Genomic DNA, 90,903 nt, shown 5'->3' with positions numbered 1-90,903 from the left:
TTCCTTTGTGGCGGTCCTGGCCTCCGCCCCCGGCGGCCACCGCCCAACAACGTACTTAATACTATGGCTCGTTGTCTTGGCGGATGAAGCTTTGGAGCGAGGGGGCAAGTTGTTAGAAGTTGCCGAAAAACATTATAATTGGCGTTTTAGTGGTTAAAACGGCATATCATCGTCGTCAAAATTGTCCGGCGGCGGAAAATCATCGCTTATTTCTGGCTGTGGCTCATTTTCCGGTTCCGTTTGCATATCGATCCAACGCTTGGCTTGTTTGAGCGCTTCTTTCTCATTTTTAGCGTTGTGAACTGGGATAAAGCACTTGCCACCGGAGTTCCAGACTTCGACGCAAAACACTGGTCTCGCTTCGATAATCCAACCTTTGTAAATTTCTGGTGAACTCATAGTTAATACCAATTCTTTATCCTGTCGCTAGAAATCGCCTAAGTGTATGGTAAGGTTTAATGGGCTTGGAAGTTCGCAATCCGATCGATCCTTGTGCGGGATTCAAACTAAACCAAACCGCAAATCCTTATTTTGAAGCTAGCACGCCTAAGCTGACAAACGTCAGGTTGACAATACTGACAACAGTACCAAAGTTATGTTAAATAATGCAAAGTATTGCAGCAGTTCATTTGGCTAAATTACTGCGGGAGGCAGGTTGTGTAATTTGGTTGAGCTTGTTTTGGGCCGATCTCAGCAGCTGTTGTGCTTCTGCATAAGCGGTCGTTCCTCGTTCAACCCTTTGCAATTGATAAATAATACTTTGGATCTGGCTGATCGTACGATTGCGATCGACTGAGTAAGCATTGCCGGAAGCCGCAAGTAAGGATTCGATTTGCTGTTTAGCTTGTTCTAAAGCATCTACTGACGCTTGTTCCATTTGCACCCTAGTTCTTACAGTTCCTAAGTCTGTCTGGTATTTCGCCAGTAGCTTTTGCGCTTCTACATAACCAGAGTCTTTCACTCGCACTGCTTCCAGCCGATCGATCGCCTGTTCCCACAATTTTTGCACTTCCTGCCATTTACTTACAGGATGTGGCGGATTTTGACTCATTTGCGCCGCCGCCATCGCAAATTGCTGTGCAGCTTCCATTAATGTTCCGGTTCTAGCAGTCTTTGCAGTTATGCGAGCAACTTGCTCGAAATCTCGCTGATACGCTGCTAATTTAGTTCTTGATGTTCTTCCTACGAACGTTTCCTGCGGTATTTGCTCTATTCGATCTAATGCTGCTTGCCATGCTGCGATCGCTTTTTCCCTCTCTGCAACTGTTGACGCCTGTACGTATTGCCGCTTCCCTTCCTGAAGCGCCTGTTCTGCTTGTTCCAACAGCGTTTGGGCTTGCTTTTCTTGAAATATTTTGGCTTCCATTCGTCCCACATTCGCTCTGGCTGCTTTAAACTCATCGAAAGTAAAGCGCCAACCAAACCAAGCGGTATATTTAGGCCAATAATCTAAAAACCAAACTGGTAAAGCATCCAGATGTTTTTGAGCTTCTTTGACTTTCTCTGCACCCAAATCCAAGTCAGCTGTACTGGTAGCTTGATTTACCAACTGATCGGCTTGTTCGACTGATGCGATCGCCCGCCGATAGTGATAATCCATGCTCATATAGCTGGGTAATAGCACAATTGGTATTGTCCGCGCCACCGGCCAGCGAATCATCGGATACGGTAAATTCAACACCCAAATTGCTCCCGCCGATCCCGCCAAAAGCACAACCGCAAATTTGATTTTGCTCCACGCACCCGGCGGACGGTTGACTTTGGCGGCTTGCTTGAGAACTTTTTCGCTAAAGTTAGGAAAAAAATCTATCACCGTCTCCCGCAATTCTGCGTAAGAAAGAGGTGCGCCTGCTTGCGATCGCAACCTTTCCAGTCGCTTCAACACAATGTTTCGCTGTACTTCTCCCGCTATAACTCCTTCAGAGCATTTTTTGACTTCCGCAGCCATAATTGCAAAGGCGCGATCGTACAGACGAGGCATATGGTATTTTACCAAAGCGATTTAATCAGCCATAAGTTCATTGTCTCACTCGATCGCTGCTTTGGGAACAGTATCTCTTGTCCACCTGACCGAGATCACTTTGGTTTCCCCAGAGTATGCGTAATACTACGGTTGTAGAAAGCGATCGGAAACTACCTAGTTGCCCGTCAGGACACTTTTGTGAGGGAGAAACAAAGTTCCTGTAAAGCTTTTCAAAAAACTTGGGAATAAATACCGAGTTTCTGAATTCGCAAATTAAGATGTAGCAGGGTGTTTCGCTCAGATTAAAATTGATTGACTTATCTCTGGAGACGAATAGAAAATATGAAACAACTTGGTGTGACAGTATGGTTTACCGGTTTGAGCGGTGCTGGTAAAACTACGATCAGTCGCGCAGTGGAAAAGGAGCTGCGCGATCGCGGTTATGGCATAGAAATTCTGGACGGCGACATAGTGCGCGAGAACTTGACGAAGGGTTTGGGTTTTACTAAGGAAGACCGCGACGAGAACATCCGCCGCATTGGTTTCGTAGCTCATTTATTGACCAGAAATGGCGTTATTGTTTTGGTTTCGGCTATTTCTCCTTATCGCGAAATGCGGCACGAAGTAAAGCAACGAATTGGCGATTTTATTGAAGTATACGTGAATGCGCCTTTAGCAGTATGCGAACAACGGGATGTCAAAGGACTTTATAAAAAAGCACGCGCCGGACAAATTCAGCACTTCACCGGTATTGACGATCCTTACGAAGTGCCAGCTAACCCGGATGTGGAATGTCACACCGACATCGAAAGTGTGGAAGAAAGTGTAGCTAAAGTTTTACACAAGCTCGAATCTGCGGGTTATATTAATGTGAACTAGGGACTAGAAAAGTCAAAAGTCAAAAGTCAAAAGTCAAAAGAAAAAAATGGGTTATGCGTTAGGAGTCAGGGCTTCCGGAAGAGGGGCATCCGGATCGGAATTAATATTTTTCCCTTCGTTTTGCCTTTTCTTTTTGACTTTTAAGTTTTAACTTTTGACTTTTGACTTTCCCCCAGTTTCTTACATATAACGAGTTAATTGAACTCGATAGCGGTCTTTTTTAGTAGTTGCCACTTCACCAACTTGGAGGCGTCCTTTGCCGCTGACAGCGATTAAATCTCCGGATTTTACTTGGTAGCTGGCAGAGTTAACTTCTTTCCAGTTGACTCGCACATCACCGCCATCAATTAAATCGACCATTTTACTGCGGGACATCCCAAAACCGGCTGAGGCGATCGCATCCAGTCGCAAAGATGCCTCTACCGTTGTTAGCTCTTTCTTTTTCGGTTCCTTAATCTTCAGAGCGCTCAATTCAATGCCCTGCGTTTTCACCGGCACCGATCGCACTTGCGTGAGATGTTCTGCCAAGTATGCCACCATTTCTGGAACTACAATTACTTGGGCTCCTCGCTCTCCCAACACAATAATATCGCCGGTTTTATCCCGCACAATACCACATCCCAACATCGCACCCAGAAAATCGCGGTGACTGGCAGGATCGAAGAGAAAATTACCGGCAATTTCTAACGCTGCTAACTCTACCCCAGACGGATCGAGAGGAAGTTCCGATCGCGCAATCGCCACTCGTTGACGTTCTGCTTGCGGATAACCGCCCCATGCCAGCAGATGCACTTCCGTCAAGCGATCGAACATCTGCTTAATCTCCGCCAGTTCCGGTGGCGAAAGAAAATCGGTAAACACAATTTCCCAAGTTTTGATCGCCTGTTCCGCCAGGTCAATTACTCTAGCAGCAGAGTCTCGATTTTCGATTCCCTTTAAAAGTTCTTCCCTCGGTAACATCGTTTGATTTTAGATTGTAGATTTGCTCTGGAATCTCTTAGCTATCAGCCGCGTAACCTTGGATATTTTCTGGCTCAAATTGACGCAGTATCCGGGTAGCTTCCCGCGTCAGACTTTCAGAACCTCGAACCACAATTAAATATTTTCCCTCATTCAAACGATTGCGGTAAGGTAAAGCATCACCGCTACCAAACAACAAACCACTGCCACCACCGACAAAAATACTGCCCATCAATCCAGCGATAGCACCCAAAAGGCCACCTATAACGTGATTGCCGATTTCGCCCGCCCAAGCAAAGGTGTTTAAATTAGTTTGCAGGCTAAAAGCTAGACCTGCCACAAAGCCAAACGGCACCAACCAATATGACATCAGCGTCGCTTGCTTTTTAGCTTGTTGGTTGGGATCGATCAACCCAAACTCATCAGCACTTTTGTATCCCCTGCCGAGAATGCTCACTTTGTCCATCGGTAAGCCTTCTTTTTCTAAAGCCGAGTAAGCTTCTTCTGCCTGAATGCGGTCTGCCAATACGGCAAAGAGATAATTCATACACCTGCGTAGCTAAAACAAAGGATAAAAACTTTCTGGCGATTAGCCGTGGCCATACCATTTTACCGTTAGAATGACCTACTGTAGAGATTTCCGATGGTGGCAACAAGCGCATCAGAGCATGGAAACAGCCTCCAGACCAAGATCCGACTGATGCGACGGCAACATTTTTGAGTCGCCGCAGGAGCTAAATTCAAAGACACCCATCCTCTATCTCTACCGGCAGAGACGAAAGTTACTGCCTGTTCCAAATTGTTGGCGGGACAAGTTTCCCGCTCTAAACTCACTTACTAACCATGTCCAAGGTTCTCGTCTCCGATTCAATAGACCAAGCTGGCATCGATATCTTATCTCAGGTAGCCCAAGTTGATGTAAAAACCGGCTTGCCAGCTGAAGAATTAATCCGGATCGTCCCAGAGTACAACGCGCTGATGATCCGTTCTGAAACTCGCGTCACCAAGGCAGTGATCGAAGCTGGCACGCAGCTCAAAATTATTGGGCGAGCGGGTGTTGGCGTGGATAATGTGGATGTGCCTGCGGCGACAAGGCAGGGCATTGTCGTCGTCAACTCTCCGGAAGGCAACACCATTGCAGCAGCAGAACACGCACTCGCGATGATGCTAGCCCTCTCGCGTTATATCCCAGAAGCTAACCAGTCGGTAAAAAGCAACAAGTGGGATCGCAAGAGCTATATCGGTACAGAAGTTTACAAAAAAAATCTGGGCGTTGTCGGTTTGGGTAAAATTGGCTCCCACGTAGCCACCGTAGCGCGGGCGTTGGGTATGAAGGTAATGGCCTTTGACCCGTATATTTCTAGCGAAAGAGCCGAACAGCTCGGCTGTCGCCTGGTGGAACTGGATTTGCTGCTGCGGGAAGCCGACTACATCACCCTGCATATGCCGAAGACGCCAGAAACCACTCACTTAATTAACGCCGCAGCTCTTGCCAAAATGAAACCGACAGCTCGGATTGTCAACTGCGCTAGAGGTGGAATAATTGATGAAGCGGCTTTAGCAGAAGCTCTGCAACAAGGTAAAATTGCTGGTGCGGCATTGGATGTCTTCGAGACAGAACCCCTGGGTGAATCAGCCCTACGCAGTCTGGGCAAACAAGTTGTACTGACGCCCCATTTGGGAGCTTCCACCGCCGAAGCACAAGTCAATGTTGCGATTGACGTTGCGGAGCAAATTCGCGATGTGCTGTTGGGTTTACCGGCAAGGTCGGCAGTAAATATCCCAGGTTTGTATCCAGATGTTCTGGAAAAGCTCAAACCCTACCTGCGACTGGCGGAAACTCTGGGCAATTTGGTCGGTCAACTGGCTGGCGGACGAGTGGAAAGTCTCAATGTCCGGATGCAGGGAGAATTGGCAAGCAATGATAGTCAGCCGTTAGTCGTAGCATCGCTCAAGGGTCTGCTTTCGCAAGCTTTGCGGGAGCGCGTCAACTACGTCAATGCGGCGATCGAAGCGAAAGAGCGGGGAATTCGCGTGATCGAAACCCGCGATGCTTCGATCCGAGACTATGCCGGTTCGCTGCACCTACAGGCAAAGGGGTCTTTGGGCGAACACTCGGTTACCGGCGCTTTGTTGGGCGATGGCGAAATTCGGATCACCGATATCGATGAATTCCCCATCAACGTTCCGCCCGCTCAGCATATGCTGTTTACCTTGCATCGCGATATGCCGGGAATTATCGGCAAAATCGGTTCCCTACTGGGCAGTTTTAATGTCAATATTGCCAGTATGCAAGTAGGCCGCAAAATTGTGCGCGGGGATGCGGTCATGGTGTTGAGCCTTGACGATCCCCTACCGGAAGGAATTTTGAGCGAGATTCTTAAGGTTCCGGGAATTCGGGATGCCTATACGGTAGCTCTCTAGTCGATTTTGGATTTTGGGTTTTGCGCGAAGTGGGCGTCTTGGGGGTTCCCGTCACGATGCCCACCTTCGCAAGAGAGGATTTTGGATTGTAGGGGCATCTCGATCGACAATTTTTTTATCGCGATCGAGATGCCGATCGAACCTTCCCTCACTCCGGAACCAATAATTTTTGGTTCTCACAACCCTTCCCAATCTAAAATCCAAAATCTAAAATCTAAAATCTGATATGTCAAACAGCTGGTGGGAACTGCAAATTCTCTGCGAACAAGCCTTAGAAGATTCTGTATTTTGGCGACTGGAAAAATTTGGCTGTCGGGGAACCGCCAGTGAGATGAAGGGTCATGCTTGCTTGGTGAGAGGTTATCTGCCGCAAGAACAGGCACAACTTTTAGACTTGGCGGCACTTTCCCTGTGGTTGCGTCAGGATGCGTTGGTTTTGGGTATGTTGATGCCAGCGATGAAGTGGCATCTTATCGATGAGGAAGATTGGTCGAGTAGCTGGAAGGCGCATTGGCAACCGCAAGAAATTGGCGATCGCTTTTTAATTTACCCCGCCTGGTTACCTGTGCCAGCAAACTCGGAACGCATTATCCTCCGCCTCGATCCCGGTCTTGCTTTTGGTACCGGCACCCACGCCACTACCCAGCTTTGTCTGGAATCGTTGGAAATGCGGCTTGGTTTTGAGGAAAGTCAAGCTGTGGTGGCGGATATTGGCTGCGGTTCGGGAATACTATCTGTTGGGGCGGTGTTGCTGGGTGCCGAAAAGGTTTATGCAGTCGATACCGATCCGATCGCAGTACGCTCTGCTCGCAGCAATCGCACTCTTAACAAGGTTGCTTCTGGGCGTCTCATAGTGGAACAGGGTAGTGTCGATCGCGTAATGCAGATGAGCGATAGCCCTGTAGATGGTATTGTCTGTAATATTCTGGCTGAGGTGATTATCGACTTGATTCCGCAAATGAGCGAAATTGCTAAACCTAACTCTTGGGGAATTCTCAGCGGTATTTTGCTAGATCAGACTAAACCCGTTGCTGATGTTCTGGAACAAAACGGCTGGGTGATTGCCACTCTCTGGCGTCGGCAAGATTGGTGTTGCTTCAATATTCGCCGAGGCTAAGACATCATAAAAATTAATTAAACATAAAAACCTTTATCTAAATCAGTGAAGATACTGAGCGTAATTGTCATAAGCGGAGGAAGAAGTAGAGGTAAAAAAGATCGATCGCAATCAGCAAACCTTTCCCGATCCAAGATTGCAGAAGATTAAAAACAGGAAACGAGGCTAACAGCACTAACGATATTTCAACAACAGAAACAATTCCACCGTAATGCTTCTTGTCCCAGTAAGAAATGGGGCTGATAAATCGATAGTTGCTGAACGGGAAAAAGTGCCGATGGGCGTCATCGTTGTGAACTGGCAAATCCAAAAGAGAATGCAGCACCATGCTGATGCAAAGGATTTGCACTTTTTGCCAACCGAATTTATAAGCAATAAACCATCCTAAAAAAGCTAAAGGAATGGAATGAAAGAGCGCGACAATATTTTGCCAAAAAGATTGATAGTAAGTTTCCGACCAAATTTGATTTTCTGGCAACCGCGCCATCAATTTTGCCCATCCGTACAAAACAAATATGGGAATATCCGGTAAAATCGCGCCCATGAAAATGGGAAGATTGGCTTCTGGTAGAGACTTTTTGCCCAAAAAGAAAAGATTGAGGATGGCATGACTTGGTGTGTTCATGGCTGGGCTTGACTTGGTAATTCCTCTGGCTTAATATTAATAAAAGGCAGCGCTTCATTCCCACCCAAAACTGTGGGGAAATGACCGTCCCATTTTTCGATCGCCTGCTTTTGCAAAATCAGCGGCGTTAAGTTTTCCCGCAATAACCTTTGCGCTTCCGCTTGTCCCTTGGCGCGGTTGATTTCTGCCTGCGCTTCTTGGGTAGCTTTTAAAGCTACGAATTCTGCCCGTTTTGCTTCCTGTTCGGCAATTTGTTTCGCTTCCACAGCTTCGCTGAACCGCTGGGAGAAGTGGATATTCACCAAAGAAATATCATCGACTCCGATGTTGTATTGAGCCAAACGAGCAGTCAATTGCTCGTCAATGCCTGCTTTTACTTCTCCGCGTCTGGTGATAATTTGTTCGGCAGTGTACAGAGCCATTACTGCTTTGAGGACTTCTTCAATTGCCGGGTTGATAATCCTCTCTATCACCTCTGTTTCGTCGCCAATCTGTTGAAAGATTGTGTTGGCTTTTTCTGGTATAATATGCCAGTTCAGGGCTACGTCGGTGAAGACATCTTGAAGGTCTTTGGATGCTGCTTGAGCGGGAATTTGATGTTTTTGGACGCGGACGCTGAGAGCTTGTACCGTGTTGACAATCGGGACGATCGCATGGATTCCCTCCGACAATACTCTGTCTTGGACGTGACCGAATTGCATGACTACGCCGCGTTCGCCAGCGTTGATAATTACGAAGGGTTTGAAAGCGATCGCAACTGTTAACACCAATAGCAGTATAGCCGCTGCGATGTAAGAAGTATTGCTAGATTTCATTTATTTTGTTGAGCGGGCACATTAGCTGGACTAACATTAATAAATGGTAGCGCACCGTTGCCGCCCATCACAGTCGGGAATTTGCCATCCCATTTTTCTATGGCTTGCTTTTGGAGGATTTGCGGCGTTAAATTTTGGCGCAGCAGTCTCTGTGCTTCCGCTTGACCTTTGGCGCGGTTAACTTCTGCCTGAGCTTCCTTAGATGCTTTCAAGGCTATATATTCAGCTTGCTTCGCTTCTTGTTCGGCTATCTGTTTGGCTTCAATAGCTTTACTAAACTCAGGAGAAAAAGCAAAATCTACCAGAGAAACATCATCCACTCCAATTCCATAAGCTTGCAAACGAGTTTTGAGTCGATTATCGATTTCTTCTTTCAGTTGTGTTCGCTTGGTGATAATTTCCTCGGCTGTCTTTTTAGCAGTTGCTGCTTTGAGAACTTCTGACACGGCGGGAGTGATAATCCCATTCACAATTTGCTCTGTATCCCCCACCCGTTGATAAACTTTATTTACTTCAGCGGGGTTAATATGCCAGTTGATGGTGAGGTCTGCTGTAACTTTCTGTAAATCTTTAGAAGCTGCATCTGCGTTAAAATCGTTCTTTTGTACGCGAACGCTGAGCCTTTTTACGGATGTCACTACTGGTATAATTGGGTGGATGCCCTCATCTAAAACCGTATTTTGAACTTTGCCTAATTGCATGACAACGCCTCGCTCTCCGGCATTGATAATTGCAAAAGGGCGAAAGATAATAGCTGCTAGTACAAAGGCTATACCCCCAGCGGTGTAAAGAACAAGGGGAAAAGAATCAACGGCTTTAATTTTGGAGTTAGGCATAGTTGGATAGTTAGGAGATGTTGGTGTGTATTCCAATTATTAGAAATGGCTTTTGGACTATTTCTGGCTCTTACCTATTCAAACAAAACCGAGAACGATGATTCCGCAGCTAGCAATATTTCTTCAACAAGGAGTGCCAAAAACGTTAGGGGTTTAAAGGTTAGGACTTGTGCAAGGAAACCCGGTTTCTATGAGAAATATTTGGTTTGGCGACGATAAATCACCGCAGAAACCCGGTTTCTATGAGAAATATTTGGTTTGGCGACGATAAATCGCCGCAGAAACCGGGTTTCTGGTCTGAGAGTACGTAATTACCGGACTCGCTCGATCGCAAAAACACGATTCCGTTACGCCATTGACAGAAAATTAGCTCAACCGCCGCCACCGCCACCGCCATCGCCACCACCGCTACCGCCATCACTACCGCCACTGTCGCTGCTGCTAAGAATAGGGATGATTTGTTGGATATGCTTATGATAAGAACAGCTGTGGCATTTGTAAGTAATCAAGCGCTTTCCTTCTCGTACATACGTAGGCTCTTCCACAAGTGAAATTGACTTGGATACTGTCAATTCCTGACAGGTAGGGCAGAGTTTTTCAGAATCTGAAGTCGTCACATAAGCCCGAAGGTGGACTCGTCCTGAAGTTTGCCCCGGATGGCACTTCGGGCATCGCCATCCCTCAAATTTTATATGCCCGAGTTTTTGTGCAGCTTGCTGAGGAGGACTGAGATGTTTGCTCAGCGATGTAGAGTTTAGTTGTTTTAAAGGCTGTTGGCAATCAGCGCAGTGCAGAGGACGGATTGATTGTCTTTTTTTATCTTTATGTAGGGCCTTTACTAATAGGTATGTAAGGCCATTATAGCTGAGTAATGCTGCAATTATTCCCACAAAAAAATTTCCAAAAAATAGAAAAGTGATTGCGAATACAGAACTGAAAGAACATAAATATAAAGAAGTAATGATTTCTTTATCATGCTCATCTGAACCCAATATCCGCAGTGGCTGAGGTTCGCTGGAAAGTTTGATGAATGCTGGAAGACGCGATCGCGTAATTCCTAAACCAGCAAAAATTGCGACTACCGCACTACATCCCGTCAATATCCAGACGTAAGCAGGTCTATTGAAGGGTGAATTGTACTGCTGTCCAATAGTAGAAACGAGATTATTTGTGTGAGGGCTTGGATGTGGTTTGTAAGTTTGCAAAACCTTAATGATTTCTTGCGTTCCAGTCAGCATAGCCCCGTTAAAATTACCTTGATTAACGCGGGGTCGGATCTCAGTTTTAATGAGGCTAACAACCCGATCGTCTGGAAAAATTTCGATAATGCCCCAACCCGTGACAATTTCAATGCGATCGTCACCTTTGGAATATAAAAGCAGCACTCCATTGTCTAGACCTTTTTTGCCAATTGTCCAGTACTTAAACCAAGCCAGTGCAAATTCTCTCGGAGAGGTGTAAGGTGAAGTTTCCGGTACAGTTATAACCATGATTTCACAGCTATTTTGCGCTTCAAGTTGTGAAATCGATCGATTGATTTCTGCTTCAGTTGCAGGACTGAGAATGTCGATGGTATCTGTCACCCAGCCATTTGGTCTGGGACCTGGTACTTCCTGTACGGTGATGGCTTTACTTGGAATGGGAAAGCTAGCGATCGCTAAACTCAGAAAACCGACACAAAGGGTTTGATGGATAGCAAGGGCAACAAATTTCACAGCTTTAGCCTCTGGTGTTGCAAAGTTGCTGCGGTTGAGTTGATTAACCTCCCGCATCTTTAGAATCTTTGATTTGCCCTGTTTGCACCAAGATCGGCTTAAGATCGGTAAAACTACGGTTTATAGTCGATCTTGACAACAACCAAGTCATAATATATATGACCGAGAAGTTATTGGTTTGAGAGCCACCCGGATTCATCCGTGGGGTCTATTCAAAATCCTTTTATCCAAAATCCTTTCCACGAATGACCACGCTCAAAGCTTCTAAGCAGGGACTGGCAAGAATTAAGCAAGCGAGAGAGAAAAAAGGGTGGCCTGTAGCCGATCGCAATTGGCTGGAAGCAGCGAGTGTGTTTCTGGGAGTCAATTGGGAAAAAACCGGTTATCTAGCTGAGGGGATTTCAGAAGGAACTTGGAGTCGCTTTTTGGCAGGAAAACGCCCGATCAATGCCGCTGCTTTCCAAGCTTACTGCACCATTCTCGGACTTAACTGGGAAGAGGTAGTTAATCGCACTCAGCGCTTAGATTGGGACTCTGCACCGGATTTACCCAGTTTCTACGGACGCGCAAAAGAACTGGCTACCCTCAAACAATGGATTGTCAAAGATAGATGCCGCCTGGTGACTATTTTGGGTATGGAGGGAATTGGCAAAACTGCTTTGGCTGTACGCACCGCAGAAGAAATCCAGGATGAGTTTGAGTACGTCATTTGGCGATCGCTGCGCTATACCCCATCGATCCAAACAATTCTCGCAGATTTGCTCAAGTTCCTATTCCAACATAAAACCGATATACCAGACAACATAGATTCTCAGATATCGAAATTGATAAGTTACTTACACAAACATCGCTGTTTGGTGATATTAGATGATTTTGAAACAGCGCTCAAAAGTGGCGAATTGGCGGGACGATATTGTGAGGGATATGAAGCTTTTGCTGAGATAATCAAGCGAGTGGGGCAAGAACGCCATCAAAGTTGCTTGGTACTAGCCAGCGGCGAGAAACCCAGAGAAATTGCTTTTCTAGAGGGAGAAACCCTACCTGTACGTTCGTTATCCCTGACTGGCTTGCAGGAAACAGAAGCCCTGGAAATATTTAGGGAAAAAGGTTTGTATGACCAAGAAAAATGGCGTAAATTAGTTGAAATATATCCAACTAATCCTTTAGTATTAAAAATTATTGCAGCGGTTATCAAAGATTCATTTAATGGCAAAGTCGGTGAATTTTTAAAACATAACACCATATATCTCGGTTATATTAGCGACATTTTAGACAAGCAGTTTGAGCGATTGTCATCTTTAGAAAAAGAGATTATGCACCAGATGGCGATTAACGGTCAGCTTATGTCACTCTCGCAATTGCGAGAGCATATACCGTCACAAGTATCGACATCAGAAATAATCTACGTCTTGGAATCGCTATTGACGCGATCGCTGATTGAAAAAATTCCATCAGACAGCGAATTGATTTTCACACTGCAACCGATAGTTATAAAGTATGTTAGAAGTCGATTTAATAGATGATGCGATCGCTATAATGTTATAATCTGGCAGTTGCGCTTCCCTGCTCTGCTGCTTCGCTGTATTCTTAGGGTGAGAAGAAAGTAATATGGGTGGTGTAGCTACGGTGAGTTATTGCCTCAATCCTAATTGCCCAAACCCCTCTGACCCATTGAATTCCACAGAGAATATCTGTAGAAGCTGTGGGTCAAGACTTTTACTGCAAGAACGCTATCGGGTGATTAAACCTTTAGGCAAGGGAGGCTTTGCTCAGACTTTTGACGTAGTAGACGATCTCGGTACAGTGAAAGTCCTAAAACTTTTAAATACAGCAGGAATCACCGATATTAGAAGCAAAGAAAAGCTAGTGAAACTATTTCAGCAAGAAGCTGAGGTATTGAGTCAGTTAAACTATCCAGGAATACCTAAAGGCGAAGGCTTTTCATTCCCGTTTTGGCCGAAAGATAGCCAAGAACCATTACATTGCTTGGTGATGGAAAAAATTGAAGGCATTAATTTGCAGTCATGGCTAAAAAATCGCGGCAATCAACCGATAACGTCAGAGTTAGCGCTTGAATGGTTAAAACAACTAGCAGAAATCTTACATCAAGTACATCAGCAAAATTATTTCCACCGGGATATTAAGCCGCCCAATATTATGTTAACTCCTGAAGGGAAACTGGTGCTGATTGACTTCGGAGCAGTGCGAGAATTCACTCAAACTTACTTGCACCAACAAAATGTGACGGGTACGGTGATTGGTTCATCAGGTTATGCACCACCAGAACAACTGCGCGGCTGGTCTGTACAGCAGTCAGATTTCTTTGCGCTGGGGCGAACTTTTGTACATTTGCTGACAGGTAAACATCCCCTCGATTTACACGAAGATCCTCAGACGGGTAAGTTGATTTGGCGAAATAGTGTCCCTCATATCTCCAAGTTTGGGTCAAATTTTATTGATAAATTAATGGGGCGATCGCTATTAGGTTTGATTGATGAATTAATGGAGCCTTCTTGCAAAAAAAGACCTAAAAATACCAAACTTATTTTAAAACGCATTAAAAAAATTGGTCGCCTTCCTATTCCAGAAATTGTGGGAGGAGCGACTCTGATACTTACAGGTACAGCAGCGGTCGTTTATTGGTATTTAACAGGAGTCCAGGGATGTGCAAAAATTTCGCTCAAAAGTTTTCCTAAAGGTGACAGTCTCAGTTGTGGAGAAGAAATTTTAGTTCCATATTTTTCCTTATCGGAAACACAAGCAGGAGTTGATGCCTTCTTCGCCAATAACTATAAAAATGCCGTTGATTTGCTAGAAAAAGCATGGCAAAAGCGACATAACCCGGAAACATTAATTTATCTAAATAATGCCAGACTGACCGCCCAAAAAGCAGAAGCTTATACCATTGCTGTCGTCGCTCCGATCGGCGATAAAACTCTGAACACAGCTTTGGAAATTTTGCGAGGAGTTGCCCAAGCCCAAGATGAGTTCAATAGTAAGCGAAAGCCCGGTCAAGCGGGTATTAAAGTGCTAATTGCCAACGATGAAAATCAGCCTGTCAAAGCTAAGAAGATTGCAGAGGCACTGGTATCTAAAAAAGATGTTCTCGCCGTTATCGGCCATTACACAAGTGAGGTAACACTGGCAGCTTTAGATGTTTACGATCGCAACTTAGTATTAGTTTCTCCCACCAGCACTTCCGAAGATTTATCGAACAAAAGTTACTTTTTCTTTCGGACTGCATCTAGCGATCGCGTCAGTGCCCAAGCTTTAGCTAACTACCTAATTACGCAAGTGCAGCAGCGCAAAGTTGCCGTATTTTACAATCCCAAGAGTAGTTTTAGCCAATCTATCCGTTATGAATTTCATAGGAGCTTTCGTACAATCGGAGGACAAGTTGTTAAAGATTTTGACTTGTCCGATCCTTCCTTCATAGCAGATGTTGCCATAGAGCAAGCCCAAAAACAAGGAGCCACTGCGCTAGCTTTACTCCCAGACGGTCAGACCAGTGCTTATACTTTTGGCAATACATTGAAAGCAATAAAAGCTAATCGAAAAGGTAATTTAATTGTGGCAGGAGATACCCTCTACGGTTCTGAAATCTTACAATTGGTAGGGCCAGAGGCATCCTCACGCCTCGCCGTGGCTGTACCTTGGCATCACTTGAGTAGCCCCAATCGCGAATTTTCCCGTTCAACTGAGAAGTTGTGGGGAGGGGAAGTCAGTCCTCGAACAGCCTTAAGCTATGATGCTGTGATGGTGTTGATAAAAGCTATACAAAAAAACTCTCACCCAAACCGTCTGAATGTGCAGCAAGTTCTGGCAGAGCCCTCTTTTCAAGCAATTGGAGCAACAGGGGTAGTTAGTTTTGAATCTAATGGAAATCGCAAGGAACCAGTTGTTGTATTGGTTAAAGTCGTGGCGTCTAAGTGTTCGCCTTATGGCTACATATTTGTACCCATCAAATATTCCAAAGTTGAAAACTTAGGGTGCGCTTCAAAATCCACTTTTCCTGAATAAATTTGCTCGCTGTTCGTTTATGAAAGAGGAAAATGAAGATTAATCAACGGCATGATTGGCCTCTCACTGCTGAAGAAGCAATTCCCATTCAGCAAGAACTGGCAAAAGAGGTAATTACTTCTGACGAGTTGGCAACAGTACAATACGTTGCAGGCGTGGATGCGGGTTTTCAGGATTCGGGTAGCATAACGAGAGCAGCAGTGGTAGTATTGAGTTTTCCGGATTTGCAATTGCAAGAACAGGCGATCGCATATCGTCCCACCACTTTTCCTTACGTTCCGGGATTCCTATCATTTCGCGAAGTTCCCACTGTGTTGGATGCACTAGAAAAACTGACTATTACACCGGATTTAATTTTATGCGACGGTCAAGGTATTGCCCATCCCCGTCGTTTTGGCATTGCCTGTCATCTGGGATTATTGATAGATATTCCCACTATTGGCGTTGCCAAATCGTTATTAGTTGGTAAGCATGAAGAGTTACCTTTAGAGAGAGGTGCATGGAAACCGCTGCTGCATCGGCGCGAAACGATCGGTGCTGCTTTGCGAACGCGGATGGGAGTTAAACCTGTTTATGTTTCTAGCGGACATCGCGTGAGTCTACTGACTGCGATCGACTATGTGATGCGTTGCACTACCAAATATAAATTACCGGAAACAACGCGCTTAGCTGATAAATTGGCATCAAACCGATAAATCAATAGAAGAAATATTAAAAGGCGGGGATAATGAACGAACTAAGTATAGAGTGGCAAGAAGCAGGTCATCTGAGAAAGCAAATAATTCGCGATCGACAGCTAAGCAAAAATCCGGGAACCGTCCGGCTGGGTCGCGATTCCCTACGGTGCGATATCGTGCTGACCCACCCGACAGTCTCCGGATTGCACGTAGAGATATTTTTTAACTCCCAGCAGCAACAGTTTTACCTGCGAAACTTGCGCGAAAGCAATCCTCCCTTGGTGAATGGCAACCAACTCGTCGCTGGTGAGGTAGCTTTAAGCCAAGGTAGCGTTTTTCATCTAGGAGAAACAGAAGTCAAAGTGACTGGGGTAAATATAGAGGAAAGCAGCGTTCCGCCCACAATTTTACTTTCCCCTCCCATACACCCATCTCAGGTTCCTTCTGCAAATCAAACTTATGGTTTGCGGTGTCCCAAATGCGATCGCATTTCGCCCTACGAACGGTTAGATTTGGGATGTCTTTGGTGCGGTACTTCCTTAGCAGCAGCCGCAAGCGTTCTCATGACTTCCACGGAACTATGAATCCACAACCTTTGCAAATTCGTCTTAGCTGGGAAGACCCAGCCACAGGACAGCGACGAGAACCCTTATTAGCTGTCCCGATCGCACTGGGACGCGAATTTGCCCAAATGCCAAGCGAACTGGGAGGAAGGCGCGTTTCTCGGATCGTGTTTGACAATCCGGAAGTGTCTCGCTACCATGTCTCGATCGACGAAGAACAAGGTAGTTTGGTCGCGATCGATCGAAACAGTCAAAACGGCACTTTTGTCAACGGTCAGCGCCAAACGCGAACTACACTGGCAAATGGGGATATCCTCCAAATTGGCCCCTATCAAATTACGATTTCCTTCGTCGTCAGTCCATCCATCTCCACGATTAATTTTCACCCAGATACCGATTTACCAGACCCTCGCCTGAATCAACCCCCAGTTGCAACCCCTACCGGCAGCACTTTTCCGCCACCAGCGTTTCAGCAATCTCAGGTATCTGTGCAAGCACTTCACGCCACAGGTTTACCAGTGGAAGAAATTGATTATGCTGCGATTGGCGCTGGATTGGGTAGCTTTGTTTGGGTGGATTTGCTGCGAATTTCTGGGGTGAAAATCGATCGAATTGCTGCTTTGGGAATGGAAGAAAAGCCTTATGCTCGTTATAGAAGATTGTGCATGAATTCTCAAATTCCCCTGCACGAAAGATTGCGATCGAATTCCGATTCCTGTCCCGATAATATTTGGGGTTGGCCTAGCTATGCTTTGCGGGAAGTTTGGCACGATCTAATTAAAGGAAAAGTGGGCGATGCTTTGGGATATTTGTGGCAGGTATTTACCGAACCGACATTTGCCCAAACTTATACACCTCGTTCTGGCAATGTGTTCGATGCGATCGATCGCGAAGCGCAACGAATCGGTTGGGAACAAATCTTTCGTTACGGTAGCGTCAGGGCAATTCGCAAAACTTCTGATGGCAGATATGCTATAGCTTATTCCCGTCGTCGTTCCAGTAGCGCTGCGCCAGACTACCGTTTGTTAATCGCGCAATATGTCCAGCTTGCCACAGGCTATCCGGCAATTCAATTCCTTCCAGACCTCAAAGCTTATCGGGAAAAGACTGGTGATTTTGAAGCGGTGGTGAACGCTTACGAACCGCACGATCGCGTTTATCAACATTTAGAACAGTATGGCGGTACGGTACTGATTCGCGGTCGCGGCATTGTCGCTTCTCGAATTGTGCAAAGAATTTACGAAGCGCGGCAGAAAAACAAGCTGATTTCGTTGCTGCATTTGATGCGATCGCCCAAACCCCAAGGTAACAAATTCGGTTCCGCACAACGTCAAGTAGACAATCACTACGAATTTCAACCGTTTAACTGGCCGAAAGCTTGTTGGGGAGGCGAATTGCGCGAAATGTTGGCCAAAGCCAATTCGCAAAAACGTCAGGAATTGCTGGCAGCTTGGGGCGGTACAACTACAGCCGATCGACGCGATTGGAAACGTATTGTGCAGCAAGGATTGAGTGAAGGTTGGTATCAAATTACGTTTGGCGAAGTGGAAAAAGTAGAACGCGACAACAGTCAAAATCGTACAGTTACTTATATTCAAGAAAAGGGATTAAAAGGGCAAATTCGACTCGAAGCTGACTTTATTATCGATGCTACCGGACTCGATGCTCATGTAACTGCAAGTCCTTTACTTGCCGATATTGTCGATCGCTACAATCTACCTTTGCACGATAACGGCAGACTCGTCGTTGCCGATGATTTTGAAATAGTAGATCTGCGAAATCAGCGCGGCAGAATTTATGCCGCCGGTGCGATGACTTTGGGTGGCCCCTATGCAGCAGTTGATAGTTTTTTGGGATTGCAATATGCTGCTCTTTGTGCTGTTGATAGTTTGGCCGCAATCCGCGCACCCGGATTGCACCGATTGAACGCACTGAGTTCTCTATGGCAATGGTTTAAGTGGGCAACAATGCGATCGCCCTAATGCTAGAGAAAAGTCAAAAATCAAAAGTCAAAAGTCAAAAAGAAGAGGAAAAAGGGGAAAGAATTAATTCTCCCACTCTTCCACTTGCTTTTTTGTCATCCTCCTTAAGAAAGATAGTATTCAGTATTTATACTTAGTAATTATTGAAATTTCACATACCGATACGTAAATACACAATCGAGGCTAGTGCCTAATTCGATTCGTCTCTGACTTCCCTGCTGACTCAGAGACGACCGGATGCAAGGAACTCTGAGCTTTTTCTTCCGTCGATTATCTTCGTGCTATTCCAGCATACTCCATTGTTGCGTAGTCCCATTTTTCGCAGCAAACATGGAGTTAGGATAGCAACGAACTTCAATCTCAGTAGAGATACTGCAATTTGAATTCATCTTTACTAAAACTTTAAAGTTTTTCCCCCGTTCTTTATCAGTACTTGACGCCATAAGCCAACAGTTTCAGGCATTATAAATGCAACACACCTAAGTGTAAGGTTGCACCCGCACGATAAAGCAGATTTACGTGTTGCACTGAAAAAAAGGGAGATCTACAAATGCTGGGATTGAAAAATTTAGAAAAAGTTTTACCGCCAGTGAGACGCTACCAGTGTAAAGAAGCTGAAATCGGCAGCAGTTATCTCCTTGAAGATTTGACCATCAGGCGTCTAGCGAGCCACTTTGGCATTGGCTGTGTTGCCGACCCGGAAGAAGCATCCATGATGTCTCAACTGATGGGGTTACCGGTGATCGGCCATTCTGTTTGGGTGCGATGTACCGATCGCCTAGAAGTAGGTAAAATCTATGAAGGCTATTTGCAAACTACGCACCAGTACGAAATGCCACAACTAAAGGTGCAGCATTAACCCCATAAATCAATTAAAAATCAAAAACTTTATCTAAATTCACGTTAAGATAAAATCCCTACACATCTACACAGTAGCTGAGGGAATGTCAAAATGACTCCTACACTTTTTGGCCGTTGGCAAACTCGTTTATTACTGTTCGGCACTGTGGGTCTGGCAATAACATTGCCCTTTGCTTTGGGCATTATCGGCTCTGGTGCCGACTCTGCTTATTTTTGGGTAATTGGATATATTGCAATTTTTGGTTTGGGTTGGGATATTGTTTATAATTATCTGCAAAAGTTCCGCTGGGATAGAGATTGGCCGGGAGCGTTTCAATTGCTGGCTGGGATCTGGGAAGCGATATTTTTGATATTAATTGTCAAAATTTTACCGTTGCCTCTACCGGGGGTTAAAAATATAGGGATCTCTCAGTTTATCGGACATTACAGTTTGGTATGGCTGGGTGTGTATTTAGCTTCGCAAACTATTATGCGGATTTTATTTCCCCATTGGCGTTTTCGGGGCGGACAGTGGCTGTAAGAATTTTGGATTTTAGATTTTGGATGAGAGGATTTTAGATTAGCATAAATGTCAGATTTTGTTGCCGATCGATCTGTACCAACATCGGGCGATCGCTCGATTCGGTAACAAAAATTTACTCAGCCAGCGTTTGCTGCGATACTGGTAACGTAGTACCTTGGGCGGTAGACTGAGGGCAGGATTGTCAACGACAAATCGGATATCATTTCACTCGATTACTGTAACACTCCTAACAGTCGCCTTTGAGGAAACTATGCACGCAGTCATCCAAGTCCTGATTGAAGTTCTCATAGTGATTGGACTTTCCCGACTGATGGGATTGGGATTTCGCTGGCTCAAGCAACCCTTGGTAATTGGCGAAATTGTGGCTGGGATTATGCTGGGGCCATCTCTGTTAGGTTTGGTCGCTCCAGATTTAGCCGCATCACTTTTTCCAGTGGAAACAGAACCTTACCTGTTTGTGCTGTCGCAGGTAGGGTTGATATTTTTTATGTTTTTGATCGGGCTAGAGTTAGACCCAAAATACCTCAAAGGTAATTTAGATATCGCCATTCTGACTTCCAACGTCAGCATTTTAGTGCCTTTTTCCCTGGCAGCGCTGCTATCCCTAATGTTATATCCCCTGCTTTCTAATGCCAGCGTATCGTTTACCGCCTTTGCCTTATTTTTAGGCGCGGCAATGTCGATTACGGCTTTTCCAGTACTGGCGAGAATTATCACGGAAAATAACTTGCAAGGAACGCGCTTGGGAACGTTGGCGCTGACTTGTGCGGCGGTGGATGATGTGACGGCTTGGTGTTTGTTGGCGCTGGCGATCGCAGTCACTCGTACTAATAGTATGGTAGGTGCAGTGCCAACTATTTTGGAATCCCTACTTTACATCGTATTTATGATGACGGTAGGGCGTTGGTTATTGCAACGAGTGGCTTCCCACTACGAACGCAAGGGACGCCTAAGCCAATTTCTTTTGGCTTGGATTTATATGGCTGTTGTTGCTTCGGCTTTAATTACCGAACTAATAGGAATTCACTTAATATTTGGCGCATTTTTATTGGGAACAGTCATGCCAAAAAATGCTGGATTAGTAAGGGAATTAGCCGAAAAAACAGAAGATTTTGTCCTGATATTTTTACTGCCCGTATTTTTTGCTTATAGCGGTCTGCGGACAGAAATAGGCTTGCTCAACCGACCAGAATTGTGGTTACTTTGTTTAGCTGTTTTGACAGTGGCTATTATTGGCAAATATGTTGGTACTTATCTAGCAGCAAGAGTTTGCGGTATCGATAACCGGGAAGCTTCGGCACTGGGTTGGCTGATGAATACTCGCGGCTTAACGGAATTAATTGTGCTAAATATTGGTTTGAGTTTGGGTACGATCTCGCCTTTGCTGTTCACTATGCTGGTGATAATGGCATTGGTGACAACTTTTATGACCTCACCTTTGTTGGAATGGACTTATCCAAAAGAGCTAATTAAATTAGATGTCATCAAAGCAGAACCAGCGATCGCTATCCCTATCGAACCAGTTCAACCAACGTATCGAATTTTAGTACCCGTCGCCAATCCCAGCACGCAAAAAGGTTTGCTGCAACTAGCAGCAGCGATCGCAGGAAGAAAATTGCAACCGGCGATCGTTCATCCTCTCAGCTTGATCGAATTAGAAGAAGATTATTTATTTCAAAGTACGCCGCTTGAAGCAGACAGGTTAATACAGCAGCGTCGTTCTCGCCTCGAAGAAGTTATTCAAAGTCTGGAACCTCCAGAAACTCGCGAGTTAGTGCATCCGATTGTCCGCATTTCCAATAACGTCGCACGGGAAACAGCAGAGATTGCTAAGCTGGAACAAGCCGATCTCATTCTATTAGGATGGCACCGTCCAGCTTTTAGCACCAACCGACTGGGGGGAAGAGTTGGACAAATTCTCACTCAGGCATCTGTGGATGTGGCAGTATTTGTCGATCGAGGACGAGAAAGATTGGAAAGTATATTGGTGCCTTATTCTGCTAACGTTCACGACGATCTGGCGCTGGAAATTGCTGTGCGACTGCTTGTCAATCGCGATCTCTGCTGTCTGAATATTTTGCGAGTTGTACAAGAAACTCAGATTAAAGATTTCAGTTATGAATTTCGTAATGTGATGGAAAGTTTGCCTCTTCAAGTGCGCGATCGCATCGATATCCAAGTTATTGAAGCAGCAGAACCGATCCCAGCTGTAGTCGAAGCTTCCCAAACTGTTGACCTCACTATTGTCGGTACCAGTCGCGCTTGGGGTATTGAGCGTCAAACCTTGGGAAACTACACTGATGCGTTGGCGATCGATTGTCATTCTTCGCTTTTGATTACCCGCCGCTACAGTCAGGTAACTTCTCATCTCGCCTCTATACTCTAAACAAACGATAGCAACACAAATGACCAGACTACTAAATTCTCAATCTAAAACCTCAAATCTCAAATCGATATGAGTCATTTTAACTTTAAGTCCTTCACATTCTATGGATTAGCGATCGGTTTCGTTGTGCTTTTGTTTAAAGTTGTTACTACCTACGGTCATAATCTCAAAGCGCCTCCCCCGATTCAAGGTCGTTATCGCATAATTGCACAAAACTTACCTAAATGTCTCGCATCTGATGAATTGTTGTTAAACATTCAGCAATCTGGTATTTATCTCAACGGTTCTTTATTAACAGCGGATAAAAACGTCGAATCGTCAAATGTCACATCCGCATCCCAAACAAGCGTACAGGAAAAACCCTCCCTATTCGGTCTATGGCAAAATCAACAATTCACGCTATCCGGAACCACAAATAAGTTCATTTCCTGCGAGCGAAAAATCAATGTCACAATTCAAGCTTTTGTCAAAGGTGAAACCCTGAACGGTAAAATTACTCTAACTTCAGCAGCGCAACCAATAGAATTTACCGCTCAAAGAGAGGCTACCGAGCGCGATAAGGAAAAGTCTTCCAGCCATTAGTCAGTTGTGCCTCGTTCGCATACAAGAACCAAACAACTAATAACCAATTATATCATGTCCGGTTATACCGATTGCCTAAAAAAATTGGACTTGATATAACTAATGATAAAATTTAATCTTGTCAAGATAATTACTTATATCCGCAGCCATCTCAGCATTACTACTGGGCTGCTTGGTAACTCGATCGTCAATTGAATAAATTTCGATCGCCTCTTCTTTTCCTTTGACGTTGCTCTTTCCCAACTTGACAAAATTCCATACTCCTACTGTGCTGTTCTTCACCTCCAATGAAAAAATTAAAGAACGAGAAAGCTTTCTCGTTAAACATTCTAACCTTTGGGCAATATTGACTGCATCTCCTAAAATTGTATAATCCATTTTGACGTGAGAGCCAATATTTCCTTCTATTACTTCGCCTTGCGCCAAACCAATCCCATTGTACAAAACGCGCAGCGGACTACCTTCTGGTGCAGATATTCTTACTGTTTCTATTTCAGTCAATATATCCAAGCTTGCTTGAATAGCTGCATCAGCTTGTTCGCCTGAAAAATAAGCCATCACGCAATCACCGATAAATTTGGTAATTTCTCCTCCCTTAGCTACAATTATGTTCGTGCAAATAGTAAAATACTGATTTAGTATAGCGACAATTTCCTCGCATGGCAGTTTCTCCACCAAAGTAGAGAAAGACACGATATCGCTAAACAAAATAATCTTCTCTACTTTACGAGGCGGAACTAGCAGAGGATTTGCACCGTTACTGATGATGTTAACAACGGTTGGTTGAGTATATTTTTCTAAAATTCTATAAGACTCGTTTAAGGTCTGCAATAAAGCTCTAATCGGTTTAATAATTAAATCTGTATTTTCGTCAAGATCGATCGTCTGCATTGACCATTCCGGAAATAGTCGTTCTTTGATATCGCGTTCGGTGTTTAAGCATAAGATATCGGTATGTCTGCGATCGCGCAATATTTTCTCATACAATCTATCAATATTTTCTTCGTCTCCTTCAAGAATTTGGAAAAATATTCCTTGCGAACACAAAAGTACGCCTGTGATATTTTTGGCTTGATTGTTCGGAGCGGAAACTTTAGCAATAGCTTCTATTTCTTTACTAGATAGAGGACGAGCAAATTTACTAATGTATGTCAGCCTTTTCATATTAAAACTCAAATTTAGCAAGGAAAGCATCTCTAAGTATCCTAGAATAGCCAGGTGATGCACTCTGCCATACGTATCGACCTTATTTTTTTAAGGTAGCTTAAATTGATATTACAGCATTTAGTCGCCTCTTTTTGAAAGAAAATTGTAAAGAAATGTCTAGAATTTAAGTTTATCTGTATTTATCTGCTAGAAGAGATTCCAGCCAGTAAAAGCAACCCAACAATTACCGCAATTGCCAGCAAAACTGCCAGCACGATCGCCAGAATCAGCCATGCGGCGATCGCCCACGCCCTTTGATGTGCTTTAAACTCAGAAATACTGCGCCACTGGCGGCTTTTCCACGCCCATTCGTTACAGTATTTTTTTTAGGTATAAGCAAACGCTTCAATTTGCAGAGTTTGGTAATCGACAATACACCAATCTCCGTATCACATCGCTTTAAAAAACTGTCATCTGTCATCTACTACCATTGTTTTGGACAAACGATCGTGCCATCCGATCGGATTGCCAGATAATAAAAATGAAAGCGCATCAAAAGGTATAAATCTACACAGTGTTCTCACTAAAATGACAGCAAAATCAGGTTTTCTGCCATCATTCATCACCACCTTTGTCTTGGTAATGAATTTTGCCATTGATTTGCCACAAGTTGATTCCAAAATCAAGTAATTTAAGATGTTGTATATTATAAAAACTATCCAACCCAGCACTTCTTCATTAGCACTATCAAATATACCTGAATCTACTCCTAGAATTGCCAAAAATATGCCCAATGTCAAACCAAACATCAAACTAAATATCCATAAAAACACAAAATCTATCATTAAATTCAAAAACCTTTTGCCACTTGTTGTTGGCATCTTTCTTTGTTGACTTCCTCCCACATTAGCCTGACCGACTTCAGCGGGATGATTAACATGAAAATCACCCTGATATTGCGGTATAACTTGTATAACTTCATCAGCAGATTGGAACCTTCCATAAGGATCTTTCGCTAGCATTTTGTTGAGAATACTGCTAAAAGATGGACTCAGAGTTAGTTCCTTATTCCATATCCAATTCATGGTGTACTGATCTATTAGTTGCAGGGGCTGTTTGCCAGTCATTAACACAACAGCTGTAACAGCCAAAGCGTATAAATCACTGTGAGGAGCAACGATACCAAACTGCATCTGTTCCTGGGGGGCATAGCCTGGTTTGCCCACACGGGTAGCAGGGGAAGCCATATTCTGATTTTGCATTCCTCCTACCTGGCTGACTGCATTGAAAGCTGCTTGTTTTACTGCGCCCAAATCAATTAAAACAGGCAATCCATCAGCAGATCGATGAATGATGTTGTCTGGCGAGATATCCCGGTGGATGACACCTTGACGGTGCAGATATCCTAAGACTGGGAGGAGTTCGCGAAATAAATGTAAAATTTCTGATTCATTAAAGCGTTTTCCTTGCTGCAATCGTTGATTTAATAATGATTGATACGTTTGTCCTGAAATAAAATCTTCGACTAAAAATAGCTTTGTTCCTTCTCTAAATATTTCCCAAAATCGGGGAATCTGGGAATGCTGGAGTCTGTGGAGGATAAAGGCTTCCTGTTGAAAAAGTTCCTCAGCTTTTTGGAGAGCATAAGTTCCTTGGACATTGGGAAGAAATTCTTTGATGACAACTAAAGCATTGAATCGGCCTTCATCTGCTACCAAATAAGTTCTGCCAAATCCTCCTTGCCCTAATACCTGCTTAATAACGTAGCGATCGCGCAATCGAGTCCCTGGCGTCAACCCCATAATTATCGTCGGTGGGACAACCTTCTGTTGCAACTCCTCTCCACAGGTACTGCAAAAACTCGATGTGCTGGAATTTTGGTGTCCCTTGCTACAACTAATAAAGTTCATGGAACCACTCCCACAAGCTGATAAGCTGATTTGCTTTTCTCTGACAACCTAAAAGCCGTCATTATCGTCTTATTCTATAAGAAACGATCAAACTGAGCCGCAAAAATTGACACAACTTATCACAGGTAAGACTAAACTACTGGGTGTCGTCGGACACCCGATCGAACATTCCCTCTCCCCAGTGATGCACAATGCCGCTATTGCCACACTGGGACTAGATTATGTGTATCTACCCTTTCCAGTTAAACCGGAAGATTTGCAGGTGGCGATCGCAGGTTTTGCCGCTATTGGTATGATTGGCTTTAACGTCACCATTCCCCACAAACAAGCAATCATTCCCCTCCTATCAGAAGTATCGCCGATCGCACGAGCCGTCGGAGCCGTTAACAGCGTCTGGCGCACCGATCGAGGTTGGAGTGGCACAAATACCGATGTGGAAGGGTTTTTGGCACCATTGCTCAACCTCTCCCCCTCATCTCAAGAGCGCGATTGGAGTCAAATGACAGCGCTAGTCTTAGGCTATGGTGGAGCTGCTAGGGCGGTGGTAGCAGGGTGCGCCCAGTTAGGCGTACAGCAAGTCAAAGTTATTGGGCGCAGTCCGCAGAAATTAAACGATTTTTTAGATAGTTGGCTGAATTCGCGTTTGCCTGTCCGTCTCAGCGTACATAATTGGCAAGAATTACCAAATTTGCTCTCACAAGCAAACTTACTCGTGAATACAACGCCAATAGGAATGTATCCTCGCGTTGATGAGTCTCCTTTAAGTGCAGATGAGATCGCGAAATTGCCCAAAGGTGCGATCGCCTATGACCTAATTTATACACCCAATCCGACTTTATTTCTAAAATTAGCTAAACAGCAGGGTGCGGATGCGATCGACGGTTTAGAAATGTTAGTCCAACAAGGAGCGGCTGCATTGCAAATTTGGTTGCAGCAGTCAGTTCCAGTAGATGTAATGCGGCAATTTTTGCGAAGACATTTAGGATTATCGGATTGAAAGATTATTTTTGTCTAACATTGTCCTAATTTTATTTACCCAGATGGCCAACGCCAATTGTAGCGATTCCACTCGTAAATACCTTGAATTTCGTATTCACTACCGTTATCAAAACGAATTGTGCAAGTGGTATTACCATCTATCTCATCCACTTTAATTACTGTGCAAGAAACCCATTCGCGACTGCAAGGGCCATTTTCTTGCACCCATTCCCATAAGCTATTCGACACTTCAATGCGATCGCCTACTTTGAGTTTTAAAATTTCGTCTGGCGTGCGATCGCTATACTCAGCCAGATGTGACTGCTTGACTCGATTGAGCCATTGCAAACCGTAGCGATCGCGAATAAACTGCACCTCTCCCGAAGTTCGATTATTCAACCAATCGTTCATTAACTGAATTTTCCAAGATCGATCTTGTCTTTCTTGTTCTCTGACAAACTCTAAAAAAGTTTCTTGTTCGTTATCGGTAAGTTCCTCCAGAGGATTAGTTGAAGAAGGCGATCGATCGCCACTCGGTTGACTTTGGATACGAGTCAAATTCTCTGCCACTTGCAGCAGGATCTGTTTCTGTGTCTCGGTGAGAGGACAGCTAGCTGCATCGCACCGATCGAATGCTGCTTGCAAGGCTGCTTCGATCTCCTCTTTAGTCATACAGCACCTATGGCAAACAGTGAACTTCATTGCACGTCAACGGCTTTGGGTAGCTTTGTGCCAAAACCGATCGCTAACTGGGGATAGTGCTTTTATCTTACAAAACTTACTCGCTCTTCCCAAGCGCGGTTGTGCAAGTTCACGGTAAGCTGAGTTTGAAGTTACCTGCCGATCGCTCATTTTAGGTACAATATATGCACTTTCGAGCCATAAAAATCTTCCTAATTTCCTGCTCGATCGCAATTCTGAGTTGGGTGTTGACCCCACCCGCTTGGGCGTTGACTCAAATTCAACTAACCGATCTTTCTTATAAAGAGTGTCCGTCGGAACTAGCAGAAGGATTGGTTACCGCTGGTAACGCCAGAGCTGCCAACTGCTTTCTCATTACCGGCAAAGCCAACAATACCTCTGGTAAATACGTCTACAACGCTGATATTTTCGGTCGCATCTACGATGCCAATGACAATTCTGTGATGCAAAACCGTACTCGTCTGGGATCTATTGATGAGGTTCCGCCAGGAGTGAGCGATTTTGAATTGAGAATTTCTGTGGCTGCCAATCAACCAACTCCTTTAAAGCTTAAGCAGTTCAAAGCTGCCGGTTTTACCGGTGTGGTTCGTCGTTGAAAAGAAGCTAGGGGGGTAAGCTACCCTTACCCCCCTCAAATGCCATCCTACCAGGTAGATTGTTGTTGACAAAATAAAAGTTTTGTAGTAAAATATGTACTCCTTAAAAATTAAGGAGTGAAGTTTCCAGTACAAGCAGGCGATCGACCGGGATCAGAACATATACATAGCTCTTACTGCGAGGGGCTTGAGAAGATCGGCGATAAATTGGAGTAGAAAGATCGCCAAAATCGGTGAAAAGTCAATCCCACCGAGAGGGGGAATAAAAGAGCGAAAGATATTCAGGTAAGGATCGGTTAGCTGACTGAGGATGGAAAACGGCGGATCGTACCAGTTGAGATTGGGAAACCAGCCCAGCAGAATCCTAATAATCAGCAAAACCACGTAGATGTTGACAAAGGTAATAAGAGCGTTGAACAGCAGTGCGACTGAGGCATCCATGAGTTTTGAAGCTTTTTACGGAATTTCAAACACAACTTAGACTTGACTTTAATTTAACCGATATCCGACCGTTTCGGATCTTCCTCCCTACACCAATGAAACTGAGTTGGGCTTCCAACTCTAGCTCGACTTTGCCCTACTTTTCCACTCTCGCAGCTGTTGGGCGTACCTCACCGCTTGAGCCTGTCAACTGAACTGCTGACTGCAACTCAGTATTGTGCATCTCTGGTCAGAGATCGATCGCCACTTCCCCCAGAAGCATTCCCATTCACGTTACCGAGCTGCTGGCGCACTTCGTCAATTGTCTGGTTAAGTTGTGCGATCTTATCCTCCAGACTGCGACGAGCCACTTCAATCCGTTGCTCAGAAGAAGCTTCCAATTGACGCTTCTTCGGTTTATCAACTTTAGCTTCGGAAGGATTGCTGTTGACCAGAGGTGCTTCTGCTTCCGCCGTTTCGTTACTGATGCGAGAAGCTAGCACCGCCCCCAGCACCCCACCGACTAGGCCACCTACCAACGACCCAGCCAAAAATCCTGCTGCAAAACCGTCACGCTGACTCATATCTATTTTGGATTTTAGATGAAAGGATTTAGGATTATATCTTTGGTACGACTGTTTTCAGCTTACCTGCTAGCAGTCCCAACTGCATCAGGCAGAAGATAGGGACTGCGAAAGTCACTCATTCAAAAGTCACTCATTCAAAAGTCCTCTTCTTCTCTCTCCCTCTTCCCTCCTCCCTCTCCCTAATCCCGACGCCCTAGCCCCGACGCCCTCTCTTTTGTCCGCATAGCGCTAGGTGCCAAAAGCGCGATCGCCTGCATCCCCCAACCCAGGCACAATGTAACCGTGGCTGTTTAAACCTTCGTCTATTGTAGCCGTATATACATTCAAGCCCGGATAGGTCACACTCAATCTTTGCAGTGCTGGGGGAGCCGCTACTACTGAAATAATCCTCACTAGCGCCGGATCGATACCGCGAGAAGTCAATTCTGCCATCGCAGCCATAATCGAGCCACCAGTCGCCAGCATCGGATCGACGATCAATACCCGCGTTTGCTCTTGAAACTGGGCTGGGAACTTATTCAAATAGCAACTCGGTTCTAGCGTTTCTTCATCCCGTACCAAACCGAGATGATAAATCGACGCCAAAGGCAGTACAGTCTGCGCTCCTTCCAACAAAGCCAATCCCGCCCGCAGAATCGGCACTACCACCAACGGCACTTCCGGATTGACAAACGTAGCAGGACACTCAGCCAAAGGCGTTTGCACTGTTGTTTCTATTGTGGGCAACCACTCTCGCACCGCTTCGTAAGTCAGCCAGCGTCCCAGTTCCGTCATAGCGCTTTTGAACAGCACTGGTGGCGTTTGGGCATCGCGGGCAACACCCAGCCAGTGTTTGATGAGGGGATGGGGCGGAACATAGATACGCATCTGGAGAGTCATACGGATTTTTGATTTTCGATTTTAGATTTTTGATTGGTGTTTGGATGCTGGTTCAAAAGCCCGATCTATCATACTGCCTTCTGCTTTGTTACAGGGAAGACAAAAATATTGTTGAGAATTTTTCCTAATTGTATTGACACTTCTTTTCAATAAGGCTATATTAACTTTCAGTGTTCTCCTCTCTCGTGTTCTCCTCTACGAGGAACGGCAGACGGGCTCGGTCAGCAGCAGCAGATAGAGTCCGTACTTTTTTTTTAGGGCTGGGGGCTAGGGGTTAGGGGAAAGAGGGAAAGGGGAAAGAGGGAAAGGGAGAGTGGCAGCTAGATGCTAGATACGAAGGGAGCTTGTAAACTGTAAATCCAGGGAATTACTCTAGATTACTAACCCGATACCTGCTTCCATGAATAATCAGTTGTTTTACACTCAAACCAGTTCAACCGCGCCTGAATTTGATGTTATTGTCATCGGATCGGGTATTGGAGGGTTGGTAACGGCGACCCAACTAGCAGCGAAAGGTGCGTCTGTGCTGGTGCTGGAGCGCTACATTATCCCTGGAGGAAGTGCTGGCTACTTCGATCGCAACGGATATCGGTTTGATGTGGGAGCATCGATGATCTTTGGGTTTGGCACTCAAGGCACTACCAATCTGCTCACCCGCGCCCTAGCAGCAGTCAACGTCAGCTTGGAAACTATTCCCGACCCGGTACAGATTCACTACCACCTTCCCGACGGCTTAGATTTAAAAGTTCATCGCAATTATGAGAAATTTTTGCAAGAACTTATAGAATATTTTCCGCAAGAACGAGAAGGCATCCGTCGATTTTACGACGAGTGCTGGAAAGTGTTCAACTGCCTCAACGCAATGGATTTGCTCTCGTTGGAGGAACCGGGCTATCTAACGAGGGTGTTTTTCCAGCATCCCTTGGCTTGTTTGGGTTTGGTGAAATACTTGCCCCTCAATGCAGGCGACATCGCCCGCCAATATATCAGCGATCCGATTTTGCTCAAATTCATCGACATCGAGTGTTATTGCTGGTCGGTTGTGCCAGCAGACATGACACCGATGATTAATGCTGGGATGGTATTCTCCGATCGCCATTATGGTGGCATTAACTACCCCAAAGGCGGCGTCGGTCAAATCGCCCAAAAACTGGTGGAAGGACTTGAGAAAGCTGGCGGTGAAATTCAGTACAAAGCCAGAGTCACCAAGATTTTGACCGAACATGGACGAGCGGTGGGCGTTCAGCTCGCCACAGGCCAAGTTTATCGAGCTAAACGCATTGTTTCCAACGCTACACGCTGGGATACCTTTGAAAAATTACTTCCGCCCGCAGAAATGCCCCGTGTTGAAAAAAAATGGCAGCAACGATATCAAAAGTCACCTAGTTTTCTAAGTTTGCACTTGGGCGTCGAAGCAGATGTCCTACCTTGGGGAACTGAGTGTCACCATATTATCTTGTCAGATTGGGAGCAAATGGAGGAACCGGAAGGCACTATATTTGTTTCTATCCCCACACTACTCGATCCGAATTTAGCTCCCGAAGGCTATCACATTATGCACGTATTCACGCCGAATTGGATTGATGATTGGCAACGAATGTCGGCGCAAGATTACGAGCAGAAAAAACAAGAAGCAACGGAACGTATTATTAAAAGATTGGAGCAATTTTTCCCTGGCTTAGATACAAAACTGGATTACATGGAGGTGGGAACGCCTCGCACTCATCGACGTTTTTTAGGTCGGGATGATGGCAGTTATGGGCCGATTCCCAGTCGCAAGTTGCGCGGTTTGTTGGGTATGCCATTTAACCGCACATCTATTCCCGGTTTGTATTGTGTGGGGGATAGCACTTTTCCGGGTCAGGGTTTAAATGCAGTGGCGTTTTCAGGGTTTGCTTGCTCTCATCGCATTGCGGTAGATTTGGGTTTGTAATGGAATTCTACTGCTTTCTTCCTTTGAGCAAATAAGCGATCGCTTCTCCGCGACCCTTGACTTTTAACACACCGCGTTCTGCAAAAAGATACTTATCTCTTAATAGTTCGTAGGTTGTGGCTGTCACTTGAATTTCACCGGCAATTCCAAGGGATTCCATACGGCTGGCAATGTTAACGGCGTCACCCCACAAATCGTAGGAAAACTTTTGTAAGCCGATGACGCCTGCTACTACTGGTCCGGTGTGGATACCAATACGGATGCTGAAGGGTTCGCCTTTATTGGTTTGGAAACGAGCGATTTCTCGTTGCATATCGAGAGCCATTTCTGCGATGGCCCAGGCATGATCCGATCGAGGAGAAGGCAAACCGCCTACTACCATGTAAGCATCGCCGATGGTTTTGATTTTCTCTAAACCGTGGTGGGAAGCAAGGCGATCGAATGCGGAGAAAATTTCATTAAGTAAACTGACTAATTCTGTAGGAGGAGTACGCGCCGCCAAAGCTGTAAAACCAACAATATCTGCAAATAGAATAGTGACTTCATCAAAGCGTTCGGCAATGCAGCCTTGTTGCTGTTTCAATTGTTCCGCGATCGATTCTGGCAAAATATTCAGTAATAAGCGCTCGGATTTTTCTGTTTCCACGCGCAGGATTGCTTCTGCTTGCTTGCGTTCGTTTATTTCCTGGCGAATGCGTCGATACATTTGATTGAATGCTTTCATCACTTCCCCTAACTCATCATTGCGCTTGACAGATAGAGAATAAAAGTTAGGATTGGCTTTATCTTTGGCGGTTGCTTCACCCGCCGCGATCAAGTCATCCCGCAGTCGCAAGATAGGCACAATTACGGTTGCACCCAAGACTAGCATTGTGACAGAGGTGACAAAAGCTGAGATCAACACAACTAAACCAGCAATACGTGCAATATATGCGGATAATTCCTGCTTGACGGTGGTAGCATTGTGACGAGCGATTATGATATAATTAGTACCTAATTTTCCACCTGACCAAGCTACGTCGTAGCGATCGCCATTCCGGTTGCGTGCGCGAACTTCATCTTTACCTTTTAGGTCAGAAAATGTAATCTCTGGTGGCTCACCGCATATACCTATAAGTTGTCCATTGGGTTGGTAAATCGCCACTCCTAAAATCACGGAACCATGAGTAATTTTTTTGATTTCTTCTAGAAGTTTATTGTTGTCAACTTCTTGTGCGGTTAAGCGGGAAATTGAGGTGACAATTGCAGAAGAAACATCCTCTATTTGCCATAAAAGCTCGCTTTCCCGCATATAATAAGACGGAATTAAGATAATGACCTCGATTAAAACAATGCTGATAAACACCCAAAAGATGATGCGCTGAGATAAACGTGCTTTGAATGAATTGAGTAACGCTGACAGCCAAGCTGACATCTAATTTCCTCGCGTAGCTTGTATAAACGTCTTGAGTGCCGTTATAGTTAATATGCTACCCTGCTATAAATAATCAAAATCGATTCAAATCAGCACCAAGTATGGTAGATTTTGCCTATCTACCAAAAAAGTAAACCTTTATGGTTTAAGTTAACCTATTTTACAATTATAGAATTTACCGATATGGATTTCGATCGGCGGGAAAAATGCGATCGAACAAAGGTAAAAACTCCCGGAGCGACTGACCCCGTGCGTTTTTCATATCTGTATCTAGAGAACGCTCTATGGCTAAAGCGCCTGCTATTCCCTGTCCGGGTTTTTTCGATTCCGAAATAATTACTAAAGCTTGTGCGAGACGGCGTGCGGCTTCGTTGCGATCGCCTTTTGCCATTGCTCGATCGGCTAGTGCAAACGCCTGATTTTCATCCAATACCAAAGAAGGTCTTGCAATGATGCGATCGGCAATAGCTTTTTCATAATTTGCTCGGTATGGCGTGCAAGTGCTAGAAGTGCAATTTTTTACCTGTTTGTTACCAGCGTTAATCGCTGGTATTGCGATCGCATCTTCTGCGAACTTAACGCCAGCTATGGACATCAGCAACGCAAATATAATTTTATTCAGCCGCAATGCCAGTTGATTTTTCATAGCTTATTTTGATGATTATTCTTGTCTTTACACCTATGGTATGCTATTTTAGCCTAAGTAGTCAAAATTTGCCGCAACCTCTATTAACCGAAGCAATAATTAGCATTTACTCTTGGTAAGATTATGGAAATAAGTTTTAAGCTTGCTACAAACATCGATATTAATCTGATTTTGACTTTCATGCAGGAGTTTTATAAACTCGAACATATACCATTTAATAATCAAATAGCAACTCGTTGTTTAGAAGAAATAGTTAGTGACGATCGACTGGCGAAGATCTGGCTAATTTGTGCCAACGAAGAACCAGTCGGATATGTTGTCCTCACATTTGGCTACAGTATCGAATTTCACGGTCGCGATGCCTTAGTCGATGAATTATATATTCGAGAGAATTATCGCGGACAAGGGATAGGCACACAAGCGCTAAAATTTGTGGAAACAGTTTGCGAATCTCTAGGAATTGCCGCTGTGCATCTAGTAGTAGCTTATGAAAATAAAAAAGCAAAAAGCGTTTATCAAAAGATGGGTTTTGTCGAACACGATCGCTATATAATGACAAATTGGCTGGAAAAAATGGATGAAAAATAATTTTCATATGGTATAATGCAGACCCGCAAAGTTTGGGCGCGATTGTCTCTCCATTTCCAACGTCATCTCCCGGTAAGTTTCGCAATAATGGGAATTTTTCAAGAATGCAGGTAATTGTCATGATTTCTTGACTATTTAGTGTGACAACACCTGTCTGCGGAGGGAAGTATAAAGAGAAAATTGTTGTAAAGTATATTTTGGCAGAAGCTATGTCTGATTCCTCAAACATCCAACCACGATGGCAGGACGAGCGACTCGATCGGCCTATTTCTGTAGAAAACTGGCGTGATTTAGTCGCCTACTTCCGAAATGCACGCTACGACGGCGAAAGAGTCGAATTATTCTTTATATTGGCGGAAAACGAGCCCGAAAAAGCCGCGCATTGGTTTGCAGGTGTATGGGCAAATCATGCAAATTCAGCGGCGCGGGCTTTAGCATTTCAAGGCTGGGGTAAAATTGCACAAAAAAATCAACGGGCTTTTTTAGGCTTATGCGAAACAGAGGAAGAACTACAACAGGTACTTAGAGACATAGCCAAGGAAGTCAAAGGTCAGGAGAAAGCCAGTACTGATTTGACCCGGTGGGCGGCGGCATGGGCGATCGAGGCGATCGGTTTTTCCCAAGATGCGATAGAACATCTAGAAGGCGGCGCTCTCACAGACCCACCTTACAGGATTCGGAATGAAATCATCAACCGTAAACTTCAGGAAATTAACCGAATTCAGGAAAAAGACAGTAGGGGTGATCTGACGGCAGAATATGAAAGAAATTTAGAGTTTTGGCTGTATGGCCCAGCAGAAGAGTTATTTAGAGAAAATTCTAACTCCAGTAAATATGAAGCTCTTGTTAGAAATGTTATCTATCAGTTGCACGTCAGGGGAATAGAGTTAGCAATTGATAAAGATGTTAACAGGTTGAAAATAGATAATCCTCAAAAAAGAAAATGGCTGCAAGAAGAAGCTTTGCGTATAGCAGCAGGTAAATTTAGAGATTCGGAATCTACGGAAGAACAAAGAAGGCTTTATGAAAATGTAGGACACTTTTTGGATAATTATTATAATGCAGACATTCCCCTGAGAAAGCTGGCGGCACAGGCAATCCGAAATGCAGGATCTTGGCTGGATGTTTCAATTAGAGCTAGAGTATTAATCATCTGCGAACAATGGCAAGAGGCAGCAAATATTGGCGAAGCAGCAGTTTCTCACTTAGAAGAAGTAATTGAAAAAGAGTTAAAACTTTCAACGAATGAAAGCGACATTATAAATCAGCAAATAAAAGCTGTAAATACTATCAACAGGATTCAGTTTTTTGATTTAGCTCAGAAGTTTAAGATCCTTGCCAAAGTTCTGCTAAATCCAGAGGAAAGAGTGCGGAATACGGCAGCAGGGCTATTAAAGCAACACAAGTCAGTTTTAGATAGAGATGCCGCAAATTTGTTAGAAGCATTACTTTTTGATGACGAGTTTGATAAAACCGACGATCCAAAGAATTTGACTGTTCCAAAAATCAGTGAACGTATATCATCATCAAATGAGCGTTCCGCTCGCATTTCCAACACATTTAAAAAAGCTATAGCTGCTATCGATTCGCTGAAAATAGTTTATCAAAAATCTGATTTATCAGTAATACAGGTAAAAGAATTTGTTAGAGTGGAGATGGAAAAGCTTTTATCAGACGTTAAAGACTGGATTAAAAAATTAAATGAACAAAAATTAGAAACGGAGAGAGAAAAAGATAAAATAACTTCAAATCAGTCCACATTGAAAGAAGTTTTATCTTTGATTAAAGATGTAAATTATAAATTGTTAGACAAGCTGAGCGAACACGATAATTATGAAGCAAGGGAAAGTACCGACTACGAAACTTATAATAAATGCCAAAAACTTTATGGAGAGTTAAAATTATTTAAAACTTATCTATTATCCAATCTGGGAAATGTTAAATACAACTTAATCGATCAGTACCAAAAAGCGGGGATAAGCTCTTTAATAGCTCTTGGTATAGGTTTAGGGATTATTTTTGTAACTTACGTTGTAAGCCCTCCTTTATCAAAATGGTATCGATATAATTCACCTACACCTGATTGGTTTCAAGGTTATAATCACATTTCCCTTAATACATTCAACAGAAGTCCCTGGTATGCGAGTGGATTTCCAAAAAATAGCTGTGGAAGTTCTTCCAGTAATGGCAACTGTTGGCACCCAGTTTTTATTCAATATAGTGAGAGCAACTGGAATAGAGTTATGTCAAACCATTGCAGAGATGTTCCTCAAGCAAGAAATAAAACAACAGCTAAAGAGAAGGGCGAAATTCAAGTAGCTTCATTTAGCACTGTTGAAGATGCTCAAGGATTTGCCAACTACATAAAAGAGCAGTATGGTAGTGGAAGGGTAGGAGAAAGGAAGTGCTATTGAAAATAATCTGTAATCAGCTCTTTAGCAAAAGTAAGTTAATGGAGTATCTTTATGAATGGCGATGAAGGATGGGGTGTAGGTTGTTTAATATTAATTGGTATTGTCGCTCTATATTGGGGGATAGGTTGGCTCTCTATTCTTATATTTAATAATCAGGGTTGGGTTGCTCTCATAGGAGCAATTTTAATTGTGATTAGTATTATACTGGGAATATTTTGGTATAGGCTGAAACAAAAAGCAGTTACAATTAATGAAATTTCAAAAAAAATATCTGATAATTGGAAATAAAAAATGAACCAAAATTTTCCCCTCTGTTTTGAAATTGCTCCTAAGCGGATTACACAGGATAACACTTATCAAAGTGATATCCGTAAAGAAATATTACAAAGCCAACAACAAGTAATGCGCTCTCTCACCCGCGTTGCTTCCAATTTCACATTTTCTATCCGCTACTTTTACAACCCCGATCAAACCCCTAAAATTAAAACTTATCTTCTCCTCAATCAGGCGGGTGAATACCAAACAGAGGAGATTAGTGAACAAGTTGTTAGTCTTCTCACCAAAGGAAAATTCAGCGATTTTTTTACCCTAAAGCTTCAAGCAGACTTTAACCAATACCAGAAATTAGATTGGGTTAACTTTATCGGCGAAATTTTCAAGGATGAAGAATTTATTGAGCCACAAAATTACTATTTACCTCACTTGTTTGAGGTAAATCAATCCAACGATATGTCAGCAGTATATGATGTCATCAATCACTCAGACAGAAAGCTGATTCTAGAAATTACTTTACAAACTTATCAAAACTCTTATGAAAAGCAGCTTTGGGTGAATGCGATTAACCAAATGCTTACGCAATTAGATACAGTTAATTCCAATTCTACTAGCAATAAAGATAATCTTCTGTCTACCACCTTAGCTCTTTACCAAAAATACCAACAGTTATATCCTAACGGCGATCTATTCAAGTATTCTATTAAAGCATTGGCAGAAAATCGCGGTGATGCTCGTGTTGTTCTAGAGACACTCATTAACCACGCCACTAAAGAAAATCATCATGGTAAGCAGTGTCAAATTGTTCTAGTGAATAAAGACCAACCTGGATTTTTAGAAAGCTTACAAGCAACTGAGAATGTAGATATTTCAACCGCTATTGAGTGGTCAGGATGGCAAAAAAAATTCAGTGAAATGGTAATCAAAGAAGTTATTAAACCAAAAATAATAGGAAAGGATAAAGCTAAGGAAAATTCTCTTAGTATATCTTTTATGTTACCACCTCCTACGCCTAAAGCTTTAAATCCTGCTCAAAATCAAAATAAACCTGGAGAATCTGATGCGGTATTGGGTGGTTCACCTTTGGCTAAGTTCTCATCTCCACCTCCGTCTCGAATTATAGATTTAAAACCTTTGCATCGCTTGGCGACATCCCAGGAAATCAGTGGATTTTTCCGAATTGCAGTTCCAAAACCAGGTATTATAACAATGACTTTTCCTACTGCTACTGCTGAAGAAATATTCAATAGCTACAGACATTTGATTGAAGAGGATAATGATACATACATAGTTGGCATTGATGATGAAGGTAATCCTGTCCTATCTAGTTGGGCTAAAACTTCACACCGATTAGTTGCTGGTGTACCGGGAGCAGGTAAAAGTAACTTTTTGAACTGGATTATCTATCAATTTCTTTATGCCAATCCCAAAGGTAAAATCTATATTGCTGACTTTGCTGGTGCTGATTTTAATTTTCTCGTAGACCGGGTAAAAGCCAATGTTGAGATAATTACAACTGTAGAAGAGTGCCAAAATTTAGTCGAAAAAATACATAGTCAAGAACATCAAAGACGATTAGAGCTATTGCAAAAATATGAAGTGCACAATATAACGGAGCTACAGGAAGAGGGCGTTGATATACAGCGCACTCTTTGGATAATAGATGAAGCTGCTGATATAGCGGATGCTTCAAGTAAATTACGAGATACTATAGAAAAGCGCTTAAAAGAGTATGCACGTAAGGGACGCAAATTTGGAATTCATATAATTTATTGTACCCAAAGGCCAACTGCTGCTATAATTACTCCGCAGGTAACGGATCAGTGTGAAGAAAAAGTGATTTTTCGAGTAAGTCGAGAAGCAAGTCAGTCTATTTTAGAAGATAGTATGGCAGGCGACATACCTATAACCTCTCGTGGTAGAGCCGTCTTACAGGGATATGCAGGCAAAATGTTTGTTAATACTCCTTTGATAAAAGTACCTGTAGGCTCAAAAATACAGGTAGCTGACACGCTTTGGAGTAAAATAGTTGAGCGTTCCTAAGCCAGCGTAAAATTTTTTTACATATTTAGGAGATATCTAAATGAGTCTGAAGTCTGAAATCGAAGAATTCCGTACAGCAATTAATAGAATTGTTGAAGCATTGGAAGAAGTTAGTAATTCATCTAAAACAATTCCTGAAACAGTAGCAGATGAACTGAGTAGAAAATTTGAGGATTTAAAGGAGGGCTGTGAAGATGTATCTAGCCAGTTAACTACCGCTATAGAAATGCTAGAAGGAATTCGTTCTCGTTGGGGATAAAATATGACGCTCAAAGAAGATATAGAGCAATGGCGAAGTAACATCCTTAAACCGCTAGAAATGATGGAAGAACTTCGTTATTTTGCAGATAGCCTCTGTGAGTGTAATCTGGAAGAGTTGAATTCACAATTTTCAAGTATGCTTGAACTATGTGAGGAAGCCCTGACTGAAGTTGGATTTTTATCGAGCCGACTTGAGGATATTCAAAGACGGTGGGGCAATGCTAAAACAGTAGTTCAAGTAGCCTTGGCTATTAATGCCGTTGCTGCTCCTGGTGACTCTTCGATTACTAGAAATCTCATCACTAGCTTGAAAGAAGTAAAAGCAGATGCAGTTTCTTTTGACCGCAAAGCAGCACAAAAAAAGCTCAGTAATGTCTGGATGACAACTGCTCTTGGGGATCAAGGCGAACTAGAAGTATTAAAAACGTTGATAGATCCTGAAGGTGAGGATCGAATAAGCGAACAGGAATTAGAGCAAATAGAAGTTAAACCATCACTCCCACATCGTTTCTTAAAAGATCCGCAAAAACCAGATTTTTACGTCAAATCTCGTAACTTAGTTTGCGATGCTAAAGCTTGGCGTAAAACTACGGTTGACAAAAATTCTTCTAGTTTGAAAGATACTGCTGAAAAGTATGCTAATCTAGAGTGCCTGCTCACGGGTGGAGAAGCCAGGTTTTATTTCCCCAAAGATACATACGAACAACAGAAGAATAAGCTAACAACGCTGCGCTCGGAACTAGAATCAAAATACCCAACTGTTAAGTTTAGAATGGCTCCCATGTCAGTAAATTTAAATGATTTAGAACAACAGCGATCGCGTTTTTACAATTATCTGAGATACTTACTTTTTTGGAGCTAGTAAAGTAAGGGAGTTTTCTGCCTCTTTGTTGAGACATAACGCTCCAGCAGACCCATCCATAAATTAAAGTCAAAGCCAAGTGTCACCAGAGTCTTCAAGTAAGTTTCCCACAGCCTTCTTCTCCAATCAACTACCCGAGCGCTTAAATGCAGAACTCACGTTAGCCGATCGCTTAGGTATCAAACCTCTTAAGGTGGCAGAACCAGGATTTGACGATACAATTAACGAAGGAACCATCAAATGGGCGGTGACGACAGAAAACCAACTATTAGTAATACCAAAATTTGTTGGTAGCCAAGAAATATCTCACACCGCCTTAACTCTCGGTCAGCCAGTTTTGGCAGCAGGTGAGGCGGAAATTGTTGGTAGCAATGGTGAATATTATCTTCTGGAAATTACTAATTACAGCGGTCATTTTATACCAACTCCAGATAGCCTAGAAATAGGAATAGAAGCTTTTAGACGACAAGGGCTCGATCCAACAAATGCCATAGTAAAATATTATGGAGGCCGCTAAAATTTATGACCCAATCCAAATCTGCAATCCAACTAAATCAACTACTGCAAGAGGATGTAGACTCGGTGCTAGCTTGGCTAAAAAGCATAGAATCAGGACATTCTTCACCGCCAGAAGGATTTAACTGGTTGGGTTTAGCTGAAGCAGCAAGTTTTGATGCTCTTGAGGCCGATCCCCACTATCCAAATAAACCTAGCATCAAATGGGCAGAAGTAGCAATCAAAGTATACGAGCAACTTGCAGAATCAGAAAATGCTGATGCTAGGGATTCTTTTATGAATTCGTCGATGATGTTGCGAGCTGCTACGATCGCAAAATTCGGAGCGGTTCCCGGTCATCCAGTTCTCGATATCGACCAAATTCTGCGTTGGTTCAACGATAGCCTAAAAATGTCTTACTCGGAAGCAGCGACAAAGGCAGCTAATTGGAAAAAATGTCAGATTGAAGAAATTCGAGAGTTAAGACAAATCAAGAATCGCTTGCGCGTTATCTCAGTGTTAGCCGATAGTGACAAGTTAATTTTGAATCCAGAAATCCATTCTTGGCTTTCCCTACAGCAGAAACTACCATAGAAGATCCAAAAAAATACAGTTAGAAAATAGGAATTCACTATAAGTGCGAGAACTCCCGCACCCATATCAACTTAACGCCCCATATTTCGCTTCATTTGCTCTAACTCATCCTGTGCTTCCCAGCGCTTAAATTGTTCGTCCAACGGGTCTGCACCACTAAAGGATTTTTGATTGGAACCGCGATCCCAACCGACAGTTTGGGATTTTTGCTCGGCTTTGGGGCTGGTACGGTTTGCCTGTGCTTGTGCCGCTTTAACACGAACTTCCTGTCGTCGCTGTTGGATACGACGCAGCAATTCCTGAGCCTGTTTAATCCGCTCTTTGAGACCTTGCATATGTCCCCAATGCTGATTGCCTTGGCGCAGCAAAGCGGCTTCGCGTTCTTGTGCAGGCTGAACTAAATCCCATCTGTTGGCAGCTTTCGCCTTTTCAATGCGGGCGTGCCATCGTTGAATTTCTTGTGCGGTGGCAAGAATCTCATCCTGCAACTTCTTTTCTTGAGTTTGCAGGTCGGCAATTAGGCGCAGCGCATCCTCCTCTTGTTCCCGCAGCTGTTCCTCCAGCGCTTGTAATTCCAGATGCGGATTGTTCCGCAGGAATTCTTCCAAGCGACTTTCCAAAAATCGGCTGAAATCTTCAAATACGCCCACAACAAGAACTCACTAGGTAGGGGTTATTTCCATCTATGCTATCAACTCAAATTGAGAAATCAAATTTTGCATCTGCCTCAGAATTGCTGTCCGACAAAAACCGATCGAACTTCACCATTGCGACGGATGACAGCTTCATTGTTGTTGACTTCGACCAAAGTCCAACCACTAGAACCGATGCTTTCGCCGAGATGAACTCGACGGGAAGCACCATTGATTTCAAAAATCGCGGCAGATTTTTCACCCAATACCAACAAACCCGTTAAAGTATGTTCGATCGCCGGTGTTGATGCAGAAGCTTGCCTAGTCTCCTGCCTGGAAGTTCGCTGCGGCGCTGGATTGGGTAATGTGGCTGCGGGAATGGGAGAAGCTAGCGCTGGTGCGGGTGGAGGGGAAGGGGCAACTGTGACAGATGGTGTCGCTGTTGGCACTACCGCAGCGGTGACTCTCGCAGATGGCGTCGCTGTTGGCACTGCCGTAGCGGTGACTCTCGCAGATGGCGTCGGGTTTGGGCGTGTCGTAGCTACTACTGTTGCCGATGGAGTAGCGGTGGGGCGAATCGTTGTGGCTGCTACTGTGGGAGATGGTTTAGCTGTCGATCGCGCAGTAGCCGCAACTGTGGGGGATGGTTGGGCTGTTGGCCGAACTGTGGCGGCAACTTTCGCAGATGGAGTGGGAGTAGGACGGGAAGTAGCGGCGACTGTGGGAGATGAATTAGCTGTTGGGCGCGAAGTTGGGGTGGCTTTGGGACGCGCTAAGGGTATCGATCGCAAGACAGCCGCAACTGTGGGAGTAGCTTTCGCGGTGGGGCGAACGGTGGCGCGGGCTTTGGGAGATGCTTTAGCAGTCGGACGGGAAGAGGCAGTAACTGTAGGAGATGGTTTGGCTACGGCGGTAGCGGTGACGGTAACTGTAGGAGATGGTTTGGCTACGGCGGTAGCGGTGACAGTAACTGTGGGAACAGGTCTAATTGCTGGTGGGGCTGGCGGATTGGCGTAAATTACCTGGGGTCGCGGATAAACTGGGATGTAGATTCGCTCTGGGGCGTTTTGGGGTCTGCTGGCGTTTTGAGGTAAATTGCCAGGAACGGGAACGGGCACTAGGGAATTGGCAGGTGCTTGCGGTGCTGCTGGAACGGCGGCAACTTGTTGATTTTCTTCTGTTTGTTGTTCGATTAAGTCAAGCGATTGCTGCATATAATCGACAAACTGGGCATCTGCCTCCGACGGTAATTTTTTCGCTTCCGGTACTGAGGCTGAGTTAATTCCTAATAGCCTATTGAACCTCCCTTGACCGGCTAACCACAACAGCAGCGTGATTGCCAAAGACGCTATTGCTGCCCCTAATAGCAGTTTATTGAGCGATCTGCCTCGCTCTTGTGATTTTTGGGCTTCGCCATCGCTGTCATCCGATGCTTCCACCTGACGCGACACCATTTCTGCTGGGATAACGATTTGGGGAATACTCATCTGCTGCAAGGAGACGTATTCCGGTTCGCCAGTTCTTTCGGGTATTTCGGTGCCTGTTTCCAGCATTCGGTCAACATCTGCGAATACATCGTCCATCAAGCGATCGGCAGATTTGTCCATTGACCAAGGCTGGACGGGTGTTTGCTCTTCCGAGGGCTTTAGGGCAATTCGTTTGGTGTTCGCATCTTCAGACATAGAGGCTCGCTTAATTGCTGCTGTTGGTAACTATAACTTCTGACGGTCGCTTTTGAGTGTTGGGACTGGTCGAAAATTTTTATGAAAATATATAGCTTGGCGATAAGTAGGTTGGGTATTGCCCACCCTACTCAGTCACATCTACATAAATTACCAATTTATTGAACACCTGCCGTACTCAGTTGGCGCGATCGCATTTCCAAATAAATCAGCAAGGCGTTCACATCAGCCGGATTGACTCCACCAATTCGCGCCGCTTGACCGATGGTAAGCGGTTTCACCTTGGCTAGCTTTTCGCGAGATTCTTTGGAAAGTGTATCGATGGAAGCGTAATCCAAATCTGGTGGCAGTTTGCGGTGTTCGTGACGCGCTATTTGGTCTATCTGATGTTGTTGGCGTTGCAGATATCCGGAATACTTGATATCTATTTCTGCACCTTCTTTCTCTGTGGCGTTGATGTCGGGATTGCCCAATCCGTATCTGTCCAGATCTATATAGTGCAATCCCGGACGCCGCAATAAGTCGGCGAGGGTAATCGAACCTTTGATCGCTTGTTGGGTATCGGATGCGATCGCCTTCCCAATTTCATCATGCTCTTTAATCCGCGTCCCGTAAAGCCGTTCTTTCTCGGCGGCAATATTCGCTTGCTTGCGAGTAAACAACTCCCAACGCCGATCGTCAATCAAGCCGATTTCCCGACCCAGAGGTGTGAGGCGTTGGTCGGCGTTGTCCGATCGCAATAGTAAACGATATTCCGATCGCGATGTCAGCATCCGGTAAGGTTCCCGCAAATCCTTCGTACACAAGTCATCCATCAGCGTACCGATATAACTCTCCTCGCGACGGAAAATAATTTGTGTGCAATTGCGTACAAATTTTGCCGCATTAATCCCAGCAACGAGTCCCTGTGCGGCTGCTTCTTCGTATCCAGTAGTACCGTTAATTTGCCCAGCGCAGAACAAACCCTCAATTTTCTTAGTCATCAGCGTGGGAAAACACTGAGTTGCGGGTAAATAATCATACTCAACCGCGTAAGCCGGACGCAGCATGGCGCAGTTTGACAAACCTGGGAGACTCCGCAACATCTGCAATTGCAAAGCTTCTGGCAAACCAGTGGAGAAACCTTGGATATACAATTCTGGAATATCGCGACCTTCCGGTTCGATAAAAATTTGGTGACTTTCCTTATCGGCAAATCGGACAATTTTATCTTCAATGCTAGGACAATAACGCGGCCCTTTCGCATCCACCCAACCACCATAAACGGGAGATAAGTGCAGATTTTCTCTAATTAAGCGATGAGTTTCTGCGGTGGTGCGGGTCATGTGACACGGCATTTGTTCCCGTTCCACCCAAACTTCCGGGTCAAAGCTGAACCAGCGCACCTCTGCATCACCTGGTTGCGGTTCCATTTTACTGTAATCGACCGATCGCTTATCAACTCGCGCCGGAGTTCCCGTCTTCAAGCGTCCCGTTTCAAAACCCAACCTATTTAATGTTTCTGTCAAACCAACAGCAGCAAATTCCCCCGCACGTCCCGCCGCCATCGATTTGTTACCCACCCAAATCTTACCACCCAGGAAAGTTCCAGTTGTCAGGATTACGGCTTTGCACTGAAACGCCACGCCGAAGTATGTTTCGACACCGATAATTTCATCATTTTTACCGAGTACCAAATCTGTCACCATACCTTCGCGGACTGTCAGATTTTCCTGGTTTTCGATAATCCGTTTCATCACCGCTGCATATTCCCGCTTATCAGTTTGTGCGCGTAACGCCCAAACTGCCGGCCCTCTGGAGGCATTTAGCACCCGCTTTTGCAGATAAGTGCGATCGGCCATTTTACCGATTTCGCCGCCAAGTGCATCTACCTCATGTGTCAATTGTGACTTAGCAGGCCCACCAACTGCGGGATTGCACGGTTGCCAAGCAATTTTATCCAGATTAAGCGTTAGCAGGAGGGTGCGACAACCGAGGCGTGCGGTAGCAAGTGCGGCTTCGCAGCCGGAGTGACCTGCACCGACAACGATAACATCAAAGGCGTCTAGGAATTGCATAGGTATGGGTGCGCGATCGTGGGTTACGATTGAGCAACAAGGACTCATATCTGACTTTAGCATTTACACTCACTCTCAGCACTTGTTTTGAATTTTTACGATCGGTCAAAGCTGTGCAATACGATCTAGAGTAATCTTACGAAAGACTAAGCCTACTGACATACTCTAATAATGCGGGTTAAAAATTTTACTTTATTGGATATACACTATGAAAATTAAAGAAATCACTTATTACGATCGTGAACTGGAGTGGCGGTATAACCCCATTCAATTTTCTAATTTAACTTTATTAGTTGGTATATCGGGTGTTGGTAAAACTCGAATACTTAAATCAATTGTGGCTTTGCAAGAAATAGCTAAAGGTGTCTCATTGAACGGCGTGGAATGGAATATCACTTTTCAAACAAACAATAATATGGAATATAAATGGGAAGGAAAACTTGAAACAAAAAAATTATTTTCTGGAATTATCAGCGATGAAAAATCTGAAAGAGACGATCTGAGAATTATTAGAGAAAATTTATATTTAAATAATAATTTGATTATAGAAAGGAACCAACAAAATGAAATAAAATTTAAAGGCAAAGCTCTTCCTAAACTCTCGCCGTTTCAAAGTGTTGTTCAAATATTCAGCGACGAGGAAGATGTTGCTCCGGTTCAATATGCTTTTAATAAGATCATTTATAGCGATCCTTCAACTTTAGTTAATGTAGCTCAAGCAATTAACTATCCTATATTGGCTAAAAAGTATGACTCTTTAGAGAAGATTCAAGAAAGTAACCTTCCTGCTGCAATTAAATTGGCATTAGTATACAATCATGTTCCAGAAGTATTCAAAAAAATTAAAGATGGGTTTATAGATATATTTACCCAAGTGGAAGACATCCAAATAAAACCTGTTGAAGAGGAAGTAGAAGAAGAGTGGCTATCGTTAGCCATTGCCAAGTATCCTTTGATTCATATAAAAGAAATAGGCGTTAATAATTGGATATCTCAAAGCCAAATATCTTCGGGAATGTTTAGAACACTTATGCACATTAGTGAACTTTATTTATCTGCTGAAGGAAGCGTAATTTTAATTGATGAATTTGAAAATAGTTTAGGCGTAAACTGTATTGACGTTTTAACGGAATTACTGTTAGACAACAGAAATTTACAGTTTATAATTACCAGTCATCACCCTTATATTATAAATAAAATCGGAATGGAATATTGGAAAATAGTAACTCGTCATGGTGGTGTAGTAAGTGCAAGAGATGCTAAAGATTTTAACCTTGGAAAATCTAGGCATCAAGCTTTTCTACAATTGATTAATCTTGAAGAATACAGTGAAGGAATTAAAGTTGGATGAATTTATACTTTCTTGTCGAAGGAAACAGTACCGAGAAAAAGGTTTATCCAGCTTGGCTAGCGCACATTTTACCAGAATTACAACGAGTACAGAATTACAATGAGGTAGTTAAAAATAACTATTATTTATTTAGTGGTGGTGGATATCCTTCGATTTACGATCATATTACTAATGCCATTGAAGATATCCTTTCAATAGGAAAGTATGATTACTTTGTCGTATGTTTGGATGCTGAAGAGAGAACTGTTAGTGATAGCAAACAGGAAATTTACGAGCTATTACAAAGTAAAAATATTGATATGGGAAGTACGCAGCTTGTTATAATCATCCAAAATCGTTGCATAGAAACTTGGTTTCTAGGTAATAGGAAAATTTATTCAAGAAATCCCCAAACCAGCCCTTTGTTAGATTATACTAGTTTTTATGATGTGTCAGTCAATTGCCCAGAGTTAATGGGTAAGTATGATAACTTTAATAACCTTCGTGCAGGAGATGTCGGTACAGTAGTTGAACGTCACGATGTTCCCGGACTAGCAACAGGTTACAGTGTGGAGTTTTTTGATATGTTAGGCTCTACAATTGCAGTGGCAACTTTGCCAGGGAGTATGCTACGCGCACCTACTCATACAGATATACCTTCTGTACGTTCGGAAGTCCTTACTGTTTAATTAGAAAATACTCAATAACCGATATCGATAATAAAGGTTTTGATAATTTGTAGTTAGAAAACTGTCTGACAGGCACACAGTATTTCAACTATACCATACTTCTCCGTGCAGTTCGGGGCACCTTGTCAATTACCTAAACTGGGGCGATAGAGATCGAGATAGCAGTTGTAGGGTACGATAGAAAACCACAAAATTGCTTGGTGAAAATGCGGATAGGGGAAGTATAAAAGCTTCCCCTTGTTTGTTTATTATCAGAAAATCCCGTAAAATTGCCAAATTGCGATCGCACTTTTCGGGGGATGTATTAATCTGCTGATGGTAAGCTTAATTTACCAGGAACGAGGTATCCCAATTTATTTTGAATTGTCGAGTGAAAGAACCTAAACGTAGATTCAAACGCCATAGTGATCCTATATTGGTTTGTATGGATGGTTTTGGACAGAATCCTTGCAATTGTTTACCTTACAAACTAAACAGTTAATGGCATTAAGTCCGCATAAGCGGTCTTATTATCAACGCGGTCAAAGATCTGAAAAGCTTATTAAGTCTACTTTCCAGCCATAGTTGTCGCCCCGTCAGGTAAATGCGGTGAAATATGAGATGATTCCCCATGCTCTTGGGATTTTTGCATATAAGATTAGGATGAAAGTAAGACCAATACCAGACGACTTTACTAAAGGACTAAAATAATTTATACCTAACCTCTTAGGTACAACCCCAACTCTCGCATTATGTCGATCGATGAAACTATAATTTGATTCTACTGCTAGCCACGGAGATAGCAGCCAATCCAAGACCTGGCTTTCCTTGATTCCTCCTCTCCACTTGTCCCATTCAGAGCGAGGCCGGTTCTATCCCCGTTCGCCGCTCTGATGATGCGAAGGTCTAACTGTAGCGCTAGACCAGAGGACAGTAAAGCGCGATCGCCTGTTATAATCCACAATGCTGCAAACCTCTGTGCTTAGGTGTCAACAGCCAAACGACAAAAACTAAGGAAGCTGCAAAATTGTTGCCCAAAAAGGTCTTCTTACCTCATAATTTGACAAACACAGTCGCAAAAACAAGCCTGTGAAATATTTTTTTCTTTCTGACGGATGGACATTTGGCAGAGTCTGGGCGTCCGATGGCGTGTGGAATGAAACCGCTTGGCGACGCCAACCCAATATTGAGCGTATGAATATTTGCTTAGTGGAAAACAACGAGAAGTTATGGCTGTATCGGGTCGAAGACGCCATCTTAACCGTGGAAGTCAAACCGTTGGAAACTGTCGAAGTTGACCCAGCGGCTAAAACGATCGGTCAAGTAGTGCTAAAGCGCCTCATCAGTGCCGAGCAAGTGCTGGAGCGACTGGCAGCGGGCCAGACTATGTGCTACCTGACTGACATCCAATCTGTAGTTTTGTAAAGTTACCTCACAAACTGCAACCGGGCAAAACGCAACCGGTTATATAAACGTATGGCTGCTTTGAAGAAGCCACTGTAACCCGCTTGCAATGGACAGCGACAAGGTTTACACTTCTTTAACAACGACTCACAAACAAATCTCCTGCTGGAGCGTTGCCCAGTTGTGAGACGAAGACAGTAGAGGGGCGATCCGCACCCGGACTGATAGCGGCCACTGGCTGCTCTTGGGAGTGGCGTGTGCTGAATGCTTTCCCTTTAACTGGTTTCGGTAGTAGGTCAATCCAAATTTCAATAATTTGAGTAGGAATTTTCCTCTAGGGCGCGTATCCACGCTTTATGAAAATTCCCATCACAAAAATGATTGTCTGCTTTATAAAAGTTCGCTCAACTAAGATCACTCACTGAGGAGGAGCGTAGTCAATGGGACTACCCTGGTATCGAGTACACACAGCCGTCCTGAACGATCCAGGTCGATTGATAGCTGTACACCTAATGCACACCGCCCTTGTGGCAGGGTGGGCTGGTTCTATGGCCTTGTACGAACTAGCTATTTTCGATCCTAGCGATCCAGTCCTGAACCCGATGTGGCGTCAGGGGATGTTCGTGATGCCATTCATGGCACGCTTGGGCGTCACGCAATCCTGGGGTGGTTGGAGCTTGACTGGCGAAGCGGCAAGCAATCCTGGCATTTGGAGCTTTGAAGGTGTTGCCGCCGCTCACATTGTCCTTTCCGGTCTGCTGTTCCTAGCTGCTGTTTGGCACTGGGTTTACTGGGATTTGGAACTCTTCAGAGACCCCCGCACTGGTGAACCAGCGCTCGACTTGCCAAAAATGTTTGGCATTCACTTGTTCTTATCCGGTCTGCTCTGCTTTGGCTTCGGTGCTTTTCACCTGTCGGGACTTTTTGGCCCGGGGATGTGGGTTTCCGACCCATACGGTTTAACCGGCCACGTCCAACCCGTAGCACCGGAATGGGGGCCAGCAGGCTTTAACCCCTTCAACCCAGGTGGCATCGTGGCTCACCACATTGCTGCGGGTGTTGTTGGCATCATCGCCGGTTTGTTCCACCTGACAGTCCGTCCGCCGGAGCGTCTGTATAGAGGGCTGCGGATGGGGAACATCGAAACCGTACTTTCCAGCAGTATTGCAGCTGTATTCTTTGCTGCTTTTGTCGTCGCCGGTACTATGTGGTACGGTACCGCTGCTACACCGATCGAACTGTTTGGCCCGACCCGCTATCAGTGGGATCAAGGCTACTTCAAGCAAGAGATCCAGCGGCGCGTCCAAGCGAGTTTGGCACAAGGAGCTACCCTCTCGGACGCTTACTCGGCTATTCCTGAAAAGCTGGCTTTCTACGACTACGTAGGTAACAGCCCCGCTAAAGGCGGTCTGTTCCGCGTTGGCCCAATGGACAAAGGCGATGGTATTGCCCAAACTTGGTTGGGTCACCCAGTTTTCAAAGATGCCGAAGGGCGGGAACTGACGGTACGCCGTATGCCCAACTTCTTTGAAACGTTCCCGGTTGTCTTGACCGACAGCGATGGCATAATTCGTGCCGATATCCCATTCCGTCGCGCTGAATCTAGGTACAGCTTCGAGCAAGTAGGCGTTACGGTGAGCCTCTACGGTGGCGAACTCGACGGTCAAACGTTTAGCGACTCACCTACTGTGAAGAAATTTGCTCGTAAGGCTCAGCTGGGCGAGCCGTTTGAGTTCGATCGCGAAACGCTCAACTCTGACGGGGTATTCCGCACCAGCACCCGTGGTTGGTTTACTTTCGGTCATGCCGTGTTTGCTCTGCTGTTCTTCTTCGGTCACATCTGGCACGGATCTCGTACTCTGTTCCGAGATGTGTTTGCCGGTGTAGACCCAGAACTCTCGGAAGAGCAAGTCGAATGGGGCTTCTTCCAGAAAGTGGGTGATAAGAGTACCCGCAAACAAGAAGCTGTATAAGCCAGCTAAGAATAGGGGCTAGAAAAAGTCAAAAGTTAAAAGGCAAAAGGCAAAAAAGTAATATTTACTTTTTACTTTTACTTTTTACTTTTGGCTTTCAGAGTCCCCAATCCCTTGGTAGACTGATAAGTGACTGAATAGTCAGGAAATTTTGATATGGAAAGCATTGCTTACGTTTTGATTTTCGCCATTACGTTGGGCATCCTGTTTTTTGCGATCGCCTTCCGCGAACCTCCTCGGATCGAGAAGAAGTAGCTCGCCGATCGCATCTCCCCAGCTGTAAAAGCAACTCTTCGACAATAAAAGCCGCTGCTACTGATCTGCTCATCTCGCATTAGCCAGAGCGAAAGTAACAGCTGGCTTTCGCGTTTTTTTCGCGTTTTCGCTATACGATCGCATTCGCACCTACCTAACCCACAATAAACCAATCGATCGACTATGCGCTGCCCTTTCTGTCACTTCCCAGATAACCGCGTGCTTGAGTCCCGTTCCGCAGAAGCAGGACAAAGTATCCGGCGACGACGAGAATGTTTGCGCTGCAAACGTCGCTTTACAACTTACGAGCAAATTGAATTTGTTCCGATTACCGTGATTAAGCGAGATGGTCGAAAGGAATCTTTCGATCGTTCTAAATTGCTGCGCGGTATCGTTCGCGCCTGTCAGAAAACAGGTTTAGCCCAAATACAACTGGAAGCTCTCGTTGATGAAGTGGAATCGGAACTCCAGCAGCGAGAGATGCGAGAAGTCACCAGCAGCGAAATCGGAGAGATGGTTCTCCAAAGGCTGCAATCTCTGAGCGAGGTAGCTTATGTACGTTTTGCCTCTGTCTACCGCCAATTCCAAAGTATTAAAGATTTTGTAGATACTCTAAATCAGTTAAGTACGAGCAGAGCAACTGCATCGGTAGACAATACCACAGTTACGGGTGAGCGAACGCACTTATCCGAGACTGAAGAATTGCAAATCTCTGTTTCTTTGGCGACGCCATTGTAACATTTAGAACTTTGTGTTTCACATAATACCATTGCCAAAATTGTCATAATATGCAAATCAAAAGTTGATGAAGATACAAAGGTTGCTCGTCTGAAAACCTGAATTGGGGAAATGGCAGGCAGATGTTCTCGATCGGCGGCTCAGCTAGAAGGTCGCGGGCGATCGCATGAATATAAACTACATCCGAATTGATGGAGTTAAGTTAAAATATTTAATCTGGACTCTAAATCGTGCAGCTGACCAACAGCTGCCCATACGACTTGGAGGCTTGTAGGTGTAGGCTGCACATTACCAAAGTGCGTATACATCGACAGGAGGCGCAACTTTTACAAACATAATTACCAGGAAACGATTTGCATGGTCAATCAGAAAACAGCAACAGCAGAAATAGGCTTCACTCACGACGACTTCGCCGCTCTACTCGATAAATATGATTATCACTTCAATCCCGGTGATATTGTAGCTGGTACGGTATTCAGTATAGAGCCGAGAGGCGCTCTGATTGACATTGGTGCTAAAACAGCGGCATATATACCCATCCAGGAAATGTCAATAAACCGGGTTGACGCTCCGGAAGAGGTATTGCAATCAAACGAAACTCGTGAATTTTACATCCTCACAGATGAAAATGAAGAAGGACAGCTGACGCTTTCCATTCGACGCATTGAGTATATGCGGGCTTGGGAACGAGTGCGTCAATTGCAAGCAGAAGATGCTACAGTGCGATCGGGCGTTTTTGCCACCAATCGCGGCGGAGCATTAGTAAGAATAGAAGGCTTGCGCGGCTTTATTCCAGGTTCTCACATCAGCACCCGCAAACCGAAAGAAGAATTGGTGGGAGAGGAATTGCCCCTCAAGTTCTTGGAAGTAGACGAAGACCGCAATCGTTTGGTGCTGAGTCACCGACGCGCATTGGTAGAGCGCAAGATGAACCGACTGGAAGTCGGAGAAGTGGTGATCGGTTCGGTAAGGGGAATCAAACCTTACGGTGCTTTCATCGATATTGGCGGAGTCAGCGGTTTGCTGCACATTTCCGAAATTTCCCACGAACATATCGATACGCCTCATAGCGTCTTCAACGTCAATGATGAAATTAAGGTGATGATCATTGACTTAGATGCTGAGAGAGGTCGGATTTCACTTTCCACCAAGCAGCTGGAACCAGAAGCTGGTGATATGATTAGAAATCGCGATCGCGTCTACGAAATGGCAGAAGAAATGGCTGCTAAGTATCGCGAGCAAATGAAAGCCAAACAGCAAGGTGCTGCACCTGCTCGTCTCGAAATCCCAGTTGTGACTGAAGCAGCGGTCGAAGCAGTCGAACCGCTTGCTGAAGAAACAATCCCTGAAGAAGAAATCGTATCCGCAACAGAAGAATAGCGGCAGATTGACTCGATCGCAAAAAGAGGGATCTGCCCTCTTTTTTTATTTGCGCTTACTCCCTTGCTGCTGGAAGAATTTGTATTTTAATGAACCGCGAAGACGCGATAGCGTTTTAGGACGCCAAGGAAGAAAAAAGAAAGAAGTACATAATCTTATTACGGGATGGGAGTAATTATCGCAACCGATGAAAGTCGGTTACTCCCTTCCCACCGTAAGATTATCGATCGCAAGTTACCTGCTATTCTTTTCTCCCCCGCTCCCCCGCTCCCCTGCTCCCCCGCTCCCCCGCTCCCCCGCTCCCCTGCTCCCCCGCTCCCCCGCTCCCCTGCTCCCCCGCTCCCCCGCTCCCCTGCTCCCCCGCTCCCCCGCTCCCCTGCTCCCCTGCCCCCCTGCCCCTAGCTCTAACTGGAGTAAAAAACTTTGGTAACTATTCGCTGTCGGGAAGTATCTTTCCCAAATATCCAGGCGGTAATTTTTGACAAAGATGGTACGCTAGAAAATTCTGAAGAGTATTTGCGAAACCTCGGACAAAAACGAGCTCGCATGATTGATGCCCAAATTCCAGGAATCGGCGATCCTTTGTTAATGGCATTTGGTATTAATGGCAATATCCTCGATCCCACCGGCTTGATGGCAGTTGGCAGTCGTCGCGAAAATGAAATTGCCGCTGCTGCTTATATCGCCGAAACCGGACGCGGGTGGTTGGAATCTTTGGCAATAGCACGTCGCTGCTTTGAAGAAGCCGATCGCATTTTCCAAAATACCCCACCTTCCCCCCTATTTGTCGGCTGTTTGGAAGTCCTGCAATTTCTATCAGCCGCCGGATTAAAATTAGGGATTCTATCAGCTTCTCGAACAGCACGAGTGAAAGAATTTGTCAAGCGACATCAGCTAAATGATTACATCCAGTTAGAAATGGGAGTAGATGAGGGCCCAAGCAAACCCGATCCAACCTTATTTCTGGAAGCTTGTCGCAAATTGGCAGTAGAACCGGGTACTACACTAATGGTTGGGGATTCTGTCGGTGATATTGAAATGGCGCGTCGTGCTGGTGCAGCCGGTTGTATAGGCATTTGTTGGGGAAAACCGGAAGCAGCTCATTTAGAAGCAGCAGATATAGCGATCGGCCAACTAGACGAAATCCAAATAATTAAATAATTGCAGATTACACATTTGTGATAGCAAATGGAATGAGCCGTAGGGTATGTTAGCTTTGGGTGTAACGCACCGTACCATCTTTTGCTAGGTGCTAAGCGCCTCATTAGAAAAACAAAATTTTGCATAACTCCTGAGAAGTGAGAAATACATCTGAGTAGGTAAATAACCCTCTCCATTCCCAGCGAGTTATGCAGCATAATGCCTTCAACGGCTCTTTAAAAAGCATCCCCACCAATCAAATAAAACCAACCCTTTCTTGTGCGCCGCTTTCCCTGTTTAAAAGCGGACAGTTGTTGTACCTAACACCTGAGAGTCAAGGCGGGTTGATCTTGCAGAACCCTTATTATGCAGATTTTGTTGGCCCTGGTGCCGCCGTGGGAAGTTGCTTCGACATCAAGTGTATTTCTGTTTATGCCATAGGAACAGTTAACTTTCACGCTCCAGTTACTTACTCAGAACGCCTACAGGCATTTCAAAGGCGAATGGGTTACATAGAAAAGCTTAAAGAAATTTTGCTAGAACCATCGCGATTCGATCGAGCTTGCTTATTATTGACACAACTGTGTGAGTGGTTGGGAGATGATGAAGCCAGAAACATTCCCCATAAATTAACTGCCAAGCTGATTGCAGTGCAAGCGGAGATTGTCAAAAAAGCTTGGCAGCAACGTTTGAGAGAAACTATTACCAAAAACTCAGAGACTTTGATAGTTCCCTAATTTTTTGCTAATTGGCTAACATCTATATGAATTAAGCTAATAAACTGGGTCTGCCTAAAAATGGTTTAAAAATGTAAAAAATTAACTCGTTTTATGTAGCATCAGTCAGGTATTCCGGTTTAGAGGCAAACAAATCGGCTTTCTTCGATCGCAAGGCAGACTCTTGCTTTACTTTCACCCCAAGAAACCCGGTTTCTCCGATTACTTGACCGATGTTGTCGCCCCAGAGTGCAGAAGTCCCGATCGACTTGCGACTCGATTGGTCAAACTGAGTGATGGAAGTCTCTACCCAAGGGAAGAAATGTTGTTATGATGGCTGGTTACAGTGGCTGAAAATAGCCCAAACATTTTACTCGGCCCAACGTCCCAGGAGGATTTTGCCTTGTCTCGTCGCTACCTGTTTAGCTCGGAATCCGTTACCGAAGGCCATCCAGATAAAATCTGCGATCAAATTTCCGATACTATTCTAGATGCACTGCTCACTCAAGACCCGTCCAGCCGCGTAGCCGCAGAAGTCGTCGTCAACACCGGCTTAGTACTGATTACCGGAGAAATCACTACCAAAGCTCAAGTTAACTACGTCGATTTAGCCCGCAAAAAAATTGCTGAAATTGGCTACATTGATGCTGATAATGGATTTTCTGCCAACAGTTGTGCAGTTCTGGTTGCCTTAGACGAACAATCTCCCGATATTGCCCAAGGGGTTAATGCTGCCGCTGAAACTCGTGTAGAGTCGAGCGAAGAGGCATTTGACGCCGTTGGAGCTGGAGATCAGGGTTTGATGTTTGGCTTCGCTTGCAACGAAACCCCAGAACTGATGCCCATGCCCATCAGTTTGGCACACCGCATTTCTCGCAGATTGGCAGCAGTAAGAAAAACAGGCGATTTGCCCTACCTGCGTCCGGATGGCAAAACTCAAGTAACGGTTGCCTACGAAGACGGCAAACCGGTTGGCATCGATACTATCCTGATTTCCACTCAGCACGCCGCCACGATCGGCGATATTACAGACGCAGCCGCAGTGCAAGCCAAAATTAAAGAAGACCTGTGGACAGCGGTCGTAGAACCAGTTTTTGCAGATATTGATGTCAAGCCGGATTCACAAACTCGCTTCCTTGTCAACCCGACTGGGAAATTTGTTATTGGTGGCCCGCAAGGAGATTCTGGGCTCACGGGACGGAAAATAATTGTAGATACGTATGGCGGCTACTCTCGCCACGGTGGGGGTGCTTTTTCCGGTAAAGACCCCACAAAAGTAGACCGTTCTGCTGCTTATGCTTGTCGTTATGCGGCTAAAAATATTGTTGCGGCTGGTCTTGCCGATAAGTGCGAAGTGCAGCTAAGTTATGCGATCGGCGTAGCTCGACCTGTCAGCATTATGGTAGAAACTTTCGGTACTGGCAAGGTAGACGATGAGATATTGCTGGATTTAGTGAAAGACCATTTTGAACTCCGTCCGGCAGGTATTATCGCCACCTTTAATTTGCGTCTCCTTCCCGCCGAACGCGGCGGTCGTTTCTATCAGAATATCGCCGCTTACGGTCACATGGGACGCACCGATCTAGACTTACCTTGGGAGCAAACAGATAAGGCAGTTTTGTTGAAGGAAACTGCTGCTGCTAAAACAGCGGCTGCTTGCTCATAGTAATTGTAGGGTGGGCAATGCCCACCCTTACTGGCAAAGTTTAGTAGTAACGCAAGTTGCTAGTTATAATCCGTAGGGTGCGTCAGAACCTAAAAATTACTGTGAATTGCCCAAATTTAACGCTCTGACGCACCCTACAAACCACAAATTTACCCAAAATTAATAACTAGCAACTTACGTTAGTAACAGCCGTAAGTTGAGTTAAGGTAAAAAAAGCAACCTAAATAATTATTTGGATAGGGCAGATTTTTAAGCGTTAAATGCTATCCAACCCACCCTACATTTAGCTAACGATAGCCAATTTCAGCTGTTAGCTATTTTATGTTTTCTTTGCCGAAAATGTACTCTCTAACAGCCTTAACTAGCTCGGATAATTCTTCGCGGTTCTTAGCGCCGAGTAAATAGCGATAAATGAACCAAGCGGCGTATCCGAAGCCAATTAGCTCAAAAGTTGGCGCTATCAAAGGAATTTCATTAATAGCATCCAACAAACCCGACAGCAGTTTGATACTGATAAAAACTAACAGAATCAAACCAACGCTAATTAAGGGTTGCTTGTATTTGTCAAAAAACTCGGTTAGGTAACTTGGCGGACTATCTATAAAACCCGATATTCTGTCCGCAACCTGCCGCCATTGTTCGGTAGAGGTTTGATTTGGCACTTCGGTCGGCAAAGGTTCCTGTTCTGGTACCTTAACCTCTACTGTTGGCAGTTCCGTAGAGGGTTCCACAGGTTCTACAGGCGGTTTGGCAGCAGGGGCTACTGGTTGTGTTACGTTAACTTCTGGCTCTGGAACTTTTGTTTCGGGCGGATCTTTTGCTGGCAGTTTATCTTGCATATCTATCCTTGGGAATGACAACTTGCAAATCTTTGCTATAGTTTACGCCGAAGCGACCCTTTTAGTTTTTATTGGAGAGATTATTTAGTTTAAGTTTTGATTAGTACTTCAACGCGCCGGTTCTTTTCCCTACCAGTGGGATTATCGGAACCATCAGGATTATGATTAGGAGCAATTGGCTTAGTTTTGCCAAATCCTTTGGTTTGCAGTCGATTCGGCGGGACTTTAAAAATATTAATCAAATAGTATTTGAATGCGGCGGCTCGCCGTTGAGAAAGTTTTTCATTGTAAGCATCATCTCCTTTGCTGTCGGTGTGTCCGTAAATAAAAATTCTTGCATCAAGATATGAAAAACGGGGTTCCTTGAATCTCTCAAAACTAGCTTCTCCAAAAACTACCTATGCGGATAGAGACAAAGGCTCATTTCCTATGTACGAAGTCACCTTAATTGGTGGCGTCATCGGTTTGGCAATTAAAAACCCTTGGGCAAAGTTTGCTCCCCTTTCTCGCACCCATTCCAGTTCTTCCGGAAGCTCAATACCTTCAGCAATAGTCTTAATATTTAATTGCTGGGCAATTTCCAACAGTTTTTCAGTAATCAGTGATTTGTATGGATCTTGATGTACATTGTGAATTAGGTGCCTATCCAATTTGATAAAGTCAGGACGTAGCTCGTGAATTAGATTCAAATTAGAATAACCCGAACCAAAGTCATCAAGTGCAATTAGAAAACCAGCTTCTTGGTAAAATTTCATAATCTTGATCAAATGATTTATATCTGGTGGCTGCTCGGATTCCATCACTTCAAAAACAACCTTATTATGAGGAATTCCGGCTTCGCTAATTGCACGCACTGTCATGCGTAAACAAGTTGTGGGGTCGTACACAGCCGTAGGAGAAAAATTAATAAAAATCAGTTCTTCAATGCCGTGTCTGCTTGCTTCGCGGATCGCCATTTGTCGCGCTAAGGCATCTAGTTGAAAAACGAATCCTGCATCCTGGGCACTGCTAAATATGGCACCCGGACTAATGAGGTTATCATCCTTATCAAATCCACGTAGCAATGCCTCTTGTGCAAATATTTGGGAAGTATCATCAGCATATACGATCGGCTGAAAATGACAGGTCAAACGCTCTTGTGCCAATATATCTAACAACCACTCACACTTGTTGAGGCTGACAAAGTTATTCAGCGAGGTGATGCGAGAAAAATCGCGAAATTGAGGCTCCGCAGTTCCAGGCATCCATAAAACCTGCGTTTCTTTCAATTCTTTATTGGTAAGTTTTGATGTTATTATAGCGATCGATATTTCTATATTATTAGGCTCTAGAATAATTTGCAAGCATTGGTCATCTTTTAAAAATTGGTGAGCCAGATCGGTTTTCCCTAAAACGGGAATTAGCTTATTAAGCGTATGTACTACCGGGAACCACATATACAGAGTTCCCTTGTCCTGAATCTTGCTAGGTAGAGTTTCGCAACGAGTGCAGTTTCCTAAATTTTTTTCTAGCTTCTGCATAAGTATATTTTGCTGTTAAGGTGGTGCAATAGAGTTTTGCTTTATTCATTTAGATACACATCTATCTATAGTAGTATAGCGTTTTTTGTATCATAGGAAACTATGAAATTCTACTAATAGAGCAAATCGTTTTAGTAATCTTGGATACACTTTATGTTAAAGTTAACGCTTATGGTGGTTGTGTGCAGCTCGCTACCAGCAAAAGAGTTAGACCTGTTAGGATCGGACTTGGATGGTTCGCAAATTTTCTGTCGAATCATTTCTGTAACAGCAAACTGTCCAGAGATGTAAGTATTCACAGCTTGCAAATCAACCGACAGACAGAGCCGTTTCAGCATAAAAATATAGTAACTAAGTATAGTATGCAAGTATTTCTTCCTACCAATTATATAAAGTAATTGTGAAGAGAATATTTTTGTTTTCAATATGTTGTTATAAAAAGAAATAAAAGTTAATATATTAAAATGTAACTATAAATAACTCAAATAATTTATTTGAGTTAAAGGCAAGTAAACAATCTTCAGTTTAATTTTTCGTCAAAAGTAGATTTGATAAAATTATCTTTAAAAAACCTGATAAATAGAACTTTAATTTCTAAGGAAAGAGAATAAATTGATCAAACAAGCACAGCCTTATCGCCAGCCAAGCAAATCTATGAGTATCCAACAGATCGATATTACCGCTTCAAAGTCCTGTCAGCCATTACAAGAGCAAAAAATAACAGAGGTATCTTCAAGAGCAATTGCTGTATGGCAGAGCCAGAAGAAGCCTCAGCATTTGTTAGCTAATATACCAGGGCTAACTTATCAATTTTTGCTCCGTAAAGATGGTTCCCTCAGTTTCCTCTTCCTGAGTCCCAGTTTTCAGGAATTTTTTGAGTTGGAGTCAGCAGAGATGGAAATGGATACGGAAAGCTTGATTGCCATGCTGCATCCAGATGACCGAGAGGAATTTTTCAATTCTATAGCCGAAGCAGCTGGAATGTTGCGATCGTGGAGGTGGGTAGGACGTTTTATTTTGCCATCAGGACAAGTTAAATGGATTCAGTGGGATGCACAGCCTTCCTTACAGGCGAATGGAAATATTTTCTGGAATGGGTTGCTGGTAGATGTAACAAGTCACCAGCAGTTGAATGCTGAAGTCGAACGACTTTCTTTCTTGCTCGGTTTGACCGATCGCTTACAAAGCTCTACAGACTTACAAGAAATTGCCGAGTTTGCTCTCGGTTACCTTGTCTGCGTTACAAACTGTGCCTTTGGAGATGTCAAAGTAATTCGCGACTTAAATGAAACCTATCAAGCTTGTACTCTCACCAACTACGTATCTGCTGAATTTGTAGCAGCTTATGGCGAAACAGCAGTAGCGGAAATGGAAGCAGCGTTGCAACGAGGTATACCCAGAGATCAAGGATTGCTGTGGCAAGTGGTAGAAACAGGTCAACCATTATTTATCGAGGATTATGCCAATCATCCCAATGCAGTACCGGCATTGCGTCATTCGGCAATTGGAGAACTCGGTATTTTTCCGATTCCAGCTACAGATGGTACGATTATAGGTGTACTCACTTTAGAGTCTCGTAATTTCCACCAAATTCAAGATACTCTGCAACAAGATTTACTCCTAGCCGCTTGTCGTATTTTGGGAGTTCGGATCGAACGGGCAAAGGCGCAAGAGTGTCTGCAAAGAGCGAATACAGAGTTGCAGTCAACTTCTCAACAATTGAGACAGCAAACCCAAGAGTTAGAGAAAACGCTACAAGAACTGCAACAGGCTCACATCCAACTTGTTCAAAGCGAAAAGATGTCGAGCTTGGGTCAGCTAGTGGCTGGTGTTGCTCACGAAATTAACAACCCGGTCAGTTTCATCCACGGAAATATCGATCATGCAGATAAATATTTTCAAAATATGTTAAGTTTGCTGCAACTCTACGAACAGCATTATCCCCAACCTGTGCCAGAAATTAAATTGGCAATAGAAGAAATCGACTTCGATTTTTTAAGAGAAGATTTGCCCAAACTAATCTGTTCTATGAAAGTAGGAGCGGAGCGCATTCGCGATATTGTCTGCTCTCTACGTAATTTTTCTCGGATAGATCGGGCAGATATGAAGGCTGTAGACATTCACGAAGGCATTGATAACACTTTAGTTCTTTTGAACAATCGGCTGAGGGCACAGGGAGGTCGTCCTGAAATTCAGGTATTGAAAGAATATGGCGAGCTACCACCGATCGAGTGTTATGCAGGAGAACTCAATCAGGTGTTTATGAACATTATTGCTAATGCTATTGATGCTTTGTTAGAGGTGGAGGAGCAAGGGGAAAATTCCCAATTATCGATCGCCGATCGCCAATTATCTACGATTCGGATTCGCACCGAAGTAATCGATAGTTCGAGCATTGTAATTAGGATTGCAGATAATGGCCCAGGTATACCAGAGTCGTTGCGGTTGCGTATATTCGATCCTTTTTTTACAACAAAACCTGTTGGTAAAGGGACTGGGTTGGGACTATCGATTTCCTATCGGATTATCACCGAACAACACAGGGGTTTGTTAAAGTGTATTTCCGCTCCGGGACAGGGAACAGAGTTTGCGATCGTGCTACCGCAGACGCTACGCGATCGAGATTCCCTTGCTACAGTCAAAACAGAATATTTAGATGACGGGAATTCGGCAAAAACTTGAGCTATCTTAAACAGATTCCCGATGTACCGTATCGGGAGAAAAAGCTGGTAAGCAAATAGCAATATATTCGGCTCCGATACTTTTTCGCTAACATTCATTAACAAATACACTCACGAAGTGAGGGCGTATCAACCAATGCACGAAGGAAAATCCCTCGCGCACCATTCCAGTCTCTGAGCATCACTCGCCCATCAGTTGGTGACTTGATGAATTTAGCTCCACCAAGATGGTGAATTATTTCACCAGTCCAACTAACTGTTTTTGATGTGTACGCTTCGTTCACATCTATAACTGTTTTGCTGTTTTCAGCAGCTTTATGCTTAAGAAACTGCTCAAAACGGTAATGAGATAGTGTCAACATTTGACGTACTGATTTTGACCTTATTTCCTGCTGCTTGAATGCGGGTGGGTTTTTCGATTAATTGGGGCATGGTTGTTTATTTAAAATGCTGACAAATTCTGGATAAAATAGCCATTAACATCATATTTTGGCAAAAATCGAAGTTTCAAACAAGCGTAGTCTTGTGCGATATTTCTTATTTCACCCTAAAAAAAATCTCCTTTTGCTATTATAATCGATTTTCCACCTACATTAACTTCAATTCCAGCCTCACCTTTTTGCGCTTTTAATAATAGTAAAGAAGGTCTGCCAATTTCATATCCTTGCTCAACTCGCAGATCGATCGCATCTTCACCAAAATAAGCATACTCAACTAAATAACCAGCCAAACAACCATTTGCACTTCCAGTAGCCGGGTCTTCCGGAACTCCCATCGCATCGGCAAACATTCGCACGTTCAAATGATTTTCCGAACTGTAGGTTTCCGGACAAAAAACCAAAATTGCTTTAGCTTGAGTATTACTTATTAAATCAAAATATTTATCTTGGTTAACCTTGATTCTCTTCACCGCCGCAAGAGTTTTCAACGGCACAATAATAAATGGCACACCAGTTGAAACTTCTTCGATCGGAAATTTGGTATCAATTTCTTCTACATCTAAATTCAGAACAGGCGCAATCTTATTTGGCGAAAACCCCTGTCCGAAAGTAGGCGTTTTTTGACACATCCACAACCATTCAACTGCTTCAACCGCATAATTAACGGTTACCGGAATTTGTCCTATCTTCAAATTTAAGATAATCGTTTCAACTGGTTGTTGGATTATTTCTTGTTGCAAAACATAAGCAGTTCCCAAAGTTGGATGTCCCGCAAAAGGTAACTCTTGTTCCGGTGTAAATATCCGCACATCATAACCGCCATCTCGCATTTGAGTAGATGTAATAAATGTGGTTTCCGAATAATTCATTTCTTTAGCAATGCGCTGCATATCGGTATCGGATAATTCGCCAACACCATCACCCGCAAATACAGCTAATTGATTTCCGGTGTATTTTCCTACAGCAAATACATCGACGATGTAAAAATTCAGCATATTCAATTTCCTTCGCTTCCTTCGCGTCTTCGGGGTTTGAGAATTATATCAAGCTTCTGTAGGGTGGGTTAACGCAGTGTAACGCACTGAATACTGTTTGGCAATGGTGCGTTATATAGTGTCCGGTAGCATCGGTAGTAAATGAGTGAATGCGAAACATTATTTGTGGGAATCATCGGTTAAATTTTTACCGCAGATGTAGGCAGATACACGCAGATAAACGCAGATAAGAGAGCGATTTTTTCGGCGACCGATGCTACCGGATACGATATTACAGATATTGCCTAACTTAGCCTACAAAAGTTAACGCAAACAGCGAATTGCTTCTAACAAACCCCTGGCTTTATTGAGAGTTTCTTCATATTCTGTTTCCGGAACAGAATCAGCAACTAAACCGGCACCTGCTTGCACAGAAACGGTATGTTTGCCGTTACCTCGATCCCGGACAACCATAGTGCGAATTGCGATCGCACTATTCAACTGTCCTTCAAAATCATAATATCCGTAAGACCCAGAATAAGGGCCACGCCGACATCCTTCTAACTCGTGGATAATTTCCATCGCCCTAATTTTTGGCGCACCGCTAACAGTTCCAGCCGGGAAACAAGCTTTCAACAAATCCCACGCATTCTTATCAGTAGCAAGTTCTCCCAACACATTACTAACGATGTGCATAACATGGGAATAACGTTCGATCGACATTAATTCATCGACTTTCACCGTACCGTTTGTGCAGACGCGACCCAAGTCATTTCTTCCCAAGTCAACCAGCATAACGTGTTCGGCAATTTCTTTGGGGTCTTGCAACAAATCTTCTGCCAATGCTGCATCTTCTTGGGGTGTTTTACCGCGTCGGCGAGTACCTGCGATCGGTCGCAATGTTGCTAAACTTCCCCCAGATGAATCGCGAAAAGCTTTCACCATCACTTCCGGACTCGAACCGATAATCTGCCAATCCCCGAAGTTAAAATAACCCATATAAGGCGAAGGATTAATCAATCGCAAAGAGCGATAAAGTGCAAAGGGGTCGCCCGTGTATTCCGTGGAAAGTCGTTGAGAAAGTACAACTTGGAAAATATCCCCCGCTTTGATATAGTCCTTTGCTTTTTGCACATTTTCGCAGAATTTTTCGCGGGAAATATTGCTGCTATACTGCATTTCTGCTGTATCCGTTCCCGCCGGCTTCCACGCCAAAAGGTGACTCTGCTGCGAAAGGGGAGATTGCAATTTGTTGACCAACTGCGTAACGCGATCGCACGCCTGCTTGTAAGCTGTTTCCAAATTTACTTCCGGATCTCGCAAATCTGCATATGCGATCGCCCAAATTTTCCGCTTCACCTGGTCAAAAATCAGCAAGTGATCCACCTGCATCCACAAGCCATCCGGCAAATCTTCTGTCCCACCTTCATAGATCGGTACTCGCGGTTCGATCCAGCGAATCAGTTCGTAACCCCAAAACCCGAACAAACCGCCTATTCCCGGCGGTAGCTGCGGCAATTTTATCGGTTGATAAGGTGTCAGACAATCAGTCAAAGCTTTAAAAGGGTCGCCTTCAAACTCCACAACCCTACCATCGCGGTGGTGCTGAATCGTGCGATCGCCTTTTGCCTCCAAAATCCACAGGGGGTCGCATCCCAGCAAACTGTAGCGTCCGATTTTCTCCCCACCTTCTACAGATTCTAGCAGGAAGCTGTAAGGCTGTCCCGCACAAACTCGATACCAAGCAGAAACGGGGGTATCCAGATCCGCCACCCATTCTTGGTAGACGGGGACAAAGTTACCTTGCTTAGCCAGTTCGCAAAATTGGGAGAAATCGGGGAATATCATAATTTTATTGGGTTTGGATAGGAGCGATCCGGTTTTGCCAAATTCTGAGATGCAGCCAAATCGCCACCACACTACAGTTTTTCACTCCTAGTGCGAACCCGTCAAGTCTAAGCCCAAATTTCTCGCTTATATTTTATTAGAGAACAAGCTGACACATTCTTGTAACCTTCTTCTGGCATTAGAATCATTTGGTACCTGGTTAAAATTCAATCTGTTGTAGGTCGCCAAATCGATCGGGTCTCCGCGTCTGAGTTCTGGAACACTTCCCAGACCGATCGCATACTCCCTAGTAACGTTACTAATCATATTTCCCCTTATTGTCCCTCTAAGACAATACCCTTCTTCCCTATACCTATACTTAAATCCTATTGCTGTATTTCCTATTTTGCGAAAAACCAGGTAATCAACATCTTGTCGATTTGGTAAACGCGATTTACCATAAAAATAGTTGCCATTGGCTAAACTTTGCACTGTCTGTCTCGATTGCTTTATCCCTTGGAAGCGAGACTGTGCCGAAATCGGTAAACACCCAATTCCTAAAATTGCCAAGCTCAATCCAAACCCAAGTATTGCTTTGCTTTTCATAAATATCATTTAATTCTATCTTCTTGACGGTAACCCAGCCGTACAGCCAGCCGCATTAAACTGTCGCACTACCTTATCTACATCCTGCGCGTTTGCAGATAACTGTGCAAATTGTCTTGCGGCTTCCAAAACAGTGGGAGAGTTATATGGAATTTCGACGGGAATATCGGCGCGATCGTTCCTCACAGTTACTACTCCTAGATAATCTCCTTCCTTTAAAATTACTTCTTTGTCATCGGTTCGGATTACCTCATTAGACACAGTTCCCAAACCGAAATCAGCTGCTTGTATGCCAATATAAATAAGGCAAACACGACCTCTTCTATTTGAAGGATAAACACTCAGACCTTCTTCATATCCCGACCATTTACCCAAAAAAGGTGCAATTGCTGGATCTATCCTCGACCAAGCTCTCACAAAAGATTCTCTCCTTTGTTTCTCTACTTGACTGCGACTGTCTCCAACATTATTCCTACGGATTTGCTCGCGTAATTTCGATCGCAATCTTTGTATTTCTGCCGCTGTTGGATATCGCTCAAACTGTTGTTGTGCCAAAACAGGTAAAAAGCTAGCAGTTATAATGGTTAAACTCAAGCCCAGACTAATTTTGGCTATGCTACTGGTTAACTCTTTTTTCATTTTTGCATTAACAGAATAGTGCGATCGACAATTTATCTCTTCTCAGCTAGAGCGCCAGTCCAGTAAAAGATGTTGACAAAAGAATTAAGGTGTGTATTTGTATAGAAACCTCGGCAGGGCGAAGCAAGAGGACATAAAAATTGTTGCTTCTGGTGATCGATTGTCGCCCTCTTGCTTCGCCCCTACACAATACATATTTCATTGTTTTTGTCAATTTATTCTAGTGGACTGGCGCTCTAGCATCGGTTGCCAAAAAAATGCTTTCTTATCTGCTACAGGCTGCGTTTATCTGCCTATGCGGTAAAAATTTAACCTCCGATACCCACAGATAATCTTTCGCATAACTCATATACTACCGATGCAACCGGACACGATATTATTTCCCACCATACTAACCATAAAAATTAAATCCCGGAAAGATAAATCTTTCCGAGACTTAATTGTTTCTAGGAATGCTGGATTATTGCCAGCAAAATAATTGTGACATTCCACACAGAAAATATCTGTAGGATTCTTGGGCTCATCTTTTTCGATGATATCTAGGCTTTACAACCTAATCCTCAAGCGTTTACCAGCTTTTAGACTGGCAGTTTCCGTCTGCCCTACGGTACTTTTGTTATCTTAACAAGCTCAGAACCGATTAGACATCGGAAGGAGTACGACCGCTAAACTTCACCTTTGCAGGATCGGGATTGCTGCCGATGTTGCGAGCTTTGGAATTTTTCGCCTCACGACCTGGGTTCACTTTTTCCGGGAAGACGCCATCAGCAGGGTGCAGGTACTGGATTTCACCGTTGGGGAAAACGCGGTAAATCTTGTAGTTGTTGATTTTGAACTTAGCACGCAGTTGCTGACCGCCCAAGGCAATACATTGTTCCTTACGGGCCAGGTAGAGAAGATTGTCACCCTGCCGCATGACAGCAGCGCCACCGGTAGGCATTTCAAACACCTGTTCTTTAGGGCTAGTCCAGGTGATTGCGTACTTCTCTTCGATTTCTGCTTTGCTTAGCAAGCCGCCAGTGCTGCCGCCGAATAAAGGTGCTTGTCCAGTCAAAGTTTCTGCCATAGATTCCTCTCTCAACTTTTTAGGGAATCCTATCACCGAGACAACGCTTGTTTTGCTAATCTGTCAAGAACTGTAACAGTTCTTCAGCTTTTGGGTATGGGCCAAGCAAAGTCAAAAGTCAAAAGTCAAAAGTCAAAAGGAAAAGGGAGCGCCGGATAGTGGGCGAGTGGGGTAGCAGGGGAGTGGGGGAGCGGGGGAGTCAAAAGTCAAAATTCCTCTCTCTTCCCTCTTCCCTCCTCCCTGTTCCCTGTTCCCTGTTCCCTGTTCCCTGTTCCCTGTTCCCTGTTCCCTCTTCCCTCTCCCTCTTCCCGACGCCCTAGCCCCGACGCCCTAGCCCCGACGCCCTTTTTTGACTTTTGACTTTTGACTTTTTCTAGCCCCGACGCCCTAGCCGTCGATCGCTTTTATTTGGTCGCTTTTGCTCGCCGCTACCTTCAACGATCGGAATCGTGAAGTGCAACTGACTGCCTTGGTCTTTGCCGGCAGACTCGGCCCAAATCTGACCGCCCCAACCGTTGACGATCTGGCGACAAATCGCCAATCCCAGACCTGTGCCGCCTGTTGTTCTTCTCAAAGCTCCTTCTTCTTGGTAAAACCTATCAAAAACGGTTTCCAGACGGTTTGGTTCGATGCCGCGACCGGTATCTGACACTGTAACTTCCAGCATTTTATTGCCGTTTGGCCGAGCTTGGATAATTACCTGCCCCTCCGGTGCCGTAAACTTACAAGCGTTGTCTAGCAGCTTGGAAAGTACTTCTACAAGCCATTCACCGTCAGCCCGCACCAGAGGCAGTTTGCTGGGTACTTCAGTGCTAATCTGAGGCAATTGCTCTTTGAGCAGACGGGCGCGAGCGCTGCTGATGGCTAATTCGACACACTCTTGCAATTGCAATGGTTCCGGATGCCATTGCACTCGACCGCTTTCCAGTTGGGAAAGGGTAAGGAAATCCTGCACCAGTTTCCGCATCCGTTCCGCATCTGCCAGGGCGGAATTTAGCATTATCTGTTGCAGGTCGGGCGACATATCCGGTTCGCTGGCTAAGCTTTCCAGACAAACTTGAATGGTGGATAGGGGGGTACGCAGTTCGTGACCGGTAATGGCAATCAAATTGCTGCGGGTGCGTTCTAGGGCTTCCAACTGGTCGTTGAGGTCTTCTAAGTTGGCGTAGGCTTCGGCTTGAATGAGGGCGACCCCGATTTGGGTAGCGATCGCTTCCACCAGTGCCAGATCGTCTTCTTGCCATTGCTGGGGTGTCGTACCGCAGTGATGCAGTTCTACCATTCCCAACAATTTGCCTTTATCCAGTACCGGTACCAGCAGCCAGGATACTATTTTAAAGCGATCGACCAATGCTTTGAGCTTCGGTGTGTTGGCAATCCGGGGATCTTGCCGAGTTTCTGCCACATATAGCGGTTCTTGAACTTGCACTACTTCCTGAAACAGGGGATTATCCTGCAAAGGCCAGTTTTGGCCCGCCAGAGAACTCACACCTGTACTTAAAAATTCGAGCAGATTTGTCGCGGTAACATCTGTTTCTTTGCAACGGTAAATCAAACACCGACATACTTGCAAAGCCTGCCCCAATTCTTGTGCCGCTCCTTTGAGAATTTCATGGGGGTTCAGGGATTTCCGAATTGCCGATGTAATGGAATTTACCAGTCGTTCTTTTCGTTCCCGATCTGCGATCGACTTATAGGCTTTGAGCAATTTGTACTGCCCTGCTTGCAAGTAAGTCACCAGTCGCTGAGCAAAAGGATCTGGGTCGATCTCATGGAAACCCGATGATGTTTCCGTCAGAAACTTTCTTTGGGCCTGCTCTATTTTGTCTTGTAACTCAGGCCGATAAACCAATATTTTCTTAAGTAAGAATTTTGCTGCTTTACAACTCACCTGGCGATCGAAAGTCCAAATTCCTTCAAATCTCCGAGATGGGTCTACATATCCGGCTGTTGGCCCAGCAATATTCAAAGCCGCATCACATACCTCAGTATCCAAGTTCAATTGCTCAGATGTCGGTGGTGCTGGGGCTTGTCGTTCTCGGCAAACAAGGCAGCTGGCGTACTGCTGCCCAATTACCACTAAATGCCACTCTTGAGAGAGGGTATCTTCAGGGTCAAATGCCACCATCTCGTAGGAGTCCGAGCGACTGCTAAAATCAGTTTCCGGTGCCGCTAATACATACACCTGATCGCTTTTTTCTGCAACCCGTTTGTAGCGGTGCGCTTCCTGACGGTAGAAGCGCTCTCGTTGAAAGCTTGCAATCACTAGCGGCTCGTCTGACCCCGCTAAAACTTGGTCTTCCATCGCGTGAGAGAGCGCCGTGAGGGAAGACTTGAAATATATTTGCGGTCGCAATTGGGGCAGGTCTTGCAGCAAATCTGCCAGCACAGACGTCTGGATGCTCATGGATGTTTTTTGGTTCAAGTCTGAGCGGATATCCACTTATCTGGCATTTGGTGCGGTAATATTGGCAGCCGCGCCAAATCCCTGAGTTAAAAGAGCGATAAAGCTACCTAAAACCTTGACTCAATCTCTTGGTGCTGGAGCTTTAGCTCAGTATGTTGGCATGAGTTGAGCAGATTTTGTTAATTTCTAGTTTACCTTTCAACGATCCCTGCGGCAGATCGATACTTTGTTGACAAAATCGCGATCGACTTGTTATCTTTAATTCATACTCATAACGAGTTCGCTTTTTAGCCCACCCAGATACAGAGTGCGGAGAAGAAAGCGCTTGCTTAACTTAAATTAAGTATTTTTGCATTTAGTAAAGAGCGTCCTCATATCAATTAAGAGAGAGAAATATGGTGAAAGTAGTTGGAATTGGTGGTAGTTTGCGACCCGACTCCTACAGTCAGCAGGCGTTGAGAATAGCCGCCCAACGAGTAGAAGCATTGGGTGCCCAAATGGAGATCCTCGACCTGCGAGAAATGCAGCTGCCATTTTGCAACGGGGAAGAAGAATATCCCGATTACCCAGATGTGGAACGTTTGCGAAATACTGTTAAAGGGGCAGATGCTTTAATTTTGGCCACCCCAGAATATCACGGTAGCCTCAGCGGTGTATTGAAAAATGCACTGGACTTGATGAGCTTTGACGAGCTGAGCAACAAAGTTACTGGATTGATCAGCGTCTTGGGCGGACAATCTAACAGCAACGCACTCAACGACCTGCGGGTGATCCTCCGATGGGTACATGGTTGGGTCATACCCGAACAGATTGCGATCGGTCAAGCTTGGAAAGCATTTGGCCCCGATGGTAAGCTACTCGATGAGAAACTTTCCCAGCGCTTCGATGGATTTGCTCAGAGTTTGGTGGAAAACACTCGTAAACTAAGAGGTATTTAGCGATCGAATTAGTGTGCGTCGCGGCACACCCTACCTTAGATCCTGCATTTGGCGCGGCAATATTACTCATCCGCGTCAAATACCTCATTGATGAGACAACCATAACTCTTGCAAAGCTGCCATTTGAGTTTGTAATGTAGATACTTCCGAACCCAGTATATGTGGAAGTTTTTCTAATGCTCGAATGTGAGAAATTTTCGATTGCAAATCATGGCTAAGAGTTACAAATAACTGTTCCGGACAAGCAAGCAAAAGTAGAACAATCCGCTCTATAATGTATTGATTTTGAGACAGACTTGATGCGATCGGAAAATTTTTACTCGCATATGCTTCTGCTATCATAAGATTTTGAATAACCTCAAACATTTTATTTGAACGGATATCTAACAATAACTCTTCAATTTGAGAAAAAGCAGAATTATTAGTTATAATTGAGTTAACTGGTAATGGAAAATTATCGACAAATATCTCCACCATCTTTTCCAAAGAAGCCGGATTCTTGTCGGTAAATATTGCTGGTATTATACCCTGAAAGTATGGCGCTAATTCCATCCATTGAGAAGTATCGACAGCCAGCAAAAAAAACGTTTCCCTCAACGCCGCCTCTTTCTGTAATAGGATATAACCTCGGCATTTTCCTGTCATCGAATCAGTAGCGGCAAACGCCTCCCATAGCATAGACAAAGGCACCCAATGAGGTGGATATTTAAACCGCGCCACGTCTAACAGTAAAACCAAATCTCGCTCGCGGTGATATCCCGCCAATGGTGAAAAATGTCCATCTCCAGTTTGCCCCAAACCTTGGCGCGAGTAAGAAACAACTATATGAGTTCTCTGCGGTAAAGAAGTAACTTTACTTACAGTTTCTCGGAAATCTTTCAACGTACTTGCATCATACCGGAACGGTTCTACTTTTAATCCGTTACAACGTGCCAAACAAACAAATTCATCAAAAGTGATACCTTGTTCTTTTACCTGAGAGAGAGGTTGACAGCAATCCAAGAATTCTTCTCCATACCATCTCCATACTCCCTTCCACACTCGTCCGGGGTCGATAGATAGGGCATTGAGTACGACAACAAGCGTACCGAGACCGCAAAAAGCAGGTTCTGATTGGGTATGAAATTGCTCGGCGAGGGTAAAGTAAGCTTCCATACCACCAGATGCCAACGCTTCTCGAAAAACCTCTCGACCCTGTGTGGAAGAAAAAGAAATAAGCTGTTCGGGTAAAGGGCGACGGTAAAATCCCTCGCTGTTCATAATTTCCTCGTTTAATGGAAACTACCTGCAAATTTTGAGGTAGTTTCCGATCAAAAGCAGGGTGCGAAGCAACACACCCTACTATCTTAATGATGGTGATGATGACCGTGGTGATGGTCGTGGTGATGGTCGTGATGATGGTCGTGATGATGGTGTGTAGCTAGATGCAAATTAACAGCTAGCGCCTGTTCTGAGAATAAGGCTTCAATTTGAGGATTAGCCCATTGGGCTGCCATCTTTAAGAAGTCATCATGGTCGTTGACACAAACCATTTGCACGTAGTTAACATCTGGATGTCGCCGTTGCAAAGCATGAATGATGTGGTCTACATCCAGCAGAGTTTCGTGATTTTCTGTGGCAAAGCCTATCGGCATAAAAACAATCGCTTTAGCACCCAGTTCGATTAAATTTTTGGCAGCTTGATTGGCATCGGGCTGAGTCCATTCAATTAATGGCGTATCGTGATTGAGCCAACCTACAGAAATCAGAGGATACTTATTAATTAACTTTTCGCGAACTAATTCGTAAAGTGCCTGACTTTCAGTAATACCTGATGTAAATCCTTTGGCTTTGTGGGGACAACCGTGATTCATTAAGATGATGCCGATTTGAGATGGCAGGTAAGCTTCGGCTAGTTCGGCGGCTATTTTTTCCTCTACCAGACGAGCCATCAAATCGATGTAAGCCGGTTCGTTATAGAAAGAGGGAATGTAACGCAAACCTTTAACCCAATATTCGTCGCTGTCAGCAAGATTGACAAGGGCTTTATTAACTTGCTCGACGGCGATACCGCTAGTGAAGATGGAATCTACAACCAGCAGGGGATAGATGAGTATTTTGTCAAATCCTTGTGTTTTGATTTCAGTGAGGACTTGTTCGGGGAGGAAGGGAGCGCAGAAGTTGAAAGCTTTGAAAACTTGGATGCGATCGCCCCATTTTTCTTGCAGGTGCTTTTCAATCCCAGCACGTTGCTTTTCAAAGATAGCATTGTGAGGCGAAATAAAGTGATTGTGTTGGTGACTCCACTCGTGTAAGTCAAACATCGCCAGAATTTTAGCCAGCGGCGGGTAAATCCAGGTTGGTACAGGCGCAAACTTTGCCGTGAGTAAATTCAGCGCCTGTTCGTTGTAGTTGGCGAAGTCTTCGTAACTTTCAACTTCGCCGTAACCCATCAGTAACACGGCAACGCGATCGTTGCTGCTGGATTGTTGTGGTGTCTGTTGTTGTATTTTTTCTGGGGTGGCAACCACGTTCATTCCTCCTGGGGAGTGATGTCAAAAGCAGAGTGACAAGCTGGGGCATTCCTTTGTCTTTAGGCTTTGAGTCCCCGGAAAGCGTCACTGCTGTTTTACTAGGTTAGCATCCCCAGGGGGGGCATTAGGTTAAACGGCTGTTACCACGCGATCGCGCCCCTGTTTTTTGGCGCGATACAAAGCGGCATCTGCCGCCTGAATAATTTCCTCTCCGGTGTTACCGCAATCTGGGAAAACTGCTACCCCTAGCGAGAGTGTAATCGCACCCAACAACTGACCGTGATGTTGTACGGAAAGGTGCTTAACTGCTAGCCGCAGTTGTTCGGCTCGCTTTCTGGTATCTTCTAAAGAAGTTTCCGGCAAAATCACGGTCAACTCCTCGCCTCCGTAACGACACGCAATATCGGAAGCGCGAATCTGTTTTTGCAACAATAAACCCAATTCCCGCAGTACCGCATCGCCGGCATCATGACCGAAGGTGTCGTTAAATTGCTTAAAGTGGTCAACGTCGAGCATGATAATTCCTAGAGATTGCTGCTTGCGTTTGGCTCGATGTATTTCTCTCTCTAGAGATTCTTCCAGGTAACGCCGATTGAAAAGACCCGTCAGGACGTCGCGAATACTCTGGTGTTGTAGAGTTTCGCGCAATTTTAAATTCGCCAATGCCATCGCGATATGTTCCGATACTGTACGCGCTAATATCTGTTTGGCTTGTGTGAGCTGTCCTTCCGCTTGCGTACTCAAATGCAGCATACCGATCGCTTCTCCCTGCGCCATCATAGGGACACACAGGGATTCAGCGGGGTGGGAGTGAATATGTTTGCACAGCAAACCGCTGTGGGCGTCTGTAACCGAATGTTCTCTACCGCGCCGCAAAGCCCAGCATTCATTGGGTGCGAACATTTGCTGGCTAACAAGCGATGTGCCCCAGCTAGCAACCATCTCGACGAGTTTTCTGGAAGGACTGGTGATAAAGATGCCACCGGCCATATTAGGGAAGAGGGGTTGTACTAATTTAGCGATCGCACTGTAAGCTTCTTCTACCGTCAAGCACGCTTGCAAAACGTCGCTCAGTTCGCCTAGTTGAACAATCTCTTGATTGCGTTGTTCGAGTCGATCTACCGAAGCTTTCAGTTGTTCGTTAGCTTGGTAGAGTGCTTCTTCGATCTGCTTGCGTTGGGTGACATCTTCAAAAATATAGAGATGACCGAAGTAGCGATCCGACTCGTCGCGAATTTGGGCGGAAAAGCGACGGATAATTCGCCCATCAATAAAAGCAATTTCATCTTCAACAACAGCTCGGTTTTCCTCGCTCTGAAGTGGTTTGCAGAACTCCGTAAATGCCTGCACATCCAACAGCACAGGCAGGCAATGGGCAATAATATCGTTGCTTTTAAGTTCGCCTCGCTGCATTTGTTCTTCTAGGTGTTCGATGCCCCAAATTTCGCAAAAGCGATGATTGAAATAAAGAATAGCACCGTTGCGATTATCTACAACGTAAAACGCCAACGGTGAAGCCGCAGTCATCGATCGCAGCAAAGCTGCTTTCCAGCGCAGTTCCTCTTCTGCCCGTTTGCGCTCTGTAATATCAGTATGAGAACCTGTCATGCGGATAGGGTTTCCCTCTCGATCCCAAAGTGCTTGACCGCGATCCAAAATCCATTTGTACGTTCCGTCTTTGCACAAAACGCGATGTTCGGAAATATAAAAAGGTGTTTTTTTGGCAAAATGGTCTTTAATTGCTGCTGTCGCCGAGTCAATATCTTCTGGATAAACTCGTTTTTCCCATTCATCTAAATGGTTGGCAATTTCCCAATCCTCATAACCCAACATTGACTTCCAACGTGTGGAGAAAAAAACTTCATTTGTTTTAACATTCCAGTCCCAAATGCCATCATTGTTGCCGCGCAAAGCTAGCTGCCAACGTTCTTCGCTTTCGCGCAGATCTGCTTCTGCTTGCTTGCGCGAGGTAATATCCATCGCTACACCGATCGTCCGGATGGGTTTGCCGTTTTCATCATAGTAAACTTGGCCTTTGTTGCCGATCCAATACACTATCCCATCCGGAGAAATGACTCGAAATTCCAGCGCGTATTCTACCCCTTTCCCAAGCGCTCTAGCGATAGTTTGCAAAACATATTTGCGGTCTTCAGGATGAACGGCATCGAGAAAGGCTTCCTGAGTGAGACGATCGCTTCCTGGGGGGAGACCGAACATCTGCCTCAGTTGCTCGGAATACATCACTTCGTTAGTTAATATGTTCCAATCCCACGTACCCATACGGGCAGCTTCTAAGGCTAGTCTGAGTCGCGCTTCGCTCTGAAGGAGTGCTTCTTCTACCTGCCTGCGCTGGGTGATATCTCTAATCGCCGAACACATTACTTTGCGACTCTTCCAAATAAATGTTCCCGCACAAAGTTCAACCGGAAATACGGTGCCATCTTTTTTCTTATGCCATCGAATAAAAATATGAGCGCTGCCTGTAATGCTTGCTTTGTTGATGGCAGAATAAGTGTTTTCTACTTCCGCGCTTACATCCGCAGGTGTCAGTTTTAGGGCTTCTTCTTTGCTATATCCGTACATTTGTAAAAAAGAATTATTTACATCTAAAAAAAGACCTGTTTCTATATCAAAAAGAATAATGGCATCTAACTCATTTGAGAACAGGAGCCGATATTTTTCTTCGCTTTCTTGCAGATCTGCCTCTGCTTGCTTGCGCTCGGTGATGTCGGCAATCATTCCCAATGTGCCCATGTATTGCCCGTCTCGATCGCAGATGGGAGTGGCAGATACCATTGTCCACAGGTCAGAACCATCTTTGCGGCGGAATTTAAAATCGTATTGTTCTTGAATACATTGACGACGATGTTCCATTTTGGCAGCAGCGCTGGCTTGATTTTCTTCATCTGTAAAGGCAAATAGCGGCATACCCAACATTTCTTGAAGGTTATAACCCAACATTTCTGCCATTTTTTTGTTAGCAAAGATTGTTTGGTTTTGGCTGTCGAGAACCCAGATCCCTTCGTTAGCTGTCTCGATGATGCGACGATAGCGTTCTTCGCTTGCTCGCAGTGCTGTTTCTGCGTGCTTTTGTGCGGTGATGTCTACCATCACTCCCTGTATTTTTACTGGTCGATCGCTCTCCGTAATTACCGTAACAATATTCCTCAACCACACTACCCGCCCATCGGCTGCGATCGTGCGATATTCCAAATCGTATTCTTTTTTGCTTTGAATGTTTTGATGGCAAAAGTTAAGTACCTGTTCTCGGTCATCTGGATGGATATGGTTTTTCCAGAAATTTGCCTCCTCAAACCAAGTTTTAACCGGATAGCCCAGCAATCGCTCGGCTTTTTGGCTGACAAAGGTAAATTGTTTAGTCTGTGCATCGGCTTCCCAGACAATTCCATCAATCCAGTTGACAAGTGATTGGTATTTGTGCTTAGATTTCGATAATTCATCTAAAACTTGCTTGCGATCGCCGATTTCTTTTTGCAGTTCTTGGTTGATTGCTTCGAGTTCCTTGACGCGCCGCCAGCCGAGTTGAGCGATGCAAAATCCGATCGCCAAAAGAATTAGAGTTAGTATTTCTGCGCTTAAAATAAATTGCTCTTTTTGTAGCTTCAGACCTGACGAGAAAAGAAGTGTACCGATTAAGAAGCCAACGACGATCGCGAGCCGCAGATGCCACATCCCATAGGAGAAGTTCCTCATGGTGAATACCCCGATATTTCCAGACTGCTAGATGATTTTCTTGGTTTCATAAAAATTTTGTGTAGAGTTTATTTTTTTACTAGGCATCACAAGAGGAGCAAATATTGGTAAGGTCTTAATATCAGGATGCCCTAAATAATCCTCTGACAGGGGTTAGTTTACATAGTTTTGATAATATAAAAAATTGTATATATAAATAGATGATTAGAGAAAAAAGCACTATAATGCACAAGCTAAAATCAAAGGTAATTAGTGGCGCAGAAAAAATTTTGTAAACCGCTGACTGTGGCGTTAAGCTGATGAGCGTGATTATTTGCCCTGGAATTCACGAGCCGGATCTGACGAAAAGTTTTGCAGACGGATTGCTATGGCGATCGTCGGGTAATTTATCAAACGGCAGAGCAACCGAAAATATACTGATTTTTCCGATTCAAGAATACCCAGCATACTCAGCCTTTCACATCCTGCAATTTTTGGGCAACAGCGGTATCTATCCTCTTGATGGAAACTCATCGCCCGTACCGCTAGTATTCATTAGTTTCAGTGCTGGTGTTGTTGGTGCGATTGGAGCGGCTTGGATGTGGCAGGCGTTAACAGGTAATGTGAAAGCGTTTATCGCTTTAGATGGCTGGGGTGTACCTTTGGGGGGTAACTTTCCCATTCACCGACTTAGCCACGATTATTTTACACATTGGAGTTCTGCTGTACTGGGAACTGGGGAAGATAATTTCTATGCTGACCCAGAAGTGAGGCATTTGGAACTTTGGCGATCGCCTCAGACAACGATCGGTTGGTGGATACACTCCGAATGCGGGAAATCCGAACAACGAAAAAGTCTCAGTGCAGCCCAATTTTTGACTATGCTGTTAGAGCGGTATGGGGAAATAGGGGCTAGGTATTAGGGGCTAGGGACTAGGGAAGAGGGAAAAGGGAAAAGGGAAAAGGGATTAGGGATTAGGGGCTAGGGACTAGGGATTAGGGAAGAGGGATTAGGGAAGAGGGATTAGGGAAGAGGGATTAGGGAAGAGGGATTAGGGAAGAGGGATTAGGGAAGAGGGAAAATATTAATTCTTCCGCTCAAGAGCTCCCCCACTCCCCCACTCCCCCACTCCCCCACTTCCCCCTCCTAGCTCTCAGCGAGAAAAGCAGGTAACTTGGTGTTAGTCAATAGCAGTTATTAACGTTGTTATGTTTCCAACTGACCCTTCCACTGCTTCTAGTAACGGGTTTGGGAATCTACTAAAAAAAAGACCTTTTATGGCGCTGTGGATTGGGCAGATTGTGTCCCAAGTGGCGGATAAGGTTTTCTTTATTTTGCTAATTTCCCTGGTGGCAGAGTATCAAGAACAAGCACAGCAGGGCTTTGGCAATTCTATGCGATCGGCGGCGATGGTGGCGTTCACCCTGCCGGCGATTTTGTTTGGATCGGGAGCAGGGATATTTGTAGACAGGTTCTCCAAGAAGCAAACGATGATCGCCAGCAATGTAATTAGGGAGCTGTTGATTATAGTGCTGGCGTTGCTACCAAAACAGCCAGAACAGTTTTTGATCTTGTTGTTGCTAACGTTTGCGATTTCGACTGTAACGCAATTTTTTGCTCCCGCCGAGCAGGCGGCTATCCCGCTGGTGGTGCGTCACGAAGAATTGATGTCGGCGAATGCTTTATTTGCAGCATCAACGATGGGCGCTCTGATTGTGGGTATGATTATTGGCAGCCCAATGCTCAATTTGGCACACAAGTGGGGGGGAGATTACGGTCGAGAGATTTTCGTTGGTGGATTGTACCTGCTGTCAGCAGTAATAATTCAATTCATGCGATCGAAAGAAAAAAGGATTGCGGATAAGCAGGTTGCTGCCCATCCCCTAACCGATTTAAAGGCAGGCTTGCGCTATTTGAAGCACAACCGCCTGGTAAGTAACGCTATGGTGCAGTTGACGATTCTATACTCAGTGTTTGCAGCGCTAACGGTGTTGGCGATCGAACTGGCACCCCAAATCGGTCTGAATAACGAAAATGGTGAATTTAGCTTCTTGTTGGGGGCAGCTGGGATAGGAATGGTCTTCGGTGCGGGCATTTTAGGGTATTGGGGCGATCGCCTGCATAGCAAACCCTTACCGTTGGTTGGTTTTTTTATTATGAGCTTTGTTTTGGCCATGTTTACCTTAACGACCAAAATCTGGCTGGGTTTGGGCTTGAGTGTATTCTTAGGTGTGGGAGCGGCTTTGATCGGCGTGCCAATGCAGACGGTGATTCAACAGCAAACGCCAGAATATATGCGCGGTACTGTGTTTGGCTTTGAAAACAATGCGGTTAACATCGCTCTGAGTTTGCCTCTCGCCATTACAGGGCCACTAACCGACGCCCTTAACAATCTCTTGGGAGCCGACGAAGGAGGTGCTAACCTGGGTTTGCGGGTAGTTCTCTTGGGGATGAGTTTACTTGTATGCGTGGCTGGGGTTTGGGCTTGGCGGAATACCCGCCATGTCTTGCAAGATGTGATTTAGAAATATTACGAAGCCGCATAGCAGGAATTTTCTCTCCCGAAATAGGTATCACAATTGAATTGGCTGGTATGGCGGTCTCAAAATTTTGCCGCCGCTCCAACCCCGATCGATTGCGATCCGAAATACTAAAGTATTATTAGATACAATTTTCCGATCTAATTGACTTACCCAATTTGGAGGTGCCCTCTCCGTGTCTTCCCAAACCGTGTCTCAAAGAGAATCCTGTGGTGGCGAAGAAAGTACATCGATCGAGACTGTTAGGCGTGCAACCGGTGGCTTCGCCCTAATTGACAGTCTCAAGCGCCACGGCGTCAAGCATATTTTTGGCTACCCAGGGGGTGCAATTCTCCCAATTTACGATGAGCTGTACCGCGCCGAAGCTGCGGGTGGCATAAAGCATATCCTGGTCAGACACGAGCAAGGCGCTGCCCATGCGGCGGATGGCTATGCGCGTGCTACGGGTCAGGTGGGAGTTTGCTTCGGTACTTCTGGCCCTGGAGCGACTAACCTGGTAACGGGTATTGCCACGGCGCACATGGATTCGATTCCAATGGTAATTATCACCGGGCAGGTGGGTCGAGCGGCGATCGGCACCGATGCTTTTCAGGAAACGGATATCTACGGCATTACTCTGCCGATCGTGAAGCATTCCTATGTGGTGCGCGACCCCAGAGACATGGCGCGGATAGTGGCGGAGGCGTTCCACATCGCCAGTACAGGACGTCCGGGGCCGGTTTTGATCGATGTTCCCAAGGATGTGGGATTGGAAGAGTTTGACTACGTGCCAGTCGATCCGGGTTCGGTGAAGATCCCTGGATACCGTCCGACGGTGAAGGGCAATCCCCGCCAAATTAACCAAGCGGTAAGTTTGATTCGGGAAGCGCGGCAACCTCTGCTGTATGTGGGAGGTGGGGCGATCGCATCGGGTGCCCATACAGAAATTATGGAATTGGCTGAGCGGTTCCAAATTCCGGTGACCACAACATTGATGGGTAAGGGTGCTTTTGACGAAAATCACCCGCTGGGTTTGGGAATGTTGGGGATGCACGGGACGGCTTATGCTAACTTTGCCGTGAGCGAGTGCGATTTGCTGATTGCTGTGGGGGCTCGCTTTGACGATCGGGTGGCCAGCAAGTTGGATGAGTTTGCTTCTCGCGCCAAAGTAATTCATATCGATATTGACCCCGCTGAAGTTGGCAAAAACCGGGTTCCAGACGTTCCCATCGTGGGCGACGTGCGGCAGGTGCTAATGGATGTGCTGCGTCGATGTCACGAAACTGGTGCTTCTGGAAACGCCACTCAAACTAGGGAGTGGTTGCAAAGGATCGATCGCTGGCGTGAAGATTATCCTTTGATTGTGCCGGAATATCCGGATGTGATTTCGCCCCAAGAAGTAATTGCCGAGTTGGGACGTCAAGCACCTCATGCTTACTACACTACCGATGTCGGTCAGCACCAAATGTGGGCCGCGCAATTCCTCAAAACAGGCCCGCGTCGCTGGATTTCCAGTGCTGGGTTGGGCACGATGGGTTACGGTGTGCCAGCGGCAATGGGTGTGAAGATGGCACTGCCTAATGAAGAGGCGATCTGCGTTGCCGGTGATGCCAGCGTGCAGATGAATATTCAGGAACTCGGAACTTTAGCACAGTATGGTATAAATGTCAAGATTGCGATCGTAAATAACGGTTGGCAGGGAATGGTGCGCCAGTGGCAGCAAGCATTCTATCAGGAGCGCTACTCGTCCTCTAATATGGAAGTTGGAATGCCGGATTTTGTGAAGCTGGCAGATGCCTATGGAATTAAGGGGATAGTTGTATCGCGTCGAGCAGAACTTAAGGATGCGATCGCCGAAATGCTAGCACACAATGGCCCCGTCTTGCTCGATGTCCGCGTTAAGAGGGATGAAAACTGCTATCCGATGGTGGCACCCGGTAAGAGCAATTCTCAAATGATTGGTTTGCCAGAACGCAAGAAGTTGGAGAAAGCCGTCGAGTTAATTTATTGCACTAATTGCGGTGCTAAAAATGTCGCTAGTAACAATTTTTGTCCTGAATGCGGCACGAAACTATAGTCTTGAAAAGGTATTCAGCTATTAGTTTTTAGTTTGAAGAGGCGCGAATAATCGCGTCTTTTTTTGTTTTAACATCCTGTGCTAGGCAAGCAGCTGGTATTATTCTCCCCAGCAGCATCAATACCCACGACTTGCACCCATCCTCTACGCACGGCATGAATAAGTCGTTTCGCGGAACGATAATCTTCTTCGTTAATTGAAACTTCTGCGAGTGTGGCTATTAGTTTATAATACTCGCTCGCAGTCATTTTTCCAGATTTACTAGCTTTAACAAATAGTTCGGAGATGCTATGGGTAACTAAATAAAGCTGGACTTGCATCATAAATTTATTCCCTGACTATCTAGGAAGTTTTGGGCTCTAAAGTTCAGTAGGTTCAGTTATTTTTAGTGTAGTGATTAAATGTGAAAAACTCGTGAAAACAAAAATTCTTTTTGCTCAACGGGCGAAGGGCGGTAAGGGAGAAACTTGCGAACTTCTGGAGGGAGATTGCTTACCGACATCTAGCAAAAAGCGATTACCGATCTCCAGCTTTCAATTATTGCACAAATCCTTTATTAAAGCGCTTATTGAAGCAAAGAGAACAATAGCTAGAAGGAGTTATAGTTATAACTGGGTTTGGGCTAGATCGATAATTTTCCAGCAGTTCGGTTGCATCTTGAGGCGATAGCGGCTTGCTAAACAAATAACCCTGCATATATTCGCATTCAAGACTTCGCAAGAAATCCCTTTGCTCTTCTGTTTCCACCCCTTCCGCCACCATTGTAAGATTCAATACTTTTCCCAAAGCAGCGATCGCCGCAATAATAGCCCCATCGTTGGGATCGGTCGCCAGCTCGCGCACAAAAGACTGGTCAATTTTTAGTTTATCAAGCGGAAACTTTTTCAAATAACTGAGTGAAGAATATCCAGTGCCAAAATCGTCCATAGAAATAGACACACCCATGTTGTGCAATTCTTGCAAAATTGACCTACTAAAATCTACATTTTGCATAGCAACGCTTTCAGTAATTTCCAACTCTAAAAAATGATTCTCCAGACCTGTTTCCTGCAAAGCACGCGCCACCATTTCCACTAAATTAGGTTGCTGAAACTGGCGGGCAGAAAGGTTAACCGCTACGCATAGCGGTGGCAAACCTGCATCCTGCCAAGCCTTAATTTGAGTGCAGGCAGTCCGCAGTACCCATTCGCCTATCGGTATGATGAGACCGTTTTCTTCAGCCAAAGGAATAAATTTTGCTGGAGAAACTAACCCGAACTCAGGATGCTGCCAACGCAGCAAAGCTTCCATTTGAGCGATCTTACCTGTGTTGGTATTAATCTGAGGTTGGTAGTAAACAACAAATTCTCCTCGTTCTAGAGCTTGGTGCAGCTCGTTTTCTAACATCAACAGTTCCGAAGCGTGAGAATTCATAGCCGCAGTATAAAACTGGTAATTATTGCGACCTTGTTCTTTCGCTCTATGTAAGGCGGCATCGGCATTTCTTAAAAGTGTTTCCCCATCTTCCCCATCATGGGGATACAAAGAAATACCAATGCTGCTGCTGATATGAAGTTGATGTCCTTCGATATTAAAAGGCTGCTTAAGAGTATCTAGAATTACCTGGGCGATTCTAGCAGCATCTTCTGCACAAGAAATTTGAGGTAGCAGCAGAGTAAATTCATCCCCTCCCCAGCGAGCAACTGTGTCGTGCTGCCATAGCGAACTTGTTAGGCGTTCCGCAACCATTTGCAACAACTGATCGCCGCAGGCGTGACTTAAGGTATCGTTGATTGTTTTAAAACGATCCAAATCTAGAAACATCACAGCGATCGTTCCTTGGTTGCTTTTTGCATTTACTAATGCCCCAGACAACCGCTCGTTGAACAGTATTCGGTTAGGCAAATCTGTTAAAAGATCGTGCAGAGCCTGATAGCGAATAGTTTCCTCTGCCATCCGCCTTTCTGTGATATCCCTAAAGCTCCAAACTCGACCAACAATTTCTTTTCCCAGACGCTGAGGCTGTGAATAGCGTTCAAAAATTCTGCCATCTTTAAATTCTAAAACATCGCAAGATTCTGCCTCCGGTTGGGCGTACATTTCGCCCACTTTAGCAAGAAAACTTTCCGGGTTCTTTAGCTGATAGACGACAAAAGATAGGGCTTCTTTGTCATCTTTTAAGGCTATAATATCAGCAGGAATACGCCACATCTGGACGAATTTTTGATTATAAGTTGCTATTTTTCTATTTTTATTAACCACAAGAATGCCGTCAACAGTTGATTCAAGGGCTGCTCGTTGAAGAGAAAGCGATTCTTTAAGTTCTTCTTCTGCCCGCTTAAGTTCTGCAATTTTGTTCTGCAATTCTTGAAAGGCTATGCGTAATTCATCTGTGCCCTCTTGGACTGGGTTTTCTAATTTATTTTTCAGATGTTTGAGAGTTAGCAATTTAGCTTGCGCTTTGGTATTGACGTTGCGTAAACAATCGCATATTTGCTGACGATAGTCTATAGATTTTTCGGGTTTGATTTTCATATTTTGTTGTGGCTTTTTTAAAGTGTAAATATATTTTTTGCCTGGATCTATCGCAGCAAAATTTATTTTTTTCAGGTTTTTGTATGAACAAAAATATCCTAATAATTTACTTAATAATTTTATCCAAAACCATATTATATTTATAAACGTTAGTAACATCATTTTAATCAAAAAAAGTTCTCTCCACTCCCTAATTAAATCAAAGTATAAATCCTTGCTAATATTTTTTTTTGTAAATTTCATTTTCTGAACTCCTCTTAAATTTACAATTTATTGAATTATGACCGCTTACTTTTGATGCACTGCACAGTCCTTGTTTGCGTTACCTTAAGTTTTAAACCTTAACGGTCGGCAGTTAAGTCCGAAGTACACATATGGGAAGGTAAGAGTATAAACAAGTATATTTTGAGATATAGGATAAAGCGCTGCTAAACGTAGCATAGGTTAGTCGTGATATCAGTCACTTTATTTTGTGTTTTAAAACACACCATAATCAGTCACGATATGCTAAAGGGAGCTTTATAGCCTGTTTTCTGCACTACTAAAAGTGGGAAGTTTTATGAAAAAATATATTTATTATACAGCTAGCCTTACTAAATTATAGTAAGTAAAACAATATTTTTTATGTAATATAAACCTGGCATTGGGTAGGTTTTCACTATACCCAATGGCCGATGTTGTTGGAGTACCTAACTGATTGTGAATGAGTTGAGCGGCAAAGAAGTTTACCGCTCTGGGCAGACCGGAACCTCAATCCAGAACTCCGAGCCTTTTCCGAGTTCTGACTCACACCAGAGGGCTCCTCTGTGTTTTTCCACGACAATCTGATAGCTAATGGACAAGCCAAGCCCTGTACCCCGTCCGACAGGCTTAGTGGTGAAGAAGGCGTCAAACAGTCGCGCTCTGACTGGCGGACTTATTCCCGGCCCGTTATCGGCAATCCTCACTGTAACATAACCGGGCTGTAACATTTGCGTACAGATGCGAATGGTAGGGTTGAAACCTTCTAATGTCGGAACTTTAGCATTTTCTAACTCTTCTAGCGCATCGATCGCATTACTCAAAAGGTTCATAAACACTTGATTGAGCTGTCCGGCATAGCACTCTACTAGGGGCAAGTTGCCATACTCTTTGATAACTTCGATTTGAGGACGACTCGCGTTAGCTTTCAGACGATTTTGCAAGATCAACAGCGTATTGTCAATACCCTCGTGAATATCCACCGGTTTCATTTCGGCTTGGTCAATGCGGGAGAAATTCCGCAAGCTGAGGACAATTTGACGAATGCGATCGGCACCCACTTCCATCGAGGATAGAATTTTGGGTAAGTCTTCAATAATAAATTCCAAATCGACATCTTGGGCGCACTCTTGGATCTCAGAGGCAGGTTCGGGATAGTGTTGTTGATAAAGATTTACTAACCTGAGCAGGTCTTGGCTGTACTTGTTTGCGTAAGTTAGATTACCGTAGATAAAATTGACTGGATTGTTGATTTCGTGTGCCACACCAGCCACCAGCTGGCCGAGACTCGACATTTTTTCAGTCTGAATTAATTGCGCTTGCGTCTGTTGGAGGTCGTATATGGCTTGTTCCAATGCTTCTGCTTTCGTTTGAGCCGATGTGGCACTTTTTTGAGCTTGTTCGTACAGTTCCGCTTGCTGAATGGCGATCGCTACCTGAGTGGCCAGCTGTTGTAACAACTCTACTTCGCACTCTTGCCAAACTCTCGGCTTTTGACATTCGTGGACGATCAGCAAGCCCCAGACAGAACTAGGGGTAGGGAGAGGGAAATTAGCGGAATTTGGCTCGCTTTCTCCTCCTTTATCATTTGCAGTTTCTACTAATTCTGCCGTTCTAGGTATAGGTACAACCAAACTAGCTCGTACTTGTAATTGCCGCAGTGAGTTGATGTAACTGTCATCTAAGTCGCCATTAAATACATCATTAATAGCCTCTACTCGTTCTCCTTGGTATGGATAAACGCACTTACTCGGCAAACAGCTATTTTGAGTCATTTGTCCCAGAATAGAGATGCTGTTGCCTTTTGTTTGTTCTACAACCACCTCACCTTGGCAGTCTTCCGTAAATTGATAAATCGCTACCCGATCTGTATTTAATAAGCTTTGTACCTCCTGCACAGATGTCTGTAAGATCGTTTTTAAATTAAGAGTGCGGCGAATTTGATCGCTGATTAAACGTAGAAAAGACTCTCGCTCCATTGAGGCGCGAGTTTGGGCATAAAGACAAGCTTGTTGGATCGAGATAGCCAGTTGGTTGGCAACTGCTTCGGCTAATTCCCGATCGCTTTTAGACCAATACCGATTGTACGAACATTGGTTTAGATAAAGAATGGCGTGCAGTACGTTATTCGCCTGTACTGGCACAACTAGAGAAGATTTAATACTAGCTTTTTGGTATTCTTCATTTTGCGTTCCGATGCGCGGATCTTGAGTAATATCGTTAATAACAACTGTTTGAAGATACTGAATTACCCAGTGCGTAATCGGCCCTTGAGTATCAAAATCATCTATGGAAGCACAAAAAGGTTCTCGATAAACCTCGTAAAGATGCTGGCGTCGGTAGGCAGCTCGATGGGCTGTTTCCCAAAAACTTTCCGATTTCGTTTGGGAAAATTGGCAAATGGAAATTTGGCATTCTCCTTTACTTCCTCGCTCTGGTTCGCGACAATCTTCTACTAAGTGAACCAGACATCGGTCTACTTCCAAGGCGTCCAACAACTGGCCGATCGCAGAAGTTAAAATTGTCTCCAAATCGAACGTTTGGCGAGTTTGGCTGGTAATTTGGTTAATCAGTTTTTCTCGCTGCGCTTGTTTTTGACTTTGCTCGTAAACTTGAGTCTGACGAATGGCGATTTCCAACTGCTGGGCGAGCAACTGCACGATTTCTATTTCAGCTGATGACCAATGACGAGGGCGATCGCGCAAACAGGCAATCAATCCAATTCTGCTTTCCTGCCCAGATGTTCCATCCCTGCTATCCTTACAGACAGGCACCAACAGGGTGGCGAAGTCTTTCTGCATCTGTAAGCTAGGGGAAACCCCTGCCCTATTCAGCTTCAATTTGGGTTTTGCAAATCCTCCCATTTGCAATCGCGAAAACAATCTAATAATACCGCCGTAGGCTGATGGTGCTGGATACGAGCCGCAGTTGACTACCAATTGGCCTTGGGTGAGCGTACTTGCTGCCGAGCCAAAAATTTCTAACCAATCATACCCCCACTGTATAGATTGTATAGATTTTTGATGACTGCGAACTTCCTCGTAGACTACTTGAACCCTTTGCGTTTCGGGAAAGTACCACAAAAAACTACAACAATCTAAATGTAACAGGTTGGCTACCTCTTCCACTGCCGTCTGAAGTAGAAACGACCCATGTATCGCTCCTACTTTTATTTCCAGAGAGTTCCAGATGCGCTCAATAACTTTTCGCATCAATGCGCTCCGTTTGTGGGGATCTTGAATCCAAGCAATTTCACATCGATCTGCATAAGGGAGCACAGGGGATAGCCGAGGTAAAAGGGATATAGAGCCTAGCATAGTTATACCTGAAGAACATTTGATTCTTGTGTCCAGATTGCTTAAACTCTTCTGCATTGGTAAGCCTTTTCTAGTATTAGTTGCGTATAAGTTTTAAGCTTTTTTATGCAAATGCTTAATTTTTGCTAAAAATTGTTAAGTCAGTAATTCTTAACCATTTAAAATTTGACTTATAATCAACTTTTTGTTTTAAACTAAAGCCAAATTTTTCTGATAAATTTGCTTTAATTTGGGTTGAAATTTATATAATATTTTGGATTGGGCGAGCAAAATGAATCAAAATTTACAAAATTGCAAATTGGTCTGACTCGATTGATAAGCACAAATACCCTGAAAAAGCCTTTCCCAGTACCTCCAAGCTCAGTACAGCTATGGTGGCGGTCTTAGTTTAGAAAGTTAACAAAAGACACGATCGGGGATTATATCAAATCCGGGTTATTTACCCCCTTTATATTTTTCCTCTTCTCGCCCCTGCGCCCCTGCGCCCCTGCGCTTCATTATAACGGGGGTCGTTAACCCGGATTTAGTATTAGCCGTTACCAGTCCGAGCAGACAAGGAGTAAAGCTAACCGCAAATGCCGCTCTTGCCCGGAGGATTCCAGGTTTTTGCTTGGTTTGAGCTGGCTGTACTCTCCTTATTTGCGCTATCTTCGGCAGCGCCTTGCAATGTAGGAGCTGTGGGAGATGGTACAGGCACGAAACTTTTATTCCCAAAATTGGCAGATCTTTGCTTGTGAGTAATAGGAATTTCAATGCAGAACTCAGTTCCCTGTCCGGGTTCTGAGACGCACCGGAGTGACCCTCTATGTTTTTCTACGACAATCTGATGGCTGATCGACAACCCCAACCCAGTTCCTTTACCTACCGGCTTGGTAGTGAAAAAGGGGTCAAATAGTTGCGCTTTTACTTCCTCTGTCACACCTGGCCCATTATCGGCAATCCGCACAGTCACATAATCGGGATGTAGGACTTCTGTACGAATGCGAATCTGAGGTAATGTGTAATGGGTATATCTCCCTCTCTGACCTTCTCCCCATTTCCCACTTTCTTCTAAGGCATCAATGGCATTGCTCAGAAGGTTCATGAATACTTGATTAATTTGACCTGGGTGGCATTGCACCAAAGGCAAATCGCTGTACTCTTTGGTTACTTCGATCTGAGGCCGATCGCTTTTGCCTTTGAGACGACTTTGCAAGATCAACAGCGTACTATCGAGGCCCTCGTGAAGCTCTACCAGCTTCATTTCCTTTTCATCCATTCGAGAGAAAGTTCGCAGCGATGCCACAATCTGACGGATGCGATCGGCACCTACTTTCATCGAAGATATAACTTGCGGCAAATCTTCGATGAGAAAATTGAGGTCAATATCTGCAATTTTGGCTTGAATCACACAGCTGGAATTGGGATATTCTTCTTGGTAAAGATGCAACAAAGTGAGTAAGTCTTTTACATAGTTGCTAGTGTAAGTCAAGTTTCCGTAAATAAAGTTAACCGGATTATTGATTTCATGGGCAAGACTGGCAACCAATTGACCGAGACTGGAAATTCTTTCGGTATGAATTAGCTTAGTCCGCTCGTGTTGTAAATCGCGCAGTGCTTTTTCCAATTCTTGCGCTTGCGCTTGGGCGACAGCTGTGGCAGCGCAGCTGTGCTGATAAAGTTCGATCTGATTGATATCAAGCGCCAACTGCTCGGCTTCGCTTTCTTTTTGATACTGACTGACAACGGCATCTAAAGCATCTAGCAGTTCGTCGGATGTAACGTTAAGGATGTAGCGCAAATGAGGATTATCCTGAGTCAGTTGACTTTGTTCCGCTTGCAGTAAGGCTCTAACTTCCAGGATGAATTTACGAACTTGTCGATCTAAGTTCAGAGGTGGTTCAAAGTACATTGCTTTTACTACCGATGAGGGTTTTCCTGGTAGTTTCAAGTCAGAATCGCCCTCGATCAATCCTTTGTGGGACTTTTCCATTAAATCGATCGCATCTCGCAATACAGAACGCAACCTTTCGCGTTCAACCCGATCTTGCGTACAAACCAATCTGAGCGAAAACAGCGCTGTTCTTTGCGACAGCATTCGCTGGCGACCGCTCACATTGACAACTGCGGCACTAATGGCTCTGGCTGTGGCAATTCGATCGACCTCTAAGTCTGTGGTGAAATCAAGCATGGGTAATAGCCCCAAATGAAGGAAATTCTAGATTTTGGCATTTGTAGAAGCTTGACCCATAAAGTTTTTTACTGAGTTCTGGAAGCGATAAATACAAAAAAGCCTTTATCTTTGCGACACTCGCTTCCACAAATTCTCAAAATTATTAAAGTTTTTTATTGAGTGATGACTGTGGTCGCAAAGGCAAGGTTCCATGCAGCAACTCAAAAAAATATCCGCTAAAAAGCAAAAGAGTTTAGTGTACTTCTATACAAAGGTAGTAATTTATTATACCAAAGACAAGCCGCAGGCAACTTCTCTTTTCGCTGCGGCTTTTTGTTAAGTATTTTGTAGGGACACGGAGAAAGGGATAGAAAAAGTCAAAAGTCAAAATTAAGAATCTATTGGTTCTTATTTAGCCACTTTTGCCTTTTATCGCTTCCATCCCCCTCTTATATCTCCCATACTCCCTCTTGCTCTTATTTTTGACTTTTGACCGAAAATAATGGGATACAAGCCCCGTCCTTCTAGGACGGCTTTTTATTTGGTTCTGGTAGTCTAGCAATCATACTCCTAATCAACTCTGATTGGGTCATGCCACGTCTTGCAGCTTCCTCAACAAGCTGCTGTTTC

At 44.5% G+C, this 90,903-nt stretch carries 78 protein-coding genes; 39 read left to right on the top strand and 39 right to left on the bottom strand.

Annotated features, from left to right (window positions below; translation table 11 throughout):
- Window positions 1-153: 153 nt before the first annotated feature.
- Together ACE1CD_RS21350 and ACE1CD_RS21345 are read right to left on the bottom strand one after the other, a co-directional pair.
- The gene (locus tag ACE1CD_RS21350; protein ID WP_190471678.1) at window positions 154-399 is read right to left on the bottom strand and encodes a hypothetical protein; all 246 of its coding nucleotides are present in this window, start codon (window positions 397-399) and stop codon (window positions 154-156) included.
- A gap of 226 nt (window positions 400-625) precedes the next feature.
- Window positions 626-1,981: a hypothetical protein gene (locus ACE1CD_RS21345; RefSeq protein ID WP_374826175.1), complete on the bottom strand. Its 1,356-nt coding sequence runs from the start codon at window positions 1,979-1,981 to the stop codon at window positions 626-628.
- A gap of 324 nt (window positions 1,982-2,305) precedes the next feature.
- Between ACE1CD_RS21345 and cysC the strand changes: the two genes are divergently transcribed.
- Entirely contained in the window at window positions 2,306-2,842 is a 537-nt protein-coding gene (cysC, locus tag ACE1CD_RS21340; RefSeq protein ID WP_374826174.1) for an adenylyl-sulfate kinase, read from the top strand.
- Between the two features lie 180 nt (window positions 2,843-3,022).
- Here the strand turns inward: cysC and ACE1CD_RS21335 are convergent, their stop codons facing one another.
- Together ACE1CD_RS21335 and ACE1CD_RS21330 are read right to left on the bottom strand one after the other, a co-directional pair.
- Entirely contained in the window at window positions 3,023-3,802 is a 780-nt protein-coding gene (locus ACE1CD_RS21335) for a photosystem II S4 domain protein (RefSeq protein WP_374826173.1), read from the bottom strand.
- A gap of 37 nt (window positions 3,803-3,839) precedes the next feature.
- Window positions 3,840-4,349, bottom strand: a complete 510-nt coding sequence (locus ACE1CD_RS21330) for a hypothetical protein (RefSeq protein ID WP_374799677.1) — start codon at window positions 4,347-4,349, stop codon at window positions 3,840-3,842.
- A 296-nt stretch (window positions 4,350-4,645) separates the two neighbouring features.
- Here ACE1CD_RS21330 and serA point away from each other — a divergent pair, with 296 nt between their 5' ends.
- The gene (serA, locus tag ACE1CD_RS21325; protein ID WP_374799675.1) at window positions 4,646-6,226 is read left to right on the top strand and encodes a phosphoglycerate dehydrogenase; all 1,581 of its coding nucleotides are present in this window, start codon (window positions 4,646-4,648) and stop codon (window positions 6,224-6,226) included.
- A 51-nt stretch (window positions 6,227-6,277) separates the two neighbouring features.
- Here serA and ACE1CD_RS21320 read toward each other — a convergent pair whose 3' ends face one another.
- Window positions 6,278-6,406 (bottom strand): hypothetical protein, encoded by a 129-nt coding sequence (locus ACE1CD_RS21320; RefSeq protein ID WP_374799673.1) that lies wholly within the window; start codon window positions 6,404-6,406, stop codon window positions 6,278-6,280.
- 46 nt (window positions 6,407-6,452) lie between these two features.
- On the opposite strand from ACE1CD_RS21320, the gene prmA reads away from it, so the two are divergent.
- Window positions 6,453-7,343, top strand: a complete 891-nt coding sequence (gene prmA / locus ACE1CD_RS21315; protein ID WP_374799671.1) for a 50S ribosomal protein L11 methyltransferase — start codon at window positions 6,453-6,455, stop codon at window positions 7,341-7,343.
- Between the two features lie 67 nt (window positions 7,344-7,410).
- Here the strand turns inward: prmA and ACE1CD_RS21310 are convergent, their stop codons facing one another.
- The 5 genes from ACE1CD_RS21310 to ACE1CD_RS21290 all read right to left on the bottom strand — a co-directional run bounded on the left by ACE1CD_RS21310 (window position 7,411) and on the right by ACE1CD_RS21290 (window position 11,391).
- On the bottom strand, window positions 7,411-7,968 hold the full coding sequence (locus tag ACE1CD_RS21310; protein ID WP_374799669.1) for a hypothetical protein: 558 nt from the start codon (window positions 7,966-7,968) through the stop codon (window positions 7,411-7,413).
- Window positions 7,965-8,783: a prohibitin family protein gene (locus ACE1CD_RS21305; RefSeq protein ID WP_374799667.1), complete on the bottom strand. Its 819-nt coding sequence runs from the start codon at window positions 8,781-8,783 to the stop codon at window positions 7,965-7,967. Before ACE1CD_RS21305 ends, ACE1CD_RS21310 begins: the two co-directional genes overlap by 4 nt.
- Entirely contained in the window at window positions 8,780-9,619 is an 840-nt protein-coding gene (locus ACE1CD_RS21300; RefSeq protein ID WP_374799665.1) for a prohibitin family protein, read from the bottom strand. Before ACE1CD_RS21300 ends, ACE1CD_RS21305 begins: the two co-directional genes overlap by 4 nt.
- A 220-nt stretch (window positions 9,620-9,839) precedes the next feature.
- Window positions 9,840-10,037: a hypothetical protein gene (locus tag ACE1CD_RS21295; protein WP_374826172.1), complete on the bottom strand. Its 198-nt coding sequence runs from the start codon at window positions 10,035-10,037 to the stop codon at window positions 9,840-9,842.
- Entirely contained in the window at window positions 9,991-11,391 is a 1,401-nt protein-coding gene (locus ACE1CD_RS21290) for a TPM domain-containing protein (protein WP_374826171.1), read from the bottom strand. The genes ACE1CD_RS21295 and ACE1CD_RS21290 overlap by 47 nt, the downstream gene beginning before the upstream one ends.
- Before the next feature lie 188 nt (window positions 11,392-11,579).
- On the opposite strand from ACE1CD_RS21290, the gene ACE1CD_RS21285 reads away from it, so the two are divergent.
- The 9 genes from ACE1CD_RS21285 to ACE1CD_RS21245 all read left to right on the top strand — a co-directional run bounded on the left by ACE1CD_RS21285 (window position 11,580) and on the right by ACE1CD_RS21245 (window position 22,928).
- Window positions 11,580-12,857 carry an NB-ARC domain-containing protein gene (locus ACE1CD_RS21285; RefSeq protein ID WP_374826170.1) on the top strand — a complete coding sequence of 426 codons (1,278 nt, stop codon included), beginning with the start codon at window positions 11,580-11,582 and terminating at the stop codon, window positions 12,855-12,857.
- An 85-nt stretch (window positions 12,858-12,942) separates the two neighbouring features.
- Entirely contained in the window at window positions 12,943-15,354 is a 2,412-nt protein-coding gene (locus ACE1CD_RS21280; RefSeq protein WP_374826169.1) for an ABC transporter substrate-binding protein, read from the top strand.
- Window positions 15,355-15,386: 32 nt separating this feature from the next.
- A complete protein-coding gene (gene nfi, locus ACE1CD_RS21275) occupies window positions 15,387-16,049 on the top strand; it encodes a deoxyribonuclease V (protein WP_374799655.1) in 663 nt (220 codons plus the stop codon).
- 32 nt (window positions 16,050-16,081) lie between these two features.
- Entirely contained in the window at window positions 16,082-16,615 is a 534-nt protein-coding gene (locus ACE1CD_RS21270; RefSeq protein WP_374799653.1) for an FHA domain-containing protein, read from the top strand.
- Complete coding sequence (locus ACE1CD_RS21265) at window positions 16,612-18,576, top strand: FHA domain-containing protein (RefSeq protein ID WP_374826168.1); 1,965 nt, start codon at window positions 16,612-16,614, stop codon at window positions 18,574-18,576. The genes ACE1CD_RS21270 and ACE1CD_RS21265 overlap by 4 nt, the downstream gene beginning before the upstream one ends.
- 550 nt (window positions 18,577-19,126) lie before the next feature.
- On the top strand, window positions 19,127-19,435 hold the full coding sequence (locus ACE1CD_RS21260; RefSeq protein WP_374826167.1) for a hypothetical protein: 309 nt from the start codon (window positions 19,127-19,129) through the stop codon (window positions 19,433-19,435).
- A 93-nt stretch (window positions 19,436-19,528) separates the two neighbouring features.
- A complete protein-coding gene (locus tag ACE1CD_RS21255) occupies window positions 19,529-19,957 on the top strand; it encodes a hypothetical protein (RefSeq protein WP_374799647.1) in 429 nt (142 codons plus the stop codon).
- A 253-nt stretch (window positions 19,958-20,210) separates the two neighbouring features.
- Entirely contained in the window at window positions 20,211-22,346 is a 2,136-nt protein-coding gene (locus ACE1CD_RS21250; RefSeq protein ID WP_374799645.1) for a cation:proton antiporter, read from the top strand.
- A 69-nt stretch (window positions 22,347-22,415) separates the two neighbouring features.
- Window positions 22,416-22,928 (top strand): hypothetical protein, encoded by a 513-nt coding sequence (locus ACE1CD_RS21245; protein WP_374826166.1) that lies wholly within the window; start codon window positions 22,416-22,418, stop codon window positions 22,926-22,928.
- A gap of 99 nt (window positions 22,929-23,027) precedes the next feature.
- Here ACE1CD_RS21245 and ACE1CD_RS21240 read toward each other — a convergent pair whose 3' ends face one another.
- The 3 genes from ACE1CD_RS21240 to ACE1CD_RS21230 all read right to left on the bottom strand — a co-directional run bounded on the left by ACE1CD_RS21240 (window position 23,028) and on the right by ACE1CD_RS21230 (window position 25,984).
- Window positions 23,028-24,092, bottom strand: coding sequence for a BLUF domain-containing protein (locus tag ACE1CD_RS21240; RefSeq protein WP_374799641.1), 1,065 nt, complete (start codon window positions 24,090-24,092; stop codon window positions 23,028-23,030).
- Window positions 24,093-24,360: 268 nt separating this feature from the next.
- Complete coding sequence (locus tag ACE1CD_RS21235) at window positions 24,361-24,555, bottom strand: hypothetical protein (protein WP_374826165.1); 195 nt, start codon at window positions 24,553-24,555, stop codon at window positions 24,361-24,363.
- Window positions 24,545-25,984: a protein kinase gene (locus tag ACE1CD_RS21230; protein ID WP_374826164.1), complete on the bottom strand. Its 1,440-nt coding sequence runs from the start codon at window positions 25,982-25,984 to the stop codon at window positions 24,545-24,547. The genes ACE1CD_RS21235 and ACE1CD_RS21230 overlap by 11 nt, the downstream gene beginning before the upstream one ends.
- Before the next feature lie 106 nt (window positions 25,985-26,090).
- On the opposite strand from ACE1CD_RS21230, the gene ACE1CD_RS21225 reads away from it, so the two are divergent.
- Window positions 26,091-26,981 (top strand): shikimate dehydrogenase, encoded by an 891-nt coding sequence (locus ACE1CD_RS21225; protein WP_374799637.1) that lies wholly within the window; start codon window positions 26,091-26,093, stop codon window positions 26,979-26,981.
- Between the two features lie 35 nt (window positions 26,982-27,016).
- On the opposite strand, the gene ACE1CD_RS21220 is transcribed toward ACE1CD_RS21225, so the two are convergent.
- Entirely contained in the window at window positions 27,017-27,634 is a 618-nt protein-coding gene (locus tag ACE1CD_RS21220; protein ID WP_374799635.1) for a hypothetical protein, read from the bottom strand.
- A 194-nt stretch (window positions 27,635-27,828) separates the two neighbouring features.
- On the opposite strand from ACE1CD_RS21220, the gene ACE1CD_RS21215 reads away from it, so the two are divergent.
- Complete coding sequence (locus ACE1CD_RS21215; RefSeq protein ID WP_374799633.1) at window positions 27,829-28,260, top strand: hypothetical protein; 432 nt, start codon at window positions 27,829-27,831, stop codon at window positions 28,258-28,260.
- Between the two features lie 153 nt (window positions 28,261-28,413).
- On the opposite strand, the gene ACE1CD_RS21210 is transcribed toward ACE1CD_RS21215, so the two are convergent.
- The 3 genes from ACE1CD_RS21210 to upp form a co-directional block, all read right to left on the bottom strand.
- Window positions 28,414-28,701, bottom strand: a complete 288-nt coding sequence (locus ACE1CD_RS21210) for a YggT family protein (RefSeq protein ID WP_374799631.1) — start codon at window positions 28,699-28,701, stop codon at window positions 28,414-28,416.
- A 209-nt stretch (window positions 28,702-28,910) separates the two neighbouring features.
- Entirely contained in the window at window positions 28,911-29,264 is a 354-nt protein-coding gene (locus ACE1CD_RS21205; protein ID WP_374799629.1) for a hypothetical protein, read from the bottom strand.
- A 231-nt stretch (window positions 29,265-29,495) separates the two neighbouring features.
- Window positions 29,496-30,146, bottom strand: a complete 651-nt coding sequence (gene upp, locus ACE1CD_RS21200) for a uracil phosphoribosyltransferase (protein ID WP_374799627.1) — start codon at window positions 30,144-30,146, stop codon at window positions 29,496-29,498.
- 400 nt (window positions 30,147-30,546) lie between these two features.
- On the opposite strand from upp, the gene crtH reads away from it, so the two are divergent.
- Window positions 30,547-32,079 (top strand): carotenoid isomerase, encoded by a 1,533-nt coding sequence (crtH, locus tag ACE1CD_RS21195; RefSeq protein ID WP_374799625.1) that lies wholly within the window; start codon window positions 30,547-30,549, stop codon window positions 32,077-32,079.
- A gap of 7 nt (window positions 32,080-32,086) precedes the next feature.
- Here crtH and ACE1CD_RS21190 read toward each other — a convergent pair whose 3' ends face one another.
- The gene (locus tag ACE1CD_RS21190) at window positions 32,087-33,493 is read right to left on the bottom strand and encodes an adenylate/guanylate cyclase domain-containing protein (RefSeq protein ID WP_374826163.1); all 1,407 of its coding nucleotides are present in this window, start codon (window positions 33,491-33,493) and stop codon (window positions 32,087-32,089) included.
- 175 nt (window positions 33,494-33,668) lie between these two features.
- The gene (locus ACE1CD_RS21185) at window positions 33,669-34,139 is read right to left on the bottom strand and encodes a hypothetical protein (protein ID WP_374826162.1); all 471 of its coding nucleotides are present in this window, start codon (window positions 34,137-34,139) and stop codon (window positions 33,669-33,671) included.
- Window positions 34,140-34,262: 123 nt separating this feature from the next.
- Between ACE1CD_RS21185 and ACE1CD_RS21180 the strand changes: the two genes are divergently transcribed.
- The 8 genes from ACE1CD_RS21180 to ACE1CD_RS21145 all read left to right on the top strand — a co-directional run bounded on the left by ACE1CD_RS21180 (window position 34,263) and on the right by ACE1CD_RS21145 (window position 41,669).
- The gene (locus ACE1CD_RS21180) at window positions 34,263-34,727 is read left to right on the top strand and encodes a GNAT family N-acetyltransferase (RefSeq protein WP_374826161.1); all 465 of its coding nucleotides are present in this window, start codon (window positions 34,263-34,265) and stop codon (window positions 34,725-34,727) included.
- 140 nt (window positions 34,728-34,867) lie between these two features.
- Entirely contained in the window at window positions 34,868-37,141 is a 2,274-nt protein-coding gene (locus ACE1CD_RS21175) for a hypothetical protein (RefSeq protein WP_374826160.1), read from the top strand.
- Between the two features lie 51 nt (window positions 37,142-37,192).
- Window positions 37,193-37,429, top strand: a complete 237-nt coding sequence (locus tag ACE1CD_RS21170; RefSeq protein ID WP_374826159.1) for a hypothetical protein — start codon at window positions 37,193-37,195, stop codon at window positions 37,427-37,429.
- A 3-nt stretch (window positions 37,430-37,432) separates the two neighbouring features.
- Entirely contained in the window at window positions 37,433-39,457 is a 2,025-nt protein-coding gene (locus ACE1CD_RS21165) for an FtsK/SpoIIIE domain-containing protein (RefSeq protein ID WP_374826158.1), read from the top strand.
- A gap of 40 nt (window positions 39,458-39,497) precedes the next feature.
- The gene (locus ACE1CD_RS21160) at window positions 39,498-39,716 is read left to right on the top strand and encodes a hypothetical protein (RefSeq protein ID WP_374826157.1); all 219 of its coding nucleotides are present in this window, start codon (window positions 39,498-39,500) and stop codon (window positions 39,714-39,716) included.
- Between the two features lie 3 nt (window positions 39,717-39,719).
- Window positions 39,720-40,580, top strand: a complete 861-nt coding sequence (locus tag ACE1CD_RS21155; RefSeq protein WP_374826156.1) for a hypothetical protein — start codon at window positions 39,720-39,722, stop codon at window positions 40,578-40,580.
- A gap of 79 nt (window positions 40,581-40,659) precedes the next feature.
- A complete protein-coding gene (locus ACE1CD_RS21150) occupies window positions 40,660-41,097 on the top strand; it encodes a hypothetical protein (RefSeq protein WP_374826155.1) in 438 nt (145 codons plus the stop codon).
- A 5-nt stretch (window positions 41,098-41,102) separates the two neighbouring features.
- Window positions 41,103-41,669, top strand: coding sequence for a hypothetical protein (locus ACE1CD_RS21145; RefSeq protein WP_374826154.1), 567 nt, complete (start codon window positions 41,103-41,105; stop codon window positions 41,667-41,669).
- Between the two features lie 71 nt (window positions 41,670-41,740).
- On the opposite strand, the gene ACE1CD_RS21140 is transcribed toward ACE1CD_RS21145, so the two are convergent.
- The 3 genes from ACE1CD_RS21140 to mnmG all read right to left on the bottom strand — a co-directional run bounded on the left by ACE1CD_RS21140 (window position 41,741) and on the right by mnmG (window position 46,040).
- Complete coding sequence (locus ACE1CD_RS21140; RefSeq protein WP_374826153.1) at window positions 41,741-42,319, bottom strand: TIGR04376 family protein; 579 nt, start codon at window positions 42,317-42,319, stop codon at window positions 41,741-41,743.
- Window positions 42,320-42,396: 77 nt separating this feature from the next.
- Window positions 42,397-43,983, bottom strand: a complete 1,587-nt coding sequence (locus ACE1CD_RS21135; protein ID WP_374826152.1) for a hypothetical protein — start codon at window positions 43,981-43,983, stop codon at window positions 42,397-42,399.
- Between the two features lie 158 nt (window positions 43,984-44,141).
- The gene (mnmG, locus tag ACE1CD_RS21130) at window positions 44,142-46,040 is read right to left on the bottom strand and encodes a tRNA uridine-5-carboxymethylaminomethyl(34) synthesis enzyme MnmG (RefSeq protein WP_374826177.1); all 1,899 of its coding nucleotides are present in this window, start codon (window positions 46,038-46,040) and stop codon (window positions 44,142-44,144) included.
- A 208-nt stretch (window positions 46,041-46,248) separates the two neighbouring features.
- On the opposite strand from mnmG, the gene ACE1CD_RS21125 reads away from it, so the two are divergent.
- From ACE1CD_RS21125 to metK, 11 genes are all read left to right on the top strand, one after another.
- Entirely contained in the window at window positions 46,249-47,391 is a 1,143-nt protein-coding gene (locus ACE1CD_RS21125) for an AAA family ATPase (protein ID WP_374826151.1), read from the top strand.
- Entirely contained in the window at window positions 47,388-48,059 is a 672-nt protein-coding gene (locus ACE1CD_RS21120) for a DUF4926 domain-containing protein (protein WP_374799607.1), read from the top strand. The genes ACE1CD_RS21125 and ACE1CD_RS21120 overlap by 4 nt, the downstream gene beginning before the upstream one ends.
- Window positions 48,060-49,127: 1,068 nt before the next feature.
- Window positions 49,128-49,463, top strand: a complete 336-nt coding sequence (locus tag ACE1CD_RS21115; protein ID WP_374799603.1) for a hypothetical protein — start codon at window positions 49,128-49,130, stop codon at window positions 49,461-49,463.
- A 419-nt stretch (window positions 49,464-49,882) separates the two neighbouring features.
- Complete coding sequence (psbB, locus tag ACE1CD_RS21110) at window positions 49,883-51,415, top strand: photosystem II chlorophyll-binding protein CP47 (protein WP_374799601.1); 1,533 nt, start codon at window positions 49,883-49,885, stop codon at window positions 51,413-51,415.
- Window positions 51,416-51,571: 156 nt separating this feature from the next.
- Window positions 51,572-51,670, top strand: a complete 99-nt coding sequence (locus ACE1CD_RS21105) for a photosystem II reaction center protein T (protein WP_190467207.1) — start codon at window positions 51,572-51,574, stop codon at window positions 51,668-51,670.
- Window positions 51,671-51,853: 183 nt separating this feature from the next.
- Window positions 51,854-52,408 carry a transcriptional regulator NrdR gene (gene nrdR / locus ACE1CD_RS21100; RefSeq protein ID WP_374799599.1) on the top strand — a complete coding sequence of 185 codons (555 nt, stop codon included), beginning with the start codon at window positions 51,854-51,856 and terminating at the stop codon, window positions 52,406-52,408.
- 357 nt (window positions 52,409-52,765) lie between these two features.
- Window positions 52,766-53,788 carry a 30S ribosomal protein S1 gene (locus tag ACE1CD_RS21095; protein WP_190467200.1) on the top strand — a complete coding sequence of 341 codons (1,023 nt, stop codon included), beginning with the start codon at window positions 52,766-52,768 and terminating at the stop codon, window positions 53,786-53,788.
- A 423-nt stretch (window positions 53,789-54,211) separates the two neighbouring features.
- On the top strand, window positions 54,212-54,949 hold the full coding sequence (locus ACE1CD_RS21090; RefSeq protein WP_374799597.1) for an HAD family hydrolase: 738 nt from the start codon (window positions 54,212-54,214) through the stop codon (window positions 54,947-54,949).
- A 188-nt stretch (window positions 54,950-55,137) separates the two neighbouring features.
- The gene (locus tag ACE1CD_RS21085; protein ID WP_374799595.1) at window positions 55,138-55,665 is read left to right on the top strand and encodes a hypothetical protein; all 528 of its coding nucleotides are present in this window, start codon (window positions 55,138-55,140) and stop codon (window positions 55,663-55,665) included.
- A gap of 163 nt (window positions 55,666-55,828) precedes the next feature.
- On the top strand, window positions 55,829-55,978 hold the full coding sequence (locus ACE1CD_RS21080; RefSeq protein ID WP_374826150.1) for a hypothetical protein: 150 nt from the start codon (window positions 55,829-55,831) through the stop codon (window positions 55,976-55,978).
- 69 nt (window positions 55,979-56,047) lie between these two features.
- Window positions 56,048-57,310, top strand: a complete 1,263-nt coding sequence (gene metK, locus ACE1CD_RS21075; RefSeq protein WP_374826149.1) for a methionine adenosyltransferase — start codon at window positions 56,048-56,050, stop codon at window positions 57,308-57,310.
- 314 nt (window positions 57,311-57,624) lie between these two features.
- On the opposite strand, the gene ACE1CD_RS21070 is transcribed toward metK, so the two are convergent.
- The 3 genes from ACE1CD_RS21070 to ACE1CD_RS21060 all read right to left on the bottom strand — a co-directional run bounded on the left by ACE1CD_RS21070 (window position 57,625) and on the right by ACE1CD_RS21060 (window position 59,669).
- On the bottom strand, window positions 57,625-58,149 hold the full coding sequence (locus ACE1CD_RS21070; protein ID WP_374799591.1) for a CAAD domain-containing protein: 525 nt from the start codon (window positions 58,147-58,149) through the stop codon (window positions 57,625-57,627).
- 89 nt (window positions 58,150-58,238) lie between these two features.
- Complete coding sequence (locus ACE1CD_RS21065) at window positions 58,239-58,475, bottom strand: OmpA family protein (RefSeq protein WP_374799704.1); 237 nt, start codon at window positions 58,473-58,475, stop codon at window positions 58,239-58,241.
- 72 nt (window positions 58,476-58,547) lie between these two features.
- A complete protein-coding gene (locus ACE1CD_RS21060) occupies window positions 58,548-59,669 on the bottom strand; it encodes an EAL domain-containing protein (RefSeq protein ID WP_374799589.1) in 1,122 nt (373 codons plus the stop codon).
- A gap of 612 nt (window positions 59,670-60,281) precedes the next feature.
- On the opposite strand from ACE1CD_RS21060, the gene ACE1CD_RS21055 reads away from it, so the two are divergent.
- Window positions 60,282-62,351 carry an ATP-binding protein gene (locus ACE1CD_RS21055; RefSeq protein WP_374826148.1) on the top strand — a complete coding sequence of 690 codons (2,070 nt, stop codon included), beginning with the start codon at window positions 60,282-60,284 and terminating at the stop codon, window positions 62,349-62,351.
- A gap of 97 nt (window positions 62,352-62,448) precedes the next feature.
- Here the strand turns inward: ACE1CD_RS21055 and ACE1CD_RS21050 are convergent, their stop codons facing one another.
- From ACE1CD_RS21050 to ACE1CD_RS21020, 7 genes are all read right to left on the bottom strand, one after another.
- Window positions 62,449-62,712 carry a zinc ribbon domain-containing protein gene (locus ACE1CD_RS21050; RefSeq protein WP_374799584.1) on the bottom strand — a complete coding sequence of 88 codons (264 nt, stop codon included), beginning with the start codon at window positions 62,710-62,712 and terminating at the stop codon, window positions 62,449-62,451.
- 185 nt (window positions 62,713-62,897) lie between these two features.
- Window positions 62,898-63,782 carry a PhzF family phenazine biosynthesis protein gene (locus tag ACE1CD_RS21045; RefSeq protein WP_374799702.1) on the bottom strand — a complete coding sequence of 295 codons (885 nt, stop codon included), beginning with the start codon at window positions 63,780-63,782 and terminating at the stop codon, window positions 62,898-62,900.
- A 306-nt stretch (window positions 63,783-64,088) separates the two neighbouring features.
- Complete coding sequence (trpE, locus tag ACE1CD_RS21040) at window positions 64,089-65,612, bottom strand: anthranilate synthase component I (RefSeq protein ID WP_374826176.1); 1,524 nt, start codon at window positions 65,610-65,612, stop codon at window positions 64,089-64,091.
- 126 nt (window positions 65,613-65,738) lie between these two features.
- Complete coding sequence (locus ACE1CD_RS21035) at window positions 65,739-66,197, bottom strand: hypothetical protein (RefSeq protein WP_374826147.1); 459 nt, start codon at window positions 66,195-66,197, stop codon at window positions 65,739-65,741.
- 15 nt (window positions 66,198-66,212) lie between these two features.
- Window positions 66,213-66,836, bottom strand: a complete 624-nt coding sequence (locus ACE1CD_RS21030) for a hypothetical protein (protein ID WP_374799580.1) — start codon at window positions 66,834-66,836, stop codon at window positions 66,213-66,215.
- Window positions 66,837-67,476: 640 nt separating this feature from the next.
- A complete protein-coding gene (locus ACE1CD_RS21025; RefSeq protein ID WP_190467174.1) occupies window positions 67,477-67,902 on the bottom strand; it encodes a photosystem I reaction center subunit II PsaD in 426 nt (141 codons plus the stop codon).
- Window positions 67,903-68,275: 373 nt separating this feature from the next.
- Complete coding sequence (locus ACE1CD_RS21020) at window positions 68,276-70,309, bottom strand: DICT sensory domain-containing protein (RefSeq protein ID WP_374826146.1); 2,034 nt, start codon at window positions 70,307-70,309, stop codon at window positions 68,276-68,278.
- A gap of 395 nt (window positions 70,310-70,704) precedes the next feature.
- Between ACE1CD_RS21020 and ACE1CD_RS21015 the strand changes: the two genes are divergently transcribed.
- Window positions 70,705-71,247 (top strand): NADPH-dependent FMN reductase, encoded by a 543-nt coding sequence (locus tag ACE1CD_RS21015; protein WP_374799576.1) that lies wholly within the window; start codon window positions 70,705-70,707, stop codon window positions 71,245-71,247.
- Window positions 71,248-71,331: 84 nt separating this feature from the next.
- Here the strand turns inward: ACE1CD_RS21015 and ACE1CD_RS21010 are convergent, their stop codons facing one another.
- From ACE1CD_RS21010 to ACE1CD_RS21000, 3 genes are all read right to left on the bottom strand, one after another.
- Window positions 71,332-72,507 carry a phytochelatin synthase family protein gene (locus tag ACE1CD_RS21010; RefSeq protein ID WP_374799574.1) on the bottom strand — a complete coding sequence of 392 codons (1,176 nt, stop codon included), beginning with the start codon at window positions 72,505-72,507 and terminating at the stop codon, window positions 71,332-71,334.
- Window positions 72,508-72,593: 86 nt separating this feature from the next.
- Window positions 72,594-73,757, bottom strand: a complete 1,164-nt coding sequence (locus ACE1CD_RS21005; RefSeq protein ID WP_374826145.1) for a ferrochelatase — start codon at window positions 73,755-73,757, stop codon at window positions 72,594-72,596.
- Between the two features lie 132 nt (window positions 73,758-73,889).
- Window positions 73,890-77,474, bottom strand: a complete 3,585-nt coding sequence (locus ACE1CD_RS21000; RefSeq protein ID WP_374826144.1) for a PAS domain S-box protein — start codon at window positions 77,472-77,474, stop codon at window positions 73,890-73,892.
- A 299-nt stretch (window positions 77,475-77,773) separates the two neighbouring features.
- On the opposite strand from ACE1CD_RS21000, the gene ACE1CD_RS20995 reads away from it, so the two are divergent.
- The 3 genes from ACE1CD_RS20995 to ilvB all read left to right on the top strand — a co-directional run bounded on the left by ACE1CD_RS20995 (window position 77,774) and on the right by ilvB (window position 82,050).
- Complete coding sequence (locus ACE1CD_RS20995; protein ID WP_374799570.1) at window positions 77,774-78,376, top strand: hypothetical protein; 603 nt, start codon at window positions 77,774-77,776, stop codon at window positions 78,374-78,376.
- 355 nt (window positions 78,377-78,731) lie between these two features.
- Window positions 78,732-79,979, top strand: a complete 1,248-nt coding sequence (locus ACE1CD_RS20990; protein WP_374826143.1) for an MFS transporter — start codon at window positions 78,732-78,734, stop codon at window positions 79,977-79,979.
- Between the two features lie 247 nt (window positions 79,980-80,226).
- Window positions 80,227-82,050: a biosynthetic-type acetolactate synthase large subunit gene (gene ilvB, locus ACE1CD_RS20985; RefSeq protein ID WP_374799696.1), complete on the top strand. Its 1,824-nt coding sequence runs from the start codon at window positions 80,227-80,229 to the stop codon at window positions 82,048-82,050.
- Window positions 82,051-82,118: 68 nt separating this feature from the next.
- Here ilvB and ACE1CD_RS20980 read toward each other — a convergent pair whose 3' ends face one another.
- From ACE1CD_RS20980 to ACE1CD_RS20965, 4 genes are all read right to left on the bottom strand, one after another.
- The gene (locus tag ACE1CD_RS20980; RefSeq protein WP_374799566.1) at window positions 82,119-82,373 is read right to left on the bottom strand and encodes a hypothetical protein; all 255 of its coding nucleotides are present in this window, start codon (window positions 82,371-82,373) and stop codon (window positions 82,119-82,121) included.
- Between the two features lie 214 nt (window positions 82,374-82,587).
- Window positions 82,588-84,564, bottom strand: coding sequence for a putative bifunctional diguanylate cyclase/phosphodiesterase (locus ACE1CD_RS20975; protein WP_374826142.1), 1,977 nt, complete (start codon window positions 84,562-84,564; stop codon window positions 82,588-82,590).
- Between the two features lie 725 nt (window positions 84,565-85,289).
- The gene (locus ACE1CD_RS20970) at window positions 85,290-88,016 is read right to left on the bottom strand and encodes a GAF domain-containing protein (RefSeq protein ID WP_374826141.1); all 2,727 of its coding nucleotides are present in this window, start codon (window positions 88,014-88,016) and stop codon (window positions 85,290-85,292) included.
- A 670-nt stretch (window positions 88,017-88,686) separates the two neighbouring features.
- Complete coding sequence (locus ACE1CD_RS20965) at window positions 88,687-90,291, bottom strand: ATP-binding protein (RefSeq protein ID WP_374826140.1); 1,605 nt, start codon at window positions 90,289-90,291, stop codon at window positions 88,687-88,689.
- Between the last annotated feature and the right edge of the window lie 612 nt (window positions 90,292-90,903).

This window comes from Aerosakkonema sp. BLCC-F183, assembly GCF_041929145.1.
In the GTDB taxonomy this organism is placed as follows: domain Bacteria; phylum Cyanobacteriota; class Cyanobacteriia; order Cyanobacteriales; family Aerosakkonemataceae; genus Aerosakkonema.
Note: the sequence above shows the minus strand (reverse complement) of the source record. Positions and strands in the feature narration are given on the sequence as shown.

Bases quoted from the DNA above. Each gene is read 5' to 3' on its own strand.
- ACE1CD_RS21350 (WP_190471678.1), bottom strand. From the start codon at position 399: ATGAGTTCACCAGAAATTTACAAAGGTTGGATTATCGAAGCGAGACCA.
- ACE1CD_RS21345 (WP_374826175.1), bottom strand. From the start codon at position 1,981: ATGCCTCGTCTGTACGATCGCGCCTTTGCAATTATGGCTGCGGAAGTC.
- cysC (WP_374826174.1), top strand. From the start codon at position 2,306: ATGAAACAACTTGGTGTGACAGTATGGTTTACCGGTTTGAGCGGTGCT.
- ACE1CD_RS21335 (WP_374826173.1), bottom strand. From the start codon at position 3,802: ATGTTACCGAGGGAAGAACTTTTAAAGGGAATCGAAAATCGAGACTCT.
- ACE1CD_RS21330 (WP_374799677.1), bottom strand. From the start codon at position 4,349: ATGAATTATCTCTTTGCCGTATTGGCAGACCGCATTCAGGCAGAAGAA.
- serA (WP_374799675.1), top strand. From the start codon at position 4,646: ATGTCCAAGGTTCTCGTCTCCGATTCAATAGACCAAGCTGGCATCGAT.
- prmA (WP_374799671.1), top strand. From the start codon at position 6,453: ATGTCAAACAGCTGGTGGGAACTGCAAATTCTCTGCGAACAAGCCTTA.
- ACE1CD_RS21310 (WP_374799669.1), bottom strand. From the start codon at position 7,968: ATGAACACACCAAGTCATGCCATCCTCAATCTTTTCTTTTTGGGCAAA.
- ACE1CD_RS21305 (WP_374799667.1), bottom strand. From the start codon at position 8,783: ATGAAATCTAGCAATACTTCTTACATCGCAGCGGCTATACTGCTATTG.
- ACE1CD_RS21300 (WP_374799665.1), bottom strand. From the start codon at position 9,619: ATGCCTAACTCCAAAATTAAAGCCGTTGATTCTTTTCCCCTTGTTCTT.
- ACE1CD_RS21295 (WP_374826172.1), bottom strand. From the start codon at position 10,037: ATGGCGGTAGCGGTGGTGGCGATGGCGGTGGCGGTGGCGGCGGTTGAG.
- ACE1CD_RS21290 (WP_374826171.1), bottom strand. From the start codon at position 11,391: ATGCGGGAGGTTAATCAACTCAACCGCAGCAACTTTGCAACACCAGAG.
- ACE1CD_RS21285 (WP_374826170.1), top strand. From the start codon at position 11,580: ATGACCACGCTCAAAGCTTCTAAGCAGGGACTGGCAAGAATTAAGCAA.
- ACE1CD_RS21280 (WP_374826169.1), top strand. From the start codon at position 12,943: ATGGGTGGTGTAGCTACGGTGAGTTATTGCCTCAATCCTAATTGCCCA.
- nfi (WP_374799655.1), top strand. From the start codon at position 15,387: ATGAAGATTAATCAACGGCATGATTGGCCTCTCACTGCTGAAGAAGCA.
- ACE1CD_RS21270 (WP_374799653.1), top strand. From the start codon at position 16,082: ATGAACGAACTAAGTATAGAGTGGCAAGAAGCAGGTCATCTGAGAAAG.
- ACE1CD_RS21265 (WP_374826168.1), top strand. From the start codon at position 16,612: ATGAATCCACAACCTTTGCAAATTCGTCTTAGCTGGGAAGACCCAGCC.
- ACE1CD_RS21260 (WP_374826167.1), top strand. From the start codon at position 19,127: ATGCTGGGATTGAAAAATTTAGAAAAAGTTTTACCGCCAGTGAGACGC.
- ACE1CD_RS21255 (WP_374799647.1), top strand. From the start codon at position 19,529: ATGACTCCTACACTTTTTGGCCGTTGGCAAACTCGTTTATTACTGTTC.
- ACE1CD_RS21250 (WP_374799645.1), top strand. From the start codon at position 20,211: ATGCACGCAGTCATCCAAGTCCTGATTGAAGTTCTCATAGTGATTGGA.
- ACE1CD_RS21245 (WP_374826166.1), top strand. From the start codon at position 22,416: ATGAGTCATTTTAACTTTAAGTCCTTCACATTCTATGGATTAGCGATC.
- ACE1CD_RS21240 (WP_374799641.1), bottom strand. From the start codon at position 24,092: ATGAAAAGGCTGACATACATTAGTAAATTTGCTCGTCCTCTATCTAGT.
- ACE1CD_RS21235 (WP_374826165.1), bottom strand. From the start codon at position 24,555: ATGACAGATGACAGTTTTTTAAAGCGATGTGATACGGAGATTGGTGTA.
- ACE1CD_RS21230 (WP_374826164.1), bottom strand. From the start codon at position 25,984: ATGAACTTTATTAGTTGTAGCAAGGGACACCAAAATTCCAGCACATCG.
- ACE1CD_RS21220 (WP_374799635.1), bottom strand. From the start codon at position 27,634: ATGACTAAAGAGGAGATCGAAGCAGCCTTGCAAGCAGCATTCGATCGG.
- ACE1CD_RS21215 (WP_374799633.1), top strand. From the start codon at position 27,829: ATGCACTTTCGAGCCATAAAAATCTTCCTAATTTCCTGCTCGATCGCA.
- ACE1CD_RS21210 (WP_374799631.1), bottom strand. From the start codon at position 28,701: ATGGATGCCTCAGTCGCACTGCTGTTCAACGCTCTTATTACCTTTGTC.
- ACE1CD_RS21205 (WP_374799629.1), bottom strand. From the start codon at position 29,264: ATGAGTCAGCGTGACGGTTTTGCAGCAGGATTTTTGGCTGGGTCGTTG.
- upp (WP_374799627.1), bottom strand. From the start codon at position 30,146: ATGACTCTCCAGATGCGTATCTATGTTCCGCCCCATCCCCTCATCAAA.
- crtH (WP_374799625.1), top strand. From the start codon at position 30,547: ATGAATAATCAGTTGTTTTACACTCAAACCAGTTCAACCGCGCCTGAA.
- ACE1CD_RS21190 (WP_374826163.1), bottom strand. From the start codon at position 33,493: ATGTCAGCTTGGCTGTCAGCGTTACTCAATTCATTCAAAGCACGTTTA.
- ACE1CD_RS21185 (WP_374826162.1), bottom strand. From the start codon at position 34,139: ATGAAAAATCAACTGGCATTGCGGCTGAATAAAATTATATTTGCGTTG.
- ACE1CD_RS21180 (WP_374826161.1), top strand. From the start codon at position 34,263: ATGGAAATAAGTTTTAAGCTTGCTACAAACATCGATATTAATCTGATT.
- ACE1CD_RS21170 (WP_374826159.1), top strand. From the start codon at position 37,193: ATGAATGGCGATGAAGGATGGGGTGTAGGTTGTTTAATATTAATTGGT.
- ACE1CD_RS21165 (WP_374826158.1), top strand. From the start codon at position 37,433: ATGAACCAAAATTTTCCCCTCTGTTTTGAAATTGCTCCTAAGCGGATT.
- ACE1CD_RS21160 (WP_374826157.1), top strand. From the start codon at position 39,498: ATGAGTCTGAAGTCTGAAATCGAAGAATTCCGTACAGCAATTAATAGA.
- ACE1CD_RS21155 (WP_374826156.1), top strand. From the start codon at position 39,720: ATGACGCTCAAAGAAGATATAGAGCAATGGCGAAGTAACATCCTTAAA.
- ACE1CD_RS21145 (WP_374826154.1), top strand. From the start codon at position 41,103: ATGACCCAATCCAAATCTGCAATCCAACTAAATCAACTACTGCAAGAG.
- ACE1CD_RS21135 (WP_374826152.1), bottom strand. From the start codon at position 43,983: ATGTCTGAAGATGCGAACACCAAACGAATTGCCCTAAAGCCCTCGGAA.
- mnmG (WP_374826177.1), bottom strand. From the start codon at position 46,040: ATGCAATTCCTAGACGCCTTTGATGTTATCGTTGTCGGTGCAGGTCAC.
- ACE1CD_RS21125 (WP_374826151.1), top strand. From the start codon at position 46,249: ATGAAAATTAAAGAAATCACTTATTACGATCGTGAACTGGAGTGGCGG.
- ACE1CD_RS21120 (WP_374799607.1), top strand. From the start codon at position 47,388: ATGAATTTATACTTTCTTGTCGAAGGAAACAGTACCGAGAAAAAGGTT.
- psbB (WP_374799601.1), top strand. From the start codon at position 49,883: ATGGGACTACCCTGGTATCGAGTACACACAGCCGTCCTGAACGATCCA.
- ACE1CD_RS21105 (WP_190467207.1), top strand. From the start codon at position 51,572: ATGGAAAGCATTGCTTACGTTTTGATTTTCGCCATTACGTTGGGCATC.
- nrdR (WP_374799599.1), top strand. From the start codon at position 51,854: ATGCGCTGCCCTTTCTGTCACTTCCCAGATAACCGCGTGCTTGAGTCC.
- ACE1CD_RS21095 (WP_190467200.1), top strand. From the start codon at position 52,766: ATGGTCAATCAGAAAACAGCAACAGCAGAAATAGGCTTCACTCACGAC.
- ACE1CD_RS21085 (WP_374799595.1), top strand. From the start codon at position 55,138: ATGCAGCATAATGCCTTCAACGGCTCTTTAAAAAGCATCCCCACCAAT.
- ACE1CD_RS21070 (WP_374799591.1), bottom strand. From the start codon at position 58,149: ATGCAAGATAAACTGCCAGCAAAAGATCCGCCCGAAACAAAAGTTCCA.
- ACE1CD_RS21060 (WP_374799589.1), bottom strand. From the start codon at position 59,669: ATGCAGAAGCTAGAAAAAAATTTAGGAAACTGCACTCGTTGCGAAACT.
- ACE1CD_RS21050 (WP_374799584.1), bottom strand. From the start codon at position 62,712: ATGTTGACACTATCTCATTACCGTTTTGAGCAGTTTCTTAAGCATAAA.
- trpE (WP_374826176.1), bottom strand. From the start codon at position 65,612: ATGATATTCCCCGATTTCTCCCAATTTTGCGAACTGGCTAAGCAAGGT.
- ACE1CD_RS21035 (WP_374826147.1), bottom strand. From the start codon at position 66,197: ATGAAAAGCAAAGCAATACTTGGGTTTGGATTGAGCTTGGCAATTTTA.
- ACE1CD_RS21030 (WP_374799580.1), bottom strand. From the start codon at position 66,836: ATGAAAAAAGAGTTAACCAGTAGCATAGCCAAAATTAGTCTGGGCTTG.
- ACE1CD_RS21025 (WP_190467174.1), bottom strand. From the start codon at position 67,902: ATGGCAGAAACTTTGACTGGACAAGCACCTTTATTCGGCGGCAGCACT.
- ACE1CD_RS21020 (WP_374826146.1), bottom strand. From the start codon at position 70,309: ATGAGCATCCAGACGTCTGTGCTGGCAGATTTGCTGCAAGACCTGCCC.
- ACE1CD_RS21015 (WP_374799576.1), top strand. From the start codon at position 70,705: ATGGTGAAAGTAGTTGGAATTGGTGGTAGTTTGCGACCCGACTCCTAC.
- ACE1CD_RS21010 (WP_374799574.1), bottom strand. From the start codon at position 72,507: ATGAACAGCGAGGGATTTTACCGTCGCCCTTTACCCGAACAGCTTATT.
- ACE1CD_RS21000 (WP_374826144.1), bottom strand. From the start codon at position 77,474: ATGAGGAACTTCTCCTATGGGATGTGGCATCTGCGGCTCGCGATCGTC.
- ACE1CD_RS20995 (WP_374799570.1), top strand. From the start codon at position 77,774: ATGAGCGTGATTATTTGCCCTGGAATTCACGAGCCGGATCTGACGAAA.
- ACE1CD_RS20990 (WP_374826143.1), top strand. From the start codon at position 78,732: ATGGCGCTGTGGATTGGGCAGATTGTGTCCCAAGTGGCGGATAAGGTT.
- ACE1CD_RS20980 (WP_374799566.1), bottom strand. From the start codon at position 82,373: ATGATGCAAGTCCAGCTTTATTTAGTTACCCATAGCATCTCCGAACTA.
- ACE1CD_RS20975 (WP_374826142.1), bottom strand. From the start codon at position 84,564: ATGAAAATCAAACCCGAAAAATCTATAGACTATCGTCAGCAAATATGC.
- ACE1CD_RS20970 (WP_374826141.1), bottom strand. From the start codon at position 88,016: ATGCGAAAAGTTATTGAGCGCATCTGGAACTCTCTGGAAATAAAAGTA.
- ACE1CD_RS20965 (WP_374826140.1), bottom strand. From the start codon at position 90,291: ATGCTTGATTTCACCACAGACTTAGAGGTCGATCGAATTGCCACAGCC.